The sequence below is a fragment of the Phenylobacterium sp. GW821-FHT12F10 genome (genome assembly GCF_058806695.1).
On the sequence record NZ_JBXAPY010000005.1, the window covers coordinates 57,079 to 169,002 of the forward strand.

Annotated in this window: 106 protein-coding genes and 3 pseudogenes (2 of these 109 cut by a window edge); 57 read left to right on the plus strand and 52 right to left on the minus strand. The window is 67.8% G+C overall.

Going from position 1 to position 111,924, the window contains the following annotated elements; translation table 11 throughout:
* Positions 1-428: the final stretch of a tyrosine-type recombinase/integrase gene (locus AC1RN5_RS21340; protein WP_493044092.1), read on the plus strand. 538 nt of this gene lie to the left of the window's left edge; 428 of the gene's 966 nt are visible here — the last part of the coding sequence; its start codon lies beyond the left edge, outside the window; the stop codon is at positions 426-428.
* A 100-nt stretch (positions 429-528) separates the two neighbouring features.
* Positions 529-1,554, plus strand: coding sequence for an IS110 family RNA-guided transposase (locus tag AC1RN5_RS21345; protein ID WP_493043745.1), 1,026 nt, complete (start codon positions 529-531; stop codon positions 1,552-1,554).
* A gap of 275 nt (positions 1,555-1,829) precedes the next feature.
* Here AC1RN5_RS21345 and AC1RN5_RS21350 read toward each other — a convergent pair whose 3' ends face one another.
* Positions 1,830-2,750, minus strand: a complete 921-nt coding sequence (locus AC1RN5_RS21350; protein WP_493043747.1) for a HEPN domain-containing protein — start codon at positions 2,748-2,750, stop codon at positions 1,830-1,832.
* A 69-nt stretch (positions 2,751-2,819) separates the two neighbouring features.
* Positions 2,820-3,308, minus strand: a complete 489-nt coding sequence (locus AC1RN5_RS21355; RefSeq protein ID WP_493043749.1) for a helix-turn-helix domain-containing protein — start codon at positions 3,306-3,308, stop codon at positions 2,820-2,822.
* Positions 3,309-3,646: 338 nt separating this feature from the next.
* Here AC1RN5_RS21355 and AC1RN5_RS21360 point away from each other — a divergent pair, with 338 nt between their 5' ends.
* The 5 genes from AC1RN5_RS21360 to AC1RN5_RS21380 all read left to right on the plus strand — a co-directional run bounded on the left by AC1RN5_RS21360 (position 3,647) and on the right by AC1RN5_RS21380 (position 7,814).
* Entirely contained in the window at positions 3,647-4,297 is a 651-nt protein-coding gene (locus AC1RN5_RS21360; protein WP_493043751.1) for a GntR family transcriptional regulator, read from the plus strand.
* 340 nt (positions 4,298-4,637) lie between these two features.
* The gene (locus AC1RN5_RS21365) at positions 4,638-5,306 is read left to right on the plus strand and encodes a lasso peptide biosynthesis B2 protein (protein WP_493043753.1); all 669 of its coding nucleotides are present in this window, start codon (positions 4,638-4,640) and stop codon (positions 5,304-5,306) included.
* A 118-nt stretch (positions 5,307-5,424) separates the two neighbouring features.
* Positions 5,425-7,032 (plus strand): asparagine synthase-related protein, encoded by a 1,608-nt coding sequence (locus tag AC1RN5_RS21370; RefSeq protein ID WP_493043754.1) that lies wholly within the window; start codon positions 5,425-5,427, stop codon positions 7,030-7,032.
* Positions 7,033-7,191: 159 nt separating this feature from the next.
* A complete protein-coding gene (locus tag AC1RN5_RS21375) occupies positions 7,192-7,398 on the plus strand; it encodes a hypothetical protein (protein ID WP_421931835.1) in 207 nt (68 codons plus the stop codon).
* Positions 7,395-7,814, plus strand: a complete 420-nt coding sequence (locus AC1RN5_RS21380) for a Fic/DOC family protein (protein WP_493043756.1) — start codon at positions 7,395-7,397, stop codon at positions 7,812-7,814. Before AC1RN5_RS21375 ends, AC1RN5_RS21380 begins: the two co-directional genes overlap by 4 nt.
* 245 nt (positions 7,815-8,059) lie before the next feature.
* On the opposite strand, the gene AC1RN5_RS21385 is transcribed toward AC1RN5_RS21380, so the two are convergent.
* The 8 genes from AC1RN5_RS21385 to AC1RN5_RS21420 form a co-directional block, all read right to left on the minus strand.
* Complete coding sequence (locus AC1RN5_RS21385) at positions 8,060-8,485, minus strand: response regulator transcription factor (RefSeq protein ID WP_493043758.1); 426 nt, start codon at positions 8,483-8,485, stop codon at positions 8,060-8,062.
* Positions 8,479-11,205, minus strand: coding sequence for a PAS domain-containing hybrid sensor histidine kinase/response regulator (locus tag AC1RN5_RS21390; RefSeq protein ID WP_493043761.1), 2,727 nt, complete (start codon positions 11,203-11,205; stop codon positions 8,479-8,481). The genes AC1RN5_RS21385 and AC1RN5_RS21390 overlap by 7 nt, the downstream gene beginning before the upstream one ends.
* 212 nt (positions 11,206-11,417) lie before the next feature.
* Positions 11,418-12,434 carry a hypothetical protein gene (locus AC1RN5_RS21395; RefSeq protein WP_493043763.1) on the minus strand — a complete coding sequence of 339 codons (1,017 nt, stop codon included), beginning with the start codon at positions 12,432-12,434 and terminating at the stop codon, positions 11,418-11,420.
* A gap of 516 nt (positions 12,435-12,950) precedes the next feature.
* The gene (locus AC1RN5_RS21400; RefSeq protein WP_493043764.1) at positions 12,951-13,157 is read right to left on the minus strand and encodes a hypothetical protein; all 207 of its coding nucleotides are present in this window, start codon (positions 13,155-13,157) and stop codon (positions 12,951-12,953) included.
* A gap of 131 nt (positions 13,158-13,288) precedes the next feature.
* Positions 13,289-13,969, minus strand: coding sequence for a spermidine synthase (locus tag AC1RN5_RS21405; protein ID WP_493043766.1), 681 nt, complete (start codon positions 13,967-13,969; stop codon positions 13,289-13,291).
* A 70-nt stretch (positions 13,970-14,039) separates the two neighbouring features.
* Positions 14,040-15,248 (minus strand): hypothetical protein, encoded by a 1,209-nt coding sequence (locus tag AC1RN5_RS21410; protein ID WP_493043768.1) that lies wholly within the window; start codon positions 15,246-15,248, stop codon positions 14,040-14,042.
* 105 nt (positions 15,249-15,353) lie between these two features.
* A complete protein-coding gene (locus AC1RN5_RS21415; RefSeq protein ID WP_493043770.1) occupies positions 15,354-17,459 on the minus strand; it encodes a protoglobin domain-containing protein in 2,106 nt (701 codons plus the stop codon).
* Positions 17,460-17,904: 445 nt separating this feature from the next.
* Positions 17,905-18,285: a helix-turn-helix domain-containing protein gene (locus AC1RN5_RS21420; protein WP_493043772.1), complete on the minus strand. Its 381-nt coding sequence runs from the start codon at positions 18,283-18,285 to the stop codon at positions 17,905-17,907.
* 395 nt (positions 18,286-18,680) lie between these two features.
* On the opposite strand from AC1RN5_RS21420, the gene AC1RN5_RS21425 reads away from it, so the two are divergent.
* On the plus strand, positions 18,681-20,039 hold the full coding sequence (locus AC1RN5_RS21425; RefSeq protein ID WP_493043774.1) for a hypothetical protein: 1,359 nt from the start codon (positions 18,681-18,683) through the stop codon (positions 20,037-20,039).
* A gap of 3 nt (positions 20,040-20,042) precedes the next feature.
* Here the strand turns inward: AC1RN5_RS21425 and istA are convergent.
* The 5 genes and pseudogenes from istA to AC1RN5_RS21450 all read right to left on the minus strand — a co-directional run.
* Positions 20,043-20,615 (minus strand): annotated as a pseudogene (gene istA / locus AC1RN5_RS21430) (IS21 family transposase); the annotation flags it as partial.
* Positions 20,616-21,008: 393 nt separating this feature from the next.
* Positions 21,009-23,126, minus strand: a complete 2,118-nt coding sequence (locus AC1RN5_RS21435; protein ID WP_493043776.1) for a phosphocholine-specific phospholipase C — start codon at positions 23,124-23,126, stop codon at positions 21,009-21,011.
* A 32-nt stretch (positions 23,127-23,158) separates the two neighbouring features.
* The gene (phnE, locus tag AC1RN5_RS21440; RefSeq protein ID WP_493043778.1) at positions 23,159-24,175 is read right to left on the minus strand and encodes a phosphonate ABC transporter, permease protein PhnE; all 1,017 of its coding nucleotides are present in this window, start codon (positions 24,173-24,175) and stop codon (positions 23,159-23,161) included.
* The gene (locus AC1RN5_RS21445; RefSeq protein ID WP_493043780.1) at positions 24,172-24,966 is read right to left on the minus strand and encodes a phosphonate ABC transporter ATP-binding protein; all 795 of its coding nucleotides are present in this window, start codon (positions 24,964-24,966) and stop codon (positions 24,172-24,174) included. The genes phnE and AC1RN5_RS21445 overlap by 4 nt, the downstream gene beginning before the upstream one ends.
* Complete coding sequence (locus AC1RN5_RS21450) at positions 24,966-25,874, minus strand: phosphate/phosphite/phosphonate ABC transporter substrate-binding protein (RefSeq protein WP_493043782.1); 909 nt, start codon at positions 25,872-25,874, stop codon at positions 24,966-24,968. The genes AC1RN5_RS21445 and AC1RN5_RS21450 overlap by 1 nt, the downstream gene beginning before the upstream one ends.
* A gap of 471 nt (positions 25,875-26,345) precedes the next feature.
* Here AC1RN5_RS21450 and AC1RN5_RS21455 point away from each other — a divergent pair, with 471 nt between their 5' ends.
* Both AC1RN5_RS21455 and AC1RN5_RS21460 read left to right on the plus strand, forming a co-directional pair.
* Complete coding sequence (locus AC1RN5_RS21455) at positions 26,346-28,595, plus strand: TonB-dependent receptor plug domain-containing protein (RefSeq protein WP_493043784.1); 2,250 nt, start codon at positions 26,346-26,348, stop codon at positions 28,593-28,595.
* Between the two features lie 313 nt (positions 28,596-28,908).
* Positions 28,909-29,694 (plus strand): HAD-IIA family hydrolase, encoded by a 786-nt coding sequence (locus AC1RN5_RS21460; RefSeq protein ID WP_493043786.1) that lies wholly within the window; start codon positions 28,909-28,911, stop codon positions 29,692-29,694.
* A gap of 13 nt (positions 29,695-29,707) precedes the next feature.
* On the opposite strand, the gene AC1RN5_RS21465 is transcribed toward AC1RN5_RS21460, so the two are convergent.
* Entirely contained in the window at positions 29,708-30,613 is a 906-nt protein-coding gene (locus AC1RN5_RS21465; RefSeq protein WP_493043788.1) for a MurR/RpiR family transcriptional regulator, read from the minus strand.
* 185 nt (positions 30,614-30,798) lie between these two features.
* Entirely contained in the window at positions 30,799-31,053 is a 255-nt protein-coding gene (locus AC1RN5_RS21470; protein WP_493043790.1) for a hypothetical protein, read from the minus strand.
* Between the two features lie 135 nt (positions 31,054-31,188).
* On the opposite strand from AC1RN5_RS21470, the gene AC1RN5_RS21475 reads away from it, so the two are divergent.
* Positions 31,189-31,500: a low molecular weight phosphatase family protein gene (locus AC1RN5_RS21475; RefSeq protein ID WP_493043792.1), complete on the plus strand. Its 312-nt coding sequence runs from the start codon at positions 31,189-31,191 to the stop codon at positions 31,498-31,500.
* A 396-nt stretch (positions 31,501-31,896) separates the two neighbouring features.
* The gene (locus tag AC1RN5_RS21480) at positions 31,897-32,061 is read left to right on the plus strand and encodes a DUF1993 family protein (protein WP_493043793.1); all 165 of its coding nucleotides are present in this window, start codon (positions 31,897-31,899) and stop codon (positions 32,059-32,061) included.
* On the opposite strand, the pseudogene AC1RN5_RS21485 reads toward AC1RN5_RS21480, so the two are convergent.
* From AC1RN5_RS21485 to AC1RN5_RS21510, 6 genes and pseudogenes are all read right to left on the minus strand, one after another.
* Positions 32,061-32,288: pseudogene (locus AC1RN5_RS21485) on the minus strand (chemotaxis protein CheW); the annotation flags it as partial. The gene AC1RN5_RS21480 and the pseudogene AC1RN5_RS21485 overlap by 1 nt on opposite strands.
* 2 nt (positions 32,289-32,290) lie before the next feature.
* On the minus strand, positions 32,291-32,686 hold the full coding sequence (locus AC1RN5_RS21490) for a methyl-accepting chemotaxis protein (protein ID WP_493043795.1): 396 nt from the start codon (positions 32,684-32,686) through the stop codon (positions 32,291-32,293).
* 82 nt (positions 32,687-32,768) lie between these two features.
* Positions 32,769-32,873 (minus strand): annotated as a pseudogene (locus AC1RN5_RS21495) (IS110 family transposase); the annotation flags it as partial.
* A gap of 384 nt (positions 32,874-33,257) precedes the next feature.
* The gene (hemA, locus tag AC1RN5_RS21500) at positions 33,258-34,487 is read right to left on the minus strand and encodes a 5-aminolevulinate synthase (protein ID WP_493043797.1); all 1,230 of its coding nucleotides are present in this window, start codon (positions 34,485-34,487) and stop codon (positions 33,258-33,260) included.
* 76 nt (positions 34,488-34,563) lie between these two features.
* Positions 34,564-35,493, minus strand: a complete 930-nt coding sequence (locus tag AC1RN5_RS21505) for a chemotaxis protein CheW (RefSeq protein ID WP_493043799.1) — start codon at positions 35,491-35,493, stop codon at positions 34,564-34,566.
* A gap of 2 nt (positions 35,494-35,495) precedes the next feature.
* The gene (locus AC1RN5_RS21510) at positions 35,496-37,088 is read right to left on the minus strand and encodes a globin-coupled sensor protein (protein WP_493044094.1); all 1,593 of its coding nucleotides are present in this window, start codon (positions 37,086-37,088) and stop codon (positions 35,496-35,498) included.
* A gap of 577 nt (positions 37,089-37,665) precedes the next feature.
* Here AC1RN5_RS21510 and AC1RN5_RS21515 point away from each other — a divergent pair.
* Positions 37,666-37,980: a protoglobin domain-containing protein gene (locus tag AC1RN5_RS21515; protein ID WP_493043801.1), complete on the plus strand. Its 315-nt coding sequence runs from the start codon at positions 37,666-37,668 to the stop codon at positions 37,978-37,980.
* On the opposite strand, the gene AC1RN5_RS21520 is transcribed toward AC1RN5_RS21515, so the two are convergent.
* Genes AC1RN5_RS21520 through AC1RN5_RS21535 form a run of 4 tightly spaced genes read right to left on the minus strand, consistent with a single transcriptional unit; the run spans position 37,933 to position 40,500 of the window.
* Complete coding sequence (locus AC1RN5_RS21520) at positions 37,933-38,487, minus strand: hypothetical protein (protein ID WP_493043803.1); 555 nt, start codon at positions 38,485-38,487, stop codon at positions 37,933-37,935. The genes AC1RN5_RS21515 and AC1RN5_RS21520 overlap by 48 nt on opposite strands.
* A gap of 18 nt (positions 38,488-38,505) precedes the next feature.
* Positions 38,506-39,141: a hypothetical protein gene (locus AC1RN5_RS21525; RefSeq protein WP_493043805.1), complete on the minus strand. Its 636-nt coding sequence runs from the start codon at positions 39,139-39,141 to the stop codon at positions 38,506-38,508.
* A gap of 3 nt (positions 39,142-39,144) precedes the next feature.
* A complete protein-coding gene (locus AC1RN5_RS21530) occupies positions 39,145-40,035 on the minus strand; it encodes a DNA-processing protein DprA (RefSeq protein ID WP_493043807.1) in 891 nt (296 codons plus the stop codon).
* Complete coding sequence (locus tag AC1RN5_RS21535) at positions 40,036-40,500, minus strand: hypothetical protein (protein ID WP_493043808.1); 465 nt, start codon at positions 40,498-40,500, stop codon at positions 40,036-40,038.
* Between the two features lie 195 nt (positions 40,501-40,695).
* Between AC1RN5_RS21535 and AC1RN5_RS21540 the strand changes: the two genes are divergently transcribed.
* Positions 40,696-41,721 carry an IS110 family RNA-guided transposase gene (locus AC1RN5_RS21540; protein WP_493043745.1) on the plus strand — a complete coding sequence of 342 codons (1,026 nt, stop codon included), beginning with the start codon at positions 40,696-40,698 and terminating at the stop codon, positions 41,719-41,721.
* 286 nt (positions 41,722-42,007) lie between these two features.
* On the opposite strand, the gene AC1RN5_RS21545 is transcribed toward AC1RN5_RS21540, so the two are convergent.
* The 6 genes from AC1RN5_RS21545 to AC1RN5_RS21570 form a co-directional block, all read right to left on the minus strand.
* On the minus strand, positions 42,008-44,371 hold the full coding sequence (locus AC1RN5_RS21545; protein ID WP_493043810.1) for an alpha/beta hydrolase family protein: 2,364 nt from the start codon (positions 44,369-44,371) through the stop codon (positions 42,008-42,010).
* Between the two features lie 82 nt (positions 44,372-44,453).
* Positions 44,454-47,438, minus strand: a complete 2,985-nt coding sequence (locus tag AC1RN5_RS21550) for a TonB-dependent receptor (RefSeq protein WP_493043812.1) — start codon at positions 47,436-47,438, stop codon at positions 44,454-44,456.
* A 158-nt stretch (positions 47,439-47,596) separates the two neighbouring features.
* Positions 47,597-48,577 (minus strand): FecR family protein, encoded by a 981-nt coding sequence (locus AC1RN5_RS21555; RefSeq protein WP_493043814.1) that lies wholly within the window; start codon positions 48,575-48,577, stop codon positions 47,597-47,599.
* Positions 48,578-48,584: 7 nt separating this feature from the next.
* Positions 48,585-49,103: an RNA polymerase sigma factor gene (locus tag AC1RN5_RS21560; protein ID WP_493043816.1), complete on the minus strand. Its 519-nt coding sequence runs from the start codon at positions 49,101-49,103 to the stop codon at positions 48,585-48,587.
* An 824-nt stretch (positions 49,104-49,927) separates the two neighbouring features.
* Positions 49,928-50,260, minus strand: coding sequence for a YnfA family protein (locus tag AC1RN5_RS21565; RefSeq protein WP_493043818.1), 333 nt, complete (start codon positions 50,258-50,260; stop codon positions 49,928-49,930).
* A complete protein-coding gene (locus AC1RN5_RS21570) occupies positions 50,257-50,706 on the minus strand; it encodes a MerR family transcriptional regulator (protein ID WP_493043820.1) in 450 nt (149 codons plus the stop codon). The genes AC1RN5_RS21565 and AC1RN5_RS21570 overlap by 4 nt, the downstream gene beginning before the upstream one ends.
* Before the next feature lie 217 nt (positions 50,707-50,923).
* Between AC1RN5_RS21570 and AC1RN5_RS21575 the strand changes: the two genes are divergently transcribed.
* The 3 genes from AC1RN5_RS21575 to AC1RN5_RS21585 are packed head-to-tail and all read left to right on the plus strand — an operon-like array spanning position 50,924 to position 52,253.
* A complete protein-coding gene (locus tag AC1RN5_RS21575; protein ID WP_493043822.1) occupies positions 50,924-51,472 on the plus strand; it encodes a redoxin domain-containing protein in 549 nt (182 codons plus the stop codon).
* A gap of 44 nt (positions 51,473-51,516) precedes the next feature.
* Positions 51,517-51,882, plus strand: coding sequence for a hypothetical protein (locus AC1RN5_RS21580; RefSeq protein ID WP_493043824.1), 366 nt, complete (start codon positions 51,517-51,519; stop codon positions 51,880-51,882).
* Complete coding sequence (locus AC1RN5_RS21585; RefSeq protein ID WP_493043825.1) at positions 51,879-52,253, plus strand: hypothetical protein; 375 nt, start codon at positions 51,879-51,881, stop codon at positions 52,251-52,253. The genes AC1RN5_RS21580 and AC1RN5_RS21585 overlap by 4 nt, the downstream gene beginning before the upstream one ends.
* 270 nt (positions 52,254-52,523) lie before the next feature.
* On the opposite strand, the gene AC1RN5_RS21590 is transcribed toward AC1RN5_RS21585, so the two are convergent.
* Entirely contained in the window at positions 52,524-53,684 is a 1,161-nt protein-coding gene (locus tag AC1RN5_RS21590) for an IS110 family RNA-guided transposase (RefSeq protein ID WP_493043827.1), read from the minus strand.
* 162 nt (positions 53,685-53,846) lie between these two features.
* Positions 53,847-54,212, minus strand: a complete 366-nt coding sequence (locus AC1RN5_RS21595; protein ID WP_493043829.1) for a helix-turn-helix domain-containing protein — start codon at positions 54,210-54,212, stop codon at positions 53,847-53,849.
* 332 nt (positions 54,213-54,544) lie between these two features.
* On the opposite strand from AC1RN5_RS21595, the gene AC1RN5_RS21600 reads away from it, so the two are divergent.
* A complete protein-coding gene (locus AC1RN5_RS21600) occupies positions 54,545-56,503 on the plus strand; it encodes a ParB/RepB/Spo0J family partition protein (protein WP_493043831.1) in 1,959 nt (652 codons plus the stop codon).
* A gap of 65 nt (positions 56,504-56,568) precedes the next feature.
* On the opposite strand, the gene AC1RN5_RS21605 is transcribed toward AC1RN5_RS21600, so the two are convergent.
* Both AC1RN5_RS21605 and AC1RN5_RS21610 read right to left on the minus strand, forming a co-directional pair.
* On the minus strand, positions 56,569-56,904 hold the full coding sequence (locus tag AC1RN5_RS21605) for an MmcQ/YjbR family DNA-binding protein (RefSeq protein WP_493043833.1): 336 nt from the start codon (positions 56,902-56,904) through the stop codon (positions 56,569-56,571).
* A gap of 15 nt (positions 56,905-56,919) precedes the next feature.
* Complete coding sequence (locus AC1RN5_RS21610) at positions 56,920-57,252, minus strand: hypothetical protein (RefSeq protein ID WP_493043835.1); 333 nt, start codon at positions 57,250-57,252, stop codon at positions 56,920-56,922.
* Between the two features lie 511 nt (positions 57,253-57,763).
* Here AC1RN5_RS21610 and AC1RN5_RS21615 point away from each other — a divergent pair.
* The 12 genes from AC1RN5_RS21615 (at position 57,764) to AC1RN5_RS21670 (ending at position 70,750) form a co-directional block, all read left to right on the plus strand.
* Positions 57,764-58,075: a DUF736 domain-containing protein gene (locus AC1RN5_RS21615; RefSeq protein ID WP_493043837.1), complete on the plus strand. Its 312-nt coding sequence runs from the start codon at positions 57,764-57,766 to the stop codon at positions 58,073-58,075.
* A gap of 71 nt (positions 58,076-58,146) precedes the next feature.
* The gene (locus tag AC1RN5_RS21620; protein WP_493043838.1) at positions 58,147-59,061 is read left to right on the plus strand and encodes an ArdC family protein; all 915 of its coding nucleotides are present in this window, start codon (positions 58,147-58,149) and stop codon (positions 59,059-59,061) included.
* A gap of 126 nt (positions 59,062-59,187) precedes the next feature.
* Complete coding sequence (locus tag AC1RN5_RS21625; RefSeq protein ID WP_421931795.1) at positions 59,188-59,460, plus strand: helix-turn-helix transcriptional regulator; 273 nt, start codon at positions 59,188-59,190, stop codon at positions 59,458-59,460.
* 5 nt (positions 59,461-59,465) lie between these two features.
* Positions 59,466-59,954: a DUF2840 domain-containing protein gene (locus AC1RN5_RS21630; protein ID WP_493043840.1), complete on the plus strand. Its 489-nt coding sequence runs from the start codon at positions 59,466-59,468 to the stop codon at positions 59,952-59,954.
* A complete protein-coding gene (locus AC1RN5_RS21635; protein ID WP_493043842.1) occupies positions 59,951-60,466 on the plus strand; it encodes a S26 family signal peptidase in 516 nt (171 codons plus the stop codon). The genes AC1RN5_RS21630 and AC1RN5_RS21635 overlap by 4 nt, the downstream gene beginning before the upstream one ends.
* Before the next feature lie 187 nt (positions 60,467-60,653).
* Positions 60,654-61,244, plus strand: coding sequence for a lytic transglycosylase domain-containing protein (locus AC1RN5_RS21640; RefSeq protein ID WP_493043844.1), 591 nt, complete (start codon positions 60,654-60,656; stop codon positions 61,242-61,244).
* A 247-nt stretch (positions 61,245-61,491) separates the two neighbouring features.
* A complete protein-coding gene (locus AC1RN5_RS21645) occupies positions 61,492-63,198 on the plus strand; it encodes a relaxase/mobilization nuclease domain-containing protein (RefSeq protein ID WP_493043846.1) in 1,707 nt (568 codons plus the stop codon).
* A 10-nt stretch (positions 63,199-63,208) separates the two neighbouring features.
* The gene (locus AC1RN5_RS21650) at positions 63,209-65,173 is read left to right on the plus strand and encodes a conjugal transfer protein TraG (protein ID WP_493043848.1); all 1,965 of its coding nucleotides are present in this window, start codon (positions 63,209-63,211) and stop codon (positions 65,171-65,173) included.
* Positions 65,170-65,649 carry a CopG family transcriptional regulator gene (locus tag AC1RN5_RS21655; protein WP_493043850.1) on the plus strand — a complete coding sequence of 160 codons (480 nt, stop codon included), beginning with the start codon at positions 65,170-65,172 and terminating at the stop codon, positions 65,647-65,649. The genes AC1RN5_RS21650 and AC1RN5_RS21655 overlap by 4 nt, the downstream gene beginning before the upstream one ends.
* An 870-nt stretch (positions 65,650-66,519) precedes the next feature.
* The gene (locus tag AC1RN5_RS21660) at positions 66,520-69,210 is read left to right on the plus strand and encodes a TonB-dependent receptor (RefSeq protein WP_493043852.1); all 2,691 of its coding nucleotides are present in this window, start codon (positions 66,520-66,522) and stop codon (positions 69,208-69,210) included.
* Between the two features lie 82 nt (positions 69,211-69,292).
* Positions 69,293-70,000: a hypothetical protein gene (locus tag AC1RN5_RS21665; RefSeq protein WP_493043854.1), complete on the plus strand. Its 708-nt coding sequence runs from the start codon at positions 69,293-69,295 to the stop codon at positions 69,998-70,000.
* Positions 70,001-70,009: 9 nt separating this feature from the next.
* Positions 70,010-70,750: a PepSY domain-containing protein gene (locus tag AC1RN5_RS21670; RefSeq protein ID WP_493043856.1), complete on the plus strand. Its 741-nt coding sequence runs from the start codon at positions 70,010-70,012 to the stop codon at positions 70,748-70,750.
* Here the strand turns inward: AC1RN5_RS21670 and AC1RN5_RS21675 are convergent.
* Genes AC1RN5_RS21675 through hutI form a run of 5 tightly spaced genes read right to left on the minus strand, consistent with a single transcriptional unit; the run spans position 70,747 to position 76,591 of the window.
* A complete protein-coding gene (locus AC1RN5_RS21675; protein ID WP_493043858.1) occupies positions 70,747-71,367 on the minus strand; it encodes a HutD/Ves family protein in 621 nt (206 codons plus the stop codon). The genes AC1RN5_RS21670 and AC1RN5_RS21675 overlap by 4 nt on opposite strands.
* Entirely contained in the window at positions 71,364-73,031 is a 1,668-nt protein-coding gene (gene hutU / locus AC1RN5_RS21680) for a urocanate hydratase (protein ID WP_493043860.1), read from the minus strand. Before hutU ends, AC1RN5_RS21675 begins: the two co-directional genes overlap by 4 nt.
* Before the next feature lie 7 nt (positions 73,032-73,038).
* Positions 73,039-73,857 (minus strand): N-formylglutamate deformylase, encoded by an 819-nt coding sequence (gene hutG / locus AC1RN5_RS21685; protein ID WP_493043862.1) that lies wholly within the window; start codon positions 73,855-73,857, stop codon positions 73,039-73,041.
* Positions 73,854-75,386, minus strand: coding sequence for a histidine ammonia-lyase (gene hutH, locus AC1RN5_RS21690; protein ID WP_493043864.1), 1,533 nt, complete (start codon positions 75,384-75,386; stop codon positions 73,854-73,856). The genes hutG and hutH overlap by 4 nt, the downstream gene beginning before the upstream one ends.
* Entirely contained in the window at positions 75,383-76,591 is a 1,209-nt protein-coding gene (gene hutI / locus AC1RN5_RS21695) for an imidazolonepropionase (protein WP_493043866.1), read from the minus strand. The genes hutH and hutI overlap by 4 nt, the downstream gene beginning before the upstream one ends.
* A 102-nt stretch (positions 76,592-76,693) precedes the next feature.
* Here hutI and AC1RN5_RS21700 point away from each other — a divergent pair, with 102 nt between their 5' ends.
* The 14 genes from AC1RN5_RS21700 to AC1RN5_RS21765 all read left to right on the plus strand — a co-directional run bounded on the left by AC1RN5_RS21700 (position 76,694) and on the right by AC1RN5_RS21765 (position 88,691).
* Positions 76,694-78,058, plus strand: coding sequence for a formimidoylglutamate deiminase (locus AC1RN5_RS21700; RefSeq protein WP_493043868.1), 1,365 nt, complete (start codon positions 76,694-76,696; stop codon positions 78,056-78,058).
* Positions 78,059-78,064: 6 nt separating this feature from the next.
* A complete protein-coding gene (hutC, locus tag AC1RN5_RS21705; protein ID WP_493043870.1) occupies positions 78,065-78,817 on the plus strand; it encodes a histidine utilization transcriptional repressor HutC in 753 nt (250 codons plus the stop codon).
* A 392-nt stretch (positions 78,818-79,209) separates the two neighbouring features.
* The gene (gene trbB / locus AC1RN5_RS21710) at positions 79,210-80,142 is read left to right on the plus strand and encodes a P-type conjugative transfer ATPase TrbB (protein ID WP_493044096.1); all 933 of its coding nucleotides are present in this window, start codon (positions 79,210-79,212) and stop codon (positions 80,140-80,142) included.
* Positions 80,139-80,459 carry a TrbC/VirB2 family type IV secretion system protein gene (locus tag AC1RN5_RS21715; protein ID WP_421931787.1) on the plus strand — a complete coding sequence of 107 codons (321 nt, stop codon included), beginning with the start codon at positions 80,139-80,141 and terminating at the stop codon, positions 80,457-80,459. The genes trbB and AC1RN5_RS21715 overlap by 4 nt, the downstream gene beginning before the upstream one ends.
* Positions 80,459-80,728, plus strand: coding sequence for a VirB3 family type IV secretion system protein (locus AC1RN5_RS21720; protein ID WP_493043872.1), 270 nt, complete (start codon positions 80,459-80,461; stop codon positions 80,726-80,728). The genes AC1RN5_RS21715 and AC1RN5_RS21720 overlap by 1 nt, the downstream gene beginning before the upstream one ends.
* Before the next feature lie 4 nt (positions 80,729-80,732).
* A complete protein-coding gene (trbE, locus tag AC1RN5_RS21725; RefSeq protein WP_493043874.1) occupies positions 80,733-83,180 on the plus strand; it encodes a conjugal transfer protein TrbE in 2,448 nt (815 codons plus the stop codon).
* The gene (gene trbJ / locus AC1RN5_RS21730) at positions 83,177-83,908 is read left to right on the plus strand and encodes a P-type conjugative transfer protein TrbJ (RefSeq protein ID WP_493043876.1); all 732 of its coding nucleotides are present in this window, start codon (positions 83,177-83,179) and stop codon (positions 83,906-83,908) included. Before trbE ends, trbJ begins: the two co-directional genes overlap by 4 nt.
* Before the next feature lie 38 nt (positions 83,909-83,946).
* On the plus strand, positions 83,947-84,144 hold the full coding sequence (trbK-alt, locus tag AC1RN5_RS21735; protein ID WP_493043878.1) for a putative entry exclusion protein TrbK-alt: 198 nt from the start codon (positions 83,947-83,949) through the stop codon (positions 84,142-84,144).
* The gene (gene trbL, locus AC1RN5_RS21740; protein WP_493043880.1) at positions 84,141-85,307 is read left to right on the plus strand and encodes a P-type conjugative transfer protein TrbL; all 1,167 of its coding nucleotides are present in this window, start codon (positions 84,141-84,143) and stop codon (positions 85,305-85,307) included. Before trbK-alt ends, trbL begins: the two co-directional genes overlap by 4 nt.
* Positions 85,304-85,990, plus strand: a complete 687-nt coding sequence (gene trbF, locus AC1RN5_RS21745; RefSeq protein WP_493043882.1) for a conjugal transfer protein TrbF — start codon at positions 85,304-85,306, stop codon at positions 85,988-85,990. Before trbL ends, trbF begins: the two co-directional genes overlap by 4 nt.
* 224 nt (positions 85,991-86,214) lie before the next feature.
* On the plus strand, positions 86,215-86,964 hold the full coding sequence (gene trbG, locus AC1RN5_RS21750) for a P-type conjugative transfer protein TrbG (protein ID WP_493043884.1): 750 nt from the start codon (positions 86,215-86,217) through the stop codon (positions 86,962-86,964).
* Complete coding sequence (locus AC1RN5_RS21755) at positions 86,961-88,118, plus strand: TraB/TrbI/VirB10 family type IV secretion system protein (protein ID WP_493043886.1); 1,158 nt, start codon at positions 86,961-86,963, stop codon at positions 88,116-88,118. The genes trbG and AC1RN5_RS21755 overlap by 4 nt, the downstream gene beginning before the upstream one ends.
* Positions 88,119-88,124: 6 nt before the next feature.
* Complete coding sequence (locus tag AC1RN5_RS21760; protein WP_493043888.1) at positions 88,125-88,346, plus strand: DUF2274 domain-containing protein; 222 nt, start codon at positions 88,125-88,127, stop codon at positions 88,344-88,346.
* A 135-nt stretch (positions 88,347-88,481) separates the two neighbouring features.
* Positions 88,482-88,691: a hypothetical protein gene (locus AC1RN5_RS21765; RefSeq protein ID WP_493043889.1), complete on the plus strand. Its 210-nt coding sequence runs from the start codon at positions 88,482-88,484 to the stop codon at positions 88,689-88,691.
* 144 nt (positions 88,692-88,835) lie between these two features.
* Here the strand turns inward: AC1RN5_RS21765 and AC1RN5_RS21770 are convergent, their stop codons facing one another.
* Complete coding sequence (locus AC1RN5_RS21770; RefSeq protein ID WP_493043891.1) at positions 88,836-89,273, minus strand: energy transducer TonB; 438 nt, start codon at positions 89,271-89,273, stop codon at positions 88,836-88,838.
* 46 nt (positions 89,274-89,319) lie between these two features.
* The gene (locus tag AC1RN5_RS21775) at positions 89,320-90,255 is read right to left on the minus strand and encodes a TonB-dependent receptor domain-containing protein (RefSeq protein ID WP_493044098.1); all 936 of its coding nucleotides are present in this window, start codon (positions 90,253-90,255) and stop codon (positions 89,320-89,322) included.
* Between the two features lie 314 nt (positions 90,256-90,569).
* Between AC1RN5_RS21775 and AC1RN5_RS21780 the strand changes: the two genes are divergently transcribed.
* Both AC1RN5_RS21780 and AC1RN5_RS21785 read left to right on the plus strand, forming a co-directional pair.
* Positions 90,570-91,742: a nickel/cobalt efflux transporter gene (locus AC1RN5_RS21780; protein WP_493043893.1), complete on the plus strand. Its 1,173-nt coding sequence runs from the start codon at positions 90,570-90,572 to the stop codon at positions 91,740-91,742.
* Positions 91,743-91,774: 32 nt separating this feature from the next.
* A complete protein-coding gene (locus tag AC1RN5_RS21785) occupies positions 91,775-92,041 on the plus strand; it encodes a metal-sensing transcriptional repressor (RefSeq protein WP_493043895.1) in 267 nt (88 codons plus the stop codon).
* A gap of 242 nt (positions 92,042-92,283) precedes the next feature.
* Here the strand turns inward: AC1RN5_RS21785 and AC1RN5_RS21790 are convergent, their stop codons facing one another.
* The 6 genes from AC1RN5_RS21790 to AC1RN5_RS21815 form a co-directional block, all read right to left on the minus strand.
* Complete coding sequence (locus AC1RN5_RS21790; RefSeq protein ID WP_493043897.1) at positions 92,284-95,508, minus strand: efflux RND transporter permease subunit; 3,225 nt, start codon at positions 95,506-95,508, stop codon at positions 92,284-92,286.
* Positions 95,509-95,510: 2 nt separating this feature from the next.
* Positions 95,511-96,665, minus strand: coding sequence for an efflux RND transporter periplasmic adaptor subunit (locus AC1RN5_RS21795; protein WP_493043899.1), 1,155 nt, complete (start codon positions 96,663-96,665; stop codon positions 95,511-95,513).
* A complete protein-coding gene (locus AC1RN5_RS21800) occupies positions 96,662-97,936 on the minus strand; it encodes a TolC family protein (protein WP_493043901.1) in 1,275 nt (424 codons plus the stop codon). The genes AC1RN5_RS21795 and AC1RN5_RS21800 overlap by 4 nt, the downstream gene beginning before the upstream one ends.
* 70 nt (positions 97,937-98,006) lie before the next feature.
* A complete protein-coding gene (locus AC1RN5_RS21805) occupies positions 98,007-98,321 on the minus strand; it encodes a hypothetical protein (RefSeq protein ID WP_493043903.1) in 315 nt (104 codons plus the stop codon).
* 347 nt (positions 98,322-98,668) lie between these two features.
* Positions 98,669-99,115: a Fur family transcriptional regulator gene (locus AC1RN5_RS21810; RefSeq protein WP_493043905.1), complete on the minus strand. Its 447-nt coding sequence runs from the start codon at positions 99,113-99,115 to the stop codon at positions 98,669-98,671.
* A 29-nt stretch (positions 99,116-99,144) separates the two neighbouring features.
* Positions 99,145-99,588 carry a MerR family transcriptional regulator gene (locus tag AC1RN5_RS21815; RefSeq protein ID WP_493043907.1) on the minus strand — a complete coding sequence of 148 codons (444 nt, stop codon included), beginning with the start codon at positions 99,586-99,588 and terminating at the stop codon, positions 99,145-99,147.
* Between the two features lie 215 nt (positions 99,589-99,803).
* Between AC1RN5_RS21815 and AC1RN5_RS21820 the strand changes: the two genes are divergently transcribed.
* From AC1RN5_RS21820 to AC1RN5_RS21870, 11 genes are all read left to right on the plus strand, one after another.
* Positions 99,804-100,214: a hypothetical protein gene (locus tag AC1RN5_RS21820; RefSeq protein WP_493043909.1), complete on the plus strand. Its 411-nt coding sequence runs from the start codon at positions 99,804-99,806 to the stop codon at positions 100,212-100,214.
* A gap of 55 nt (positions 100,215-100,269) precedes the next feature.
* Entirely contained in the window at positions 100,270-101,529 is a 1,260-nt protein-coding gene (locus tag AC1RN5_RS21825) for a TolC family protein (protein ID WP_493043911.1), read from the plus strand.
* Positions 101,529-102,701, plus strand: a complete 1,173-nt coding sequence (locus AC1RN5_RS21830; RefSeq protein WP_493043912.1) for an efflux RND transporter periplasmic adaptor subunit — start codon at positions 101,529-101,531, stop codon at positions 102,699-102,701. Before AC1RN5_RS21825 ends, AC1RN5_RS21830 begins: the two co-directional genes overlap by 1 nt.
* Positions 102,702-102,732: 31 nt before the next feature.
* Entirely contained in the window at positions 102,733-105,975 is a 3,243-nt protein-coding gene (locus AC1RN5_RS21835; RefSeq protein WP_493043915.1) for an efflux RND transporter permease subunit, read from the plus strand.
* A 255-nt stretch (positions 105,976-106,230) separates the two neighbouring features.
* Positions 106,231-106,506 carry a DUF190 domain-containing protein gene (locus AC1RN5_RS21840; protein ID WP_493043917.1) on the plus strand — a complete coding sequence of 92 codons (276 nt, stop codon included), beginning with the start codon at positions 106,231-106,233 and terminating at the stop codon, positions 106,504-106,506.
* A 152-nt stretch (positions 106,507-106,658) separates the two neighbouring features.
* Positions 106,659-107,258: a peptidoglycan DD-metalloendopeptidase family protein gene (locus tag AC1RN5_RS21845; RefSeq protein WP_493043919.1), complete on the plus strand. Its 600-nt coding sequence runs from the start codon at positions 106,659-106,661 to the stop codon at positions 107,256-107,258.
* 250 nt (positions 107,259-107,508) lie between these two features.
* Positions 107,509-108,003, plus strand: coding sequence for a copper-binding protein (locus tag AC1RN5_RS21850; RefSeq protein WP_493043921.1), 495 nt, complete (start codon positions 107,509-107,511; stop codon positions 108,001-108,003).
* A 237-nt stretch (positions 108,004-108,240) separates the two neighbouring features.
* Positions 108,241-108,597, plus strand: coding sequence for a DUF190 domain-containing protein (locus AC1RN5_RS21855; protein WP_493043923.1), 357 nt, complete (start codon positions 108,241-108,243; stop codon positions 108,595-108,597).
* A 122-nt stretch (positions 108,598-108,719) separates the two neighbouring features.
* A complete protein-coding gene (locus AC1RN5_RS21860) occupies positions 108,720-109,073 on the plus strand; it encodes a hypothetical protein (RefSeq protein WP_493043925.1) in 354 nt (117 codons plus the stop codon).
* 77 nt (positions 109,074-109,150) lie between these two features.
* The gene (locus AC1RN5_RS21865) at positions 109,151-109,978 is read left to right on the plus strand and encodes a ZIP family metal transporter (RefSeq protein ID WP_493043927.1); all 828 of its coding nucleotides are present in this window, start codon (positions 109,151-109,153) and stop codon (positions 109,976-109,978) included.
* Positions 109,953-110,930: a cation diffusion facilitator family transporter gene (locus AC1RN5_RS21870; protein ID WP_493044100.1), complete on the plus strand. Its 978-nt coding sequence runs from the start codon at positions 109,953-109,955 to the stop codon at positions 110,928-110,930. Before AC1RN5_RS21865 ends, AC1RN5_RS21870 begins: the two co-directional genes overlap by 26 nt.
* On the opposite strand, the gene AC1RN5_RS21875 is transcribed toward AC1RN5_RS21870, so the two are convergent.
* Both AC1RN5_RS21875 and AC1RN5_RS21880 read right to left on the minus strand, forming a co-directional pair.
* Positions 110,927-111,430 carry a signal peptidase II gene (locus tag AC1RN5_RS21875; RefSeq protein ID WP_493043929.1) on the minus strand — a complete coding sequence of 168 codons (504 nt, stop codon included), beginning with the start codon at positions 111,428-111,430 and terminating at the stop codon, positions 110,927-110,929. The two genes, AC1RN5_RS21870 and AC1RN5_RS21875, sit on opposite strands and share 4 nt — an antisense overlap.
* A gap of 18 nt (positions 111,431-111,448) precedes the next feature.
* Positions 111,449-111,924: the 3' end of a heavy metal translocating P-type ATPase gene (locus AC1RN5_RS21880; RefSeq protein ID WP_493043931.1), read on the minus strand. The gene runs 1,714 nt beyond the window's last position; 476 of the gene's 2,190 nt are visible here — the last part of the coding sequence; the start codon falls outside the window, past its right edge — the gene reads right to left on this strand; it ends in the stop codon at positions 111,449-111,451.

Below are 111,924 nucleotides of genomic sequence, written 5' to 3' on the forward strand. Positions count from 1 at the left end.
TGGCTCGCCTCGAAGCCTATGATGGCGACCGCCTCACCAAGCTTGCCTTGAAGCTCATCCTCTACACTTTCGTCCGCACCGCCGAACTCCGCTTCGCTGAGTGGAAGGAATTCGAGAACCTGGACGGCGACGATCCGCTATGGCGGATCCCCGCCGGGCGCATGAAGATGCGGCGCATGCACCTGGTGCCGCTGGCGCCCGAGGTCGTCGAGGTCCTGCACCAGCTCCGCGCCATCAGCGGCAAGAGCGGATGGCTCTTCCCCGCGCCCACCCGCAGCAAGATGATCTCTGAGAACACGATGCTCTACGCCCTCTACCGCATGGGCTACCACGGCCGCGCCACGGTCCACGGCTTCCGCTCGACAGCGTCGACTATCCTCAACGAGAACCACTTCAACCGCGACTGGATCGAGGCCCGGCAGGTTTGAACGGCGAGTTTCCAGAGGCGTCCTAACTTCCGCTCCTGATGCTGTGGACGGCTCCCGGCCCGCGGGAGCGTAGGCTCTTGCGCAGCAGGAGGAGAGAGCCATGGCTCAAGTCGTTACGATAGGTCTGGATATCGCCAAGTCGGTCTTCCAGGTGCACGGGGTCGCCGCCGATGGCGAGGTGTTGATCCGCCGGCAGCTGCGTCGAGCGCAGGTGATCGCGTTCTTCGCGAAGCTGCCGCCTTGTCTGATTGGCCTCGAGGCGTGCGCCAGCGCCCACTTCTGGGGCCGGGAGCTTCGGAGGCTGGGTCACGAAGTGCGGCTGATGCCGCCGAGCTATGTGAAGCCCTATGTCAAACGCCAGAAGAACGACGCGGCCGACGCCGAGGCGATCTGCGAGGCGGTGACCCGGCCGACGATGCGGTTTGTCGAGGTGAAGAGCCCCGAGCAGCAGAGCGTGATGGTGCTGCACAAGGTCCGGATGATGCTGATACGGCAGCGGACCCAGCTCTCCAACGCGGTCCGCGGCCACATGGCCGAGTTTGGGCTGGTCGGCCCGATCGGCCGCGAAGGCCTGGCGGGCTTGCTGAAGATTGTTGAAGCCGCCGACGAGCGGCTGCCAGAAGAAGCGAGGGTGTGCCTGGAGCTGCTTGGCGGGCAGCTGCGGCTGGTGAACCAGCAGATCCTCGAGACCGACCGGCGGATCCGCACCAGCGCCCGAGCGACCGAGGCCGGTCGGCGGCTGATGACCATCCCCGGCGTGGGGCCTCTGCTGGCCAGCGCCCTGGTGGCGACGATCGCCGACCCGAAGGCCTTCAAGACCGGCCGCAACCTGGCGGCCTGGATCGGACTCGTCCCGAAGCAGAACTCCAGCGGCGGCAAGGAGCGGCTCGGCGGGATCACCAAGCAAGGCGACCGATACCTACGCCAGCTGATGGTCGTCGGCGCCCTGGCCGTCGTGCGCTACGCCCAGCAGTACGGGACCCGCAGGCCATGGCTCGTGCAGCTCCTGGCCCGCCGGCCGACCAAGGTCGCCACCGTGGCGCTCGCCAACAAGATCGCCCGGATGGCCTGGGCGGTCATGACCACAGGGGAGACCTATCGCGAGCCCGAGCTTCGGGCCGCCTGATCATCGGCGCCTCGGCGCCCACAAGCTTGGGAAGGGCAGATCTGAACTAATGCATCCAGCCGGTCGATACCGGAAGATGGGAAAACCCAATTGCGCCAGAGCGCTTCGAGCGCGTGCTCTTGGTCGGGACCCATCTTCGCGGAAGGCATTATGGCCAGCGGCCCATGCGCCGCACCAACAGGTCGAACACATGGCCGCACCGACCAGCTCAGCGAGAGTCCAGAAAACACCTTGCCAAGGGGGAGCCGTCCACACATGGCGCATAGCGGTAGTTGCTAGGGGAAGGAGGCTTCCACAGCGAGCGCCGCCAGTCGCTCCTCGCAGATGGCGCGGACCTCGATCTGCAACGCGCCGATGCGCTCCGTCAGCCAGCCCAGTTCCTCGGGCGTGATCTTGTAGTGCCGCGAGTATCGCGCCTTGATGTAGGCGGCGCGGAGGAGTTCAAAGCAGCGCTTCTCGAACTTGGTTTCGGTCGGCCAGATGGCCGCAAGCCTGGGATCGAGGGGCTCGGCGAGGTTTCGCAGCCGGACCAAATTGTGGGATTTCGGCGTGTACAGGGTCATCACAAGCAATAGACAATTGTACAGGTGCTCGGTCCCCTGATGGAGATTGAACGCCGCCAATTTCGGCGATCCGTCTCCAATGAAAAATTGGGCCCCACGCAAGAAGCCCGATGCGCTCTCCATCCAGTCTTCAAAGTACGTGCGCGCTTCTTCCAAGGCGGTCGCGGGGGAAAGCTCGCACGGGGCGGCGAGGGCGTGGCCGGGGGTGTTGTGGAGCAGGATGCCGTCGCGCACGATGTCGATGAAGAAGTAGCGGCCGCGTTCGAGCTGGTGGTTCACGTCCTGCAGGCTGTGGACGATGAAATTGACCGGGGTGCGCAGGTGCTGGCCGGCGGAGAGCTCCTTGAGGATCCGGGCCTCTGCGGTTTCCCAGAACTCCACAGTGTCGGCCAAGTCTTCATGGTCGACGATGATCAAGAGGTCGTAGTCCGAGAAATAGCGGCCGATCGGATCCTCGACCCAATCGCCGCGCGCATACGATCCGAACAGGATGATCTTCAGCACCTGGCCGTGCTTCAGCCGCGGCGCCATGCGCTTGGCGGTGAGCTTGCCGAACTCCTCCAGCAGGATCTCGACCAGATAGGCCAGCTCGCGCTGCTTGCCGCCGGGCAGGTGTTTGAGGTCGGTTCTCATGCGGGGCCATGATCGGTGATTGGCGGGCCGTTGCAAAGGCTCGGTCGCGCAAGCTCAGGTCGAGGGGCGTCAGGTTTCATCGTCGTCCCCGTCTGGCGTGGAATTGGGCGGTGGGTTGGGGTTGAGCCAGCTGTCGGCCAGGGCGTCGCGGGCGGCGAGGTCGGCCTCGAGATCGCTGAAGGTGCGGCGGAAGGCGGCGATCAGCCGTCCGACCTCGATGCGCGCGATGTCGTCGGCCACCCGGTCGTCGAACCGGCGCAACGCCGTCATCAGGGCGCTGGTCAGCTTGTTATCGATGCTGCGCAAGGCGAAGGCGGGAGACCCGATCATCACCGCCACCATGATCGCATGCGGGTCGGCGTTGGTGGCGGCGGCGAAGGCCTTGATCTTCTCGAAGTCGAGATGGGTTCGGCCGGCCTCGAAGTGCTGGTAGGTCCGCGGCGCCAGGCCCATGGCCTTGGCCACGTCGATCTGCCTCAGGCCGCGGCGGCGGCGGATCAGCCGCAGCGCTTGCGACAGGATCGCGCCTTCAGCGGAGACTGCGTGCAACGCCGACATGGAACGCGGACTCATTTGGACAACTTGGGGGGCGTGACAGTTTCATCCGCGCGCGGCCTTCAATCAATGGTGGCGCCTAAGTGTCAAAGCGAAAATCCACCGGAGCTCAATAATTGCATGAGAGTCCAAAGGACTGGTGAAACTGGCAGCGGATCGGATGCGCAACGAAGTTGCGTCTACGACGCAATGAACCGGCGTATGACTTCGCATGTAGTCGTGTATTTGTGCTGGAAGTTGATGTGGTCCGTTCTATCGAGAGAAAACGGCCTGATCCAACTGGACAGTCGGAACGGGGAGGAGCCAGATACTGCATCGCCTGGGTGTGGAGTGTTGAGGCCTTGCGAAGCCGGGACCCCTTCGGCGCCGCCGTCGAAAAACTGCGCGGCCAGATCCGGCGGGGCGAGATCGCGCCGGGCGAACCGCTCATCGTTCTCGACCTGGCCCGCGCGCTGACGTTCAGCGCCACGCCGGTGCGCGAGGCCCTGGCCTACTTGGCGGGTGAAGGCCTGATCGACGGCCGCCGCGAGAAGCTTCGCGGCTATGCGACCTGGACCCTGACCGCTGTGGACCTGGCCGATCTCTACCGACTCCACGCGACCCTGGTGCTTCTCGCGCTCGGCGAGGCCGCGAGGCGAGGCGCGCGGCTCGAGCTTGGGCGGGCCCTGGCAGGCGCCGACGATCTCGCCACGGCGGCTGGATATGCCCGGGCCACCGAACTGGTCTTCGATCGGATCGTGAGGGGCGCCGGGTCTGTGGTCATTCGGCGGGCGCATCGTGTTGTCGCCGATCGCCTGCATCTGGTCCGATTGCTGGAACCCAGCGTTCTCACCGAGGCCGCGCAGGAGCTTCGGAACCTTGCGGCGTTCAACGACGCGGGCGCCCTGCTGGCCCAGGCTATTCGCACCTATCACCGGCGCCGCGCGGCAGACGGTGAACGGTTGCTGGCCGCGGCCCAACGGCGCGCCAGCGCCGGGCCCTCAGCCCCATAGCTTGGGACCAATGCGGAGCGCTCACGCCGGTGGGCGTGGGCGCCAGAGATGGTTGCGGAATGGCTCGCAAAATACTGAAATTATATGAGGAATATAGATTGAATACACCGCTCCGCAGCCGCCCCCTGATGATGCCGCGATGTTGCGGCGAGACCATCAGAAGGAGGCTACCATGCTGAAGTTTTCTCGCCTGATCTCCCTGGGCCAAGCCAAGCGCCTGACCCTCGGCGGGATCATCGGCCTCGTGCCGGAAGAGTTCGACGGCGTCTACGAGGCCTAGGCCGGCGACCGGTGGCGGGCCGAGCTCGCCACCGGGCTTTCCGCAGGAGAGACTTCCGCCGTGACCGACTCCAACTGGCGTTTTCCGAGCCATGTTCACGCCACGACCAGTGGCGGGGACCTTGTGCTGCTCGATGTCCGAAGCGACGCCTACTTCTGTCTGCCCGATGTCGGGCAGGACTTTCAGGTGAGCGCGACGGACCGCGCCGTTGGAACCTTGCCGCTGGAGGTCCGTACCGAATTGCAGGCCGCCGGGCTGCTGGTCCGAAGCGATGGCGCGCCAAGCGGCGAGCGGCCCGCCTTGGCCCCCCGGGACGATCTCTTTGATCAGCCATTTCCGGCGCCGACCCGGCGCGAGCGTCTGGATTTCGCAAGGGCGCTCGTCGGGATGGCCTGGACCTACCGCGGTCGGCCGTTCGAACACATACTTGCCGACGCCTCTGCGCGGAGCCTGGCCTTGGGAAGAGGCGAAGGCATGGTGGGCGAGGCGCTCGTCCGGCGAAGTCAGGTGTTTCGTCGCCTGCTGCCCTGGTCCCCGGTGCAAGGCGCCTGCCTGTTCCAGGCCGCGCTGCTGCTGGAATTTCTCGGCCAGGCCGGCCTGACCGCCGACTGGGTGTTCGGCGTCCGCACCTGGCCGTTCGGGGCCCACTGTTGGCTGCAGGCCGGTTCGACCGTGCTCAACGACACTGTCGATCGTGTGGCGGCCTTCGATCCGATCCTGGTCGCCTAGGGTGGCGGCCTATCTGGCCCTGATGTGGAGCGACGAGGCGCCGGCGATCGCGTCCGCGGTCCTTCAGAGTCTTCCCGCCGACAGTATCTGGGCGGCATCCGACATTGGGTCCCGCCACATGATCTTCACGCGCGGGCCGGTCTGGCCGCGGATCCGGCGACTGCCTGGCGAGCGCGGCCATGTCATCGGCGATTTTTTCCGGCGCTGCTTTGGAGGTCCGCCGGGCGACGAGGTGGAGAGCCTGACCATCTCGCGCCGCGCCAGCGCCCTGACCATCGCCCGCGACCTGAGCGAGACCTACTGGGGCCGCTACGTCGCCTTGATCGGCGGCGGGCCGGACGCGGGCCCGAGTGTGTTCCGGGATCCCAGCGGCACCTTGGACGCCATGGCCTGGCGCCAGGACGGGGTCGCGTTCGTCGCGACGCACCTGCCGGACTGGCTGCCGCGTGAGGCCCGGCCGGAGCTTTCCATCGACTGGGGCCAGGTGGCGGCCTGTCTGTCTTCCACCGCGGCCATGGCCGGCGCCTGCGCCCTGAAGGGCCTGACGGCGATCACGCCGGGCGCCTTGTTCACCTTCGGCGCCGGCGAGCAGCAGGTCTGGCGGCCTGCGGAGATCGCGCGGCGGACCCCGCCCAAGGACGCCGCGCGGCTCTTGCCCACCGTGCTCGACGCCTGCGTCGCAGCCCTCGCCGGTGAGGGGCGGGTCTCCGTCGAGATCTCCGGCGGCCTCGACTCCGCGATCGTCGCCAGCAGCGTGGCGACCGCAGCCCCCGACAGGGTGGCCGAGTGGATCAACTACCATGCCGCCGACCAAGCCGGGGATGAGCGGGTCTATGCGCGAGATGTGGCCGCGCAGTGGAGCGTCCCGCTGACCGAGGCCTTCAAGCCGGACTTCGCCGTCACCGGCGAGGCCCTGGCCTTGGTCTCCGATGGACTGCGGCCAGGCCTCACTGGCAAGGACATCGAGCGGGATCGGCATGCCGCGGCGCGGATTGTGGAGACCGGTGTCGAGCGGGTGATGACCGGGCAGGGCGGCGACATGGTCTTCTTCCAGACCCCGACACCCCTGGTCGCCGTCGACCATCTGCGGCGCGTGGGACTGCGAGGCCTGTTCGATCCCGAGGTGGCCGCGGTGGCGCGATGGACCCGGACGTCGCTGTGGGCCATCGCGGGCCTGGCGCTTCGCAGGTCCTCCCGCTGGCATGGGGTGCGCAGTGTGGCGAACCACCCCTGGCTGGCCGATACCGACGACCTGCCGCCTGCCAAGCAGGTTCAGATCGCGACCCTGGCCCAGGCCTTGTTCGTCCATATCGAAGGGCTTCGGGGCCGGGCCGGCGAGATCGTCCATCCCCTGCTGGCCCAGCCTGTCGTCGAACTCTGCCTGTCCATTCCGGTGCCGGACCTGACCGTGGGCGGACGGGACCGCGGGCTGGCCCGTCTGGCCTTCGCCGAGCGATTGCCGCCGTCCATCCGGACCCGGCGCTCCAAGGGCGAGTTCGGCGCCTATTACGGACGCGTGGTGGGCGCGAGCCTCGAAGTCCTGCGGCCGCTGTTGATCGAGGGGCGGCTGGCGGCAGAAGGCCTGCTCGATCGCGCCCGGCTGGAGACCATGCTCACTCGCGAACACCTGGTCTGGCGCGGCGACTATTCGGGTCTGATGACCGCGGCGGTGCTGGAATCCTGGGTGCGGCATTGGGAGGCGCGGGGCCAGGGCGCCTGGCCATAGTCGCACCGAGGCCCGCACGAGGCGGCGTTCGAGGATCCAAATCCAGGCGAAATCCTCCGCCGAAACCGTTCGTTTACCCGGGGGGCTGGAGGCTCGCCGGGCGCTTGTCGAATCCAAGAGGCGCGTGCCAACTCCTGGTCATTCCTGTAAGGTGTTTCCATGACCCAAGCCGTAGCAAAGTCGCGCAAGCCGAAGGCTCGCGTTCTGGGGACGAAGGCGTTCGCCGCCATCAGCGCCGTCGAAGGTTTGCGACTGAGCGCCTCAAGTCGCAAGCGCCTCGACCTGCTCAAGGCTTCCGGCCTGACGACGGAGGAGCGTCGGGCTGAGGTCCTTCGCACCTATGCGAGTCTCGGCAAGAAGAGATGAGCGGCGAGGGCTACGACGCCTTCGACGATCCGTACGCCTATAGGGGCTCCAGCGTCCTGAGGAACAAGGCGGGGCTGCGCGACGCGGCGCTGCTCGAGGCTTTCGAGCTCGAACTAACGACCCTGCGGTCGGAAGAGCCGCTGCCTCAAGGCCGCTTTGGCCCGGCGCACTATCGCGTGGTGCACAAGCACCTGTTCCAGGATGTCTACGTTTGGGCGGGGCGCTATCGCACCGTCAGGACGTCCAAGCAGGGCAACGCCTTCTGCTATCCCGAACACATTGCGCGAAGCATGGACAAGGTCTTCGAGCGGCTTCAGGCGGCGCCTTTCACAGGCGGCGCACCCATGGAAAACATGCGGGCGCGGCGGCGGGCGCGGGCCGCCTGGAGGCGCTCCCGCGAGACAAGTACCGCCTGAACCCGCAGAAGCCCGCCCCCGGGTCGACGCATCGGCTGTCGTGGTCCGCTTGCGCCACTTGCGCACAGTCTTGGGGTTTAGCCCGTAGCAGCGGCAAGGGCCCTGCTGCTCCCTTGCGGCGCTTGGAGCTCGGCTCGAAGACGCGGCGTCGAGCGGGCGTTGCCGTGAAGAACGCTTCCCATGACGCATCCTCCTCCTGACGACTCAGGACTGTTTGTGCACCATCAGAATTCGGGACTGAACACCTAGATGACCACTGACGGGATCGCCCTTGGGGGCTTGGGCCGGGCGACCGGCTTGCGGAGCAGACGGCCCACACGCATCAGCAGCTGTTGGTCCTGGAAGGGCTTCGAGAGGAAGTCCAAGGCGCCGAGCTTCAGGGCTTCCTGCACGTCAGAGCTTTGGTTGCGCGCCGTCAGCACCAGGGTCGGGACCGCGATCCCTAGAGCCTTCATCCCCCTCAGGACTCCAAAGCCGTCCAGCTTCGGCATGTTGATGTCGAGCACCATCGCGGCGGGCGCGACCTCCTTGAGCCGGGCTAGGCCCTCATAGCCGTCGCGGGCGCTGAAGGTGTGGAAGCCGGCTAGGTCCAGTCTCGTCGTGATCAACTCCAAGACCAAGGGGTCGTCCTCGACCACCAGGATGCGGGGCTGTTTGATCTCGTTCAGCATCGGCGTTGGTCGCCCTCTTCGGAGATCGGCTCCCACTGTGTCCAGTGCGAGATGGCCTGGATGAGGCCAGCGGCGTTCACCGGCTTACGGACGACGTCGTCAAAGCCATCCTCATCGGCATACCTCTGAAGGTCCGTATCCGCTGAGAAGGCCAGAACGGGGATCGAGACGTTTGGTCCAGGCTCGCCGCGCAGACGCCTAAGGGTTTGCGGTCCGTCCATGCCGGGCATCCGGATGTCGAGGAGAATGACGTCGTAGGGCAGGGCTGTGGCGAGCTCCAAGGCCTGGGCTCCATCCACCGCCTCGGTGACCTGCGCCCCCACCGCCTCCAGAAACGCCCGGGCGAGCGTCCGGTTCATCGGGTTGTCGTCGACCACCAGCACCCGCACGCCATCCAGGGTCAGAGGGGGCCCCGCAGCCGGGGCCGCAGCCACCTCGGCGTCGGTCTGCGGCGCGTCAATGAAGAAGTGGAAGGTCGATCCCTGACCGGGCGCACCCCGGACGCCGATCTCACCCCCCATGGCCTCGACCAGGCCCTTGCAGATCGCCAGGCCTAGGCCCGTTCCACCGTGACGGCGGGTGGAAGAGGCGTCCACCTGCGAGAACCGTTGGAAGAGGCTGGCATGCTGCTCCGGCGTCAGGCCGCCGCCGCTGTCCTCCACCGCCACGTGCAGGCGCTGGAGGGGGGCGTCGTACCGCAGGTGAAGCTGGACGAGGCCTTGTTCCGTGAACTTGATGGCGTTGCCCACGAGGTTGAACAGGATCTGGCGAAGCCGATCGGTATCCAGCTCAAGGGTATCAGGGATCTCACCGTCCGAGCGGAACTCCAGGGACAAGCCCTTGGCCTCGGCCTGAGGTGAGAACATCAGCAGCGCATCGTGGGCGACATCCACCGGCGAGGCCGGGCGAGGCTTGATCTCATACTGGCCGGCTTCGAGCTTTGAGAAGTCCAGGACGTCGTTGACGATGGAAAGCAGGGCTTGGCCCGCGCTAGCGACCCGGCCGACGTGACCCCGCGCGATCTCGTCCAGCCCTTCCCGGGCCGATAGCAGGCCGGAGAAGCCCAGTATGGCGGTCAGCGGCGTGCGGATCTCATGGCTCATATTGGCGAGGAACTCGCCTTTCGCGGCGGCGGCGGCTTGGGCGGCCATCGTGGCTTCGGCCAGGGCGGTTTCCTGGGCGACCTGGACCGTGACGTCTCGGATAACGTCGAGGAAGAGCTTGGCTTCGTCGGGCGCCTCTTCGTGTAGCAGGGAGGGGTTGGATTCCAGCCACACCCAGCGGGCGTCATGTTTGTGCCAGACGCGCCAGCGGACGGGCTCGCCGGGGCGACCCATGGCGACATTGGAGAACACCCGCCGGACCGCAGCGACATCTTCGGGGTGGGTGAGGTCCATCGGGCGCATGCCGACGAGTTCCCGGCTGTCGTAGCCGGTGATCGCGCGGGAGGACGGCGCGGCGAAGGTGATGCAGCCATCAAGACCGGTGGTGACGATCATGTCGGTGGCGTTCTCGGCCATCAGGCGGAATCGCGCCTCGGCCTCGGCCAAGGCGGCGTATGCCGCGCGCCGCTCGGTGATGTCGCGCATCTGGGAGACCAGGGCCACGGGTTGGCCGTCCTCGTCGCGGATCAGCGTGGAGCTGCCCTCCATCCAGACATATCCGTCCCGCGTGCGCATGCGCAGGCTGCGGTCGCGGGTCGCCTCCACGTCGCAGCCCGCCGCCAACTCGCCGACCGTGGCCAGAACCCGCTTCAGGTCCTCGGGGTGGATGAACTCCCTGCCACGGCGCCCCACCATCGCCTCGGGGTCATGACCATAGCGCCGGACGGAGGGGGAGATGTATTGGATCACATCGTCCATACCAATCTTGAGGACGATGTCGCTCGAGGCCTCCGCGAGCAGACGATAGCGCTCCTCGACTTCGCGACGGGGCGTGAGGTCCTCGATCTGGGAGACGAAGTGCTTCGGCTGGCCGGAGACGTCAAGGACGAGGGACACGGAGAGCCGTACCCACACGGTGACGCCGTCGGCGCGGAGGTAGCGCTTGTCCATCTGATAGCTTGGAATCTCGCCGGCGACCAGGCGAGCGACATGGCCGAGGTCGATGTCGAGATCATCCGGATGGGTGATGGCCTGGAAGTCGAGGCGCAGCAGCTCGGCCTCCGGATAGCCGACGGTCTCGCAGAAGGCCGGGTTGAGCTTCAGGAAGGCGCCCTTGAGGCTGACCAGGGCCGTGCCGATGGGGGCGTGGTGGAAGGCGTTCTCGAAGAGGTCGTGCTGCACCTGTTCCCGCGCACGGACGCCGGCCAAGGCGGTCTCCGCATGCTTCCGGGCGCTGACGTCACGGAAGGCGTTGAGGATTTCGATGGGCCGACCGGTGGCGTCGCGCAGCAACTGGGGATTGCCCTCCAGCCAGACCCATTCTCCGCTCTTGGTGCGGTAACGGTGGGCGCGGTCGGCCGAGGGATCGACCTCGCCACGGCCCAGCACCTTCAAGGTGGCGACGAAGCGCGCGAGATCCTCAGGATGAACCAGGTCCGCAGCCGATTGGCCGATCAGCTCCTCGGGTTCGTAGCCGAGAGCCCGGCACGCCGGGGAGAGATAGAGCAGGCGGCCGTCCAGACCGGCGCGAACCAGAATGTCGGTGCTCGCTTCAACCAGGCGACGGTAGACGTCCGCATGTTCCGACGCCCGATGGTCCTCATCGCTGATGCTCATCTCGGTGCCCCCAGCGCGCGAAGAAACCATCCTTGCGCGAACCGACCGTCATTCAACGACCTTCGCAAATGGTGAACGCGTAGAGCGTGGACAGCCGATCTGGTGCGACAGAACGACCAGATGCAGCCTGGAGGCGTGCGGCGCGGCCGATAAGGCCACCTGCGATTGTTGACGGAGCCGCGGAGCAAGCCGGTTCGCGCATTTCGCCCCCGTCAGTTCAAGCAGCCTTGATAGCCCCGACGGGTAGGACCCGGTCGGTGGGCGCCTTCGGATTCCACGGCCACCCCGTCGCGGCGCGTCACGCCGATCTTCGCCAGACGCACCAAGAAGCCTTCCGTAAGGGTGGCGAACGCCTCGAGTCCGGCCTCCATGTTCGGCCTTGCGACAACGGAGGATGGAACAACAACCCCCTCTCCGGCCCGGCGCTCGATGAGGCCCAGGCGCAGCAAATTGCTGGTGCGGCGACGGGCTGTTTCATATGGCAGGAGCAGAGACGCCGCGACGGCGTTGACCCTTACGGGTCGCCTGCAGTGACCATGTACGAACGCCGCCAGCCCTTCTGATGTCGCGCCGAGCGTCAGGTCCTGGGCCATGTGTTCGACGTTCGAGACCGACACGGCGCAGAGTAAGAGGACGTCCACGAGATCGACCCCCGCCGTGCGGGAAAGCAGGCAGAGACCGTCGATGAAGTAGTCGACGGAGATGCGGACGGTCTGACGGCGAATATCGACCTGGGGAGTGTCCGCCTGCCGTGTCGCGGTGACGCCAAAGCGGCCCAACTCGTCCACGAAGTCCGTGGTGAGAGACCAGTTCTGATCGATGGCCAACAGGTGCCGTGGGTTCGCCAGGGCCAAGCCGGGTACAATCAGACCGCCGGCGACGCCGACACATAGGCCAACCTTCTTCAAAGCGCCGACGTGACGCCGGACGGTCTCATAGGGAAGCCGCATATCCCTCGCCAGGGCATAGGCGCTGATCGGCAGACGCATGGTGTCGGGCGGGATCGAGGTAAGGCCGGCATACCGCGTGCGGGCCCCTGGGCTCTCGGTGATGGCGCTAACGTTGGCGCGCGAGATCGCCAGGATGAGGAGGGCCCTGATCAGATCACGGTCGATGGCCTCAGCCACCAGACGCGCGGCCTGAAGAAGGTAGTTGGCGCCGAGTCTGAAGGTCTGCCGCTTCAGATCGGCCTTGGGCGCGCCTGACGCCATGTTGCTAACGAAGGTCAAGCCGCCCACTCCGCCGAGGCCCAGGTAACGCTTCTCTGGGCTTCCTGCGCTCCGGTCGGAAGGTGACGGATGCGCCTAGCTCGTGTCGCGCTTCGAAAACTTTCCCTGCGGTGTTTCGACCTCATCGCCAAGCAATTTGATAACGTCGTTATCTGAGGTTGTGGGATTACAACTTTGCATCGGCGGGACGCCTGGTGCGTTGACCTGGCGCCCCATCCGGCGCCGGTTCAACGGCCATCGGCTCACACGTCCGCTCCTGACGTGCATCCGTCAAGCTGGCCCGCTATCGCGATGCGGATCGCCGCGCCATGGTGACGACGAGGGTTGGTTCGGCCATGGCCAGCCTCTTTTCTGAGGAACATCTCAGCCCCAACCTACAAGGTTGATGGCGCAACGCGCAGGTCGTGATCGGATTCGGAGGGCCGTCCGTGAACCAAGTCACGGCGCGCGCGCGGGTCGACCTGCATGGCAGCTAGCCCTGACGGGCGACCGCCAACGATGGACCTCAAAGCCGTCTCACATTGTCGGCGAAGGCTTCGCTTCACGTCCGACCTGGAACAGGCAGGTCTCGCCAAAAAACACGTCGACCGCCTCGCACTCGGTGTGACGGGCCAGCAATTCGCGAGCGCGCGTCAAAGCGTCCAAGTCGTTCTCGCAGAGAGCCGGCTCGAAGCGCGTCCCCTCGCCGCCGTCGCGGAGATAGATGGTGTAGGTCTTGAGCATAGCGTCCCCCGACACGCATTGCGGGGTGTGGTCCTGCGCACACCTTGATCGAGATCAAGTTTCCCGCCGTAGGCGAGGGGGTTCGTCAGAGGCGTCGTCAGCGCCTTGGCGCCGGCCCAGAATCGTCCGCCCTAGCCGACAGTTGCGCGCCCATCCGCCGGGTCGTCCTCGTGAGCGGAGGCGGCCAGCCTGCGGGTGTCTCGGCATACGATCAGCGTGTTGCCGACGTCGCCCTCCATCACCGGGATCATCGACGGTGAGAACCCCGAAAGTCTCAGCGCCTTGGCGATCCACTGCGCCGGCCAGGACGCCGGTGTGTCGGCCACATTCCAGACGATGACGCCGCCAGGTCTCATCGCCTTGGCGAGCAGGGCTCCGATGTCGCTGGTGAGCATCGCGTCGGGAATCTTCACGCCTCGGAAGACGTCGACGGCGATGGCGTCCCACTGTCCTGACGTCGACCGAAGGAACGCCATGGCGTCGGCCTTGACGCACTCGACGGTCGGGGGGAGGTGGAACCACCGGCGAGCGATATCGAAGGCGGTCTGCCAGTTGTCGACGGCCGTGACCTTCGCGCCGCGGCGGCTGAGCAGGGTCGCCAGCGCGCCACCCGCCGTCCCGAGCAGGAGGACACTGGCTGGGCCGGCCAGGGCGTCGTCCATCGCGGCCACATAGTCGAGCAGGTTGTCGCCGGCGACATTCACGTGCGTATAGAGGGCGCCATCTTCGTAGTAGAGTCTGGCGCCGGTGTCCTTCAGCTCGACGACCCGAACGCGTCGGTCGCCCTCGTCATGCTCGACCAGCACCTTCATCTTGAACCTGGTCCCCGCCGATAGCGTGAGTGATGTATGGCTCCGCGACAGTCGAGCGCTGATACCCTTTTCAGGCCGCAAGGATCGGAAGGTCGTCCAGCGGGAGCGCCCGCCCGCCCATGGGAAGGGTCTGCAATCGACAAACGCCGGCCCCGGTGACGAACGGCGCCTTGGCGGCGACGCAGGCGAGCAGCTCAGCGTGACTTCGCACATTGGTCACACCAGGCCAGATCTGTTTGCGCTTGTAGAGGTCAAATCGATCGGCGAACCGGCGCAGGGCGGCCAGGCGAACCCTGGGCTCCGCCTCCGGCAGGACCAAGGTCACGCTGGAGACGGCATGCAGCGGCAACTTCTCGATCTCGAATCCGGGATCGTTTGTCTGGAGGTCGATGTTGGCGACGTACTTCGACAACATCGACCGAATGCTGGAAAGCGCCGCGAAGCCTGGGTCACGCGGCGTGTCATAGACGGTGGCCGTGAACTGCTTTTGGTGTGCGGCGGGCAGCATCGACAAGGCGCTTTCGTAGGCTTGGCGTTGAGCCGGTCGGATGATGTTGGAGTAGCAGACCGGTAGAAAGAGCATGTTCTTGGCACCCTCAATCAAGTAACGCAGCGCCACGATCACGCAGTCGGCGTCAAAGGTCGCTGTGTCCGTCGGCATATGCACAGCGCCCTCCACCAGACTGAGATGGGTCAGGGCTCGGCCGGGCGTGGAACTCACCACGTCGCCGGTGAAGACCTGCCGCGGGACGAAATAGACGCCCTGAAGGCCCTCCAGCGCCGGCATCGGCCGTTCGATGATCGCGGCGGTCTCCGACCCGGTTAGCGGCGGCCGCGGTGAGTCTGTGAGGATTGCCTCGGGTTCCATGGCCGCTGCGTCGGGCGTGGAGATCCGGGTCAAGCGCCCTCCCGTCGGCAGAAGGGCGGGGGTCTTGAGGGCTTGGACCAGAGCCTCAGTGTCGAGGGCCGCGAACGCCGTGGCGGCCTCGACCGGCCCCTCAAACAACAGAAGCGCAACGTCGCCTCCCAGGCCCGTCCCGAACAGCTTGGTTTGCAGATCGTCGGCCAGCTGCGCCAATTCCCGCAGATCCATCACCTCGGCGCGCGGATCGGTCAGGAGAAAAGAATAGTGGGTGAGCGGCTGGAACAGCCTCGGCCAGAGCCACCGCGATTCCAGATAGGACCCTGAGAATCGCGAGACAAGCGGGCCAAGCGCAGCTGGCGATAGTTTGACGCGGGTCGCATCCACCGCCACCCGCAAGCAAGCCACCGCGGTCATGTGCGAAATCCTCCAGGCGAACGTGGCCCCACACTACCGTTGAGGTTGTCAGATCGCCAAGAACCCCGTCCACGGTGGAGGTGATATTGCATGGTCGAACTTGCCTCAGTTTACGGGCTGCATCGCCAGCGCCGCCTCATCCAGGGCGGCCTCCATGGCGAGCAGCAGCTTGGCGGCGTCGATCGGCTTGGCGACCAGGCCATCCATGCCAGCCTGCCGGTAGGCCAACAGATGGTGGGCCATCACGTTGGCGGTCAGGGCGAGGATGGGCGTTCGCGGGCCGCCTTGCCCGGCCTCCTCCTGGCGAATTGTCCGGGTCGCGGTCAGCCCATCCATCACCGGCATCTGGGCGTCCATGAGGATCAGGTCCCAATTGGCCGTCCGCCAGGCGCTCACGGCTTCCTCACCGTCATTGACGACCACGGGGTTCAGGCCCGCCTGCTGGAGGATCGTTTGGATGACGATCTGGTTCACGGGATTGTCTTCGGCGACGAGGATGCGGAGAGCCCCAGGGTCGGCAAAGTCGGCTTCGTCGGTCCTAGCCTCCTGAGCGGCGCTCTGCGGGCCTTCCAGCCGAGCCAATGGGAGCCTGGCCGTGAAGGTCGAGCCCACACCCTCTTCGCTCTCCACGCTCACATCGCCGCCCATCAGACGGGCGAGCTCGCGGGAAATCGCCAAACCCAGGCCCGTGCCGCCAAACCTCCGGGTGATCGAGGCGTCGGCCTGGGTGAACTTCTGAAACAGCTCGCCGATCTGGGTCTCAGAAATCCCGATCCCCGTGTCGCGGACCGCGATCCGCAGCTGGCCGTCGGGGTTGGACACGGTCAACGCGACCTGACCCTCCGACGTGAACTTCAGGGCGTTGGAGGTGAGGTTGTTGACGATCTGCCGGACACGCGTTGGGTCGCCCTGGAAGATTCCCTCGGCCTCCGGCGCGACCTCCAGGGAGATCGCGACCTCCTTCTCGGCGGCCATGGCCGAGAGGGTGGCGAGGGACGAACGCGAGATCGCGGCGAGGTCGACCTCTCCCTCCTCGATGGTCAGCTTCCCAGCCTCGATCTTGGAGATGTCGAGGAGGTCATTGAGCAGGCTGAGCAGCATCTCGCCAGACTGCAGGATGACCTTCACCTGCCCATGCTGTCGCTCGGTCAAGTCCTCCTTGGCGAGCACCTGGCCCATACCCAGGATGCCGTTGAGGGGCGTGCGGATCTCGTGGCTCATGGTGGCCAGGAAGGTCGACTTGGCCAGGTTGGCGGTCTCGGCGTCGTCCTTGGCCTGTAGCAGGGCCGCCTCGGAGGCCTTGCGATCGGTGATGTTCTGCAGGGCGCCGATCAGACGCAGCGGACGACCATCCGGGTCGGAGACAAGCAGGTTGGCCCCGGAGGTCCAGACTTCCTTGTCGTCGGCGCGGATGACCCGAAACTCCGGGTGATAGGGCGCCCCATCGTCAATGTGACGGCGCCAAGCCTCCTCGACACCGGGTCGATCACGCGGGTCGATGGTGGCATAGATGTCCCGGAAGAGGTCCTCGTAGGTCTTGGACTCGGTGAAGAAGGTGTCCTCGGCCCCGGCCTTGATCAGCTCGCGGCGGACATAGTCCATCTCGTAGACATGGACATCGGCGATCTCCAGGGCGAGCTCCAGCCGCAGCTCTGAGCGTTTGGTGCGTTCGAGCGCCGCCTGCACCTCGACGAAGGCCGCCGCCTCAGCCTGCGCCCGCGCCCGTTCGCTGGCCTCAAGATACGCGGCCACGGAGAGGTCGATGTCGAGCAGGACCGACTTGACCAGGGCCCCGATGGCCGTCCCGGTTGATCCCGTGTCGCCAGGGCGCAGCACGCCGTCATGGGCGATGGCCTTGATCAGGTGCTGGAGCACCGTTGCGTATCCGCCAATGTACCAACTCGGGTTCAAACCGATCCGGGCATGGGCCTCGCCAACCCGTCGCGCGCCGTCCGCATAGGCCTCGTCGAACTGGGCCTCGAAGATGCGCTCCCAGTGCGATCTCTGGCGCGTCTTGACGCTCGAGAGCGCGGCGTCATCCGGAAAGAACTCGGCGGTCTCCGGAAAGGCGAAGATTCGCTCATAGAGCGCGTCCAGAGCGACCGGAATGGCCCCCTGCATCAGGGGGCGAAGCCCCCGAAGCGCCGCGACGTCGTCGGCGTCGAGCCGCATGAAGTCGAGGCGTTGGCTGATACTGAATTGCGAGGCCATGCGCCTTCGTCTCCGACCACCTGGTGTTCATCCCTGGGGCCCGACGAAGCTCGCGCGTGGTTAAGCAGTCATTAGCCGATCCGGTGAGCCGCCCCGCCTATGTGGCCTTTGCGACATATGGCCGCGACGGTTGGCGATTGCGGCCCATCACATGACTGCCTCAGGTTGTTGTTGGGCCTGAAGCAGTCATGAGCGGACACTTCCGTCGTGAGGAAACGCGGCGCGGAAACTACATGAGAGTGAAGACACGACAAGAGTGTGCCGCCGATTGATTGCGATCTAGCCTAGATTTCGCCTTCGAAGGGAAGATGCCGCGACAACTGGTCGAAGGCGCTCGCAGGGGCGATTCAAGGCTTCGGAATAGTTGAGGCCTTCCGATGAGATCGGCCGCCAACGGCCCGCGGCGGCTGGTTCCGTGGTTCAAGCTGGGAGGTCGACCCGCCCTTCAATCGGTGTCCGAGATCGCCCGCACCAGGTCCAGGATCGCGCGCCGGCGGTCTCCCGGCGGAATGTCCGTGAAGGCCCGAACCAGGTCCAGTGTGCCGGGCTCGCCCATGAGCTGGAGGAGAGCGTCGAAGGGCCGCTGGTCGTCGGCGCTCTCGCCCACCAACTCGGGTATCGTCGTGTCGAGCGCTCGGGCCATCCTGGCCAACATTGAGATGCTGATGCGATTGGTGGCGCGTTCGTACTTCTGCACCTGTTGGAACGTCACGCCGATCGCGTCTGCGAGCGCGCCCTGTGAGAGCTTCCGCGCCTGTCGGAGCAATCGCACTCGCGCGCCGACGACAATATCGACGGGGTCCGGACCGACCTTGATCTCGTCCATGTGTCGCTCCACCCATCCGGACCCGCCGGTCCAAGGGCGAACTGGGCGCCTATTACGGGCGGGTGTCCACCGGATGGGGTGATTTCTGTTCCTGATCGGCGTCGGGCGTGGATCTCGCCAGGACGAGGGATTCTCTGCGGGCCGTTTCGTGAAAGGGCCGCCCGGCGGGCTGAGCCGGTCGCGAAACGGCGAGGGATAGCGGTGCGACGTCAAGCCGCAGGTCGCCGACCGGGCGCCTTTCCACATTATTTCAGGGGCGCGGGTCATCTGTGGCGACCATCCGGCATCGGACGAGACGGGGGTATGGGCGCGTGAGGAAGAGGTTGGCCGCATTGATGGGACAGGTCCGACCGACCGCGGAAGCGGCTCGGCCAGCGCCCGTCGTGGAAGAGCGCATGCTGCTATGCGCCGAGCCGGCCGAACTCTATCGCGTGCCGGCGCGTGCGCTGATCGGAACCGTGCTTGAGTCTTGGCTGACCCTCCAACTGGCCACGCCTTTCGAGCTGCTCCATCGACCGGAACTGGCCGACAAGCTTGAGAGCTCCGGGACGGAACTGCAGCACGCGATCCAGAAGATCGCTGTGCCGGCGGCGCTCGCCCGGGGGGTGAAGGTCCACGAGGTCGTCCGGCAGCTCCAACGGCTCACGGACCGCGTGATCGCCCGCCTTCAGATCGACCAGAAGAGCGGCGCCCTGCCGACCTTCGGTGCGGAGACCTTCGCCTCAGTCTGCGCCGATCTCGCGGGCGATGACGAGGCTGGCTACCGGCTTGGCGCTGGCGTCGCTGGCCTGATCGGACAAGCCGGAACCTGGAGCGCCAAGGTCGAGCTCTTGCTCGACCTTGCGGACGCCGCGCCCACCGACGATCGATCGCGGGCGCTGGCTTTCGGAGTCCTGGAACAGCCGCTTAGGGAAATCCTCAAGTCGCGCGCCGCTCAGGTGGACCTATTGGGCGCGGGCCTCGACCTCGGCGCCACATTGCTTGGCCTGACCGCCTTGGCGCATGGGCCGATGATCGAGATCGTGATCCAGATCCAACCGAGCCTTGCCGGGCTCCGCCCGGCTCTGCCGCAAGCCGCCGCACGCCTCGCCCAATGCCTGGCCGATGGGGGGTTCGCACCTGCGCGCCAGGACATTAGTCTCCAGGTCCTCAAGGATTTCGGGAGCCGCCGCAGGCTGCGGGCCGAAGACGGGGTTGGTGAGATCGAGTGCTTCCGGATGCTGGCTGTGTGCCTCACCGCGGCAAGCGGGGGCTTGATGCCGGCCGACGGCGTCCGCGCCGCCGTGGTGGAGCGTTCGCGTCTGATGGTCGAGCAACACCTACTCGACGTGCTGCTTGTCGGGGCAGCCTCCCCCGCCGCCGAACTCGCGACGCTCGTCACCGTGCTGGAGAATGTCGCGGGCGCCGCCAACCGTCGCCGGGCGTTGCAGATTCTGGAGGGAGCTCTAGCCACGCGCAAGCTGGAGGAGTCGGCCGCGGCCGCCCCCGAAGCCGCCCTCGCGGACCTGGCCCAGCTCTACCGAAGAACCTTGCGCGCCGGCGCAGGGGTCGCCGGGATCGACGAGTTCCTAAACGCCATCGGCCAGGTCGGTGGCCGCATCGAAGTCGCGCATCGCATTGTCAGAAGCATCGCCGATGGCCTGGGAGGGCGGGATCGCAAGATCGCCACGCTCGAACGCATGGCCTGCGCGGAAACCGCCCCGCCGGGACCCGCCGTCGAACACGCCGCCGCCGCGCTCAAGCGGTTCGCGTGAGGGAAGTTCGGCGCGACTGGCGCCGTAGGCGCGCATGATCCGGGCGTTGAGCTCGGCCACCAGCTCTGCGATCGCCAGATTGAGTTCCGCCTGACTGAAGAAGCGTTGGTTGCGCAGCTTGGCCAGCACCCAGCGCTCCACCAGCAGCACCGATTGCTCGACCTTGGCCTTGTCTCGCGGTTTGTACGGCCGCGCCGGGATCACGCTCGTCCCGTAGTGCCGGGCCATATCCTGGTAGGTGCGATTGATCCCCGGCTCATAGCGGTCGGGCTTGGTCACCCCGGCCTTGAGGTTGTCGCAGACGATGATCGCCGGGACCCCGCCCAGGAAGGCGAAGAGCCCCACGTGGCAGCCGATTCAGTCCGCCAAGCCTTCGCTCGGCCGGGCCTCGGCATAGACGTAGCTGGAAGCGCCCATGGCCGCGACGAAGAGCTTCATCGCCCGGCCCGCGCCGGTCGCTGGATCGATCAGATCGATGGTGTCGCCGGCGTAGTCGACAAACACCTTCTCTCCGGCCGCATGGCTCTGACGCATGGTGGGCGACAGACGGCCCTTCCAGATCTCATAGCGCTCGCAGACTGCCGCCCTTGCGACCAGCCCATGCCGCGCGAGCGACTTAGTCCACTGGGGCCAACGCGACGTTGGGAGAGTCCGTGTTCAGGCGCGGAGCGGTTTGCAGATCTCGAACCACCTTCGGCCCGGCTTGGTCTGCCGTGACATTGCCGAAAAGCGGATTGTCGCAAGCCAGTCCGCGTTGTCGGAAGAGAAGAGCGCGTGTCCGGACGTTTCCCCTGCAGGGAAAGGGGTGCGCTGTTCCGCAGAGGCCGCCCCGCGCAGGTGTTCTGCCTCCCGGCGAGACAGCCGTTTCAGGACCATCGGCGACAGTAGCCGATCTTTCGCGGGCATTCGAAATATCCGCTTCCCAAGCTGGTTGCCGGGGGGTTCGATTCCCCCCGGCTGCCCCAGCGTTCAGCTCCCCATCGCCGGGTCGCTGATGCTGTGGGCGCCGGTTTCAAGGCGCCCGGCGGCGCGGCGTTCGAAGCCCGGCCCCGAGACCGTGACGTCATACCAGCCGCCCTTGTCGGACACCGTCCACTCGCGTTGCGCGTGGCCGCCCGCGGCCAGGTCGATGACGCCGCCGGTCTCGCCATAGGCGTTGTACTCGACCTTGAGCGCGCAGGAGCTGCGGCCGAGGTTTCGGAGGACCAGCTGGACCCTCTGCCGGGCGGTCAGGTAGCGCAGCTCGACCTCGGCGGCCGTCGCGCCGGCGTCGCCCTTTACGTCGCGGCGGAAGCCGTTGGGCGCATGGACAGTCAGGTCGTAGCGGCCGGCGTCGGCCGCAATGTCCCACACGTCGTCCAGGCTCTTGCCGGCCTCGACCGTGTAGCGGCGCGGGATGCGGTCCAAGTGCAGGCGGTCGTAGACATGGAACACCGCCCCGGCCTTGCCGGTGTTGCGGAACTCCAGCCTCACGCGGCCGGCCGCGGCGTCCAGGGCCGAGACGACGTTCAGCTCGTAGGGCAGGGCGCGCGAGGGGCGCAGTCCCGGCTCCTGGGTCACCGGCTGGGGCTGGGTCGGCGGGGTGATGTGCGGGCGCTGGATGTGCTCCAGCACCACGGCCGAGGCGCCGCTCACGTCGGGCAAGTCGGGGAAGGCCGGGTCGTTGGGACGGGCGAAGTCGAAGGCCGAGGTCATGTCGCCGCACACCGCCCGGTGCCAGGAACTGATGCCCGGGATGAGGACGCCGAAACGCTTCTCCAGGAACTGGCCCACCGAGGTGTGGTCGAACACCTGCGAGCTCACCCAGCCGCCCTTGCTCCACGGCGAGACCACGTACATCGGTACCCGCGGGCCCAGGCCGAACGGCCGGATAAGGCCGCTTTCCTGGTCGGCCGCGTCGACGTGCTTGCGCTCGGGGTCGGAGAAGTAGTGGCCCGTGAGGTCCAGCGTCGACTTGCCCGCGAGCTTGCCGGCGGCGTCGAAGGACGGTGGGGCGGACGGCGGCAGGTGGTCGAACTGGCCGTCGTTCTCATCGAAGGTCAGGAAGAAGACGGTTTTGGCCCACACCTCCGGATTGGCGGTCAGCGCCTCGAGCACCTTGGCGGTGAACTCCGCGCCCTGGATCGGCGAGGAGGGGCCGGGGTGCTCCGAATAGGTCGGGGAGGGCAGCACCCAGGACACTGACGGCAGGGTGTCGTCCAGCACGTGCTGCTTGAGCTGGTCCAGCGACCAGTCGCTCATACCCTTCTCGTAGAGCCCCGACCCAGGCTTGCAGGTGCGGAAGCTCTCGAAGGCCAGACCGCCGTGCATGGCGCCGGTCCAGTTGTTGTTGGGGTTCTGGTAGATCCGCCAGCTGACGCCGGCCTTCTCCAGCACGTCGGGAATGGTCGGCCAGCGCAGCGAATTGCCGGCGTATGTGTAGCCGGGCTGGGGCAGGGCGCCCTTGACCCAGCAGCGCCAGTTGTCCGGTTCGGAATGCTCGTCGGTGCAGTTGACCCCCTTGTCGCGCAACGCCGGGTCGGCGCTGGAGCCGGACCAGAAGACGATGCGGTTGGGGTCGGTGCCCGCCGTCACCGAGCAGTGATAGGCGTCGCAGATGGTGAAGGCCTCGGCCAGCGCGAACTGGAAGGGGATGTCCTCGCGCTTGAAGTAGCCCATCGAATAGGGGGTCTTGTACTTGGGCCACAGCTCGATCTTGCCCTGTCCCCAGGCGCCCTGGGCGTCCTTGTAGGAGTGCGGGGTGCCGGGCACGCGCATGGCGTCGGTGGTCCTGGTGTCCAGGTGGAAGGGTGGGATTTCCTTGGTCCCGTCCGACTGGCGCCAGACGTCGCGGCCGCCGGCCAGCGGGATGGGATGACGGTCGCCGAAGCCGCGCACGCCGCGCATCGTGCCGAAATAGTGGTCGAAGGAGCGGTTCTCCTGCATCAGGATCACCACGTGCTTCACGTCGGCGATGGTGCCTGTGACCTGGCTGGCGGGGATCGCAAGCGCGTTGCGGATCGCCACCGGCATGGCGGCCATGGCCGCGCCAGCGGCCGTGGCGCCTCCGGCCAGTCTCAGGAACGAACGACGGTCATGGGAAGCCATGATCTGGGATCCTTCGATTTAGGGATGTGGGGTCAAAGCAGCCGGCGCCGCAGGCGGGTCGACATCTGGTCCAGCGCGAAGACCAGCAGGAAAATGGCCACCAGGATCGTGCCCACGTGGCCGTAGTTATACATGTCGTAGCGGCCCTTCAGCTCCTGGCCGATGCCGCCCGCGCCCACGAGGCCGATGACCATGGCCATGCGTACGTTCCGGTCGAGGATGTAGAGCGTGTAGGCCACATACTGCGGCATGACCTGCGGCAGGATCGCATAGCCCAGGACCTTCAGGCGGTTGGCGCCGATGGCCTGCAAGGCCTCCTGCGGCTTGGTGTCGGCGTTCTCGATGTCCTCGGCGTAGAACTTGCCCAGGAAGCCCGCCGCGTGGACGGCCAACGCCAGGACCCCGGCGATGGGGCCGAAACCGTAGGCGAGCACGAGGAAGAGCGCGCTGATCAGCTCCGGCACGGCGCGGCACAGGCTGACTACGGCGCGCGAGGCCATGTGCACCAGCGGGTGCGGGGTCAGGTTTCGCGCGCCGAGGATCGCCAGCGGCAGGCCCAGCAGCACAGCCAGGACCGTGCCCCACAGGGCGATCTCGATGGTCTCCAGCATCTTCAGCGCGACATGCTGCAGGTAGCCGAAGGGCTCGATCATGAACTCCTTCTCCTCCCACGCCGGCTCCATCTGGAGGGTCTCGGGGTTGAGCGTGGAGGTCTCGGTGCGGACCACCTCGATGCGCGAGAAGGCGGGCAGGCGGTCGCGGTCGAAGTTCTCGATCCGGCTGGTCTCGGTGCGCTCGGCGATCGCCAGCGGGACGAGCTGGCCGCCGACGGAGGCGAAGCCCTTGGCCACCTGGGAATCGTCGTCGAGGCCGACGGCCGCCATCACCCCTTCGGCCGACAGCGCGACCATCTTGTCGATCTCGACGCGCTGGCCACTCTGCCACAGCACCAGGGCCGCGACGATCAGGACAGCGAGCGTCTTCAGGCCATAAGGCTTGGGAAACCGCCAATCGGCGGCCGTGGTCGTGGGAGCTGGCGCGGGTTTCATGCGACCGCCTCGATCAGGTGGGCCGCGGTCGCGGCGGGACGCGGCGCCTCCGAGGTCGCCACGGGGCGGTCGTAGATCTCGGCGATCTTCGCCGGCGTCAGGTCGGCGGGCTCGCCGTCGAACACCAGGCGGCCGGCGCGCAGGGCGACGATCCGGTCGGCGAAGGTCAGCGCAAGGTCGATCTGGTGCAGGCTGCACAGCACCGTAGCGTCGCGCGCCATCGCCTGGTCCTTGAGCAGCTGGAGCACGTCGCGGCTGGTCGAGGGGTCGAGGCTGGCCACGGGTTCGTCGGCCAGCACCAGGGCCGGGTCGAGCATGAATGCGCGCGCGATCCCGATCCGCTGCTGCTGGCCGCCGGAGAGCTCGTCGACCCGCCGTGTCAGATGCTCCGGGCCGAGGCCGACCGCGGCCATCAGGTCGCAAGCCTTGCGCCGATGCCGCGCGGGAAACAGGCCGAAGACGGCGGCCAGGGTCGAAACCGCCGGAAGGGCGCCTGAGATCACATTGACGGCGGCCGAGGCTCTGGGCGTCAGGTTGAATTGCTGGTGGATCATGCCGATCGCCGGCCGCAGGGTGGGCAGGGTCTTGGGCTCGACGCGGACGCCCCCGATCCGAACCTCGCCCGCTGTGGGCGGGGTCAGGCCGTTGAGTGTCCGCAGGAGGGTGGATTTGCCCGCACCGGAGGGCCCCAGGAGCACACAGAACTGACCCCTGGGGATCTCGAAGCTGACGCCGGCCAGGGCGAGCGCCCCGTCGGCGTAGCGCTTTTCGACGCGGTCGAAGGCGATCATCACCGTTCGGCCGCCTTCTTGAGGATCTCGCCCTTCAGGTCGTCGTCCAGCCGCGCCATCATGCCGGCGGCGATGTTGAACTTCGCAGCCGGGAAGGCGGAGTCGTACCCGTCCACCTTGGCGCCGCCGTAGCCGCGGATCATGTCGGGCGTGACGCCCGGGGCCTTGGCCACGTCGGCGAAGGCGCGCTTCAGTCGGGCCTTCAGGGGCGCCGGCAGCTTGGAGTTCATGACCAGCGGCGGGTAGGGGATGGCGATGCTGCGGGCCACGACCTTGACGGTCTTGGGATCGACGGCGCCCTGGCGCACGGCCTTGTCGAAGGAGTCGAAGGAGAGCGCGGCGACATCCACCTGACCCTGGGTCAGGGCCCCCAGGCTGTTGGCGTGGCTGCCGGTGAGCCGGATGGCGGCCAGGTCCTTCACCGGGTCGAGCCCGGCGTCGAGGATCATGGCCATCGGGAAGACGAAGGAGGAGGTCGAGTTGACGTCGCCAAAGGCCACCCGGCGGCCCTTCAGGTCGCGGACGGTCTTGATCGGTGCATCGGCCTTGGCGAACAGGCCAGCGTAGTAGATCGACTGCCCCTTCTCGACGGCCACGGCCAGGAGGTCGGCGCACCCGCGCTTGTGAGCCTGGACGTAGACGACGGGGCCGACGAAGGCGATGTCGGCCGTGCCGTTGCACATGGCCTCCACCACGGCGCTATAGGATTGGGCGACCCGGATGTCGAACTTCAGGCCGGTCATTTTCGAGACCGCGTTGAACACCGGCTGGTAGTCGGCCTTGGTGCCGGTCTCGGTGCCGCCATCGGCGGGGATCAGCACCACTCGCAGGGGCGCCTGCGGCGCAGCGGCGAAGGCCGCGGAGCCCGCGAATAGGGCGAAGAAGATCGCCAGAAGCCAACGACGCATACCTTGTCCTCCAATTGGGCCGGCTTTCGCCGCGAACATGGAGGGCTCCTAGCCTGCGGATGTGACGCTCTCGTGAAGCTAGCTCAATCTAAATGCGTCAGTGGAGTGTGCAAAATTCACTCACTTCGGTGCGCGTCGGGCGCGGGAGGTCGCCTGAGATTCAGTTGGCATGGTACCCGCTTCAGGTGCGGGGCCGCCTTTTCGGCCCCGAATTCCGACCTCTGATCGTCGGAAGGCAATCGGGAAATTCCAAAGAAACCTGAGTCTGCGCGGACTTAGCTGGGCGAGAGCCGGTGCGCAGCCGGTCTGGGGATCCGACTATGTCTCGCCCGAGGAGTGTGGTGATCTCAATTATTATCACACCAAAAATGAACTACATTCACTCCTCCGTCACATGGCGTCGCTAATCGGTCTGCCGCTGAGCGGAGGAGGGCCGACGCGCTCGTAGGAGCGGGGCCCGCACGCAGAGGCTTGAACCAGGTTCAGTTTCACAGGGGTGGGTCCATGACCGCGAAATCAATTCCTTTGCTCGCCGGCTACGTCAGCCTTCTGATGGCGTCGTGTGCTTTGCCGAGCCTGGCCACGGCCGCCGAGAAGCCGGCGGCGCGGTCGTCGGAGACGGAGGTCGATTCCGTCGAAGTCCTCGGCCGTCGCGAACATGTTAGCGTCGTGGCCGTCGAAGCCGTCGAATATGGCAACGCTGTGCAGGTCGTGACGGCCGAGGACGTGCGGGTGAGCGGCGCCACTAACTTTGCCGAACTCGCTCAGTTCCTGGTTAAGGGCGTGAACATCGGCTACTCGCCTGACGAAGGCGAGTTCACCATCCGCCTGGACGGCGGCGGCGACCGCGACACCCTGGTCGTGCGCGATGGCGTGCCGCTCTACGACCGAGGCCCCGCGCTGGAGGATATCTGGGGCTCGACCACCATCGATCCGCACATGATCGAGACGATGGAGGTCTTTCGCGGCGGCAACAGCCTGTTCTTCGGCTCCAACGGCGGCATCGGGGTCGTCAGCCTGGTCTCCAAGCGTCCAGACGGCTCCCGCAAGGGGGAGTTTGGCGTGAGCTACGGCTCCTATGAGACCCGCGAGATCTGGGGCAACTACAGCTTCCCGATCGACGAGGACGGCCGCCACAGCGTGATGGTCTACGGCTCGATGCTGGCGACCGACAGCCCGCGAATCTACAATCCCGATGACATCGTCGACAACGTCCGGCTGGCCGGCGCCAAGCAGGACTATCCGCTGAACCGCAACGAGCTCGGCGTGAAGTATCTCTGGAAGATCGACGATGACACGACGTTCCGCCTGAACGGGGAATACACCGAATCCTGGTTCCAGGACGCCTTCCCCAACAGTGAGATCTACTCGCCCAACACGGTGCGCTATCCGATCATCGACGCGTCGCTGGAGCGGCGATGGTCGGAGAACCTGCTCACCGAGGTCACCGGCTACTACTCCAACCCCAAGCTCTGGAACGCCGAACTCTACCCCGACATCTGTCTGGTGAAGACGGGCTGCAAGGACCCCGCGACCAGCGTCATCCATCCGTTCGGCGAATGGTCGGGTCTGGTCTTCGCTGCGAAAAACCACGGCTTCGGCTCCACCAACCAGCGCCGGGCGGGCTTCAAGGAAATGGGCCTGACCGTCCGCAACACCCTGGAACTGGGCGACCTCGGCCAGGCGGTCGGCGGCGTTCAGGTTGTCAGCTACCACGACGATTCCGCGATTGAGTTCCCGGTGCCGGACGACAAGGCGACCACCACCGGCGTCTTTGTCGACGTTCGGCCGCGGCTGCCCTTCAGCCCCGACACCAAGATATCGCTGGCGGTGCGCACCGACATCCTGCCCAGCAAGGACACCGAGACGATCTGGAAGTTCGGCCTTCGCCAGCCGTTGCCTTGGGGCCTCTACGCTCGAGCCAACGGCGGCACCTCCTACAGCCTGCCGCGTGGCACCGAACTATTCAACGAGACCCTGACGGTCGTTGGCAACCCGGACCTTCAGGCCGAGCACACCGAGACCTACAACGCCGGGGTCGGCTTCGAGGGCGCCTTCGGAGACATGCGCGTCGGCTTCGAGGTCTCGGGCTTCCAGACCGAAATCACCAACCGCATTCGCACGACCACCGGCTTCCCGATCCCCGCCGGCGGCGGCTTCGACGCGCGCAATACCTATTACAATGACGCGGCTCTGACCAAGATCCTAGGGGCGACAGCGGACCTGAACGTCACCATCGGCGACGCCTGGAAAGTCAACCTGGGCTACACTTCGCAGGACGCCTCGGCCCAGAGCGGCGCCCAGAAGGGCGATCAGATCGGCGAAACGCCGGCCTGGTTCATGTCCGGCACGGTGTCGTGGACCTCGCCGGACAAGCGTTGGAACGTCGCGATCATGCCGCGGGTTCAGGGCTCCGAGTGGGCCACCGGTGGTCTCACCGTGAACGGCCGGCCGTCCATCCGAACGAACTTCGGCAACTACACGGTCGTCAATGCGACGATCAACTATTTCCTGGGCAAGGAGATGCAGCACCAGTTGCAGCTGCGCGTCGCCAACCTGCTCGACGAAGACTACGCCGAACGCTACGGCATCGCCAACATGCGCTACAGCAAGGCCTACGCCTTGGGCCAGGTGAAGACCACCGACGCCGCCTACTACTATGGCTATCCTTTCGAAGGTAAGCCGCGGTCGTTCTACGTGTCCTTCTCGACGCGATTCTAGACACGAGGCGTTCCGGCCCTTGCTCTCGTCGGGGGCGGGCAAGCTAGGTGTGGCGGGGCCTCGAGCCCCGCCGCATCCTTCGGTTCATCCTGGGTATCGAATCTATGCCCCTGCGCCTGTGGCCCATCGCCTGAGGTGGCCAGGCGCACGCCAGCCCCCAGGGGCGGGAGCCCCCAGGTGCTTCCTGCCCCGCCGCGAGGCGGGAGGCGTCGTCGGACGTCTCGCCCGCCCGATTGACTGAAATAATCTCATTAATGCTAGATGGAAAAATGAGCATCTTGAATGCGCGCCGACTCGACGCCGGAGCGGACCATTGAGGCACGACTTCACGCCTTCATCTTCCCCTGCGGTGAGACCTCCGGGGCTGGACGCCGCCCGCGAGGCCCTCGCGTCGTCTCAGGGGATCCTGCTGGACTGGGACGGCTGCGTGGCCCTGGGCAACCGTCCCCTGGATGCCGCCGTGCAGCTGATCGCCGCCAATCTGTCGCGCGTGGTTATCGTCTCAAACAACTCCACCCACCTGCCTGCCGATTTCGAGCAGACCCTGGCTGCGGCCGGTGTGACCTTGCCGCCGGGGCGGGTGCTGCTGGCCGGGGACGAAGCGCTCAGGCGGGCCCTGGCCCAGGGCGCCGAGCGTGTCCTGGTTCTGGGGGAGGGGCGCATGAAGGCCCATGGCCGAAATCTCGGGTTGAACCTGGTGCAGGACGAGGCCGACCTGGTGGTGCTGCTGCGCGACACCCGCTTCAGCTACGCCAAGCTGGATCGGGCGGTGAACTGCCTGGCCAGGGGCGCGCGGCTGATCGTGGCCAACCCCGACGACACCCATCCCGGGCCGATGGGACGCATTGTCCCGGAAACCGGCGCCCTGCTCGCGGCGATCCTGGCTTGCCTGGGGTCCGGCGAGATTGATTTCGAGGTCGTCGGGAAGCCCGCCGCCCACCTGTTCGAGGCGGCCTGCCGCGGGCTGGACGCCGCCCCCGGGCAGGCCGTCATGATCGGCGACAATGCTGCCACCGACATCGCCGGGGCCAGCGCGCTGGGGATGAAGAGCATTCTGGTGGGCGCCCGCTCGGACTTTTCGATCGCCGACCTGCTCTAGGCGGCTGTCGGGCTCAGAAGCGTTTGATCGACAGGATGTCGAACGTCCGCTGCAGGGTCCCGGTGGCGCGGTCGTAGTCCGCCAGGGCCAGGGCCGCGATCAGGGCGTCGAGCACGCACAGCTGGGCGATGCGGCTGGTCATGGCCTCAGTGCGGAATCGCGTCTCGCGGGCCATGGTGAACAGCACGACGTCGGCATGGGCCTGGATGGGCGAGCGGGCGTAGTTGGTGATCACCACCGTCTTGGCGCCGGCGGCCTTGGCCAGCTTGGTCGAGGTCACCGTCTCGTGGGTCGAGCCGGAGTGCGACACGGTCAGCACCGCCACGTCCGGGTCGGTCTGGGAGGCGCTGATCGCCTGGACGTGGCTGTCGATCACCACCTTGGCCTCCAGGCCGATGCGCAGCATGCGGTAGTGCGCGTCCTCAGCGATGGGGGCCGACGAGCCGATGCCGTAGATCTCGATCCGCTTGGCGCCGCGCAGGACCTCCACCGCCTTGGCCAGCGACTTGGGGTCCAGGACCGTCAGAGTGTCGCGCAGGGCCTGGATGCCGGAGTGGAAGATCTTGCGGCAGACTGTGTCGGCGTCGTCGCTGGGTTCCAGGTCCTCGTGGATGAAATGGACCGGCTGGACGATCTCCTGAGCTAGGCTCAGTTTGAGCTGCTGGAATCCGGACAGGCCGAGCTTCTGACAGAAGTTGATCACGCTGCCTTCGCTGGCCTCGGTGGCCTCGGACAGTTCCGTTACCGACATCCGCACGATTTGCTCAGGCTGTTCGAGCACATAGTCGGCTATGCGCCGCGCGCCGGGGGGCAGGCTGGCGTGGGCGGCCCGGATGCGAGCCAGCGCGTTCTCCACCGGAGCGTGGTCGGCGGACCGTCCGCGAGACTTGAGTTTTGGAGCCTCCGGCTCGGTCGGCATCGCTCGTCGCGCCAAGGCCTGAGTCCTTTTCAATCCGCTGCCCGCCCAGGTCATGCCATTCTGTTTCGGATAGGTCCAGAAGGCCCCGCGTGGCGGATCCCGCCGGCGCGTCGGCGCATCGCCAGTTGGCCTTCGGACGGGCGGCGAATGGAGGCTGCGGTCGCCCCTCGGCGACCGGGCGGCGATCAGTCACCGCCGGCGGACTGCGCAAGTGCCTGCTCAGCGGATCGCCAAAGCCGACCGCTCGCCGCTCGCGCTTTTCCAAGGTCAAACAGGGCCTGCATCCGTGCTGGATCGAAGTCCAACCAACTCTGATCCAGGTATTCGGGCGGGATCGCCGCCGAGTGAAAATTCATATCTTGGCGGGCGGCGAAAGCCGATGTTCGCGTGATCGCCGCGCGCGTCATGTGCATCATGAGGGTAGAGAAGCTGCGCTCCACTATCGGGATCGTCGCCTGCGGCGTTGTGCGGGGGACTTCGCGAAGCAGGGCGTTGATCAGGACGTATACGTTGGCCTCACGTAAGTCGGTGAGTTGTCCAGGCGAGAGAAGGGCACCCGTCCCGACGCTCCGCAGATGGATTTCACCTTCTCGGTCTACGACAGCGTCGAAGGCGAACGGTGTCCGGGACTTCCCGGCCGTCCGATCACCGCCCATTGGGGCGTCCCCGATCCGGTCGCGGTCGAGGGCCCGGTTGCGGCCCGAGGCCTCGCCTTCGCCGAGATCTATCGCCTGCTGAACAACTGCATCAATCTCTTGCTCAACCTGCCGATGGCGACCCTCGATCGAGTGTCCCTCCGGCGGGCGGTGCGCGGCCTCTCCTACCAGGCCGCACGCGGGGAGGGGGATGGCGAGGCTGGCGCGGAGACGGGCTTCGGGGAGGCCTGAGGCGATGCGCCGGACGCGGCAGAACACCCTGGTGCTCGTCGGCTTCGTTCTCCTCTACGCCTGCGGCATGGGGCTGCTGATTCTCCTCGGGGCCGCCGCCGCAGCCGGCCGCCGAGGCGCGATCGGTTGGCTCCTGCTCGACGCGGGTGCGCTCACCGGCCTGGTGCTCTGCTGTCTCGGCCGGCTCACCCGCACGACGGACGCGGAACTCGGCAATCCACCGTCGGCGTCCCGTCTGGCGGGAACGCGCCGCCTCAGGGGCCGACAAGCAGCGGTCGCGAACACCCCGGGAGGCCGACCCGGCATTGATGCGCTGGCGGTCTTGCGACTGTCGCGCCACCGTAACCGGACCGAGCTATGGGCTTGGCCCTGTCCTCCATCGGCGACAGGCGCTCAATGTCTCTGACGATTTACGACATCTCGGTTCCGGTGTTCCGCCAGACCTTGACCGCGCTCGGCGGCGTGCTGGATCGAGCCGTGGCCCATTGCGGCGCCACGCGGCTCGATCCGCGGACCCTCGTCGAGGCCCGCCTGATCCACGATATGGCGCCGTTCGCCTAGGTTGAAGCCAGGCCAAGTCGCGCGCCGAGATCCACGACCGGGAGGATGAGGCCTCGCAGGTTGATCATTCCGCGGACGTAGGGGGGCGCATGCGGCAGCGGGGTGGCGGGCGCCCATCCGCGAACCTCACGGACCAACATGATGTCGATGGCGAACTGCTGGTCACCGATCTGGACCATGATCAGTTCTGCGCCGACAGGTGGGAAATTGCTCTGAGACCCGGGCATCCTCAGAACTCTTCCCAGCCTTCGCCGGTGCGTGTTCGGCCGCCCAGGCTGGCGGCGACCTTACGCTGCATGGCCCGGGCGGGCGAAGGCCTGGCTGCGGACCCGGCGGACGCCGGTCGCGGAGCGGTTCGGCTGGCGGCGCGGGAGCCTTCCACCTGGAACCTGGAGACCAGTTGCACCAGGTCGCCGATCTCCGCCTTCATCGAGTGGGCGGCTGCGGTGGACTCCTCCACCATGGCGGCGTTCTGCTGGACCACCTGGTCCATCTGGTTGACCGCGATATTGACCTGAGCAAGCCCCGTGGATTGCTCCTGGGCCGAGGCTGAGATTTCGGAGATGACAGCGTCGATTTCGGCCACCTTGGTCACGATGGACTGCAAAGCCTTGCCCGCTTCCACCGTTGGGACTCGTGGCCGGTCAATTCGCGGCCGATCTGGCGGGGCTTAGCCGTCGGCGCGACCATCTTCGCCCGTAAGCGAAGGCGGCGAACTCCGGGCCGGAGCGGAACAGGCCAGGGTCGGTCACGGCGGCGGAAAGCGCGGTGGCGGTGATGACGCCGATGCCGGGTCTGGCCGCCAGCCGCGGGCGGGCGGTCGATGACGAGGGCGAGGTGTTGCACATGCTGGCCCAGGAGCTCGCAACAAGGCGGCAGCGTTGAGGCTATTGAGGACACTGCTCAAGGATACTACCCACCGTACAATGTGGCGATCGATGGCCATATGGGACCTTGAGATCACAGGTCCGGCAGGAGCACGCAGGTTAAGATCCGCCGCGACCTCGTTTTCGAACTCACCGGTCGAAACACCGCGGCGCCCTCCTGAAATGATTGTCCACTGAGATGACACCGCCCAGGTCGACGTGCCGCCACTTGGATCCACAGTGATCCATCCAGATGGAACGCATCGTCCCCAACCCATCGGAAATCAGCCATACTAATTACGCTATCCGGCGGCTTCATTGGACACCGCCTCAGGCGGCGTAGCCGCCCACGCGCTTGATGTTGCAGTGGGCCCACAGCATTTCCAGCGTGGCGGCCAGGTCGTCCATCATGGCGTCGGTGTGGGCGGGGCTGGGGGTGAAGCGCAGGCGCTCGGCGCCGCGTGGGACGGTGGGGTAGTTGATGGGCTGGACATAGACCCCGTGCTCTTCGAGCAGGATGTCGCTGATCATCTTGCAGTGGTGGGGGTCGCCGACCAGGACCGGGACGATGTGGCTCTCCGAGGGCATGACCGGCAGGCCGGCCTTGGCCAGCTTGGCCTTCAGGGCCGCGGCCCGCTCCTGGTGGGCGACGCGGACCTCGTTGTGCTCCTTCAGATAGCGGATCGAGGCCACGGCCCCGGCGGCCAGCGCCGGCGGCAGGGAGGTGGTGAAGATGAAGCCGTCGGCATAGGAGCGGATGGCGTCGACGATCATGGCGTCGGCGGCGATATAGCCCCCCATCACCCCGAAGGCCTTGGCCAGCGTCCCCTCGATGATGTCGATCTGGTCCATCACCCCGTCCCGCTCGGCCACCCCGGCGCCGCGGGGACCGTACATGCCCACCGCGTGGACCTCGTCCAGATAGGTCATGGCGTGGTATTTCTTGGCCAGGGCCACCATGCCCCTCATGTCGGCGATGTCGCCGTCCATGGAATAGACGCTCTCGAAGGCGATCAGCTTGGGCGCCTCCAGGGGCTCGCGGGCCAGCAGCTCCTCCAGGTGGGCCAGGTCGTTGTGGCGGAACACCCGGCGCTGCTCGCGCCTGCCGGCCCGGATGCCGGAGATCATCGAATTGTGGTTCAGCTCGTCGGAGAAGACGATCAGGCCCGGCAGGATCTTGTACAGCGTCGAGAGCGAGGCCTCGTTGGAGACATAGCCCGAGGTGAACAGCAGGGCCGCTTCCTTGCCGTGCAGGTCAGCCAGCTCGGCCTCCAGCTCGACATGGTAGTGGGTGGTGCCGGAGATGTTGCGGGTGCCGCCAGAGCCTGCGCCGGCCTCGTCGATGGCCCGGTGCATGGCGTCCAGCACCAGCGGGTTCTGGCCCTGGCCCAGATAGTCGTTGGAGCACCAGACCACCACCTCCGAGGAGGTCCCGTCCTCACGGGTCCAGGTCGCCTTCGGGAACTGACCCCGATGACGCTTCAGGTCGGCGAAGACCCGATAACGTCCCTCGGCATGAACCTGCTCAAGAGCGGTGCGAAACGCGGCCTTGTAATCCATCGACTTGAATTCCCCGCGAGAACGGTCGCTGGCACGGATGAAGAACTCTCCGGGCGCCCCCAAACTGGACGACTGGCTATGCGGCCTTGGCCCGCGTCGCGCCGATCATTACGTCGGCGATCAATGCGTAGGTCTTCGTCCAGGCGGCCTCGACCTCGGGCGTATAGGCGTCCCCCAAGCCCTGCTGGAGGGTCCAGAGTAGGGCCGAACCCACGGCGTCGTAGTGTTCGGTCTTCACGCCATAGCCCTGGTGACGAACCGCCATGGCCTCCAGGGCGGGCATGAGAGCCTGCGCCTTGTCCAGGGAGTTCACGGCTGTCGCGAGCATCTGCATCAGCAACCGGCCCTGCCTGGACATATCGCCGGTGAACATGGAGCGCACGTCGGGATTCTGTTCGAAGAGACGGTCATAAAACAGGCTGGCCGCGGCATCGGCGATCGGAACAACCTTCCCGAAGGACGACCTAACCAGGTCGATCTCGGCGGCCGTCAAACCATAGCTCGCTGGCGCTGCCTTCAGGTTTGCGCTCGCCGTCGGTTGGAGAGACGCGCTCACTGCGCTTGGAAGCACTTCGTCAAGGCTGAGAAGGGTCACAATGCCGCTGTCGGTGGTCATGACGCCCTGCACGAAGTCCCGGATGACGGACACCCCGACATCGGGGGTGTCCTGCAGCATGTTCTCGGTGAGCAGCAGGATGTCGCATACGGCGTCCACCAGAAGGCCGACCTGACGACCGTGGATTTGCGCCACGACGACCACCGAGGAGCTGTCGGGCTGGCTGTCCCCCAGCCCCAGGCGCGAGCCAAGATCCACCACTGGCAGAATGACGCCGCGCAGGTTGACCATGCCGCGGACATAAGACGGAGCGTGGGGCAGCGGGGTGGCGGGGGCCCAGCCGCGGATCTCGCGAACCGACATGATGTCGATGGCGAACTGCTGTTCGCCGATCTGCACCATGATCAGCTCCGCGCCGACAGGCGGCAGTCTGGCCTGGGAGAGCGGCATTCTCAGAATTCCTCCCAGCCTTCGCTGGCCCGCCCGCCCATGCTGGCGACGACCTTGCGCTGGATGTCTCGGGCGGGCGACGGCCTGGCCACGGCGCCGGCGGACACAGCCCGCGGCGCGGTCCGACCGATGGCGCCGGAGGCCCCCGTCCGGAACCCGGCCATCAGTTGCGCGAGCTCTCCGGTCTCGGCCTTCATCGAGTGCGCGGCGGCGGTCGATTCCTCCACCATGGCGGCGTTCTGCTGGACCACCTGGTCCATCTGGTTGACCGCGGAGTTGACCTCGGCCAGCCCGGTCGCCTGTTCCTGGGCCGAGGCCGAGATCGCCGAGATCACGGTGTCGATCTCGGCGACCTTGGTGACGATGGACTGCAGGGCCTTGCCGGTCTCCCCCACCAGGCTCACGCCCTGTCCCACCTGCTGGGTCGAGGCCGAGATCAGGGTCTTGATTTCCTTGGCGGCCTCCGCCGAGCGTTGGGCCAAGGCTCGGACCTCGGAAGCCACCACGGCGAAGCCGCGACCGGCGTCGCCGGCCCGGGCCGCTTCGACCCCGGCATTGAGGGCCAGCAGGTTGGTCTGGAAGGCGATCTCGTCGATAACCCCGATGATCTGGCTGATCTGGCGCGAGGAATCCTCGATCTGGCCCATGGCCTCGACAGCCTGGCCGACCACGTCGCCAGAGCGCTCCGCCTCGCTCTTGGCCTCCGCCACCGCCGTGCCCGCCTGGCGCGCGCCCTCGGCGGTCGTCTTCACCGTGGCGGTGATCTCGTCCAGGGCCGCGGCGGTCTGCTCCAGACCCGCCGCCTGCTGTTCGGTCCGCCGCGACAGGTCGTCGGAGGCCTGCGCCATCTCGTCGGAACTGGCGCCGATGCTGGCGGTGGAGGCGGCCACCGTGGTCATGGTCTCCTCCAACTGCGCGATGGCGGCGTTGAAGTCCTCGCGCAGCTTTCGGTACTCCTCCGGAAGATCGTCGGGCATGCGGTAGGTCAGGTCGCCGGCCGCCAGGGCCGCCATGCCCGCGCCCACAGAGTGGACGACGGTAGCGCGTTCGCTTGCGAGGACCTCGGCCTCGGCCTTCTTGCGCGCTTCTTCAGCGGCTTCGAGATAGACCGAGATCGCATAGTCCATGTCGAGCAGGGTGGCCTTGGCCAGAGCCCCCACTTCCGCCGACACCTTGTTGACGTCCGGGCCCTTCTTGGCTCCAAAACCAGTCTTGGGCCAGCGCGCCTTCAGCACGCCACCGATCAGCGCCTCCAGCAACAGGGCATAGCCGCCAATATACCAGCGCGGCTCCAGGCCGATGCGGGCATGGATTTCACCAACCTTGGTGACGGCGCGCACATAGTTCTGATCGAATTGACCGCTGGAGATCGCTTCCCAGTGGTTGAGCTGCCGGTCCTTGGCGCTGTTTACGTGGCTCTGGCTTGAGAAGAATTTCCGGGTCTCGGGATAGGCCTGAATCTGCGCGTAGAACCCATCAAGTGCTCCCGGCAAGTCCCGCATGATGACGGATTTTACATCACGGATGCTTTGCTGCGCGACGGCGTCGAGCTTCATGAAGCTCAAACGATCACTCAAAGACTGTTCCTGGGTCATTTCGTGTTCCTCATTATTTTTTGAAACTGTTGATTCTGCAGAGAACTCGATCAAAGGAACAATTGACTTGAGGTAGCCCAAGGCGTTCAGGCGCTCAATCGGCCGTTATGTCGGTCCGGTAACCACAAGAATTGGTTAACGCGGCTCGGTCACTGATAACCAAAATGGGTATTCGAGGTGGAGCGAGCTGGTAATTGCAGGTATTTGCATGCGCGCAAGGCGCGACTGCGAAGGTTATTTCCCGGGTAGGCCGCATTTTGCCGCCAAATTTCCCCATATTGCTTGATGAATACTATATCCATTGGCATGAGACGAATTGTCGCAAAGCGAAAGCTTCGCGACAATCAATCCCACCAAAGCATATTGATCCTCATCGCCGCCCGGCTTAGGGCGCCAACTCAAGACGAAGCAACATCGGCCGAGAGGATCGGGGAGTGCAGACCGTCAGAAGTCTGACGGGGATGTGTCTCCACGCTGACACAGGCGCCCGATCCGTCGGCGCAGCGAAGAGCCGAGTTGCTTTGCGCGCGCTTAGTCGCGCGAAAATATGGACCGGGGGAGGTCTAGACGAGCAGGCATGCCATCACACTTCAACATCGCTCAGCGTGTGGACTTCATGGGGCTTGGGCCCAACGAGGTAACGGCGCTGCAAAGGCTCCGCCCCCTGATGCAAGGGGTCATTCCGACCGCCCTGGACGCCCTCTATGAGCGCATCCTCGCGTTCCCGGAGGTGGCGAGATTCTTTCCGAACGAAGCTGCGGTCTCGAGCGTCAAGAATCGCCAGCGGGCTCACTGGGAGCGCATCTTCGACGCCCAGTTTGACGTCGGTTTTGCGGCCGACGCCCTACGGGTCGGCGAGGCCCATGCCCGGATCGGTCTGAACCCCAGTTGATACATTGGCGGATACACCACGGTGCTCCAGCATCTCGTCAAGGCGATCGCCCGCGAGGGCGCGACGGGGCCGGCCGCTGAGACGCAAGCTGAAGTGTCCATTGGAGCCCTGATCAAGGCTGTTCTGCTCGACATCGACCTCTCCGTGGCCGCGTATCTGGAGGCCAGCGAACAGGCTCGGGCGCAGGTCGAGGCGGCGGCGTTGGTCGAGGTGCAAGCCGCGCTCGAACGAACCCGACGCTCGGAGCAGCGGCTGGAGCTCGCCCTGGAGAGCGCCGATGTCCATGTCTACGAGATGGACTACGTCCGGCGTGAACTGATCAAGGCCGGGGCCGAGGACACCTTCTTCACCGAGCCAAAGACCTACGAGGAGCTCTACCGGGACATCTATCAGGTCATCGATCCGCGCGATCGTCCCGACGTCGAGGAGGGGCGGCGGCGCCACATCGAGGAAGGCGCGCCCAGCCGGTCCCTGCGGAGTCGGGGCGTGGATGTCGTAGACCTTCATGGCGGTGGTCGATGCGCGTCAGAGGATGTTGAAATCGTCGGCGGCCGGCGGGAAGACCCGGCGGGCGATGAACAGGCCGGTGATCGGCAGGCCCGGGAAGCGCTCGGCGAGTTTGATCTTCATGGCCCGGAAGTGGGTGCCGGCGGTCAGGACGTCGTCGAGGATGCCGATCGCGCGCGGCGCGGGCGCGGCGATGGTCTCGTCGATGGAATAGAGGTTCAGCAACTCCTCGACCGTCACCCGGTCGCCGACGCCGACTTCATGCACAGCGTTGGTCGATTGCGCCTGGATGACGAGGTTGCGCACGTCGAGGCCTGGCCTGATCTGGCGAGCGACCTGTTCCATCCGGGTGTCAAAATCAGGATGGTCGGCGGCTTTCGATCCGGGGATCGGCACGACCGTCGCGATGTCCAGCCACTTGGGGTTCAGGGCGGCGCCGAGGGTCCTGGCGCATTCGGTGATGGCGCCGGCTTTGTAGCCAAGCTGGGCGCGGCTGGCGGTCGGCTTTTTCTTGAGATTGTTGATGAGGTTGTTCGTGGCGCTGAACGTGTAGTCGCGCCCGCTGGTGTACTCATAGAGGTAGAGGCAGGTGTCCTCGGCGAGCAGGCGCGTATGGTCGGCGCGGTTGCTGTCGTCGATCTCGGACAGCCGCATCGGTCAGCCCAGCGCCGCCCAGATGTCCTCGGCGGTGCGCACGCGGATCGCGCCTTCAGCCTCGAAGCGAGCCGGCCAGGTCAGGCCTTTCTGGAAGCAGGAATCGAGGATGAACAGCTTGCGACCCTGGTGAAGGGCGGCGCGAGCTTGGGTCAGGCTGCCGGAGGTTTCGCCGGCCTCGACGATCACCGTGGCCTCCGTAAGCGCGCTCATGGTGACGTTGCGCTCAGGGAAGAACAGGCGGTTCTGCGGCGGGGCCTGGCGGTCGTAGCGCAGGACCGGAACCTGAGAGATCACGAGCTGTTCGTTGGCGATCCGCTCTTGCAGCGCCCGGTTAGTGGCCGGGTAGACCGAACTGAGCGGCGTGCCGAGCACGGCGATGGTCCGGCCGTTCTCCGCCAAGGCCGCCGTATGCGCGGCGGTGTCGATCCCTTCGGCGAGTCCCGAGACCACCGTGAAGTCCCGCTGCACCAGGGCGCGGGCGATCTGTTGGGCGCGCTTTACGCCTTCCGGCGAGGCCTTGCGGCTGCCGACGACGGCGACAGCGCGGGCCTCGATCAGCTCCCAGGCGCCTTGGTAGTACAGCAGCTCGACGGGATAACGGGCGTCGCGCAGCTTCTTCGGATAGTCGCCCGCGTGGTTGATCCGCACGCCGAAGCGGCTGACGCCGGCCTTGGCGAAGATTGAAAAGACTTCATTGGCGCAGGCGTCCGCAGCGGACCGCGAGACCATGTCGGACGGCAGGGCCGTGGGGTCTTTGGCGAAACGGTCGGCGAGCGTTTTGAACGTCGCGCCTTGTTCGAGCCAGAGCGCTTCGTAGGCGCCGATCTCGCGACGCGGCGAGATGGTGGCCGCTAGAGCGGGTCCGTCCGAGCTGTAAGCAAGCAGCGCCATTTAATCTCCTCGCCTAAGCGTAACACCAACACGATTCCAGCCCACGCCCAAAAAGGGGCGTGCGAAAGGCAAGCGGGGTGAAAGGCGCACTGTTCCGAAGTTCCTATTTTGTTCTTTATCGTCGAGTCGGTCAATGCTCGGGCCTTTTGCGGACTTAGGTCGTGCGCGCGAGCCACGTCTGGCGCATGTGCGCCAGGATCGTCGTAAGGAGGTCGGTTGCCTCGGCTTCTCCAGGGTGAGGTTGGACGCGTAATTCTTGCACTCGATAAGCACCCGGTGGGTGACGCCCGCTTGCTTGAACTCCCAGAACACGTCGATCTGGTGCTCGACACCAGATCGGCCTTTGACCTTGACGTTGTGTTCGACCTTGACGGTCTGGACGCCTTCCTTGGCGAGGATGGCCTCGTAGGTCGCTTTGGTCAGCTGTTCGTAGTCAATCGCCTCCGACAAGATCGCAGCGTCCAACGGGGCTCCCTCCTATTGTCTATTGCGGCACCCCGCTGTTGCGCGGATCGTGGGCGGCGGCCACCTTTCCGTCATTCCGCGGGTATTTCCACCCTAAGGTCCTCGTCCGACAGTGCGTGAATGTCCGCTCCTGATGCTGTGGACGGCTCCCGGCCCGCGGGAGCGTAGGCTCTTGCGCAGCAGGAGGAGAGAGCCATGGCTCAAGTCGTTACGATAGGTCTGGATATCGCCAAGTCGGTCTTCCAGGTGCACGGGGTCGCCGCCGATGGCGAGGTGTTGATCCGCCGGCAGCTGCGTCGAGCGCAGGTGATCGCGTTCTTCGCGAAGCTGCCGCCTTGTCTGATTGGCCTCGAGGCGTGCGCCAGCGCCCACTTCTGGGGCCGGGAGCTTCGGAGGCTGGGTCACGAAGTGCGGCTGATGCCGCCGAGCTATGTGAAGCCCTATGTCAAACGCCAGAAGAACGACGCGGCCGACGCCGAGGCGATCTGCGAGGCGGTGACCCGGCCGACGATGCGGTTTGTCGAGGTGAAGAGCCCCGAGCAGCAGAGCGTGATGGTGCTGCACAAGGTCCGGATGATGCTGATACGGCAGCGGACCCAGCTCTCCAACGCGGTCCGCGGCCACATGGCCGAGTTTGGGCTGGTCGGCCCGATCGGCCGCGAAGGCCTGGCGGGCTTGCTGAAGATTGTTGAAGCCGCCGACGAGCGGCTGCCAGAAGAAGCGAGGGTGTGCCTGGAGCTGCTTGGCGGGCAGCTGCGGCTGGTGAACCAGCAGATCCTCGAGACCGACCGGCGGATCCGCACCAGCGCCCGAGCGACCGAGGCCGGTCGGCGGCTGATGACCATCCCCGGCGTGGGGCCTCTGCTGGCCAGCGCCCTGGTGGCGACGATCGCCGACCCGAAGGCCTTCAAGACCGGCCGCAACCTGGCGGCCTGGATCGGACTCGTCCCGAAGCAGAACTCCAGCGGCGGCAAGGAGCGGCTCGGCGGGATCACCAAGCAAGGCGACCGATACCTACGCCAGCTGATGGTCGTCGGCGCCCTGGCCGTCGTGCGCTACGCCCAGCAGTACGGGACCCGCAGGCCATGGCTCGTGCAGCTCCTGGCCCGCCGGCCGACCAAGGTCGCCACCGTGGCGCTCGCCAACAAGATCGCCCGGATGGCCTGGGCGGTCATGACCACAGGGGAGACCTATCGCGAGCCCGAGCTTCGGGCCGCCTGATCATCGGCGCCTCGGCGCCCACAAGCTTGGGAAGGGCAGATCTGAACTAATGCATCCAGCCGGTCGATACCGGAAGATGGGAAAACCCAATTGCGCCAGAGCGCTTCGAGCGCGTGCTCTTGGTCGGGACCCATCTTCGCGGAAGGCATTATGGCCAGCGGCCCATGCGCCGCACCAACAGGTCGAACACATGGCCGCACCGACCAGCTCAGCGAGAGTCCAGAAAACACCTTGCCAAGGGGGAGCCGTCCACACATGGCGCCATGCCGCCATCCGGGTGGACGTTCTACATTGGGCTTTCGGAGATAGGCATCGTCCGTGACAGCCAGTCGAGAATCCGACTGTAGAAGTCTCGGATGTTGGCGGGGCTGGCCAGCACATGGCCCTCGCCCCAATAGGTGACCATCTGAGCGTCCTTGCCTTGCCGGTAGAGGGCCGAGAACAGCTCCTGGCTCTGGGCGATGTTCTCCTCGTCGGTCTCGCCGTGGATCAGCAGCACCGGGGCGGTGATCCTGTCGGCGGCGAAGATGTTGCTGTTGCGCAGGTAGCGCTGTGGATCGGCCCAGGGCGGGGCGTGCATGGAAAACTGGCCCTGTTCCACCATGCCGGCCGTGGTCGCCGAGCCGTAGCCGTCTTGCGCGACCACCCACCGGTGCAGGCTGAAGGCGCCCCAGCGCGAGACCAGGTCGTGGGACCCGGCCACGGCGATCACCGACTTTAACCTGGGGCTCTGTTCGGCCGCGGCGATGGCGATCATGCCGCCGAAACTGTGGCCCCAGAGGCCGATACGGTCGGGATCGACCGCGCCGGTGGCGATCGCCGCATCGACCACCGACAGGATCTGATCGGCCACCCCAGCCGTGGGTTCGAGGACCGAGGCGTCATAGGGCAGGCTCGGCGTGAGCACGGCATAGCCCTGGGCCGCCAGCAGTTGCGGGTTCATATGCGGGCTGAGCCCGCCCACCTCGTACTGGGCCAGCGGGCTTGGGAACACCCGGCCGCGATAGGGGATCACCACCAGCGGCGGCCGTGTCGGGCCAGGCTTTGGCGGCAGATAGAGCCAGCTGGTCAGCGGCTCGCCCTTGAGGCCGCGATGATGGATCCCCACGACCCGAGCGGGGGTGACGTCGGCCATCCCCCGGTTGATCTCCAGGACGGTGGTCGCGGCGCCGGTTGCGGAGACCAGCACCAGGCGCCGCACGCCGCCCTCGCCGCGAACCAGCAGCGCCAGGTGGCGGCGGCTGACGGCGAGGGGCTGGGCGCCGGGCGGGATCGCGACCGGGAGCGTCGGGATCGGGCCGTTCCACCAGGTCAGACCTGTCTGACTGATGGTGGCGATCCAGTCCCGTGGGAGCTGCGGATTGCTCGCCAGACGGCTCCCTGGCTCCGGCTCGGGCGGGACCAGAACGATGTGGTCGGTGTCGTGGGTCAGGCGTTGGTGTTGGCCCTCGCGATCGATACGCCAGATCCCGCCATCGGCTGGGGCCAGCAGGTGGTCCGGGCCGACGGCGCCGAGATTTCGGGTGGGCGCGGCGAGACCGGCCGTCAGGTTGATGGGTCCGGTTGAGTTGAGGCGATACCAGTCCGTCCGGCCGCCGGCGGGACGGGCCCAGACGATTGGGTCTTCGCCCATCCAGTCGACCCGAGGGCGCGGGGTCCGCTCCCAGGCGGTCTCGTCGACCTGCAGGGCCAGGCCGACGGGCAGGAGAGGGCGGTTTGTGCCCGTTGTGGCGCCGACCCGCATCAAAGCCCGGCCGTCGCCGTCAGGTCCCGGCGTCGCCACCAGCAGCTCATCTTCGGTTGGCGACCAGCTCAGCACGCCCAGGGATATGGCGCAGCCGGGACAGGGCGAGGTGACCTGTCCATCGCGGAGATCGAGAAGGGTCAGGCTGCGGTGGCGCGTGGGGAAGGCGGTGTAGAGGTGGTCCGTGGCCCTAGGCTGCAGGTCCGCGCCCTCGGCGATCAAGGCGGCGTATCGCCCACTTGCGGATATGGCGAGGTCGACGAACTCTCCCGTGGCCAAGGTCGAGATGCGGGTGTTTTGGGCGTCGATCCGTAGGAGTCGGCCGGGTTTGTCGCGTGGCCGCACCCCGAGGAACCGGCCGCTGCCGATCGTGGTCACCGCTGCGGTCTTTCCCGAGGCGGTGGCGGCGTCGAGGGCGGCGCGCCGGCCATTGGCCTCCCAACCGATCGCCAGCTGGCGGGGGAGGTCGCCGGTCGGCCGGGCGATCAGCAGCAACTCGGTCGTCGAGCGCCAGGCCGCGACCGGGCCATGGTTGGCGAGCTCGGGGGTGACCCCGAGCCAGCGGACGCTGCGGATGGCGAGCGTCGCCAGGCCGGCCTCGAAGCTGTGGCCGCGCAGGCGGTAGACGAGCATTCTCTGGCCGTCCGGCGCGATGGGCCCCGCCAGAAAGCCAGCGTCGGCCTGTTGCGGGAACAGGCTGACGGCCGGTCCGGGCGCCTTGAGATCGACCCGCAGCAGCTCGGTCAGCAGCAGCGGGGTCTGCTGATTGTAATCGAACCGCGCCGCCGTGCGCCAAGGCCGCCGGTGCTCGATGATCGCCCACCGCTCGGTGGGATCGAAGATCACGCGCCCGAAGGCCTCGGTGCTCAGCAAGTCCTCGACGGTGTAGGATCTCGCGTTCGCCATCGATCCGCAGAACGCGAGCAGCAGGGCGCACAGCCCCGAGAGACGTCGCATTGAAGTTCCGATCCGAGGAGAGGTTAGGTCGCTACCAGCGCTTGGTGAGCTGGAGGGACGCGACGCGGCCCAGGGGATCAGCGTTGGTCGGATCGAAGCCGATATAGTTCGGGGAATCGTAGAACGGCGGATCGGTGTCGAAGAGGTTCTGCACCGACGCCGCCAGGGTCAGGCCCTCAAAGCGCTTGCCCGTCGGTGTCCAGCGGACCTGGAGGTCGGCGGTGGTCCAACTGTCGATCTTGCGACCGGTTTCGGCGCGATAGTCGTCCACATAGTTGAGGGTGAAGGTCGCGCCGAGGGTGTCGCGGGTCCAGTTGAGCGCCGCCCGGGCCCGCAGATCAACGGGATAGCTGGCGATGCCGACCCGCTGCAGGGTCGACGAGGTCGGGGTCAGCTGCTGCTGATAGTCGAACAGGTAGGAGCCGCTGATGCCCAAGTCGAAGCGGTTGTCGCCGGGGTCGAACCTGTAGGCCGCCGAAAGGTCCAGGCCCCTGACGTGCAGGGTGCTGGTATTGACATAGCGGGTGTCGACCACCGCGCCGAAGGCGTTGGCGGGATAGAGCCCCGGGGTCGTATAGGCCGGATCGTTCAATAGGCTCTGGACATAGGCCAGGTCGGCCGGATTGGCTGGATTGAGCAGGCGCACGAACGGCGCGAAGGCCGGCTCCGTCAGGGCGGCGTTGGCGTTCTGGCTGACCGGCCGGTCGATCTGGTTGGTGAAATTGGTGTCGAAGACCGTCGCGCTCAGCTTGAGGCCCGGCACGGCCTGCGGCTCATAGTCAAAGCCCGCCGTCCAGGACTTGGCCGTCTCGGGCTTCAGGTCGAGATTGCCGCCGGTCAGGGTCAGGGACAGCACCCGGGCCGCCCCCTTCAGATACTGAACATTGCTGATGGCCGGCGCGGCATAGACCTCCGTCAAGGTCGGCGCCCGGAAGGACGTGCCATAGGTCGCCCGAAGCCGAAGGCCGGTGGCTGGCGACCACATGACCCCGACCTTGGGATTGGTGGTGGTTCCCGCGTCGTCATAGTGTTCGACACGGGCCGCCAGCGAGACCTCCAGGGCCTGGATGCCTGGTCGGGCGTTGTTCGGGCCCACCAGCGGGATCCGGGCCTCGGCGAAGCCCGCGACGATGTTGCGCTCGGAGGTGGGGCGGGTGGTCAGGGTCGGGGCCACCGACGCCTGGAAGTTGGAGGTGACCTGATCGAAGGTCTCCCGCCTGCCGTGGACACCCACAGCCAGGCGAAGGTCGCCGCCCGGCAGGGTCACGACCTTGCCATCGGCCTGGGCGTTGAAGGAGGCGACCTGGCTTTCATAGCGCTGGCGGCTGTAGCCGCTGCCGATGAAGTCCAGCACCGCGCGGCTGTTGGCTTGACCCGAACCGTAGGGATTGAAGAAGCCGTCCACCGAGGTCTTGAAGGGGGTGGCGGGGTTGTCGGCCGTGGCGCCCACCGCTTCGCGCAGGAACAGGCTGTTGAGGTTGTGGTCGGTGGCCGAGCGCACCAGCTCCCGGGCATAGGCGAGATAGGCCTCGCCCTTCCAGTCGCCCCAGAGCTTGGCGTCCAGGCCGGCCGAGACCCCCAGGCTCTCGCTGCTCCCCGAGGCGATGCTGGGGCCGAGATCGCCGTTGAACGAATAGTAGATCTGGTTGCTGCGCGCGCCGTTGGGCGACACGAAATAGGGGTTGTTGTCGGCCACCGTGATTGAGGCGCTGGGCGACAGCGAGGCGTAGCTGAAGGTGCGGCGGCTGTAGCGCACATCGCCGCTGGCCTCGATCCGGTCGCCCAGCTCCTGGCCGAAACTGGCATAGAGGCTGTGGCGGTCCTGATCGGGCAGCAGGTCCTGGCCCGCCCGGGGCTCCTGCAGGTTGACCACGCCGCGGATGAAGCTGCTCGGGAGCAGGGGACTCACGCCCGCCGGAATGCCCCAGGTCGGGGTCGCGGCGTTGGTCACCGGGTCAACAAGGACGATGTTGCCAGGGCTGGAGATGTTGGTGCGGCGGTCCGTACCGCCCAGGGACCGAAGATCGGCCGATTGCGTATAGGATCGGTCGGCGAAGGCCAGCGCGTTGCGCTGGTAGTACTCATAGGAGATCAGCGCCCGACCCGTGCTCCAGGCCTTGCCGAAGGTCTGGGCGAACTGGGTTTCCGCCGCCCCGCCCTGGGCCGCGCCAAATCGCGCCCGGGTCTCGGCGCCGTCGAAGTCGCGTCGTAGGATGATGTTCACCACCCCGCCCACGGCGTCTGAGCCATAGAGGGCCGAGGCGCCGTCCAGCAGGACGTCGACCCGCTGCACCGCCGCGGTGGGGATCGCCGAGACGTCGGCGAAGTCGCCCTTGCCGCCGGTGCCGGCCATCCGGCGGCCGTTGACCAGGACCAGGGTGGCGTCGGCCCCCAGGCCCCGAAGATTGACAGCCGTGGCGCGGCCGGCGTTCTGCGAGGTGACGTCGACCCCCGTGGTCAGCACCGCCGGGTTCGCCGACCCGGAAAAGTTCTGCGGCAGGTTGGAGAGCGTGTCGGCCACCGTCGCGCGGCCCTGGCGATCGATCTCGTCGCGGTCCAGGCTGACCACCGGGGCCGGCCCCGGGCCGACCCCCCGGATGTGGGAGCCGGTGACGACCACCTCGTCGAGCATGGTGGGCGCGGCCTGGGCGACCTCGGCCTGGAGGGTCTGTTCGCTGTTGGCGATCAGGCCAATGCGCAGGACGATGACGCCAGGCCGGCTTTGCTGGGCGGTGATGCCGGCGCCGTCCAGGAGACGCGCCAGGGCGGCCTTGGCCGTGAAGGCGCCGGAGAGACCCTCGCTGCGCCGTCCCCTGACGACGTCGGGGGTGTAGAGGAGCTGGACATGGGCCTGGGCGGCATAGGCCGTCAGCACGCCCTCTAACGTGCCGCCGGCGATGGCGAAGGTCAGCACCGGTTCGGCGGGCGCTGAGATCGCAGCGGGCGCCGCCGCCAGAAGGGCCACCAGGCTGGCCGAGGCCCAGGCCCATCGCCGGTGTGCGGATTTTGACTTCATACTGAACGCTCCCCAATTCGCGCGGCCGTCGGCGCTTGGCGCTCAAGACGGTCGCTATTGGGTAAGGAGCACCGCAGGGGAGGGGTCACCCTGACGAGGCTAGCAAAAACAGTCTTGAATTGTCTTTGAGAAATCTCACACCCAAGAGTTGGGTGAACCTAGCCTTTCGGCGTCAGCCGGATCTCGCCGTCCTGGGGTTTGGGGGTCAGCTCGAACAGATCGCTGACCGCGGCCACGAAGGCCTCGGTGTCGCCGACATCGAACACCCCGTTCACCGGCACCTGCTGCAGGCGCGCGACATCGATCACCACCTTGCGGCGGCTGTAGCGGTTCACCTCGGCCACCGCCTGGGCCAGCGGGGTCTCCCGGAACGTCAGGCGCCCCGAGGTCCAGCTGGTCGTGGCCGCCACATCCACCCGCTTGGGCTGGGCCGCAGTCTCCCCCGGGGACAGGGTTTCTCCAGGCGCGAGGCGCCAAGCCTTCGGCCTATCGGCCTGGGTGACTTCGACAGAGCCTTCGACCAGGGTCACCTTCACCGCGTTTCCGGTCAGCCGGACGTCGAACCGCGTGCCGAGCGCGCGAACCGCCGTCCCGTCGGCGTGAACGATGAAGGGGCGGCTCGTGTCATGGGCGACATCGAAGAAGGCCCGGCCCCGGAGAAGTTCAACATCGCGCTCGTGATCGCCTAACCGGACCTTCACGCGGGAATCGGTGTCCAGCCGCAGGCGCGTGCCGTCCTCCAGGGTGACTAGGCGCTGCTCGCCGACCCCGGTGCGATATTGCCCAGACTGAACGGTGATGATCGAGATGCCGATCGCCAGGATCAGGCCGGCGGCCAGGGCGATGGCGCCGATCCGGCGCGGGATTGGCCGTCGCCATAGTCCGAGAATCTGCTGGATCGGGGCGCGGCGGCTGAGCGCCCGGGCGACGCCGCGCTGGATGTCGGGGTGGCCTTGCAGTCGCCCGCCGACTTCCCAGAGCGCTTCCATCCGCTCATAGGCCGCGTCATTGGCGGGCACGCGCCGCCAGTCCTGAAAGCGCTCCAGGGCGTTCGTGGTGATCGACAGGGTGTTGAGCTTGGCGAACCAGTCGGCTGCCTCCCGCTCGGCCTGTTCGTCCTCTGGTCGCAAGGTCGCCATGGCGCCTTCAGTCCCGCATCCGCGCGGCGATCAAGGCCAGCGCTTTCGACATCCGGGATTCGACCGCCTTTTCGGACAATCCGCAATGCCTGGCGATCTCGCCATAGGTCATGCCGGCGTAGCGGCTCATCATGAAGGTGTCCCGCAAGGGCTGCGGCAAGGCCTCGACCACCTGCTTGAACAACAGGGCCTGAAGCTGTTCGGCGTCGGTGTAGGGCTCATGACAGCGGCTCACCTCGGCGAGGAGGTCCACCCGGCGACGGTCCCGTCGGGCGCCTCGCGCCTGATTGTAAGCTAGGTTCTCGGCGATCCGAAGCAAGAGGCCTTTCGGATGCCGGATCTCGCCACGAGCCTGGTAGGGGCCGAGCCGGACATAGGTCTCCTGCATCAGGTCCTCGGCCTGTTGCGGATCGAACCGCCGGCGCAGGATCGCCGTCAGCCATCCGGAGTGCCGACGATAGAGCTCTTCGAGCGTCAAGCGCTCTTCGGCGGTCGGCTCCGCGCCTGGTCCGTCCGCAGGTGTCATGGCCCGCTCCCTGGTCACCCTGGAGGGGCTGCGGCGTGCCGCGACTGGAACATCCTGCGGTGATCAGGCGAATCCACACGCAAGCTCGCGCCGCCGTCGAAACGGTTGCGAGCCTGGCGCCAGCCGATAAGGCGGGGCGATGACGTGAACGCTGCACAGGGGATTCCAAGCCCCTACCGAAGCTCTCGCCGCGGCGGGTGAAGTCTGAATCAATTGGAATGGCCGCGCAAGCCGCCGCGGAAAATGGGGTCGGGCGTTGGAATCCTCAGCAGGTGAGGCCCGTGATTTCGGAGGTCCGATCGCTGCCGCGCAATGGCGAACCATCGCCCCCCGGCTCCAGATCGGCTCCTATGGTCGGCGCCCGAGCGCCCAGGTCTAAGGGCCGCGCGCCTCCGCATCAAGCCGTGGGGTCGCCCTTCTCGCCGACCTACGGCCAATCCAAATCCGCCTCGGACCACTCCGCCGCCTTCATCGCGGCATCGAAGTCCGCAAGATCGCTCGCGGGCGCTTCGAGGGACGCGGACGCGGCGGCGGGGGGACCACGGTCTCGCTGTCGAGGATTAGATTGGGAGCCAAGCTGGACTTCGCAACGGCCTGATCAAGGCCATTTCGCGTTCCGTGCCTATGGCGGACGAGGGGGGCGGAGAGCGTCCGGCGGTCGGGCTCGGTCCCGCCGCTGGCGCGGCTCCTACGGGACCGCCCCTGTGGGCGGCCTTGGGCCGCCGCCGGCCGCTCGACGGCGCGTCCCGCCGCACGGATCGCGCGGCTCCTTGCAGCCTCACATGGGGATTTTAGAGTCAAGCGGGCCGACGGCCCGAACGGCCCTACGCCGCCGCCCGCGGCCCGAAGAGGATCACCGCCCCGCCTACCAGACAGATCGCGGCGCCCAGTGCGTCCCAGCGATCGGGCCGGACACCTTCAACGCTCCAAAGCCAAGCCAGGGACGCAACAATGTAGACGCCGCCATAGGCCGCATAGGCGCGCCCTGCAGCCGGCGTCTCAACCAATGTGAGCAGCCAGGCGAAGGCGACGAGCGAGACCAGACCCGGCGCCAACCACCAGATCGGCTTTCCCTCCCGCGCCCACATCCAGAAACTGTAGCAGCCGGCGATCTCCGCGACGGCCGCTCCTACATAGACCAAGGCTGTCTTCGTCATGCGCGGGCGTGCTGCCGGCGAGGCGACACCGCGTAAGTCATAGGCTCCGACAGGTCCTCCAGGATCACGCAGTCCGGACCCGGCCCGCCTGCGCACGAGGCGTCGCAGCTCTCCACGAAGCCGGCGATGCTCCGCTCAAGAGCTTTCAACTCGACAAGCTTTGCCCGCACAGTCTCAAGGTGCCCCTGCGCCAGGTCGCGCGCTTCGTTGCACGACCGTGACCGGTCGTGCATCAGCGAGACGAGGGTGCGGACCTGCTCGATCGGAAATCCGAAGTCCCGGCATCGACGGATGAAGGTGAGGCGTTTGACATCCTCGTCGTCAAAGCAGCGCTGACCGCCGTCGCGACGATCCGCCGGTGGCAGCAGGCCGATCTCCTCGTAGTAGCGGATCGTCGGCGCATTCGTGCCGGTCCGCTTCGCCAATCCGCCGATCCTCAGTGACATCGAAATCTCCGTCGCAGAACGAACCTCAAGTTACTTGATGGCCCATTGCGAGGCCATAAGCGCGCTGAAAAGAGAGTTCTTGAAGCTCAAGTGGCTTGAGGTCTTAGCGTGCAATTCCATCAAGCCGGAAAGGCACCGAATGTCGCGTCGAGCTCGCCGAAACTCTCTCCGCTCAGCCCTGGTTGCGGGCCTTCTCCTAGCCAGCGCCGGAGGCGTGATGACCGCAGCGCACGCCCAGCCGCTGTCGGGCGTCGCGTCGGGGTCGATGGCTCCTGACTTCACCGTTCAGGGAAGCGACGGCAAGCCGCACCGGCTCAGCGATTACCGCGGCTCAACCGTGGTCCTGGAATGGACGAGCCCGATCTGCGAGGTCACCGCGCAATACTACGACAGCGGCAAGATCCAGGCGCTTCAGAAGGCAGCGGCCCGCCGCAAGGTTGTCTGGCTGTCCATCAACACTGCGGCGTCTACGCGGAAGGGCTATCTGACAGCCGCGGCTGCCGACCAGCTCACCCGCAAACGCGGCGCCACGGTCACCGCCTTCCTGTTCGATCCGAGCGGCGCGGTCGGCCGGCAGTACGGCGCCAAGGCGACGCCGTCGGCTTACGTCATCAACGCCAAAGGCGTGCTGGTCTACCAAGGCGCGGTCGCCGCGGACCCGGGCAAAGGCGCCGACTATGTGCTGGTGGCGCTCAATGAAGTCGGGGCGGGCAAGCCGGTCTCGACGCCCGTCACACCGCAGCGCGGCTGTCCGGTCGAATACTGATGACGAACGAAATCGCCATCCCCCTGCAAACTCCAGGAGCTGTCATGACGCCTGAAATCTCCGACCCGGTCATTGCCTGCACGCTTGGCGCGGGCGACTTCAAGGCGCGCGTCGCCTGGATCGCCGATCTCAACGCCACGTCTCTGCGCCAGCATCAGCGCGATGACCTCGTCCTTAGTCTGGTCTACGCGCCGGAGGCGCGCGACCAGGTCCGCCAGCTGGTCGCCCAGGAACAGGCCTGCTGCGCCTTCCTCGCGTTCGACCTACGCGAAGATGCAGATGCGAGCCGTCTCATCATCACCGCACCTGAGGCGGCCCGCGAGGCGGCTGAAACGGTCTTCGAGCCCTTCATCTCTGGCAAGCCAGTCGCATCGGCAGGGTGCGGATGCTGCGCCGGAGCTGCGGCATGAGCGAGGCCAAGGTCGGCGCCACGCCCTCCAAAGGGGCCCGCGCCGCGAGCGCTGCGGCCGCGGTCGTGGCGACCGGGGCGTTGGCCTGCGGGGTCTGCTGCGTCCTGCCGTTCGCGCTGCCGGCAGCCGTGCTGGCGGTTTCGGGTGGCGCGCTGGCATGGCTTGGCCGCGCCTACAGCGTCGCGACCCTGGCCGCAGCGTTGGCCGTCGTGGCCGCCTGGGCATGGGTTGCGCTGCAAAGCCTGAGGACAAGAAAGGCGCCGGCGCGCGCAACAGTTTGGAGCCTCACCCTGGCGACCATCGTCTTGATGGCCGCGTTGGCTTGGCCCTTTCTGGAGAGCGTGATCCTTCGACAACTTCGGGCCAACTGACCCCGGTTGGCATGCCACAAACGCCAGATCATCGTTTCGGTATCCAAGGATGAGCCCGTTTCGCAACCTGGTCGTCTCCGCACCAGATCAACCTCACATACGGTCGCCACGTTGACGCGGCTGCACCAATTTCCCGCGTTCGAACGGGGGCTGGGCTCAGGTGGACGAGACCATTCTTCATCTACGGCTGTTTAGGGCCATGGCTGCAATCGGTTCGTCCGCCTGGATCCGTCAGGACTGATCAGGCCCTGGGGATGGGGTCGGCCGCGTTCACGTGGCCTGCATGACGGCGCCTTCGATGACGACGCCGCTGGTCACGTATTTCCAGAAGGCGACGAGCAGCTTGCGGGCCAGCGCCACAATGGTGGTCTTGCGCATCCTGCCGCCATTGCGCTGGACGCGTTCCTCGAACCAGCGGCTTAGCGCCGAAGCTGGCTGGTGGCGCGTCCAGAGCCAGGCGACCTGGATCATGGTCGTCCGCAGTCGCGGGTTGCCCGACTTCGAGACACCCTGCTCGTGGTCGATCGATCCGCTCTTCCACGGCGTTGGGGCCAAGCCTGCGTAGGCCGCCACCTGCCTTCGGTTGTCGAAGTGTCGGTACAGCGCTTCGGACCAGAGGAGACTGGCGATCTGTGGTCCAATCCCTCTCAACTGCCCCAGCATCACGGCCGGCGTGGGCGCCACTTCGCTCGCCGGATCGATGAGCGCGTCACGCTCGGCCTCGACGGCCTTCAGCTGGGTCAACAATATCTCGATCCGGTCGAGCTCCCGACCGATCTGAGCCTTCAACTGCGCCGGCAGCGGCCGCCCGTCGCCCGTCTGCAACCCGTCCAATCGCGCGCGGCGGTTGCGGAGTATGGGGTCGTAGTCGAAGACGCCCTGAGCGCAGAGCAGACCCTTGATCCTGTTGGTGTGCTCGATGCGCTCGCCGAGCAGGGTCTTACGCTCACGGCAGATGCGCCGGCGATCTTCCTGCTCGCGTGTCGGCGGCCTGACCATCGAACAGACCCGCGGCTCCCCGCGCTTGAAGGCGAGCAGCGTGCGAACCAGCGTCTCGCCGTCGATCCGATCGGTCTTGGCCTGGCGGCGGCGGCGAGAGGTCAGGATCGAGGCTGCGTCGACCACGTGGCTCTCCGTGCCTTCGCTTTCCAGGACGCGGTGAATCCAGAACCCATCCAAGCCGGCCTCCTGAATCGTGATGATCGGAAAGTTGCGCCCGAGCCGCCCGGCCGCTTTCTCCTTTAGCTGAGCGAACCGCCCCAGCAGGCCCGCCACGTCGCCAGCCGTCACCGAATGCTTCGACAGCTTCTCACCAGCGCCGGGCGACAAGGACGTGATCAGCCACGTCGATCGGCTGAGCTCCAGGGAAACAAAGATGGCGCCAAGATCCGTGCGGATCGCGCTCTGCTCTTGCAGTTGATGGTCGGGCATCCGTCGGCTCCAGAGGTGGGTGGGTTCAAGGACCTCACTCTGCTGGAAGCTGAGCGGAGCGCTATCCCGCCCCATGGGATCTTCATCTTGGCTTGGAGCGGCCGTCCGGTCCCGTCCGCGCGGAAGATACTTTGCTCCCAGTGGACGGCCGCTGAGTGAAGCCTAGGACTGCTCGCTGGTCGAGCGGACCAGCGCGAGGATCGAAGCTCGCACGCCCGGGTTGGTCACGGTCGAAAAGGCCTGGAGCAGCTCCAGGGCCCCGGGCGAGGCCAGGAGCTGCAGCGTGTCGTCGCCGGTGACCGAGCCCGGCGCTTCGCCGACCAGATCGGCGACGGTCATACCCAGGCGATCAGCGGCTCGGACCAGCATCGAGGCGGAGATGCGGTTGGCCCCGCGCTCATACTTCTGAACCTGCTGGAAGCTGACCCCAAGATGTTCGGCCAGGTCGGACTGACTGACCCGTATGGTCTTGCGTCGAATTCGGATGCGGGCGCCGACGGCGAGGTCGATCGGATCAGGGCTGTCCATGAGATCGTCTCATAGGGCGCCTGGGGCGTTGGCCGCAAGGGTATCGGCGGCGTTGCTCCAGTGGTTTCCCGTGTCCCGACGCTTACCCATGGGCCTGGAAGGGGCTCCGCCCCTCGCGGCGGCCAGGGTGAAGCGCCGCGGCGCCGCGCGGGCGGTCTCCCCAACCTTCCGCGCCTCCGAGGGTTGGCGCGGAGGCAGGTCCTTCAGGCTTGTGCAGGCCGGGCGATCCCCCTCCGCCCGCGCGCCCTGGCCTCTGCTACCCCCGGTCTCGCCGACCGGCAGGGCCGCATGCGCGATTTGCGCATGCAACCCTGACCCCAAAGGAGGTCGTCATGACCGTCGCAACCGACATCGAAATCGTCTCGGGAACCGAAATCGAAATCCCCCTCAACAGGCTCAAGACGTCGCCGCACAACGCGCGCAAGGTCCCGCACACCGAGGCCGCCATCGAGGCGTTGGCTGCCAGCATCGCCGCCAAGAAGATGCTGCAGAAGCCGGTGGTGGAGCCGGAGCGCGACGAGGCCGGGGGCCTCACCGGCTTCTGGCTGGTGACCATCGGGGAGGGGCGCAGGCTGGCGCTCTGCCTGCTCGCCCGCCGCAAGCAGATCAGGAAGACCCACCCCGTGGCCTGCGTCATCGACACCGAGTTCGATCCTGGCGAGATCAGCCTGGACGAAAATGTCACCCGCTCGACCATGCACCCCGCCGACCAGTTCGAGGCCTTCCGCGATTTGGGTGAGCGCAGGGGCTGGGGCGCCGAGGAGATCGGCGCGCGGTTCGGGGTGTCCGCCCACGTGGTGCGCCAGCGCCTGCGGCTGGGCGCGGTCAGTCCCAGGCTGATGGCGGTCTATCGCGACGACGGTCTGACCCTGGACCAGCTGATGGCCTTCGCGGTGACCGAGGACCATGCGCGCCAGGAGCAGGTCTATGACGGCCTCTCCTACAACCGCTCGGCGGGGTTCATCCGTCACGCCATGACCGAGGCCAAGATCGCCGCCGACGACCGCCGGGCGATCTTCGTCGGCGTCGAGGCCTATGCGGTGGCGGGCGGCGAGGTGGTCCGCGACCTCTTCACCGAGGATGGTGGCGGCTGGTGGGAGGACGTGGCCCTGGCCGACCGGCTGGCGGCGGAAAAGCTGACCGCCCTGGCGCAGGCGGTCCGCGAGGCCGAAGGCTGGAAATGGGCCGAGGCCCACCTGGACTATCCCTCCGCCCACGGCCTCGCCCGGGTCTATCCCCATCGGGTGGAGCGCACCCCGCAGGAGGTCGTCGACGCCGAGGCGATGTCGGCGGAGTATGACGCGCAGATCGAAAAGTTCGCCGACGTGGACGAACTGCCGCCCGAGGTGGAGGCCCGGCTCAAGGAGATCGAGGCGGCCCTGGAAGCCTTCGGCGACGCCTATGCCTATGCGCCGGACGAGCTGGCGCGCGGCGGGGTGTTCGTCACCCTGGGCCATGATGGCGCGGCGCGGATCGAGCGCGGCTTCATTCGGTCCGAGGATGTGGCGCCCGACCCGGAACCGGAGGCCGAGGCCGACGATGGCGCGGGCGGCGGCGCGGGGCCCGAGCCCGAGGCTGAGGCTGAGCCGCAGGAGGCCGAAGAACCTGACGGCCTGACGCCGCTCTCCGACCGGCTGGTGGCCGACCTCACGGCCTATCGCACCGCGTCCCTGCGCGACGCCCTGGCCGACCGACCGGACGTGGCCTTCCTGGCGGTGGTCCATGCCCTGGTGCTGCGGGTCTTCTACCCCGGCGCCAACGCCACCTGCCTGGATATCCGGATGGCGTCGCGCAGCCTGGGCGGCGACGCGCCGGGCGTCGAGGACGGCCCGGCCTGCCGCCGGATCGACGCGCGGCACGCGGCCTGGGCGCGTCAGCTCCCGCAAGCTCCGGACGCGCTCTGGGGCTTTGTCGCGGGGCTCGACACCGACAGCCGCTTGGCGATCTTCGCCCACTGCGTCGGACTTTCGACGGACGCGGTGCAGGGCTGGCAGCGCAGGCCGATGGCGCTCGTCCAGGCCGACGCGCTGGCGACGGAGGTCGGTCTCGACATGACGGCGGACTGGTCGGCGACCGGCGCGAGCTACCTGTCGCGCGTCACCAAGGCCCGCGTCCTCGAAGCGGTCGGGGAGGCGGCGGGTGCCGAGGAAGCTGGGCGCCTCGTCGGCTTGAAGAAGCCGGACTTGGTGGCCGCCGCCGAGCCGCTGATGGCGGGCTGGTTGCCGCCGCTGCTGCGCACGGCGCCGCAAACCGAGCCGCAAGCGGAGGAACCGGAGCAGGTCGCGGCCTGACCGGACCACCCCGGCGCGCGCCAACGGGCCGCCGCGCGTTTCGACGCGCGGCGGCTTCGTCGCGCCTAGGGCTTTGAGGCGGCGATGACCGCATCGTTCGCCACCCGCCAGGCCGCCGTCACCAGGGGCTCCAGCAGAGCCTCGTCGAGTCCCGCCAGCCGCACGCGGGTCACGCCCCGTCGACCGCGCCCGCCAGGCTCGGGGCTCAAGGCCTGCGACTTCGCCAGGAAGTGCGCCTGGTCGTCAGGCGTCAGCCGCACCACCGCCCAACCGGCCTGCGGCCAGCCCAGGGTCGCGAAGGCCTTGTCCCGAACCCGGAACTCCTGCGATCCCAGGATCAGCTTTTCGAGTGCGCGCGGCAGGCTGAGCGCCTGCTGGCGAAATCCCTCCGTGGTGACCATGGGGCCGCGATCCGCCTAGGCCGCCGTGGCCAAGGCGCGGTCCTGGAACACGGCGTCGGCATGCCATAGGATCGGCGGCGGGACCGCGCCGGGGTCGCGTGACAGGTAGCGATCTGTCGGTTGCGCCAACAGGGTGTTCAGGCCCAGGGCGAGCGCCCAGCCCCAGCGGGCGTGACCCGGCCCCATCTCCCGATTGATCGCCTCGCAATGTTGCAGATGCAGCACCGTGTAACCGCCATCGGCGTCACGGCGGGCCAGGGCGGCGAGGCCGGGCGCGCGGATGAAGCGGCCATCGTGGTGCGACACGGCGCAGAACGGCGCGCCGTCGATGAGGATGGGGTCAGCCATGAGAATCGTCTCCATCGCGGCAGCATGACCGAGGTCTCGTGCGGCGGCGAGGGTCGCTCCTGCGACCAAGCGACCAGCTGGCCACGTCGGCGTCACGTTGCGAGACCGGGACCTGGCAGCGCCTTGGCGGGGCTCGTCCAGGCGCGGCGACAATCCGTCCACGTCGCGGACAAGGCGATGGCGGGGCAGGGGACCTGGCCGTCGTCGTGGCAAAACCGGCCCATGCCGCCTCTCTGGGCGTGATCGGTCCGGAGGGTGCGGGCTTCGCCCCGATCGCCCCCGCAACGCCGCCGGTTGGCTTCTTTCCCCTGACGCGGGCAGGCCGCGCGTCATTCCTCGCGAGGCAAAGAAGCCGTCCCGCGACGTCCTCCGCTGCGCTGCGGGCCTGGACCCACCCCACGCGCGTGGCGCGCGGGGACCCCGGGGGCTGCGGGCGCGCTCGCCCCCCGGCCTGGGGATCGCCATCGAGGCCGCGATAGGCGCGGTCCGAGCGACAACAGGAGATACCCCCATGGCCACCATCGGCACCTTCGCCAAGCACGAAGACGGCTCCATCTCGGGCGCCATCAAGACCCTCACCCTCAACGTCAAGACCGCCCAGTTCCGGCCCAGCGAAAGCGACAACGACAAGGCGCCCGACTACCGCATCTTCGCCGGCGCCACCGAGTTCGGCGCCGCCTGGAAGAAGACCTCCCGCGAGAACCGCGACTACCTCGCCGTCAAGCTGGATGATCCCAGCTTCCCCGCGCCGATCTACGCCTCCCTGGTCGACGCCGACGAAGGCTACGCCCTGATCTGGTCGCGCAGCCGCGCCGCCGACTGAAGCCCCGCCGCCGCCCCGCTGTCGGCGGGGCGGCGCTCTTCCCCCAAAACACGAACCTTAGGGAGGCCGCCATGTCGCGCCCCAACCCCTCAGCACGCCCCGACGCCAGGCCCGATCTCTATGCCCGCGTCACCAACAAGATCATCGCCGATCTCGAACGCGGCGTTCGACCCTGGACCAAACCCTGGTCCGCCGAGCACCTCGCCGGCCGCATCAGCCGGCCCCTGCGCCACAACGGCCAGCCCTATTCCGGGATCAACGTCATCCTGCTCTGGTCGGAGGCCACGCTCCGCGGCTACGCCGCCCCGATCTGGATGACCTTCCGCCAGGCGCTTGAACTCGGCGCCCATGTCCGCAAGGGCGAGACCGGGTCGACCGTGGTCTACGCCAACCGTCTGAAGCGCACCGAGACGGGCGATGACGGACAGGATGTCGAGCGCGAGATCCCGTTCTTGAAGGCCTATACGGTGTTCAATGTCGAGCAGATCGAGGGTCTGCCCGGAGCCTATCAGGCGCTCGCCGAACCCCAGCTCGACGCCGCCCAAAGGATCGCTCGGGCGGAGGCCTTCTTCGCCGCCACCGGCGCCGATATCCGCCATGGCGGGAACAGCGCCTACTACGCGATCCATGCCGACTGCGTGAAGTCGCCGCCTTTCGAGAGCTTCGTGGACCCGGAAAGCTACTATGCGACCCTGGCCCACGAATGCACCCACTGGACCCGGCATCCGACCCGGCTCGACCGCGACTTCGGCCGCACCCGCTTCGGCGATGAAGGCTATGCCCGCGAGGAGCTGGTGGCGGAGCTTGGCGCGGCCTTCCTTTGCGCCGATCTTGGTCTGGAGCTGACGCCGCGCGAGGACCACGCCGCCTATCTCGACCATTGGCTTGGCGTCCTGAAGGGCGACAAGCGGTTCATCTTCACGGCGGCGGCCCACGCCCAGCGGGCCTGCGACCACCTGCATGGGCTGCAGGCTTCGGGGGGCTGAACGCATGGATGGCGGAATCGCCACAGCGCGATTTCGCCATCCACCCCCCGATTCGTCCCGCGCCAGGCTGTCCAGGTCGCCGCCGCAGAACGCTGCGGCGGCCTGGAGAAACCTAGGAGCCCCCAGATGACCGACACCCCCGCCGCCATGCCGCCGCGCATGCTTCGCACGCCTGAGGCCGCCCGCTTCCTCGGGCTCTCGGGACGCACCCTGGAGAAGCACCGGACCTACGGCACCGGCCCCAGCTACAGGAAGATCGGCGGTCGGGTGATCTACGCCGTGGGCGACCTGCAGGCCTGGGCCGATCGCGGCGCGCGGACCTCCACCACCGAAGCGACCGCCGGCGTCGTCCATCCCGCGCGCCGGCCGCGGCCGCCGGCGATCTGGGGCCGGGGCTGAGGCCCATGCCCGGGGACGAAGCGGCGTCCGACCCGAGCCTGACCTGGGTCGAGCTCGTGTGGATCGAGAAACAGACCGAACACTGGATCCGCTTCGGCCAGGTTGCCGCCGAGCAGATCCTCGACCGCCGCCGCCGGCGCGTCGCCTTCCGGCCGGGCGCCGTCTTCGCCCTTGTCCGGTGGAGCGCCAATGACGCCGGAACCGTGGCCTCGCGGTTCGACATCCTGCGCTCAGTGCCGCCCGGGAGCCCTTGTTCGACCATCCCTGGGGTCACGCCGGGCGGAGAGTCCCTATTGCGCCTTTCCGGCTGGCCAAGGGTGCGACTGGCCCTGGCCGCCGTCGATGCGGTGGAGGCTCTGGCCCTCGATCCGGTCGACGCCGCGCCGGACCACTGGCGACACGTCCAGAACCGCTTGATGGGGCGCACGAGGGCCAGGCCCTACACCTTGCCTCGACATCGCGCCTGGCGGTTGCGGCAGAGGCTCGACGCATGACCGGGCGTCGGGTCATCCTGATCGTGGTGGCCGGCGGTCTGGTTCTTGGACTCGTGCCGGCGGTGTTTCGGCCGTCGCCGATGGTGATCTGGAACGCCACGGCGAGCGCGCCCGAAGGGCTCTATCGGCTGCGGCCTTCCGACCCATTGCACGTCGGCCAATGGGTCGCCGTGGCGCCGCCACCGGCGCTTTCGGACTGGCTGGCCCGACGCGATGCGGCGCCCAAGGGCGTGTTGCTGATCAAGCGTGTGGCGGCGCTCAGCCCCAGCCTGATCTGCTGGTCGGGCGGTGAGATCCGCGTCGATGGCCGGCCGGTGGGGATCGCGCAGACCCGTGATCGGAACGGACGCCCACTGCCCGTCCTGGTCGGCTGCCGACGCGTGGCGGCCGATCAGGTCTTCCTGCTCAACGCCGCGCCGGGATCGCTGGATGGACGCTATTTCGGGCCGCTGCCACGCAGCGCCGTCATCGGCCAGGTGACGCCGATCTGGGTCGCCGATCATGAGGGCTGACCCTCATCTCGTCCCCGCGCCTTTGTTCGACCAGAACCCTGTCGGCCGCGCCTTCGTCCCGACCATGTCCCGCAATGCCCGTAAGCGGCGTCGCGGTCCAGGGTGGCCGTCAGGCCGGCGCGTCAGCGCCTTGCCCTGGACGGCGACGGCGCCGCGGGCACGCTGGATTGCTCTTGGAGCCCTGGCTTTGATCCTCGCGGGCGCGCTGATTTCGATCGAAGCCCGAGCGCAGGATTTGGCGCGCCCGTCGCGCCTGGAGCGCGAGGGCCTGATCTCAGAAGCCGCGACACGCTTCGCGATCCCGGCGTCCTGGGTCGCCGCGGTAATGGGTGTCGAAAGCGCCAACGATCCGCGCGCGGTCTCCAAGGCTGGCGCGCTCGGCCTCATGCAGGTCATGCCTAGGACCTATGCCGATCTGCGGGCGCGGTATGGGCTGGGGGCCGATCCCTTCCATCCCCGCGACAACGTGATGGCGGGGGCGGCCTATCTGCGGGAACTCTACGACCGGTTCGGCGCCCCGGGGTTTCTCGCCGCCTACAATGCCGGTCCGGACCGCTACGCTCAATACCTCCTGCAGGGCCGGCCCTTGCCGCTCGAGACCCGCCGATATCTGGCGATCCTGGCGCCGAGCGTGATGATCCCTGGCGCGGCGACCTCAACGGGGGAGCCTGTCGCGCCGCCGTCGATCTTTGTCCGTCTGCAGGCCGACCCCGCCGACGTCATGCATCCATCTCCCACCCTGTTCGTCATCCTCACGTCCCGGGGCGATGCGCCGTGACCCGCTTCGAGGTCGCCTGCGGGTTTTCGCACGGTGTCGCGGGATCGGCGGCGGAAGGTCGGTCTTGGTTCAAAAAGATGGAGCGATGGCAAGATAAAAGCCGCGAGGTTCGGCCATGGTTGGGGGGTGAAATACACTACAAAAACAATCCTCTCTCGCGAGGTGTGAAAGCACTGCTCAGCCTGCCAAACCGCTGGAATCCTTATCTCGTAACCGGTTGGCGCACCTCCCGGTGGACGCGCGGCTGATGGTCCAGGACGAGTTCGAGCTCCGGCCAGGTCGGATCCGCAGCCGCGGCGCGGGCGGGGCCAAGACCTTCGTCGGCGAGGCCCTGGCCGCGGCCCAGCGGGCTGGCGGCCTGCATCATCGGGTCCCGAGCCGCGGCAGCGTGTTCGGTCGGGGCCGGGCGTCGAGCCTGTCGGCCAGCCGGGGTCTCGGCCCCCGCGCCCGCCGGGTGATCGTCAAGGCCCGGGTCGTGCGCCAGGCGCCCGGCCGCGCGCCGCTGTCGCTGCACCTGAAATATCTACAGCGGGAGGGCGTCACCCAGGACGGGGAGAAGGGCGCCCTGTTCGACGCTGGCCGCGAACTCGCCGACGGTGCGGCCTTCGCCGAACGGGGCGAGGGCGACCGGCACCATTTCCGGTTCATCGTCTCGCCGGAAGACGCCGCCCAACTGACCGATCTCAAGGCCTTCACCCGCGACCTGATGGGCCAGGCGGAACGCGACCTGGGAACCCGGCTCGACTGGGTGGCGGTGGACCATTGGAACACCGGCCAGCCGCACCTCCACATCATCGTCCGCGGCAGGGATGAGGCGGGCGATGACCTGGTGATCTCCCGCGACTACATCGCCGATGGGTTGCGGTCGCGGGCCGCAGAGCTGGTGACCCTGGAGCTTGGGCCCCGAAGCGGTCTCGAGATCCGTCACGGGTTCGAACAGCAGGTCGGCGCCGACCGCTGGACGGACCTGGATCGCCGGTTGGCTCGGGATGCGGGCCGCGACGGCCTGATCGACGTGCGCCCGCCCGCGGGCGGCGCGGCCGATGAGCTCCACGCGCCAAAGGTAGCGCGCCTGCGCCGACTGCAAGCCATGGGTCTGGCCGAGGAGGTTGGCTCCAGCCGCTGGCGGTTGGCTTCGGACGCCGAGCCCGTCTTGCGGGAGCTCGGCCAGCGCGGGGACATCATCGCGCGCATGCATCGCGCCCTGAGCGGCCAGGGGATCGAACCCGATCCGGCCCGCTTCGTGGTCGAGGGCGGTGGGCCCGTCATGGGCCGCCTGGTCGGGCGGGGTCTCGATGATGAACTGAAGGCCAGCGCCTATGCGGTGATCGATGGGATCGACGGGCGTACCCATCACGTCGCCCTGCAGGACCTGGCCGACGCCTCGGACGCTGCGCCCGGCGCCATCGTCGAGGTCCGGGCGGTGGGGGAGCGCGGCCGGCGAATCCTGGCCGTGCGCTCTGATCTGGACGTCGCGGCCCAGGTGACGGCCCAGGGCGCGACCTGGCTCGATCGGCAGTTGGTGAGCCACGCGGCCGCCGGGATGGGGCAGGGCGGGTTCGCCGCGGAGGTCGAGACGGCCTTGGTCGATCGGACCAAACACCTGATCGGCGAAGGGTTGGCGCGGCGGGCGGGGGGCCGTGTGATCTTCATCCGCGATCTGCTGGAAACCCTTCGTGTCCGGGAACTGGCCGCCGCGGCGGCAGGGGTCGCCGCCGAGACCGGCCTAGAACACCTGCGGCCCGGGGAGGGCGACGCAGTCTCGGGCCTCTATCGGCGCAGGCTGAACCTGGCCTCTGGCCGGTTCGCGGTGATCGAGGGCGGGCTGGGTTTCACCCTGGTCCCCTGGCGCGCCGACCTGGAACGCCAACGCGGCCGGGAGGTCTCGGGCGTCATGGCCGCTGGTGGGGCCGTGGATTGGGCCCTTGGGCGCCAGCGTGGCCCGGAGCGGTGAGGAGATCGACGTGTCGGGAACCAAGGTGATGTGGGGCCAGCTGGCGATCGTCTTCGCCATCGTCCTGGCGGCGATCTGGGCGGCCACCGAGTGGACGGCCCTGCGCCTGGGATTTCAGCCGCAGCTTGGAGCGCCGTGGCTGGTGGTCCAGGGCTGGCCGATCTACCCGCCGCCGGCCTTCTTCTGGTGGTGGTTCGCCTTCGACGCCTATGCGCCCAGGGTCTTCCTCGAAGGCGCGGCGATCGCCGTCTCCGGGGGGATGGCCGCCATCGTCGCGGCGCTTGGTCTGTCGATCTGGCGGGCCCGGGAAGCGCACAACGTGACCACCTATGGCTCAGCGCGTTGGGCCCGGCGCTCGGAGGTGCGGCGATCTGGCCTGTTGAATGAGGCCGGGGTGATGCTGGGCGAACTCGACGGTCGCTATCTGCGCCACGACGGACCCGAGCATGTGCTGTGCTTCGCGCCGACCCGCAGTGGCAAGGGCGTCGGCCTGGTGGTGCCGAGCCTGCTGACCTGGCCGGGCTCGGTGATCGTCCACGACATCAAGGGCGAGAACTGGACCCTGACCTCGGCCTGCCGGGCCCGCGTGGGGCGAGTGTTGCTGTTCGACCCCACCAACCGCGACAGCGCCGCCTACAATCCGCTGCTGGAGGTGCGTCGCGGCGACAGCGAGGTCCGCGATGTCCAGAACGTCGCCGATATCCTGGTGGACCCGGAAGGCGCCCTGGAACGTCGATCCCATTGGGAGAAGACCAGCCATAGCCTGTTGGTCGGCGCGATCCTCCACGTGCTCTATGCCGGCAAGGACAAGACCCTGGCCGGGGTCGCGGGCTTCCTCTCCGATCCTGCGCGGCCGATCGAGGCGACCCTGCGGGCCATGCTGAAGACCCCGCACCTGGGCGACCGGCCACATCCTGTGGTGGCCCAGGCCGCCCGGGAGCTGCTGAACAAGAGCGAGAACGAACGCTCCGGCGTGCTCTCCACCGCCATGTCGTTCCTGGGGCTCTATCGCGACCCGGTGGTCGCCCATGTCACCCGCCGGTGCGACTGGCGGATCGCCGACCTGGTGGAGGGGCCCCGGCCGGCCAGCCTCTATCTGGTGGTGCCGCCGTCCGACATCAGCCGCACCAAGCCGCTGATGCGCCTGCTGCTCAACCAGATCGGCCGGCGGCTGACGGAGGACCTTGGGCGGCGCGACCAGCGCCATAGGCTGCTCCTGATGCTGGACGAGTTTCCGGCCCTGGGACGCCTCGACTTCTTCGAGAGCGCGCTGGCCTTCATGGCGGGCTATGGCCTCAAGGCTGTGCTGATCGCCCAGTCGCTCAACCAGATCGAGAAGGCCTACGGCGCCAACAACGCCATCCTCGACAACTGCCATGTCCGGGTCTGTTTCGCGACCAATGACGAGCGTACCGCCAAGCGGGTGTCGGACGCGCTGGGGACCGCGACCGAGCTTCGAGCCATGAAGAACTATGCCGGTCACAGGCTCTCACCCTGGCTCGGCCACCTGATGGTCTCGCGTCAGGAGACCGCCCGGCCTCTGCTGACCCCCGGCGAGATCATGCAGCTTCCGGCGATGGAAGAACTGGTGCTGGTCTCGGGCGCGCCGCCGATCCGGGCGCGCAAGATTCGCTATTACGAGGATCCTCGCCTGCAGTCCCGGGTCGGCGCCGCGACGGGGTCCACCCCAGGCCAGGCGCCCAGCGACGACTGGTCCGGTCTTGCGCCCTTGGTCCAGCCCGCGGAACCGGCGCCTCGGGTCTCGGCGCTTGACGGGGAGGGCGGGTTGCGGCGCGAGCCTGAACCGCTGTTCGAGGACGGCGTCGAGCCGGTCCCCGTCGCCGACCGTGAGTTCGAGTTCCCGGACGGCCTTGAGGAGAGCGATGACGACCAACAGGCTGGCGAGCTGCAGCGGCGGTTTCGGCGGGTGGCGCGCCAGGCCGCCCTCGATCCCGACGACGGAGTCGAGCTGTGAGCGCCAAGTCGCGCCTGTCGGTCTATCTGGAGCCTGCGCTGCTGCGGGAGCTCGAAATCTTCGCCGCCCAGCGGGCGAAGTCCAAATCCCTGGTCGCCGAGGCCGCCATCGCCTCCTTCCTGTCGCCAGACGCCGCCGAGCGGCAGGAGGCGGCGATCACCCGGCGGCTCGACCAGCATAACCGGGCGGTGGAACGCCTGGAGCGCAACCTCGGCATCGCCATTGAGATGCTGGCCCTGTTCGTCCGGTTCTGGCTGACCACGACGCCGGCGGTCCCGGATGCCGCGCAAAGCGCCGCGCGGGCCAAGGGCCAGGAACGTTATGCGGGGTTTGTCGCTGCGCTCGGGCGGCGGCTGGCGAAGGGGGTGAGCTTCAGCCGCGAGGTGTCGCTGGAGCTGCCGCCGGTTGTCACTATTCGCGACCCTGACCCTGATCCTGGGCTTGAGGAATCCGAGGTTGATCGAGTCCGACCCTAGACGCGCGACGGCTTGTTGGCCATCGCTTGGCGCGCGACAGCATGGGGCCGAACGCCGCTGGGGCCTGGCGATCCGACCCCTGGATAGTGCACCGCAGCCCTCGCCGTAACGCGTGGTCTCCCAACTGTCTGGTCTTCAGCCGCCGCTGGGAGCAGGTGTCTCGTCCATCGCAGGGCATTCGGCCGAGAGGCTGAAGGCCAAGCTGGTTTGAGGGCATGCTGTCGACCTCTTGCCTGGCATCCACATTGTCGCCGGGAAGGTCCGCCGCGCCGCCAAGCGTGACAGCTAGCGACCTCAAGGGGCGAGCGCCGCAGCCCTGGGTCAGAAACTGCCATCAGCCAGACAAACCCTCCTTGTGCTTCGCTGCTGCGGGCTCACGTCAAATCGAAAGCCCGAAAGCAAACTATACTATGATTGGAAGGTTAGGTTTGGCAGATCGAAGGTGTGTGGCTGGCTTGGGAGATTGAGGTCCCGTGTCGCGCCGACTCGGACTAGGTCTCCTTGCGAGCAAAGCTGCGACGAACGTCGAAACGAGGCATTCAAATTAGACGGTTCTTGCACCGACGGTTGCATAATTTGGACGCAGGTCTGTCTAACGCAGTATAAGTGCGGCGAACTTGTGAAGTTCGGGAAATAGCGAAGCGCATTCGCGAAATCGGGTCGCGTGAGGCGTCTTCACCCGATCCCGTAGAGTTTTTCGCAAGCTTATCACAGATCGACGGCATCCACGGCAAGAACATGCCCGAACCTGGGGGTAAAATATGTATATACATAGCTTGACAGGGAGCGCGCGTGCCCCGGAGATTGATCCGTGAGCGGCGGGATCGGTGAGCACCGGTCCGCGCCACACGCAATCAGGGGGATTGGGGCATGACCCGGACATCGACACGACTGCTGCTGGCCAGCGCGCTGACCACGACGATGGCCTTGGTGGCGGGGCAAGCCTCGGCCGAGGCCTCGCCGACCAGCGTTGACGAACTGATCGTCACCGGCAGCCGTATCAAGCGCACCGATATCAGCGGAGTCGGCCCGGCGACGGTGGTCAGTCAGGAGCAGATTGCCAACACCGGCCTCAGCAACGTGGAGACCCTACTGCAGCGGCTCCCCGCCTCGGCGGGCAACGCGGGCGGCCAGACCAACGCCTACTGGACCAGCAATGGCTACGGGACCGCGCAGGTCAATCTGCGCGGCCTGGGCATCAACCGCACCCTGACCCTGATCAATGGCCGCCGAGTCGTGAATGGCGGCACCGGCGCCAATAGCGCCCCGGACTTGAACATGATCCCGACCGCGATCATCGGCCGGATCGATGTCCTGAAGGATGGAGCCTCGGCGATCTATGGCGCCGACGCCGTCGCCGGCGTGGTCAACATCATCACCCTCGACAAGTTCGAGGGCCTGAAGATCTCCGGCAAATACGGGGTCACCGACAAGGGAGACGGACAGGAGTACACGATCGATGGCGTCTGGGGGCTGCGCAACGAGCGCGGCGGCGTCACCGCCGCCTTGACCTACCAGAAGACCGAGTCCGTCAACCTGGCTAACCGGGCGCCTTGCGGCTTGGGGGAGTCGGGGGGCGCGCTGGTGTGCGTCGGCAGCGCGTCCACGATCGGCGGCCGCGCCGTCCTGCCGAACGGCCAACAGATCAACTTCAACCAGGTGCTGGGCGGGAACGGCAATTTCTACGAGCCCTACAGCGCCGCCAAGCACAACTTCAACTCGAACCCGTTCCTGAACGCGGTCAGCCCGATCGAGCGCTTTAGCACCGCCTTCCTGGCCGACTATGCTCTTACCGAGAAGACCACGCTGTTCGGGGAGGTGTTCTTCACGCACCGCGAAAGCCACCAGATCGCCACGCCCGGCACACTGCGCAATCTGGCGATTTCGGCCAGCAACCCGACCAATCCCACCGGCCAAAACATCACCTTGATCCAGCGCAGGCTGGCGGAGCCCGGGCCTCGAATCTTTTCGCAGGAAACCGACACTTACCGTTTCGTGGGCGGCGCGCGAGGCGCGCTCGCCGGCGACTGGACCTGGGAGGCGGCAGTCAACTGGGGCCGCAACACCGGCACCGACGGCATGAGCAACATCGCCAACCTTGATCGGGTGCGGAACTCGGTCAATACTGCGGTGTGCAGTCCCGGCGCCGGCGCGGCGATCCCGTGCGCTGACTATCTCGGCTATGGGGACCTGACGCCTGCGGTCCTGAAATACATCCTGTTCAATTCGCGCGACACCGGGGGCAACGAGCAGCGTAGCGCCACGGCCGACATCACTGGGACCCTCTTTCAGTTGCCCGCCGGGCCGCTGGCCGCCGCCGCCGGCGTGCTCTATCGCGAGGAGAAGGGCTGGCGCAATCCGGACGCCCTGACGGTGCTGGGCGTCGCCAACACCAACCAGCAAGATCCGATCGCTGGCGAAGTGAAGACCAAGGAAGCTTACCTGGAGCTGTCGGCGCCGCTCCTGGCCAACTTCCCCTTGGTCGAGCGCCTGGAGATGGACGCGGCCATCCGTTACTCTGACTATGATCTGTTCGGCAGCAATCAGACCTACAAGGTCGGGCTGAACTGGACCATCGTCCCGAGCCTGCGGCTGCGCGCCACCTATGGCACCGGCTTCCGCATTCCCAGCGTTCCGGAACTGTTCGGGGGGGTAGCCGAAGGCAACCTGACCACCACCGACCCGTGCAGCCGCTACAGCACCAGCGGCAACGCCGTGCTAATCGCCAACTGCAGAGCGTCGGGCGTGCCGGCCGGCTATGTCCAGCTCGGCAACACGGTCCTGACCACGGTGGGCGGCAACAAGAATCTCAGCCCGGAGAGCGCCGAGACCCTCACCCTGGGCGCTGTGTGGCAACCGTCCCAGGTCCATGGCCTGTCGGTGACCCTCGACTATTTCGACATCAAAATCACCGATGCGATCCGATCAATCCCGGGCTCAACCAAGCTTTCGGTCTGCTACGCCTCGCCCGGCCTGACCCACCCGTTCTGTGGTCCGGCCAATTTCACCCGCAGCGCTTTGACCGGCGAGGTGAACTATCTGTCCGCACAGCCTTCGAACGCGGGCGAAGAGCGGATGAAGGGCGTCGATCTGGGCGTGCGCTACGACCTCGACATCGGCGACAAGCGCGCCAGCCTCGACTGGAACACCACCTATCTCGACCAGTATGTGATCACGCCGTTCCAGGGCGCGGCGCCGATCGAATTCGACGGCCATATTGGCGGGGGCAACGGCGGCTACCCGCACTGGCGGTCCAATGCGAGCTTCTCCCTGCAGGCCGAGCGCTGGACCGGAACCTACTCCGTGCAATGGATCGGTAAGGCGACCGACTTCAACGCCGCGCCGACCGCCATCGGCTACCGCTCGCCTAGTGTGTTCTATCACAACGCCCAGTTCGGCTATCGGCTTGGGGAGAGCGCAGACATCGCGGTCGGCGTGGACAACATCTTCGATCGCAAGGCGCCGTTCATCCAGAGCTGGACGGACGGGAACACCGACACCATGACCTACGATCTGCTGGGACGTCGGGGCTATGTGCGGCTGACCTACAAGTTCAGCTAGGAGAGGCCACCCGGCGCCGGAGACGAGACCCACACCCGTCTCCGGCGCTGCACTTCAAACTTTCGACCTGCAAGGAATACCGATGCGCTGGCCCGCCTTGGCGCGAACCACCCACAAATGGCTTGCGCTGATCGTCGGCGTGCAGGCGGTGTTCTGGACCTTCAGCGGCCTCTATATGACCGCGGTCCACCTCGACATCATTCACGGGGATCACCTGGTCCGAAGGATCGCCTCGCCTCCTCTGGCCCTGGCGGGCCTGGCCGAGCCGGGTCCGATCCTGGCGACCGGAGGGGCGGACGCCGCGCTGCGGCTGGAAACACAGCTGGGGCGGCCGGTCTACGTCCTGGAGGGCGCGGCAGGTAAGGCGCTCTTCGACGCCAAAACCGGGGCCCGCCTCTCGCCGCTCGCGAGCGCCGACATCCGGAGCCGTGCGCTGGCCCACTACGCCGGTCCCGGACCGATCAAGGACATGAAGCTGCTCAATGTGGTCCCCAGCGAAATCCGGGGCCGACCCGCGCCGATCTGGCGTGTCGAGTTCGAGGGTCTCTGGCGACCGACCCTCTATCTGTCGCCGCAGACAGGCGAACTGATCGCCAAGCGTCACGACCTGTGGCGGATTTTCGACTTCGTCTGGATGTTCCACATCATGGACTATCAGGAGCGGGAAGACGTCAACAACCTGCTCCTGCGGGTCGTCACCTGGATGGCCGCGATCACCTCGCTCACCGGCGCCTGGCTCTTGTTCTACAGCTTCCGTCGCCGGCGTCGTCCGCGCGGCGCAACCGCCTGAGGCGCCCCCATGTTACTCGTTCGAACCCTGCACAAATGGGTCGGCCTGATCCTCGGCCTCCAATTCGTCCTCTGGACCATCAGCGGTGCGATGATGGCTCTGCTGGACCACCACAAGGTCGCGGCGGACGCGACGCTCCAGCGACCTGCGGCGGTGGCCTTGCCCGCTGGGCTGCTGCCGCTCAGCGCGGTCGGCCAGGATATCGAGGCCCCGATCACCAAACTACGCTTGCGTCCACTGCAGGGGCGATATGTCTATGAAGTGACGACGTCGGCCGGTGTGCGGATCATCGACGCCGTGACGGGAAAGCCTGCGGTTGTCGCCGAGGCCGACGCGGCTTCGATCGCGCGGGCGAACTTCAAAGGCGCACCGCCCATCGCCTCGGTCAGCCTGGTCGAGATCGCAACGGTGGAAACCCGCGCTCTGCCGCTACCGGTATGGCGGGTCGCGTTCGCCGACGGCGACCACACCACCCTCCTGGTGTCGCGCGCCACCGGCGAGGTCCTTGAGCGCCGCAACGACACCTGGCGGCTGTGGGATATCTTCTGGATGATCCACATCATGGATTACTCGAAGCGGGAAAGCTTCAATCATCCCCTGATCATCACGGTGGCGACCGGCGTGGCCTGGCTGGCGCTCAGCGGGGTCATCCTGCTGTTCCGAAGTTTCCGACGGCGCGACTTTGCGTGGGTGCTCGACGGCGCAGCTCACTTGGCCTCGACCCTTCGGTCGGTGCGGGGGCCGTCCTAGGGGACGGGAGGTGTGACGGCGGGGTCACTTGGGGCGCCGACCGCAAGGCTGATGAGCAGGATGGCCGATCCCAGGCTCCCGGTGAGTTCGAGCCGTTCGGCCATCATGTCCCGCACGAGAACCGCGTCCCGGTCGGCGAGCGTGATCCGCTCCTCCCGAGCCTCAAGGGTGAGGGAGCCCTGTGTCACCACCAGGACCACCAGGTCCGAGGACAAGGCGATCGAGGCCCGCGACTCGATCGTCAGCGGGGCGGCATGGGCTTGGGCGCGGCCCCGGCGGGTCATGATGTTGAGGTCGTGGGTGGGGCCGTCGAGCGGGGTGGCGAAGCAACTGGCCTCACCGGGGAAGGCATGGACGGGATCCCCCACGCTCAGCGTCACGGGGGGCCGTCCGCCTACGGCTAGGCGGATACGTCCGTCGAGAACCACGAACCGCCGATCGACCCCGTCGAACCGTGAGAAGGGGCCAGGCTCGCAGACCTCGGCCAAGCTGATGCGCCAGTCGAAGTCCTCAAGGCCGGATTCGGTCGGACCGGCGGCCACTTCCCGGGTCACCCCGCCGCCATTCTTCCAGGGCGCGGCGGCCCGGTCGGCGGCGCGCAGCACGCGCAGGCTCATCCCAATATGCCCGGCAGGTCGAGCTGCTTCTCACGGGCCACCTGCAGGGCGATGCCGTAGCCGGCGTCGGCGTGGCGCATGACCCCCGTGGCGGGATCGTTCCACAGCACCCGAGCGATGCGGCGGCCGGCCGCCTCGGTGCCGTCGCAGACGATCACCATGCCGGCGTGCTGTGAAAACCCCATGCCGACCCCGCCGCCGTGATGCAGCGAAACCCAGGTCGCGCCGGACGCGGTGTTCAGCAGCGCATTGAGCAGGGGCCAGTCGGATACTGCGTCGGAGCCGTCGCGCATGGCCTCGGTCTCGCGGTTGGGGGAGGCCACCGAGCCCGAGTCCAGATGGTCGCGACCGATGACGATCGGCGCCTTGAGCTCGCCGGAGGCGACCATCTCGTTGAAGGCCAGGCCCAGCCGGTGCCGATCGCCCAGACCCACCCAGCAGATGCGGGCGGGCAGGCCCTGGAACTTGATCTTGCGGGCGGCCATGTCGAGCCAGGTGTGCAGGTGCGGGTTGTCGGGGATCAGTTCCTTCACCTTGGCGTCGGTGCGGGCGATGTCTTCCGGGTCGCCGGAGAGCGCCACCCAGCGGAACGGCCCGATCCCGCGGCAGAACAGCGGGCGGATATAGGCCGGCACGAAGCCGGGGAAATCGAAGGCGTTGGCGACCCCGGCCTCCTTGGCCATCTGGCGGATGTTGTTGCCGTAGTCGACGGTGGGCACGCCGGCGGCCTGGAAGTCCAGCATGGCCTGGACGTGTTCGGCCATCGAGGCTCGGGCGGCCTCCTCCACCTGGCTCGGATCCTGCTCGCGCATGGCCGCCCAGCGTTCCAGGCTCCAGCCCTTGGGCAGGTAGCCGTTGATCGGGTCGTGGGCCGAGGTCTGGTCGGTGAGCAGGTCGGGCCTTACGCCGCGCTTGAAAAGCTCGGGCAACAGCTCCGCGGCGTTGCCCAGCAGGCCGACGGAGATCGGGGTCTTGTCGCGGCAGGACTGCTCGATCCAGCCCAGGGCCTCGTGGAGGTCCTCGGTCGATCGGTCGAGGTAGCCGGTGCGCAGGCGCATGGCGATGGAAGCGGGGTTGCATTCGATGGCCAGGCAGGAAGCTCCGGCCATCACCGCCGCCAGGGGCTGGGCGCCGCCCATGCCGCCCAGGCCCGCGGTCAGCAGCCAGCGGCCGGAGAGGTCACCAGCATAATGCTGGCGGCCCATCTCCACGAAGGTCTCGTAGGTGCCCTGAACGATCCCCTGGGCGCCGATATAGATCCAGGAGCCGGCGGTCATCTGGCCGTACATGGCCAGGCCCTTGCGATCGAGCTCGTTGAAGTGCTCCCAGGTGGCCCAGCGCGGCACCAGGTTGGAATTCGCGATCAGCACCCGCGGCGCGTCAGCGTGGGTCTTGAAAACCCCCACGGGCTTGCCGGACTGGACCAGCAGGGTCTCGTCGTCCTCCAGGCGGCGCAGGGTCTCGACGATCTTGTCGTAGCTCTCCCAGTCGCGGGCGGCGCGGCCGATGCCGCCATAGACCACCAGCTCCTCCGGGCGCTCGGCCACGTCGGGGTGCAGATTGTTCATCAGCATGCGCAGCGGCGCTTCGGTGAGCCAGCTCTTGGCGGTGCGCTGCGTTCCGGTGGCGGCGCGGATGACGCGGGTGGTGTCGAGGCGGGTCATGAGGGTCTCAGGCTTTGGCGAAGGCCAGGCAGGCCTTCAGGACGTCGGCGAGGGTGGCGCGCAGGGGCGTGGCCTGGTTTTCGGAATAGGGCGCGGGCCAGGTCTGCGGCGTGGGCGGTTCGGCCGGGTCGTCCATGTAGCCACGGCAGGCGAGCTCCATCTGGATCGCGTGCACGTTCGCGTCCGGCCGACCATAACGGCGCGTGGTCCAGCCGCCCTTGAAGCGGCCGTTGGTGACCTGGCTCAGGTTCGCGGCGGCGCAGGCTGCCTCCACCGCGCCGGTCAGGGCCGGATCGCAGGCCGCGCCGCTGTGGGTCCCGATGTTGAACTGCGACAGCTCGCCATCGAACAGGCGCGGGATACGCGAGCGGATTGAATGGGCGTCATAGAGCACGACGCGGCCATGCCGGGTGGCGAGGCGTGTCAGCTCGGCCTCAAGGGTGTCGTGATACGGCTGGAACCAGGCGGCTCGCCGACGGTCGATCTCGGCCGTGTCGGGCGCTTGGCCGTCGCGATAGAGCGGCTCACCGTCGAAGCTGGTGGTCGGGCAGAGCTCGGTGGTGGCCTGGCCCGGATAGAGCGAGGCGCCCGACGGGTCGCGGTTCACGTCGATCACCGCGCGCGAGATGCGGGTGCGGACGGTGGTGGCGCCCAGGCCGGCGGCGAAATCGTACAGCCGGTCGATCCACCAGTCGGCATCCTTGCGGGCCAGCCAGGCCGAGGCCATGCGGCCCTCGATCTCGGGTGGGATCTCCGTGCCGGTGTGGGGGAAGCTGACCACCAGCGGTGCGTCGCCGCGATGGACATCGAGCCAGTCGGTGGTCATTGGGCGACTTCCGGGAGGGCCACGGCCGCCGCCTGGACCACGGCGCCGGAGCGCACCAGGTCGATGGCCTTGGCGATGTCGGGGTGGAAGTGGCGGTCGTCGGATAGGTGGGGGACCTGGGCGCGGAGCAGGGTGCGGGCGGCCTCAAGCGGCGCGCTGGAGGTCTGGGGTGCATGGAAATCGCAGCCCTGGGCGGCGGCCAGCAGCTCGATGGCGATCACCGCGCTGGCGTTCTCTGCCATGCCCAACAGGCGTCGCGCGCCGTGGGCGGCCATCGAGACATGGTCCTCCTGGTTGGCCGAGGTGGGGATGGAATCGACGCTGGCCGGATAGGCCTTCTGCTTGTTCTCCGAGACCAGGGCCGCGGCGGTGACCTGGGGGATCATGAAGCCGGAATTGAGCCCCGGCTTCGGGGTCAGGAAGGCCGGCAGACCCGACAGCGCCGGGTCGACCAGCATGGCGATGCGGCGTTCGGCGAGGGAGCCGATCTCGCAGATGGCCAGCGCGATCATGTCGGCCGCGAAGGCCACGGGCTCGGCGTGGAAGTTGCCGCCGGAAAGCGCCTCGTCGGTGTCCGGAAAGATCAACGGATTGTCGGAAACGCCATTGGCCTCGAAGGTCAGAGTCGTCGCGGCTTGGCGCAGCACGTCGAGGGCGGCGCCCATCACCTGGGGCTGGCAGCGCAGGCAATAGGGATCCTGCACCCGCTCGTCGCCGCTCAGATGGGACGCGCGGATCGCCGAGCCGGCCATCAGGGCGCGGAGAGCGTCGGCGGCCTCGATCTGGCCCGGCTGGCGGCGCAGGATGTGGATGCGGTGGTCGAACGGGGTGTCCGAACCCTTGGCGGCTTCGGTCGACAGAGCGCCGGTGACCAGGGCGCTTTGGAACAGCACCTCGGTCTCGAACAGGGCCGCCAGGGCGTTGGCGGTGGAGAACTGGGTGCCGTTGAGCAGGGCCAGGCCTTCCTTGGGGCCTAGCGTGACCGGCGCCAGGCCCGCCTGGGCCAGGGCCTCGGCGGCCGGGCGGCGGGCCTCGCCCACGAAGATCTCGCCGACCCCGATCATGGCGGCGGCCATGTGCGCCAGGGGGGCGAGGTCGCCGGAGGCGCCGACCGAGCCCTGGCCGGGGATCACCGGGATCAGTCCCTCGGCCAGCATGGCCTGCAGCACCTTCAGGGTTTCCGGCTGTACGCCCGACGCGCCCTGGGCGAGGCTGGCCAGCTTCAGCGCCAGCATCAGCCGGGCGATCGGGACGGGCGTCGCCTCGCCGACACCGGCGGCGTGGGACAGCACGATGTTCCGCTGCAGCGTGGCCAGGTCGCAGGCCTCGATCCGGACGGTGGCCAGTTTCCCGAACCCGGTGTTGATCCCGTAGACCGGTTCGCCGTGAGCCAGGATGCGGGTCACCGCCGCCGCGCTCTCGGCGACGATGGGCCAGGCCGCAGGCGCCAGGCTTGCCGGGGCGCCCCGATAGATGTCGCGCCATTCCGCCAGCGAAACCGCGCCGGGGTTCAAGATCACCGGGTTCATCCCCGACCTCCAAATACGCGGGCATGGAGCGGGTTGAAGCCCATGCGATAGACCAGCTCCGCTGGCCGCTCGATGTCCCAGATCGCCAGATCGCAACGCTTGCCGGCCTCCAAGGTCCCGATCTTGCCCGGCAGGCCCAGGGCGCGGGCTGCCTCGCGGGTGACCCCCGCCAGGCACTCCTCGACCGTCATGCGGAACAGGGTGGCGGCCATGTTCATCACCAGCAGCGGCGAGGTCAGGGGCGAGGTGCCGGGGTTACAGTCGGTGGCGAGCGCCATGGGCACGCCGGCGGCGCGCAGCGCGGCGATCGGCGGCGGCCGGGTCTCGCGAACGAAGTAGTACGCGCCAGGCAGCAAGGTGGCGACGGTCCCGGCCGCAGCCATGGCGGCGACGCCGCCTTCGTCCAGATGCTCCAGGTGGTCGGCGGACAGGGCGCCGATTTCGGCGGCGAGAGCCGCGCCGTGGAGGTTGGAGAGCTGTTCGGCGTGCAGCTTGACCGGCAGGCCGTGGCGCCGGGCCGCCTCGAACACCCGGCGGACCTGGGCCGGGGTGAAGCCGATCCCCTCGCAGAAGGCGTCGACCGCGTCGGCGAGGCCCGCTGCCGCGACCGCGGGGATCATCTCGTGGCAGACTAGGTCGATATAGCCGTCCGGATCGTCGGCGAATTCCGGCGGCAGGGCGTGGGCGCCGAGGAAGGTGGTGCGGATGCGGACGGCGCGGCGATCGGCCAGGGCGCGGGCGGCGCGCAGGGATTTCAGCTCATCGGCCAGGGACAGGCCGTAGCCGGACTTCACCTCCACCGTGGTGGCGCCCTCGGCGAGCAGGGCGTCGAGACGGGGGAGGGCAGCCTCGACCAGTTCGGCTTCCGAAGCCGCCCGGGTGGCGGTCATGGTGGAGACGATGCCGCCGCCGTCGCGCGCGATCTCCTCGTAGGAAGCGCCGGCCAGCCGCCGCTCGAACTCGTGGGCGCGGTCGCCGCCGAACACCAGATGGGTATGCGGGTCGATCAGGCCCGGGGTGACCCAGCGGCCTTCGCAGTCGACGACCTCGTCAGGATGAAGGGCCGGCGCGTCGGCGCGGCGTCCCGCATAGAGGATGACGCCGTCCCGGACGGCGACCACGCCGTCCTCGATCTCGCCCAGGCCGGACAAGGCTTTTGCAAACGTCGCCAGTCGAGCGTTGGTCCAAACCCGGTCGCAACGCAAATCGCCCTCCCGCTCCAATAGGTCTATACTTAGCGGCGGTTCATTTTTTTGTATAGACATAACGGAGCGCCTAGCTGGAGTGGCGCGAAATGGGGGCCAAGCATGACCGAGACGAGCTTGTGGTTCGCAGATGCGCTGCTATCAGAGGGCTGGTCGCGGGGCGTTCGCCTACGCTTGGTGGGCGGTCAAATCGTCGATATGGAGACTGCCGTCACCGCCGAATCCGGCGAGCCGCGCCATGATATTGGTCTGCCTGGCCTCGCGAACCTGCACAGCCATGCCTTTCAGCGGGCCATGGCGGGTCTGACCGAGACGAGAGGGTCCGACAGCGACAGTTTCTGGAGCTGGCGCGAGCTCATGTACCGCTTCGTGGAGCGGCTCGGCCCAGATGACCTTGAGGCCGTGGCGGCCCTGGCGTTCATGGAAATGCTGGAGTGCGGGTTCACCCGCGTCGGCGAGTTCCACTATCTACACCATGCCCCGGACGGTCGGCCTTTCGCCAATATCGGCGAGATGGCCGAGCGACTGGCCGCTGCGGCGGGTGAGACCGGGATCGGCCTCACCCTGCTTCCGGTTTTCTACGCCCAGTCCGGGTTCGGCGGAGCGCCGCCAAAGGCAGGACAGCGGCGGTTCATCAACTCGACGGAGAGCTACGCCCGGCTTCTGGAAGCGTCGCGGGCCGCCGTTCGGGCCTTGCCCGACGGACGGGTCGGGGTGGCGCCTCATAGCCTGCGGGCGGTGACGGAGGCGCAACTCCAGACGATCACCGACCAGGCGTTGGGACCGATCCACATCCATATCGCGGAACAGATGCAGGAGGTGTCCGACTGCCTGGCTTGGTCGGGTTCGCGTCCGGTGGACTGGCTGATGGACCGCTTTCCGATCGATGCGCGCTGGTGCCTGGTTCACGCGACGCACCTCTCGCCGCAGGAAGTCCTCCGGCTCGCCCGTAGCGCGGCGGTCGCCGGCCTCTGCCCGATCACTGAAGCCAATCTCGGCGATGGCGTCTTCCCGGCCCCGGCCTTCCTGCAGGCAGGCGGGCTATTCGGGATCGGCAGCGATTCCAATGTCCGCCTCGACGCGGCGGAGGAGCTCCGCATCCTGGAATACGGCCAGCGCCTGACCGGGTTTGGCCGCAATATGTTGGCGTCGGGGGCCGGCGCCTCGACCGGCGCCGACCTGTTCCGCAGCGCGGTTGCGGGCGGAGCGCGGGCGCTAGGCGAGCCCTCGCCCGTCGGCTTGGCGCGCGGCTCCCCGGCCGATATCGTCAGCCTCGCGGGCGATCATCCGGACCTTGTCGGCCGTACCGGAGACCGCTGGATCGACAGTTGGGTCTTCGCCGGCGGCGCGCGCGCCGTGGACTGTGTCTGGCGCCTCGGCCAGAAGGTGGTCGAGCATGGACAACACCATGCCCGATCGCGGATCGTCGCCCGCTACCGCGGCGTGCTTGAAGGACTTGTCCAGTGATCGCTCATGGCTGACGCCTCGGACCCGAGCCTCCACAAACGCATCCGCAGCGATATCTCCGAGCGTATCCTTTCGGGCGCTTGGCCGCCGGGTTTTCGAATTCCGTTCGAGCGTGACCTGATGATCCAGTACGGCTGCTCACGGATGACCGTAAACAAGGCGCTGGCGCCCCTGGCCGAGACGGGGCTGATTGTGCGTCGGCGACGGGCTGGCTCCTTCGTGTCGCGACCGCGCATCCACTCGGTGGTGCTGGACATTCCCGACATCCAGTCTGAGGTGACGGCGCGAGGCGAGCCCTATGCCTACGAACTGCTGTCCCGCAAGGTGCGCGTGGCCACCCGGCGCGAGTGCGAGGAGTTGGCCCTCGACACCCCGGTTCCGGTCGTGGCGCTACGCTGCCTGCATAGGGCCAGCGGCCGGCCCTTCGCCCTGGAGGAGCGGCTGATCAATCTGGACGCGGTGCCGCAGGCCGAAGCGGTCGACTTCTCCCTCACTGCACCAGGCGCTTGGCTCTTGGGTCACGTGCCCTGGACGGAGGCCGAACACCGGATCAGCGCGGCCAATGTGCAGCGGAGCACGGCCAATATCTTGGGCATCGAGCCGATGGCGGCTTGTCTCGTCCTCAAGCGACGAACCTGGCGCGGGGACGACAAGATCACATATGTCCGTCTGGTTTTCCCGGGCGAAGCCTACGATCTGGTGGCCCGCTTCGCACCGTCCAATGGCCAAGGCCAGCCGGCGGACGACGACCGGGACTAAGGGTCCGTGGACAATTAAGTGCGCCATCAATCCGGTCAGAAACGGGAAATTGCCTCGCATCAACGGAAGCGAGCGATTCACTTATTTGTCCGCGAGCCCTAAGCCAAGCCGCGCGTCGATATCCGGTCTGAGCTCTCAAACTCACGGATCACGCTGAGGGCTCGGGTCCGCGATAGGACCTCTGGAGCTCATTGTCTTGCCCGGCGGGTCACGGGTCTTAGCCCTTGCGCCAGTCTTCGTGCGCCATGGCCCTACTACGACCCTGTGGGTGTTGATCGGTCCGGTTTCCGTCGCTCATGAGTCCCCCCGTTCCGTCGCCGCATGGGCGACCACGGGAGGTTCACTTGGGCGTCACCCCGATCCGCAGCGAGGTCCTGGTCCGCAGCGTGCGGATGCTGCGCACGGCTATGGGCCCGCAGATCGCGGTCTGGCTGGACGATCCGACGATCGTCGAGATCATGCTCAATCCCGACGGGCGCCTTTGGCTCGATCGGCTCGGGGTCGGACTGTGCGCCTCGGCTCATGACCTGTCGGCCGCAGACGGCGAGCGGATCGTGCGCCTGGTCGCCCACCACGTGGGCGTCGAGGTTCATGCGGGCGCGCCGCGTATTTCGGCCGAATTGCCGGAGACCGGCGAGCGGTTCGAAGGTCTCCTGCCGCCAGTGGTCGCGGCGCCGGCCTTCTCGATCCGAAAGCCCGCCATCTCGATCTTCAGCCTGGAGGCCTACGCGGCGGCCGGAGTGATGTCCCAGGCCCAGGCCCTGACCCTGGGCGCGGCGGTCGCTGGGCGGCGCAACATCCTGATCGCCGGCGGCACCTCCACCGGCAAGACCACGCTCGCCAATGCCTTACTGGCCGAAGTGGCCAAGACTGGGGACCGCGTGGTCCTGATCGAGGACACGCGCGAGCTTCAATGCTCGGCCCCCAACCTGGTGTCGCTGCGGACCAAGGATGGCGTCGCCTCCCTGACCGATCTGGTGAGGTCGGCCCTGCGCCTTCGGCCCGACCGGATCCCGATCGGGGAGGTGCGTGGCGGAGAGGCGCTCGACCTGCTGAAGGCCTGGGGCACCGGACATCCCGGCGGGATCGGGACGATCCATGCCGGCTCAGCCATGGGGGCGCTGCGGCGCCTCGAACAACTGGTCCTTGAGGCCGTCGCCGTGGTTCCCCGCGCGCTCATCGCCGAGACCATCGATGTGATCGCCGTGTTGTCCGGCCGCGGCGAGTGCCGGCGGCTGAGTGAATTGGCGCAGGTCGCCGGCCTGACCCTGGCAGGCGACTACGCCCTGACCCGCATCCCAGACCCCGAAGGAGACCAACCATGATCCCGCGCCTTTCGCGATGGAGGGCCACGGCTGTTGTCGCCCTGACCACAGTCCTGGCGACCGGCCCAGCCTATGCCGCGGGCTCGTCGATGCCGTGGGAAGCCCCGCTGCAGAAGATCCTGGAGTCCATCGAGGGCCCGGTGGCCAAGATTATCGCGGTGATCATCATCGTGGTCACCGGCCTGACCCTGGCCTTCGGCGACACCTCCGGTGGCTTTCGCCGGCTGATCCAGATCGTCTTCGGCCTGTCGATCGCCTTCGCCGCCTCGAGCTTCTTCCTGTCGTTCTTCTCCTTCGGCGGCGGGGCGCTGATCTGATGGCCCAGGCCGATCCCATCGCCGGGTTCGAGGCTCCGGTTCACCGGGCCCTGACCGAGCCCATGCTGCTGGCCGGCGCGCCCCGCGCCCTGGCGATCGTCAATGGCACCTTGGCCGGCGCCCTGGGTCTGGGTCTTCGGCTCTGGCTGCTTGGCCTGGTGGTATGGGCCGTGGGCCATGGCCTGGCGGCCTGGGCGGCCAGGCGCGATCCGCTGTTCGTCGAGGTGGTGCGCCGGCACCTCCGCACCCCTTCGCACCTGGGGGTCTGACGCCATGTTCGACCTTCGGGAATATCGCAAGCGGGGCGCTCAACTCCCCGATTTCCTGCCCTGGGCCGCCCTGGTCGGCCCCGGCCTGGTGTTGAACAAGGACGGCTCGTTCCAGCGCACGGCGCGGTTCCGGGGGCCGGATCTCGATTCCGCGACAGATGCCGAACTGGTGTCGGTGGCCGGCCGGCTCAACAACGCCCTGCGCCGGCTGGGTTCCGGGTGGGCGATCTTCGTCGAGGCCCAGCGCGACGCCGCGGAGACCTACCCATCGAGCACCTTTCCCGATGCAGCTTCGGAGCTGGTTGAGGAAGAGCGGCGGGCCCAGTTCGAGGCGCATGGCGCGCATTTTGAGAGCCGCTACTTCCTGACCTTCGTCTTCCTGCCGCCGGCGGAACAGGCCGCGCGCGTGGAGGGCTGGCTCTATGAGGGCCGGCAGGCCGGTGGCGTCGATTGGCGCGAGAGCCTTCGCGGCTTCCAGGATCGCACCGATCGGATCCTCGCCCTGTTCGAAGGCGTGCTGCCCCAGGCCGCCTGGCTCTCGGACGTCGAGACCTTGTCATTCCTGCATTCGACGATTTCGACGTCGCGTCATCGGGTCGCCGTGCCGCAGACGCCGATGCATCTCGACGTCCTCTTGGCCGACCAGCCGCTGGTCGGCGGCCTGGAGCCCAGGTTGGGCGGGAGCCATCTGCGGGTCCTGACGATCAGCGGCTTCCCGACCTCCACCTGGCCGGGCCTGCTCGACGATCTGAACCGGCTGGCCTTTCCCTATCGATGGTCCACCCGCGCCATCTGCCTCGACAAGGTCGACGCCGCCAAGGTGCTGGCGCGGATCCGCCGGCAATGGTTCGCCAAGCGCAAGTCGATCATGGCGATCCTCAAGGAGGTGCTGACCAACGAGGCCTCAAGCCTCGTCGACACCGACGCTGAGAACAAGGCGCTCGACGCAGACGAGGCGCTGCAGGACCTGGGCGCCGACTTTGTCGGCCATGCCTATGTCACCGCCACGGTGTGCGTCTGGGACACCAGCCCTGCGACGGCGGCCGCCAAGCTGCGCCAGGTGGAGAAGGTCATCCAGGGGCGGGACTTCGCCTGCACGATCGAGACCGTCAACGCGGTCGAGGCCTGGCTGGGCGGATTGCCGGGCCATGCCTACGCCAATGTCCGGCAGCCCCCGATCTCGACGCTCAATCTCGCCCATATGATCCCGCTCTCGGCGGTGTGGGCGGGTCCGCCGCGCAACGATCATCTCGATGGGCCGCCGCTGTTCTTCGCCAAGACCGAGGGCGCGACGCCCTTCCGCTTCTCGCCGCATGTCGGAGATGTCGGCCACACAATGGTGGTCGGGCCGACCGGCGCGGGCAAAAGCGTGCTGCTGGCGCTCATGGCCCTACAGTTCCGGCGGTATCGGAACGCGCAGGTCTTCGCCTTCGACTTCGGCGGCTCGATCCGCGCAGCCGCCCTGGCCATGGGAGGCGACTTCCACGACCTCGGCGCATCACTGGGCGACCTACCGGCCGAGGCGGTTTGCCTGCAGCCTCTGGAGCGTGTGGACGATCACGCCGAGCGGGCCTGGGCGGCCGAATGGGTCGCGGGGCTCCTCAGTCGCGAGGGCGTTCAGCTGTCGCCTGAGGCCAAGGAACATGTCTGGTCGGCTCTGAACAATCTGGCCACGGCGCCGGCCGCCGAGCGGACCCTGACCGGCCTGGCCGCCTTGCTCCAATCCCAATCCCTGAAACAGGCCATCGCGCCCTTCACCCTGGCGGGACCATGGGGCGGCCTGCTCGATGGCGACCACGAGCATCTTGGCGCCGCGTCCGTCACCGTGTTCGAGACCGAAGGCCTGGTGGGAACCACAGCCGCGCCCGCGGTCCTGGCCTACCTCTTCCACCGCATCGCCTCACGGCTCGACGGTCGCCCCACCCTGGTCATCGTCGACGAAGGTTGGCTGGCGTTGGACGACCCCACCTTCGGCGCGCAGCTGCGCGAGTGGCTGAAGACCCTGCGCAAGAAGAACGCCTGCGTGGTCTTCGCCACCCAGTCCCTGGCCGACATCGAGGCCAGCGCCATAGCCGCCTCGATCATCGAGAGCTGCCCGACCCGGATCTTCCTGCCCAACGACCGAGCCCAGGAACCGCAGCTTGCCGCCAGCTATGGCCGGTTTGGTCTCAACCAACGTCAGATCGAAATCCTCAGCCAGGCGATCCCCAAGCGCGACTACTACTGCCAGTCCCGGCGGGGAAACCGGCTCTTCGAGCTCGGCCTGGGGGAGGTGGCGCTGGCCTTATGCGCCGCCTCGGCCAAGGCCGACCAATTGGCCATCGCCGACCTGCTCGCCCGCTTCGGTGCGGCGAAGTTCGCCGCGGCCTGGCTCAACCATCGCGGATTGCCGTGGGCCGCCGAACTCCTCGGCCAGCCCCAACCTCAGACTCGAATGGAGAGCGTAGGATGACCACGCCGAGATTCCCTCGCCGCGCCCTGTTTGGCGCCGCCCTGGCGCTAGTGCTCGCGAGTCCGGCCGCCGCCCAGCTCGCCGTGTTCGATCCGACCAACTACGCGTCCAATGTGCTCCAGGCGGCCCGCGCGCTGGAGCAGATCAACAACCAGATCCGCGCGCTGCAGAACCAGGCGCTGAGCCTCGTCAACCAGGCGCGCAACCTGGCGCAGCTGCCCTATTCGTCACTTCAAGCTATCGAGACAAACCTTAACCGGATCGAGGACTTGATGGGCCAAGCTCAGCGGGTCGCCTACGACGTCAAGGCCATCGAGCAGGAGTTCGGACGCAACTACACCGTCGACGCCAGCGCCTCGGATCTCGCCCTGTTGTCGTCGGCCCAGAAGCGTTGGGCCAATTCCGCCGCGGCCTTCCGCGATGCGCTCAATGTCCAGGCCGGCGTCGTCACCGGCATGCCGGCGGCCCAGGCCGAGACCCGCGCGCTGGTGACCGCCAGCCAGGGGGCCACCGGCGTCGTGCAGGCCACCCAGGCCGGAAACCAGCTTCTGGCGCTGCAGTCCCAGCAACTGGCGGACCTGGCGGCGATGATGGCGGCCCAGGGGAGGGCGACCGCCTTGGAGCAGGCCGAGCGCGCCGCCAGCCATGACCAGGCCCAGGAACAGTTCCGGCGGTTCATGGATCGCAAGCAGGGCTATCAGGCCCAGCCCGTGGAGATGTTCCATTGACCCGGTCCCTAACGCGGCTTCTGTCGCCCCTGACGATCATGCTCCTCATCAGCGCCTGCCAGCGGGGGCCCATGGATCCGCCAAGGCAGGCGGTCCTCAAAGGCAAGGCTCTGGCGCGAGAACTGGATCGCTGCCGCCACCTGGGGCTGGAGGTCTACAGAGACCGGGCCTGCATCGCCGCTTGGCGGGCCAACGACGATCACTTCATGGGCCGTGACAAGGATCTGCGGCGATGAACACCGGCGTCGTCGATCGTTTCCTGGAGATATTCACCCGCTATATCGACGGGGGCTTCGGCCTGCTGGGCGGTGAGGTCGGCTTCCTGGCGAGCACGCTGGTCGCCATCGATGTCACCTTGGCGGCGCTGTTCTGGTCCTGGTCGTCGGGCGACGACATCATCGCGCGGCTGATCAAGAAGACGCTCTATGTGGGCTTCTTCGCGTTCCTGCTGTCGAACTTCAACGGTCTGGCTCGGGTGGTCTTCGAGTCCTTTTCCGGTCTCGGCCTGAAGGCTACCGGTGGCGCCATGTCGGCGTCCGACTTCCTGCATCCTGGCAAGCTCGGCCAGGCCGGCATCGATGCCGGGGCGCCGATCCTGGAGGCCGCCATGCAGATGTCGGGCTTTCCGGGCGTCTTCGAGCGCTTTCCTCAAATCATCGTCCTGATGATCGCCTGGCTGGTGGTGTTGGTGGCCTTCTTTGTCCTGGCTGTGCAGCTCTTCGTGACCCTGATCGAGTTCAAGCTCACCACCCTGGCCGGCTTCGTCCTCGTCCCCTTCGGTCTGTTCGGCCGCACGGCCTTCCTCGCCGAGCGCGTGCTGGGCAATGTCGTGGCCTCCGGCGTGAAGGTCCTGGTCCTGGCGGTGATCGTCGGCATCGGCTCGACCCTGTTCAGCGAGTTCGTGCAGGATTTCGGCGGGCGATCGCCGTCCATCGAGGAGGTGCTGGCCCTGGCCTTGGCGGCCCTGTGTCTCCTGGGCCTGGGCATCTTCGGGCCCTCCATCGCCAGCGGCCTGGTCTCCGGGGCGCCACAGCTCGGCGCTGGCGCGGCCGTCAGCACCGGTCTGGCGGCAGGTGGGCTAGGTGTCGCCGCCGCCATGGGCGCCCGGGGCATGATGGGCGCGGCGGTCGGTGGGGTTCGACAAGCCATCTCCGCGGCCGGGGGCGGTCGTTCCGGGCCGAGCGGCTCCGGCGACGGCGGTCAGGGCCCGAAACCAGCGGGTCCGGGCGGCGGCGGGTCATCGCCTCCGGGCGGCGGATCTGGCGCCCCGGCCTGGGCCAAGCGCCTGCAACACCGCCAGGCCGCCGTCCACGGTGCGACCGCCGCCGCCCACGCCGTGCGGTCCGGCGACCATGGCGGCGGCGGTGCATCTGTCTCTCTTGCGGAGGATCGCTCATGAACGCCTTCCGTCGCCCCGGCGTCCGCTATGGTGAGACCCCGGAACTGGAAACCCCCTACCAGAGGGCCGCCCATGCCTGGGACGACCGGATCGGGTCGGCCCGGATCCAGGCGCGCAACTGGCGGCTCATGGCCTTTGCCAGCATCCTCCTCTCAGGTGGGCTTGCCGCCGCACTGGTCTGGCAGGGTGCGCACGGCAGCGTGACGCCGTGGGTGGTTGAGGTAGACCGTCTCGGCGAACCCCAGGTCGTCGCACCGGCGGTGGCGGGCTACAAGCCGACCGACCCGCAGATCGCCTGGCATCTCGCCCGGTTCATCGAGGAGGTCCGGTCGATCTCGGCCGATCCCGTGGTGGTGCGGCAGAACTGGCTGCGCGCCTACGACTACACCACTGACCAGGGGGCCCTAGCGCTCAGCGCCTATGCCCGGTCCGACGATCCCTTCGCCAAGGTCGGCGCGACCCAGGTCGCCGTGGACGTGTCCAGCGTGATCCGCGCCTCGCCGTCGAGTTTCCGGGTGGCTTGGGTCGAGCGCCGCTATGTCGACGGGGCCCTTGCGGCCACCGAGCGTTGGACGGCGATCATCGGCGTCGTGATCCAGCCGCCGCGAACCGCCGAGCAGCTTCGGAAGAACCCGCTGGGCGTCTTCGTCCACGCGCTGAACTGGTCGAAGGAACTCGGCTGATGCGCAGCTTGATCCTCACGCGCACGGCCTGGCTCGCCCTGGCGGGTTGCGCGTCCCAGCCCGCACCCATTTTGGCCATCGCGCCGCCTGAGCCTGTCGCCGTGGTTGAACCCCGGCCTGCCGTCGTCGCGCCACGGATCCTAGCCTCGACGCCGGCGCCAAATCCTCCTGAACCTCGCCACAGCGTTCGGGGGTCGTCGTCGGTCACGCCTGCCGAGGATCTCTTGACCCTGGTCGCCAGGGCCAACGCCGCGGCGCGGGTGCAGCCCGGCCCCGGGGCCTATTCGAACGCCGCGCAAATCTATGTGTTCGCCGAAGGCGCGCTCTATCAGGTCTATGCCGCGCCCGGCCGGGTGACCGACATCGTCCTGCAGCCGGAAGAGAGGCTCGCCGGCGTCGGGCCGGTCGCCGCGGGAGACACCACCCGTTGGGTCATCGGCGACACCGAGAGCGGCGCCGGCGCCGAGCGGCGGACCCATATCCTCGTGAAGCCCACCCGGTCGGACCTGCGGACCAACCTGGTGATCAACACCGATCGGCGAACCTATCATTTGGAGCTTCGCGCCAACGCGAGCACCTATATGGCGGCGGTCTCTTGGCGCTATCCTGCGGACGAGGCGCGGGCCGCGGAGGCCAAGCGACTGGCCCAGGCCGAAGCCGAGGCCACTCAGGCTCCAGCCTCCGGCGCCCTGTACTTCGGCTACCAGATTGTGGGCCACGCGAGCTGGCGGCCGGTCCGGGTCTATGACGACGGCCGGCAGACCTTCATCGAGTTTCCGGCCTCGGTCGCCCAAGGGGACATGCCGCCGCTGCTGGTGGGGTCCTCCGGCCACGCCCTGGAGATCGTGAACTATCGCGTCCACGGCCAGCGCATGATCGTGGATCGCCTCTTCGAGAGGGCCGAGCTCCGCCTTGGAGATCGCCGGGGCCAGCAGCGCGTCCGCATCATTCGACGGTCGGAGGGCCCGCGATGAGTGAGCCGATGGCGGAACGGGAAATCCCCGCGGATCTACGGCTGCGCTCAAGGCGGCCGCCCGTCGTGCGCCTTTCGCGAAAGGTGCTGGTCGGCCTGGGATCGGTAGCGGCTATCGCAATCGGTGGGGCCGTGGCCTACGCCATGACCTCGCACAGGGCCACGAAGCCGCAAGCCGAACTCTACAATGTCGGGGGCGGGCCGCCCGAACAGGTGCGGACCCTGCCCAAGGACTATGGAGCGCCGCCCCGCCTGGGTCCGCCGCTTCCCGGCGACCTCGGCGGCCCGATCCAGGCTTCGGGCGTCCCGGCGCCCACCATTGGCTCCACCCATCCTGCGCCGGCCACGCCTGCAACGCCGGCCGATGCGGCGGCTCAACGGGGCCGCGAGCGGTTGACGCAGGAACGGGACGCCGCGCGCACCAGTCGGCTGTTTGCAAGCGATGCCAGACCGAGTGTCGTTGACCAGCCCCTCGCACTTGGCGCGGGCGGCCCGGCAAGTCTCGTTCCGGGCCCCGCGGCCGCGACGGGCGTTCTCGATGGTCCCGTCGATCAGCGCACCACCAGCCCCGACCGGCTGACGCCGCCCGCTTCGCCCTATGTGGTCCAGGCGGGCGCGGTGATCCCCGCGGCGCTGATCACGGGAATCCGGTCGGATCTTCCAGGGCAGATCATCGGGCAGGTGACCCAGAACGTGTACGACAGTCCCACCGGACGATTCCTGCTGATCCCCCAGGGCGCCCGCCTGATCGGGCTCTGCGAAAACCGGATCGCCTTTGGTCAGAGCCGCGTTCTCGTGGCGTGGACACGGCTCATCCTTCCGGACGGTCGGTCGCTGGTGCTGGAGAAACTGCCGGCGGGCGACATCGAGGGCTATGCCGGGCTGCAGGATCGGGTGGATCGCCACTGGTCTGGCCTCTTCGGCATGGCGGCGCTCTCGACCTTGCTCGGCGTCGGGGCCGAGCTGGGGGGGGGCGACGACGAGAGTAAGATCGTCCAGGCCTTGCGGATGGGCGCGGCCGGAACCCTGAACCAGGTCGGCCAGCAGGCCGTAGGCCGGGGACTCGGTGTGGCGCCGACACTTTCGATCCGGCCCGGGGCGCCGGCCCGCGTGATGGTGACCCGCGACCTCGTCCTACAACCCTATCACCCCTGAGGCCCCATGACCGAAAAGCTCAAACTCGCCAGCATCCTCGATGACACGCCGGTCAAGCTGACCGTGGAACTTCCCGCCGCCGTCCATCGCGATCTTGTCGCCTATGGCGAGGCGTTGGGGCAGGGCGGGGGACGCGTCGTGGAACCCGCGAAGTTGATCCCGCCCATGCTTTCGCGGTTCATGGGGGCGGACCGCGCCTTCGCAAAACTGAGGCGCGCGGGCAGTTGATCGCTCGCACGGTTGAGGTCAGACGATCGCCCGGGGCCTCAAGGTCCTGGGTCGGCGTTGTGGCGGCCTTGGCGAACGCCTCGCGTGAGGTGATTGTGCACCATATTCCGGGCGACAAGCGAGATGGGGAGCCGCATGAGCACATTGAGGGTTTTCGACTTCGATCTCGACATCAGCGGGATCCGTGTCGTCGTGCGCGGTGAGCCGATCTCTAGCGCCTGCCTCTCCGATGAGGAGATCGACGCGCAAATCAGGTTGTTAAAAGAGGACTTGGACGCCGTGGCGGCGCGGATGAAGGCCGCGGTTCACGAGCAGGTCGAGTTGCCGCGGTTCACTGAAGGCTAAGTCGATAGGGCCACTGGACCCGACAGCCAAGGGCGCCTCGCAAGCGCTATGTCCACGCCGTCCCGTCATGAGGGTGCTGACCGGGGAAGCCTGAGGACACAACTCCGACCGACGACCTCATGGCCGGCCGTACCGACTAGTCTGTCAGGGTGAGAACGAATCCGCGGCCTTGATCGGGATCGTGAACACCAGATCGGCGCCCGCGGTTCCGGTGGGCGGCGGCGGCAGGGCGGCGGCGGCGCGAACCGCGGCTAGACAAGCACGGTCGAACGCCGGACGACCGCTGGATCGCACCAGCCGGACGAAGAGGATCGCTCCGCTTTCGTCGAGCCCGAACATGACTGTCGTCGTGCCGGACTCGGCGCGCGCGGATGGCGCACGCGCCGCCAAATGCGCCCACACGCGCTGCCGATAGTCGGCGAGCTCCGCCTCCGCCGTCCTGACGACGGCCTCGGGAGCCGAAGCGCTTGCGGGCGATCGGCGGGACGGACTCTGGGCTGGCGGCGCCGTGGCCGGTACTGCCTCAAGCGCCGGCGTTTCCGCCGGCGCGGGCGGGGAGGGCTCAGCCGCCGACTCGGTCATAGCGCGTGGCTCCAATAGGGCGGGCGCCCGTAAGACCGGAGCCGGTTCAAATCGCGGCGGCGTCGCCACGAGTTGAACGCTCATGGCCTGTTGCGGCGCAAGCTCCACCGCCGGCCTGAGGGAGATCAGCCCCCAGGCTGCCACGGCGTGGATGGCGATCGAAACGCCGATCGCCATCGCCGACCCTAGATCGATGGGCTGTCGCCCCATGCTCAGAATGCGTAGGGAGGCTGAGGTTGATCGACCGCCCGGGACCTCGCAGCGGCCGGATCGGCGGAACGCTCCCGCCGGCCTTGGAGGCGCCGAACGACACCCCGCCCAGAGGCAGGTCGTGGGCGGTGTCGAACAGGTTCACCGCGGCCAGGTTCACCCGCACCCGCTCGCCCTTCCAGCCGGAACGGAGGTTGAGCAGGGCGTTGACCGCGTCCTTCTCGCCCACCAGTTCCACCTCGGCGTGGTGGGTCCAGCGGCCCTTGGCCTGTTCCAGGCCCAGACGCAGGGTCAGGGGGGTCATGTGGTAGAGGGTGTCGCCGCTATCGCGGTTCTCGCCCTCGACCCAAGACAGAGTCCCGGTCAGGGAGCCTCGGCCAAAGGTTGGGCTCTCCCAGACCTGGGCGTGGCCGCTGGCGTCGAAGCCGTGCAGGCGGGCGTCCACATTGGCGAACCTCAGGCGCACGAAGCCGTTGGCCAGATCGGCCAATTTCACCGCGTCGATGAACTCCCCGACCTGGGAGCGATAGGCGCTGACGGTCAGGCCGCGCCGTCCATCCGCGCTGGCGAACTTCAACGTGGCGGCCAGGTTGTGGGCCACCTCGGGCTTCAGGTCGGGATCTCCCACATAGGAGTTTGCGTCGCCGGCGAAGGAGGTCATGGCGCTCGACATCGCTCCCAGCCCCCAGGCGTAGCGCTCGTAGAGCGTCGGGCTGCGGGTCTTGCGGGCATAGCCGACCTCGATGCTCGTGGCGTCGCTCAGCCGCCAGATGGCCTTGGCGGTGAGATCGAGGTTGTCGTCGGCGGTCTATGGGCTGTTCATTCGCGGGCTGCGGCGGCCTCTACCGTTCCCGGGGCGCCGTGGGATTGGCGGCGGAACCGGTCTCATCGCCGGGTCGGCCATCCGCTGAGGGTCGCGGCGGGGAGCGAGCGTGCGTTTAACCGCGCCGGGTTCCTGCTGCGCGAGAAGGCTGGCGAGGCGTACCCCACGCTGGGGGGAGGAGTCACGGTCCGGAGGTTCTTGCCAGCAACCTATCCAGGAGGATAGGTAAGGTCTCGCCACCACCGCAAGTCTGAGTCCGCCCGATGACCTCCTTCACCGACCTTCTCGCCCAGGGAACCGCCCACGCGTGGCTGTTCATCCCCAGCGCCATCGTGCTGGGCGCCCTTCACGGGCTGGAGCCGGGTCATTCCAAGACCATGATGGCCGCCTTCATCATCGCAGTGCGCGGCACGGTCCGCCAGGCGGTGCTGCTGGGGCTCTGCGCGACGCTGTCCCATACGCTGATCGTCTGGGTGATCGCGCTGGGCGGGATGTACCTTTGGCGCGGCGTCGACAGCGCGACCCTGGAACCCTACTTCCAGCTCGCCTCCGGGGTGGTCATTGTGGGCATGGCGCTTTGGATGCTTTGGCGGACACGGCGCGAACAGGGCCTGGCTGCGGTCGCCGAGCATGATCACGGCCACGATCATGGCCATGACCACGGACCCGGCCACGATCACGGGCAGGGTGGCCACGCGCCAGGCGGCGCGCCGAGGATCGACACCGGCCACGGGGTTCTGCGCCTGGAGGTGTTCGAGGACGGGGTTCCGCCCCGCTTCCGCCTGCGGGCCGAGAGCGGCCACGGCTGGCGCGCGTCCCAGGTCCGGCTTGAGACCGAGCGACCGGACGGGACCCGGCAGGCGTTCGCCTTCGTGGATCGGGACGGCTATCTGGAGTCGGTCGAGGAAATCCCCGAGCCGCATGAATTCGCCGCGCGGCTGACCCTGTCGCATGGCGATCACGGCCATCACTACGACGTCGCCTTCGTCGAGTACGCCCATGGGGCGCACGATCACCTGCACGAGGAACTGCGTGGGTTGGAGGTGGCGGCCGGCTACCAGGACGCCCACGAACTGGCCCACGCCAACGACATCCGCCGGCGGTTTTCCGACCGCAAGGTCACAACGGGGCAGATCGTCATCTTCGGCCTGACCGGCGGGCTGATCCCCTGTCCCGGCGCGATCACCGTGCTGTTGCTCTGCCTGCAGCTCAAGCAGATCACGCTGGGGGCGGTGCTGGTATTGTGCTTCAGCATCGGTCTGGCCCTGACCATGGTGGCGTCCGGCGTGATCGCCGCCCTCAGCGTCAAACACGTCTCCAAGCGCTGGACCGGATTCGGCGAGATCGTCCGCAAGGCGCCGTTCGTCTCCGGGGCGGTGATCCTGCTGATTGGACTCTATATCGGGGTGAACGGCTGGCTGGCGCTGCCGCGGTGACCTAGTTTGCGCGGGGTTGAAGGAGTTTCCAGGTGAGCCACGTCACGGACAAGCAGCTGCTGAATCGGCTACGCCGCGCCCATGGGCACCTGGGCACCATCGTCGGCATGATCGAGGCCAATCGCGACGGCATGGAGATCGCCCAGCAGATGCAGGCGGTGATCGGCGCCCTGGAGAACGCCAAGGGGGTGCTGATCCGCGATCATATCGAGCACCACCTGGAAGAAATCGTCGGCCCTCTGCCCGCCGAGACGCGGGCGAAGCTCGCCAAGCTCAGCGACCTCGCCAAGTTTCTCTAGAAGGGTTTGGTCGGCGCCCGGAATCGGGGCGCCCACAGGAACGCAAGGTCGCGGCCAAACCAATCCCACGCCAATGGGCATCATCCACATCATGATGGGTGGAGGTCTTTCTGGTCCCTCACGGGGAGTTCTCCGGGCTTGGCCAGGACCTCCATCGCGCCATGGCCGATAGGCCGAACCGGATCGTTGGAGCCTCGCACGTCACCGCCGACGCCCTGGGGCGCCGACGGTGACTCTGAGTGTCAGTCCGCGGGCGTCGGACTGAGTTCGGCGTCTGGCGTGAAGCGTTCGGATCGCGTCCGGAAAACCAGGCGACAGAGCGCCGGCAGCACCAGCAGGGTCAGCGCGGTGGAGGTGATCAGGCCCCCGATGACCACCGTGGCCAGAGGCCGCTGAACCTCCGCGCCCGTGCCGGTCGCCAGGGCCATGGGGACGAAGCCCAACGACGCCACCAGCGCCGTCATCAGGACCGGCCGCAGCCGCTCCATCGCCCCATCGACGATGGCGTCGTCGACGGACAAACCGTCGTCGATCCGCCGGCGGATGGCGCTCATCATCACCAGGCCGTTCAGCACCGCCACGCCGGAGAGCGCGATGAAGCCGACCGCGGCGGTGATCGAGAACGGGATCTGCCGCAGGAACAGGGCGAAGACGCCCCCAGCCAGGGCCAACGGCACCGCCGAGAACACCACGACCGCGGGCCCCACACCGCCGAGGGCCATGTAGAGCAGGGCGAAGATCAGCACGAAGCAGATCGGGACCACCAGGCCCAGGCGGGCCTTGGCCGACTGGAGGTTCTCGAACTGACCGCCCCAGTCGATGAAGGAACCCGCCGGCAGCTTCACCTCGTCGATCTTGCCTCTGGCCTCATCGATGAAGCCGCCCAGATCCCGACCGCGGACATTGGCCTGGACGATGACCATCCGCTTGCCGTTCTCCCGACTGATCTGGTTGAGGCCGTCGGTGTAGCTGAAGCGCACCACCTCCTTGAGCGGGATGGAGCCGGCGCCCCCTGGCAGCATGACGGGAATGGCGCCCAGCATCTCGACATCGTCGCGCTGGGCGTCGGGCAGGCGCACGACGACCGCGAAGCGCCGGTCTCCCTCGAACAGCATGCCGGCCTGACGGCCGCCCAGGGCCGCCGAGACGATGTCGGCCACCTCCTGCACCGTCAGGCCGTAGCGGCCCACGGCTTCGCGGTCGATCTGGACATCGAAGGTGGGCGCGCCCGAAGTCTGTTCGGCCGTGACGTCGGCTGCGCCCGGTATGGCGCGCAAGGTGGCGGCCAGCTTCTGGGCCGTGGCGCTCATCACCTCCAGGTCGTCGCCGTAGAGCTTGACGGCGACATCGCTGCGCACGCCGGCGATCAGTTCGTTGAACCGCATCTGGATCGGCATCTGGATTTCGTAGCGATTGCCCACCAGCCCCTTGGTCCTGGCCTCAATGCGGGCCAGGAGATCGGCCTTGGTCTTCACGTCCTTCGGCCAGTCCTTCTGGGGTTTGGGGATGACGTAGGTGTCCGAGGCGTTGGGGGGCATGGGGTCGGTGCCCAGGTCGGCGTTTCCGGTCTTAGAGAACACCAAGGCCACCTCGGGCAATTTGGAGAGTTCACGTTCGATCTGCAGCTGCATGTCCTTGGAGGTCTCCACCGAGGTCGAAGGAATGCGGAAGGCCGTGACGGTGATGTCTTTCTCGTCGAGCTGCGGCATGAACTCCGAGCCCAGGGTGGTGAACAGGACGCCCGCCAGGGCGAAGACCCCGACGCCGACCGCCACCACAGGGACGGGCTTGGCCACCACCTTGCGCAGGGCCGGCTGATAGCGGGCCTTGAACCAGCGGATGGGCTTGACCTCGGTCTCGCTCACCTTGCCGCGCATCAGCAGGGCGATCATGGCCGGGACGAAGGTCAGCGACAGCACGAAGGCGAAGGCCAGGGCGAGCATCAGGGTGATGGCCATCGGCGCGAAGGTCTTACCCTCGACCCCCTGAAAGGTCAGCAGCGGCGCGAACACCAGGAAGATGATCGCCTGGCCGTAGACTGTGGGCTTGATCATCTCGCGGGCCGCCTCGGTGGTCTCGCCGAGCCGTTCGGTGAGGGTCAGTAGCCGGCCTTCGCGATGCTGGCGTTCGGCCAGGCGTCGCAGGGCGTTCTCGACGATGATCACCGCCCCGTCGACGATCAGGCCGAAGTCCAGCGCGCCCAGGCTCATCAGGTTGCCCGAGACGTGCAGGGCGTTCATGCCGGTGGCGGTCATCAGCATGGTCAGGGGAATGACCGCCGCCGTGATCAGGGCCGCGCGGATGTTGCCGAGCAGCAGGAAGAGCACGACGATGACCAGCAACGCGCCTTCGGTCAGGTTCTTGGCGACGGTCTCGATGGTCGCCATCACCAGCTTGGAGCGGTCATAGGCCGGCTGGGCGGTGATGTCGGGGGGCAGGGACCTGTTGATGGCCTTGAGCTTGTCGCCGACCTCGGTGGCGACGATACGGCTGTTGGCGCCCGTCAGCATCAGGACGGTGGAGATCACCGCCTCGGACCCGGACTTGCTGCCCGCGCCGGTGCGCACCGCGCCGCCGATCACGACTTCGGCCACATCGCGAACCCGAACCGCGACCCCGCCCCGGGTGGCGATCACCGCCTGGGTGATGTCGTCCATCGATTTCAGGCGCGCATCAGCTCGCACCAGGAAACTCTCGCCGGCCCGTTGCACATAGTTGGACCCGGCCGAGAGATTTGCCGCCTCCAGAGCTTCGGAGAGTTCGGTGAAGGACACGCCATAGGCGGCCATCCGGGTCAGGTCGGGCTCGACCACGTACTGTTTGACGTAGCCGCCGTTGCTGTCCACGCCGGCGACGCCCTGGACGTTGCGCAGTTGGGGTCGGATGACCCAGTCCTGGATCGTGCGCAGGTAGGCGGCCTTGGCCAGGGGGGTGGTCAGTCGCTCGCCCTCCGGGGTGAGGTAGGACCCGTCGGACTGCCAGCCCGGCTGGCCATCCGCGCGCTTGGCGCCGCGGCCATCGGGGTGGGCGTATTCGACGCTGAACATGAAGATCTCGCCGAGACCGGTGGTCAGCGGCGCAAGCTGCGGCTGCACGCCGGGCGGCAGGCTATCCTTGCCCTGGGCCAGGCGCTCGGTGACCTGCTGGCGGGCGAAATAGATGTCGGTGGAATCCTTGAAGACCGCCGTCACTTGGGAAAAGCCGTTGCGGGTCAGGGAGCGGGTCAGTTCAAGGCCTGGGATGCCGGCCAGGGCGGTCTCCACCGGGAAGGTGACCTGGCGCTCGAGATCCACCGGCCCGAGGGTGGGGACGAAGGTGTTGATCTGCACCTGGCGGTTGGTGACGTCCGGGACCGCGTCGATGGGCAGCTTGGTGATCTGCCAGCCGCCGATCACGACAATAATCAGCGCCAGGAAGGCCACGACCCATCGGCCGCGGACGGAGAGCTGGAGAATGCGCGAAATCATGCTCAGTCCTCCGTCTCGTTCTTGCCGAGCTCGGCCTTGAGCAGGAACGCGTTGTCGGTGGCGATCGATACGCCTGCGGCGACGCCGGACGACAGTTGGACCCTGCCGCCGCTGCGCCGGACGATGGTCACCGGCTGGACGCGGAAGCCCTTGTCGGTGCGCACGAACACCACGTCGCGGCCGCCCACGGTCTGCACCGCGTTCTGAGGCACGGTGACACCGCTGGCCTCGTCGGCAGATACGGTGAAGATCTCCGCGCGCACCATCTGGCCTGGCGCCAGGGCTTCGCCCCCCAAGACAGCCAGGACCGCCGTGGCTTGGCGGGTCTGGGCGTTGACCCCTGGAGTGACGGACAGCACCCGGGCGCCCAGGGTGCGACCGTCGGCGGTGGAGACCTCGGCGCGGCCGCCCGCGCGGCCGCCCGCGCGGATGCGCGCGATGTCAGCCGCGGCGACCGAGGCCTCGACCTGGATCCGCGCCGGATCGGTGACCCGGAACAGCTCGGTTTCCGGTTGCACGAAGGCGCCCAGCGTGGCGGGCGCGGCGGTCAGCCGGCCGGAGACGGCGCTGACCACGGCGATCGAGCGACCGTCCGCCGACACTCGCGCCGCGCCTGCGGCGAGGGTCGCGGCGCGGACCTGGGCCTCGGCGCTCAGGCGGTTGGACTCGGCGATTTCAAAGTCCTGGCGGGGCGAGACTCCCTGCTCGAACAGCCGCCGTTCGCGCTCAGCCTGCTGGCGGGCCAGTTGGGCGCGGGCCTGGGCCATGCCGCGCTCGCCGACGATCGTCGCGGCGTCGCGGCTGACCAAGGTGGCGACGGTCTCGCCGGCCCGGACGCTTTCTCCCAGGCGCTTGAAGATCCGGGTCACCGTGCCTGCGGCGCCGGCGGTCAGGACCGCCTGGCCGTCCGGCGCTGCGGTGACCGTCCCCGGCGCGAGAATTCGGGCGTCCACACCGCCGGCCCCGACGGCCTCGACCTTGATCTGGGATGTGACGATCTCGGGGCCGGTTATCGTCACGCCCGCGGGGATGGGAGCCTCAGCGGCCGCGGCTGTCGCGTCGGTGGGGGGGTGCGGGGTCGGACGGGTGGTCATGAACACCACGCCGGCGACGGCGGCTGCGGCGCCGGCGTAGAGCATGATCTTGCGACTTGTCATTGGGCGTCTCCAAACGGAATGCGGCCTTGAAGCCGCGCCAGGCCGGCTTCAGCGCCCGTCCGGGCCACACGGGCTTCGACGATGGCGCTGCGGGCCGCGCCGAGGGCGCGCCTAGCGTTGATGAGTTCGAGTAGGGAGGTCTTCCCGCTTTCGTATCCGAGGCGAGACAGCCGATAGGCCTCCGCGGCGGTCCGTTCCGACGCCACGGTCGCGTCGAGCCGCGCTTGGCTCGCGGCGATCTGGCTCAGCGCGGCGCGCCCTTCCGCCTCGGCGTCGAGCCGGGCGGCTTCCAGCCGGGCGTCCGCGGCTTGAAGGGCGGCTCTCGCCGCGTCGATATTGCCCCTGTTGCGATCGAACAGCGGGAAGGGAACCGACAGGCCGGCCACCGTCGCGGTCGAGTTGTCGGCGGCGAACCGACGCGCGCCCACCGAGGCGGTCAGGTCCGGGATCGCCCGGGTCTGCTCCACCCGCACCAGGCGCGCGGCGGCCTCCCGTTCCGCCGAGGCCGCGATGTAGAGCGGGCTCCCGAGCGGATCGAACACCCTCGCGGCGGCCGCCGGCGTCGACGCGAGGTTCAGAAGGCTGTGACCGATGGAGGTTATCGGCCGGGGGGACCCCGCAAGCGCGCCCAACCGCGCGAACGCCGCCTCTCGTGCGGCCCTGGCGACATCGAGTTCGGCTTGGGCGGCGCCGAGGGCGGCTTCCGATTGAAGGGCGCGCAGGTTGGCCTCCCGGCCTGCGTCCACGAGCGCCCGCGCCGCTCGGGCGTCCTCGCGGCCGGCGGCGACGTCGTCTTCGGCCCGCGCCCCGCGAAGGTCCGCCGCCTCGGCCGCGGCATAGGCCATGGCCAAGTCGAAGGCGAAATCCGCCTGAGCTTGCTTAGCCCGTGCCCGGGTGGCTTCGATCTCGGCCCGGCCGGCGGCGATCCTGGCCGCGCGCTGGCCGCCCAGTTCGAGGGGGAGGCTGGCCTGGAGCGTCGTCTCGGCGCCGTCGAAGGCCCGATACGGGCCGGAACCCGAGAAGTTCTCCGAAACGATGCTCAGGGTCGGATTGGGCCTAGCGCCGGCCTGGCGCGCCAGGCCTTCCGCGCGCCGCGTTTCCGCCGCCGCCGCGCTAAGGCGAGGCGCGGACGCGGCGCTTCGGAGCAGGTCGAGATAGGGGGGAGCGGATTCGGCGCGCGCCGAACCCGTAAGGCCCATCGCGACGCTTGCCGCGAGAGCAACGCTGGTCGAGGCCGCAAGACGCGGCCGCCAGCGTAAGACGATAGGCATGATTATCCTCGTTGAGACCTAGGAACTCGATGACGCGCACGCGGCCTGGCCGCGTGGGGGTTTTGAGAACTCAGGCTCTGGGAGGGCGTAGCGGGGTCGTAGCGTCCTGCGAGGTCAGGCGTTGGCCTTGGGCGAACGGCCATTTCTGTCGCGACGCATCGGTGGCGATCGTGAAGTCTGCGAGCTCGGGCAAGGCTTCGCCGTGGGCGCCGCCGTGGCCGGCGCCGTTGTGGCCGAACAGGGCATGCAGCATCGTGCCCTCACGCTCCAGATCCTGCGGCGCGGTCTCCAGCATCACCGCCGGCGACGTCTGCGATGGCATATCGTGATGGTGAAACTGCGGGGTGGCGGACAGGGTCAGGCTGAGCGCGACCAGAAGCGTCATGAGCCAACGGCCCAGGGCCATGGGCGGCGTGACCGCACATCCCGCGGCGAGCGAGTCAGCTCTGGCCCCTCTGATCATGGCCCCTCTTACGAGATGATCGTCAGGGCCGCAAGATTTGGCGGTGAGCGCAGCTGGGCCGCGGGGCCGATGCCTCGGAATTCGCCATCCCAAACCAGCGGCGGCCCTGTGGGCCGGCTGGGCCGTGGTCTTCGCGGTATGCCTGGCAGCCTCCATCGCGGCCTATCATCTGGTCGAGCGCCCCGCGCGCAACGGGATGCGTGGGCGTGACCCCGTCGCGCCCGGGAAGACTTGGGCGTCGCGTCAACCGGCCGGCTAGCCGACCGAGCCTAGTGGCAGGCGGGGCACAGGCCGCTGGCTTCCGCCAGCCATCCGGTGAGCGCGTAGCCGTGCTCGTCGGCGGCGCGTTCGATCATCTCGCCGGCGCCGAGCTCAAGTTCGAAAGCACGCGCGCAGCAGTCGCAGATCAGGATCTGGGCGTTATGCGGCGCACCGGGGCTGGTACAGGCCACGAACAGGTTGCGGCTCTCCAGCCGGTGGGCCAGGCCCAGGGCGAGCAGGAAATCCAGGGCCCGATAGACAGTCGCCGGCTTCGCCGCGCCGCGCGGGGGATCAAAGACGGCGAGGAGATCGTAGGCCCTGACCGGCCTCCCGGCGCCAATCAGGAGTTCGTAGGTTCGCGCCCGGTGCGGAGTCCAACGCTCGTCGGCCGCCTCGCACCGCGCTCGCGCCGAGGCCAGGCGTTCGGCGAGCGAGCGGGCGTCGGGCGGCGCCATTGGGGGGTGCGGGCAATCGAGGCGCATGGTCAAGCCGGCAAGGCGTACTCGGGGGCGACGTGGTCATGGGCGCAAAGCGTATGGTCGGCCAGGGTCTCGATCACCCGGCATTGGGCCGCCGGGCCCTGGCAGCCCGCTGAGACCATGCGCCTGAGTTCGGTGCGCAGGGCCTCCAGCTGGGCGATCTTCGACTCCACCGCCGCCAGGTGCTCTTCCGCCAGGGCGTCGGCGTCGTCGCAGGCACGGTCGGGATGGTCGGCCAAGTCCAGTAACGTCCGGATCGCCTCCACCGCGAAGCCGAGCTGGCGGGCGTGCTTGATGAACGCGAGGCGCTTGGCGGTCTGCGGGCCATAGATGCGCCGGTTGTTGCCCGCCCGGTGCGGCTCCGGCAGCAGGCCGATCTGCTCGTAGAAGCGGATGGTGGGGATCTTCATCCCGCTCGCCTTCGCCAGGGCGCCGATGGGGAGGTCCATGACTTTTCTCATCCGATCGATTTGAGGCTTGCTCCTCTAGTAACTAGAGGATCCATTCAGGGTCAATGACCGAATGGTGGCCAACGATTCTGCAGCGAGGTCCCGCACGTGGCGCGCCCGGTCGGCCGGCGCACGCGGCGTGGCGAACTGGTTTTCCCGACGGGGTCCAGAAAGGGTTTGCTCATTGGCGATTGAAAGGTAGTAAGGCCGCCGCGATGAGAGCTTCCCGCATCAAGGCTGCGATTCCCGCGCTGATGTTCGGCGCGCTGAGCCAACGTCTGGCCATGACCTGCCTCATGGTGCTTTCGATCCTGGTCGCAGGCTTCGTCAACAACTCCACCGCCCACGCCGCCTTCGACGGCGACAAGGCCGTCGCCGAGCAAACCCTTGACGGCAAGGCCCCGGGCTCGGGCCTTGGGGGGGCGGATGCCAAGGCGCCGTACGGTAAGAGCTTCGGCGGCGCCGCGGACTGCACCGGACACTGCGCCTCCCACGCGCTCAGCCTGGCCGCTCCTGACGGCCTGCTGCTGGCCTTTGTCGAACCCGCGGCCGCCTGGCCCGCCCGGACCGCCACCGTCGTCTTGATGGCGGCCGCCTCCCGCTTGGATCGTCCCCCCAGGACCTGACCTCGTCGCGCGTGAGCGCCGTCGTCGTCTTAGGTCCAAGGGAACATCCAGAACCATGTCACTCATCCTGCGTCGCGGGCCGCTTTGCGGCTTCGTGAGCGCGATCGCCCTGGTCAGCGCACTTGCGCCCGCCGGCCGGTCATTCGCCGAGCCCGCCCCGGCTTTCGCGGAGCTGCTTCGCCAATCCCAGGCGTCGGCCCCCCAACTCGCCGAGGCCGTCGCCGGAGTGCGTCAGGCCGAGGGCGTCTCACGCCAATCGGCGGCGCGGCCGAACCCCACCGCCACGGTCGGGGTCGAGAATTTCAACGGGTCGGGCCCGTATCGCGGGAACGACCTGGCTGAGACAACCGTCTCGATTGGCCAGCCGCTGGAACTCGGCGGCAAACGGAGCGCCCGGATCGCGGCGGGCCGCGCTGGCCTCGACGCGGCGCGGGCCCGGCTGACCCAATCGCGGGCCGACTTCGCCTTCACCCTGGCGGCGACCTACGCCCAGGCCGAGGCGGCCGAACGGCAGGTCGCCCTGGCGCAGGAGTCCCTGACCCTGGCGCAGGACGTGCTGCGGGTCGCCCGCGCCCTGGTGGAGGCCGGTAAGGAGGCGGAACTGCGCAGCCTGCAGGCCCAGGCGGCGGTCACCGCCGCCCGCGCCGACCTGGACGCCGCCCGGGCCGAGCAGGTTGGCGCCTTCGCCCGCCTGACCGCCCTGGTGGGATCGCCGACGCCCTTCACTTCGCTTGGTGAAAGCCTGCTGACGCGGCCCGGCGGCGCAACGCGTCGTCCGGTGGATCTGTCGACCACGCCCGCGGTCCTGGCGGCTGAGGCCGAACGGGAGGCCGCCGCCCGTCGGGTGCGGGTCGAGCGCACCCGCGCCGTGCCGGACCTGACGGTGTCGGCCGGCATGCGCCGGTTCAGCGGCGACGGTTCCACCGCCGTGGTGGCGGGCTTCTCCCTGCCGATCCCGGTGTTCGACCAGAACCGCGGCAACATCACCGCCGCCCAGGGCGAGCTACAGGCGGCCGAGGCGCGCCTCAACGCCGCGCGGCTCGACGCCCAGGCGGAGCTGAGCACGGCCCTGTTCCAGGTCGACGCCGCCCAGACCCGCGTCGCCGCCGCCATGGACGGGGAGGGGACGGCCGCCGAGGCCTTCCGCCTGACCCGGATCGCCTACGAGGCGGGCAAGGCGCCGCTTGTCGAATTGATCGCCGCGCGCCGGTCCCTGGCCGATGCGCGCGCCCAGACCCTCGAAGCCCAATTGGCGCGTCTGCGCGCCGAGGCCGGCCTGGCGCGCCTGGAAGGCCGCCCCATTGGAGACCGTTGATGCCTCGTAAATCCCCCACCCTCAGCCGTCAGTGGCTCCTGGCGGGCGTCGCGCTCGTCGCCGCCACCAGCGCCGGCTTCACCGCTGCCAAGCTGACCACACCCAAGGCCGCGTCAGTCGTAGAAGCTTCCGCGGACGGGGAAGCGGAAGTTGCGACGGCAAGCGCCCTGGACATGGACCTGGCCCGCTTGGTCGCCTCCGGTGTCCAGGTCCAGGCGGTCGCCGTCGGCGGCCTGGCCGCCGAGATCGTCGCCCAGGGCACGGTCGAGGCCGAGCCCACCGGAATGGCGGTGCTCACCGCGCGGGCGTCAGGCTCGGTGGCCCGGGTCACCAAGCGCCTGGGCGACCCCGTGCGCGCCGGCGAAACCCTGGCCCTGGTCGAGAGCCGCGAGGCCGCGCAGATCTCCGCCGACCGCAGCGTGGCCTCCACCAAGGCCGACCTGGCCCGCAAGGTCCTGGCTCGCGAGCGCCGGCTCTACGAGCAGAAGGTCAGCCCCCGTCAGGACTATGAGGCCGCCCAGGCCGAGCTGGCGGCGGCCGAGGCTGAGGCGCGGCGCGCCGCCACGGCGGCGGGGGCCGCATCCGTCTCCCGCGACGGCCGCTATCTGGCGGTGACCAGCCCGATCTCCGGGCGCATCACCGCCATGGGGGCCAGCCTGGGGGCTTTCGTACAGCCGGAGACCGAGCTGTTCCGGATCTCCGACCCCGCCAAGATCCAGATCGAGGCGGCGGTCACCGCCACCGACGCCCAGCTGATCCAGCCGGGCGACACCGCCGTGGTGGAGGTCAACTCCGGGGCCGTGGTCAATGCGGTCGTCCGGTCCGTCACCCCCGGGGTCAGCGAGGAAACTCGCTCGGCCACCGTGGTCCTGACGCTCACCGGGGACGCCAGTGTCCTGCAGCCGGGCCAGCTGGTGCGGACCCGGATCACGTCTCGCCGGTCGGCGACCAGCGGGATCGTGGTCGCGGAGGAGGCCGTGCAGACGATCGATGGCCATGACGTGGTGTTCGTGCGCACGCCCAAGGGCTTCCGGGTGCAGCGCGTCGCGCTCGGCCAACGTTCCGGCGGCCGCGTGGCGATCACCGAGGGCCTCGCCGGCGGCCAGCAGATCGCGGTGAAGAACGCCTTCCTCTTGAAGGCCGAGCTCGGGAAGGGCGCGGAAGAAGAATGACCCATTCCCTCGAGCGCGGAGACTTGGCGCAATGATCGGCCGCATCCTTTCTCTCGCGGTGCAGGGACGCTGGTATGTCGTCATCCTGACCCTGATGATCGCCATATACGGCGGCTGGCAGTTGACCAAATTGCCGATCGACGCCGTCCCCGACATCACCAACAACCAAGTCCAGATCAACACCGTCTCCCCGGCGCTGTCGCCGATCGAGATCGAGAAGCGCGTCACCTTCCCGGTGGAAACCGCGCTCGCCGGAATCCCCGGCCTGGAGACCACCCGCTCAATCTCCCGCAACGGGTTCAGCCAGGTCTCGGCGATCTTCACGGAGAAGACCGACCTCTACTTCGCGCGGCAACAGGTGGCCGAGCGACTGACCCAAGCCCGCGACAGCCTGCCGGCCGGCGTGCAGCCGCAGATCGGGCCGGTGACCACCGGGCTTGGCGAGGTCTTCATGTACTCGGTCGAGTTCGCCAACCCCGGGGGCCGCGGCGCGGCGCGCCGGGATGGCGTCCCGGGCTGGCAGGCCGACGGCGCCTACCTCACTCCGGAAGGCGAGCGCCTGGGCGACCCTGTCGCCCAGGCCGGCTACCTGCGCACCGTGCAGGACTGGATCATCCGGCCGCAGCTGCGGACCGTGAACGGGGTGGCCGGCATCGACTCCATCGGCGGCTACGCCAAGCAGTACGTGGTCGAGCCCGACCCCTCCAAGCTCGCGGCCTATGGGGTGTCCTACACCGACCTCGCCAAGGCCCTGGAGGCCGCCAACCTGTCGGTGGGCGCCAACTTCCTGGAGCGCTCCGGCGAAGCCTATCTGGTGCGCGCCGACGCCCGGGTGCGCGACCTGGACGAGATCGAGAACGCCGTGATCGCCACCCGGGGCACAGTCCCGGTCGCGGTGCGCGATGTCGCCACGGTCCGGGTCGGGGGTGATCTTCGCACCGGCGCGGCCAGCAAGAACGGTGATGAGGTCGTCATCGGCACCGCCCTGATGCTCATCGGCGAGAACAGCCGCACCGTCGCCAAGGCGGTGGGCGACAAGCTGGCGAAGGTCAAGACGTCCCTGCCGCCAGGCGTCGTGGTCCAAACCACCCTCGACCGATCGGTGCTGGTCAACGCCACGGTGGCCACCGTCCAGCGCAACCTCACCGAAGGCGCCATCCTGGTGGCCGCCACCCTGTTCCTGCTGCTGGGCAACGTCCGCGCCGCCCTGATCGCGGTGCTGATTATCCCGTTCTCGTTCCTGATGATGGCCATCGGCATGAACAGCCTGAAGGTGCCCGGCAATCTGATGAGCCTGGGCGCCCTGGATTTCGGTCTGATCGTCGACGGCACGGTGATCATCATCGAGAACTGCCTGCTACGGCTGGCGGAAAGACAACACCATGAAGGCCGGCTCCTGGCGCTGCGCGAACGCCTGGAAACCGTCCTGCGCGCCGCCCAGGAGATGATCCGGCCGACGGTCTATGGCCAGGCGATCATCTTCCTGGTGTTCGCGCCGCTGCTCACCTTCACCGGCGTGGAGGGCAAGACCTTCTCGCCCATGGCCATCACCATCATGCTGGCCCTGGGCGCGGCCTTCATCCTGTCGCTCACCTTCGTCCCGGCCATGGTGGCGATCCTCATGCGGGGCAAGGTGGCCGAGAAGGAGGTCCGGATCATCCAGTGGTCCAAGCGCTGGTATGAGCCCGTCCTGCAGCGTTCGATCGACCGGCCGTGGCCGTTCATCGGCGGCGCCATTGGGGTCTTCGCCCTGGCCGGGGTGGTGTTCACCACCCTGGGGCAGGAATTCATCCCCCAGCTCGACGAGAAGAACGTCGCCATGGGGGCGCTGAAGATCCCGTCCACGGCCCTGGAGCAATCCAAGGCCATGCAGCAGCAGGTGGAGAAGGCGGTCAGTTCGCTGCCGGAAGTGGAGATGATGTTCTCCAAGACCGGCACCGCCGAGGTGGCCACCGACCCCATGCCCGTGAACCAGTCGGACGGCTTCATCATCCTCAAGCCGCAGAAGGACTGGCCAAAGGGGGTCGAGTCCAAGGCCGACGTGATCGCCCGGATCGAGGCCAAGGCGGCGCCCTTGCTGGGCAACGCCTACGAGGTCACCCAGCCGATCCAGATGCGGTTCAACGAACTGATCGCCGGGGTGCGGGGCGACGTGGCCATCAAGCTCTATGGCGACGACCTGGAGAAGATGAGCGCCGCGGCCGCCAAGATCGGCGCGGCCTTGCAGTCGATCCCGGGCGCCGAAGGGGTCCGCGTCGAACAGACCGCCGGCGCGCCGACCCTCGAGGTCCGGTTCGACCGGGCGGCCATCGCCCGGTTCGGCCTGACCGTGGAGGAGGTCGCCGACACAGTCTCCGCCGCGCTCGGCGGCCGTGAAGCCGGCGAGGTCTTCGAGGGAGACCGGCGCTTCGACATCGTCGTGCGGGTGCCGGCCGGTCAACGCAACGACCTGAATATCCTGGGAGCCTTGCCGGTGATGCTTCCGGCGGCCGATGGGCAGGTCAAGCGCTCGGTGCCCCTGCGCGAAGTGGTGCAGTTCCGGTTCTCCGACGGCCTCAACCAGGTCAGCCGCGAGGACGGAAAGCGCCGGGTGGTCATCCAGGTCAATGTCCGCAACCGCGACATCGGCTCCTTCGTGACCGAGGCCCAGGCCAAGGTCTCGCAGGTGGCCCTGCCCACCGGATCGTGGATCACCTGGGGCGGCCAATACGAGAACCTGAAGGCGGCCACCGCGCGGCTCAGCCTGGTCGTGCCGATCTGCTTCATCGCCATCTTCGCCTTGCTCTACATGGCGCTGGGCGGATTGGCGCGGGCGGGGGCGGTGTTCGCCGCCATCCCCCTTGGCCTGGCGGGCGGGGTCTTCGCCCTGGCGGTAACCGGCATCACCTTCTCCATCTCCGCGGCGGTGGGCTTCATCGTGCTGGCCGGGGTGGCGGTTCTGAACGGCCTGGTGGTCATGACCAGCATTGGCCAGCGGATCGACGACGGCGCGCCCTTGGCGCAGGCCATCTACCAGGGCGCAGTGGAGCGGTTCCGGCCGGTGTTGATGACCGGATTGGTTCCGGCCATCGGCTTCATCCCCATGGCCCTGGCCCACGGCACCGGCGCCGAGGTGCAGAAGCCCCTGGCCATGGTGGTGATCGGCGGGTTGATCACCGCGACGGCGGTCACCCTGGTGGTGCTGCCGGCCATATCGCTCCTCATCCTCCGCCTGGGCCGCGATCGAAATGTCCCAGATGACAGCCCGGCGGCGCTGTCCCCCACCACGCCGTGACCGGGGCGCTGGCGTGGACCCCCATCCACGCCGGCGGATCCCCTTGAGTGAAGGAACGCCTATGACGCGACTACGGAACCGCAAAGCGGCCAACGTGACCGCTCTCCCGTCTCGGGCGGATCGACCCTGGACGAAGACCTCTCCATCCCATTCGCCAACATAATCGGAAGGCAGATCTCAATGCAGAGCCCTGGCCAAGCTGTCCTACTTCGCATCTACACCGATGAACGCGCTCTGGTCGGCGATCGCGCCCTGGTGGACGTGATCGTCAGGCGCGCGGCCGACGCCCACCTCGCCGGGGCCACGGTCCTGCGCGGGCGCAAGGGGTTTGGCGAGTCGGCCCGGATCCACGAGGCACGGGCCTTCGACCTCAGCGACAACCTGCCGGTGGTCATCGAGATCGTGGATGAGGAAGATCGCCTGCGCGGATTCATCGCCACGCTGCAGGACCTCAAGGACATCGGTCTGGTGACTTTCGAGAAGGTCGAGGTGCTGCGCTACGGCGGCCATCACGCCGAGTCGCATCCATGACGGCCAGACCAGTTCCGCCTCGCGGTGGGGACGACGCTCGCCGTTCGGCCCGATGCGCTGTGCAGCGGCTGGCGGGCAGGGCCTGGGAGCGTGTATCCTGCGGGTTTGCGGCCCCGTCGCGCCACGCCGGCCGGGTGGGGTTGGTCGCGACCGTGCTCGTCGGACTGGGCGCCGGCTTCCTTCTGGGCGGCCAGGCCGCTGCGGTGGTGACCCGGGACTCGACGGCCTCGACCGACGTGCGGACGCAGCCGAGTGCGGCGGTCTCGAGGATCGGCGTGGACCTGGATGGCGACGGCCGCCTCGATCTGGCCAGACCCGTCGACCATGCCGTCCGGGGTGTCGACGCCTACGGGTCGGGCGCTTTCGGCGCACCTCGGGACGGCGGACGTCGCGCCCATCAGGGAGTCGATCTTGTCGCGGCGCCGGGTGAGCCGATCCGCGCGCCGATTTCGGGGATCGTGACCCGGCTCGGCGAAGCCTATGGCGGGCGAGACGGGCTGACCTACGTGGAGATCGCCAACCCAGCGACCCGCTACATCGCCCGCGTCCTCTATGTCGGGCCGGCAGTGCCCTTGGGCCGGAGGGTCGCCGCCGGCGACTTCATTGGACAGGCGCAGGACCTGGCCGGGCGGTATCCGGCCGGCATGACCAACCACGTCCACGTCGAGCTGACCGGCAGGCGGGGAGGCCGCCTCGATCCGCTCGTGGTGCTGCCGACCGCGTCCGGCCCAGACCGCGGACCGACGGCGTGACAAGCCGCCCCCGACATCCCAGGACCGGCGGGTCCCCAAGGCCCGTGCTCTGGGCGGTGGCCCTGTTGGTGGCCTCGGCGGCGTTCCTGGCCGTGGCGCTGGCCCTGCTGTTGTCGCTGCCCGTTCACCCCCGGCTGGGTGCGGCGGCGGTTCTCCCGGAGGGACGCCAAACCGGACTTCCGCCGGCCCACGCCGCTGCTGTGCGCGGCGCCTTGGCCCCCTACCCCAAGGGCGTTGCGTGACGCGCGCCATGACCCTGACCCGCAAGACCCGAACCGGCCTGGAGGCCCCCATGAAACAAGCTTTGCCGCTGCTGATGATCGGCCTCGCCCTGGCGGGCCCGGCGGACGCCCAGACCGGGCGGACCAGCCGAACGGGCCTTCCGCCGGCCTCCCGCGCCTCCCGGCCCGCGCCGCGGGGCCGAGTCGCCCCGCCGCCGCCGCCCCTGGTCAGCCTGAGCGAAATCGTCGGCGTCGGTGTCGTCGAAGGGATTGATCGCGGGGCAGGACGGGTGAGCCTAGCCTATGACGCGATCGAGGGACTGAACTGGCCAGCCGGGCGAATGCCGTTCGTCCTGAGCAAGACCGCCCTGCTCGACGGGGTGGCGGTGGGCGACAAAGTGTGGTTCCGGCTGGACAGCCAGCAGATCGTCGACCTGCGCCCCTTCGGGCCCGCCAAGTCCCAAGCCACCGCCGCGCCGCCGCCCGACCCGGCCTGGGCCGTGCGGCCGGACGCGCCGCGATGAGTGCGGTGGCTACGGATCGGTCGGCTGCGAGGTTTGGTCCCCTCCGGAGCAGTTTAGCCTTCGCCCCGACGGCGAGGGCGGCGGGCGGGTGTTCCGGCGCGGCGGCGCCGCATGCCTTGATCTTAGCCCTCGTGAGTCCCGTCAAAACCATGCTTATCTGGCTCGTCGCGCAGGCGGCCCTATGGACCTCTGCGGACACCGAAACGCGACGAAGATCGCGCCATATGGGGGAGAAGCATGGAAGCCTCAGGTTCAGCTGTCCTGCTGCGGATCTACACCGACGAGCACGCCCTGCACGGAGACCACTCCCTGGTGGAGGACATCGTCCGCCGGGCCCGGAGCGCCCGTCTCGCCGGGGCGACCGTCCTGCGCGCCATCCAGGGGTTTGGGCAGTCGGCCCATGTGCATCAGCACCGCCCCTTCGACCTCAACGACAACCTTCCGGTGGTGATCGAATTGATCGACGAGGAGCAGCGCCTACGGGATTTTGTCTCGCAACTGGGCGATCTGCGCGAGATCGGCCTGATGACCATGGAGAAGGTCGAGGTCCTTCGCTACGGCGGACGAGCGGCCAGACCTGCGACGACGATCTAGCGACCCTGAGCGTGACGTCTCGCGGTGGCCGACGGACCGATGGCAGGCCCGCGATCTCGGTCGCCGTCGATGCAAGGTCCGGAACGCAGAGGGGGCGCGTCACAATGAGAACGATGTTTGTCTTGGCCTTCGCCGCGAGCCTGATGGGGTGCGCGACAGGTCCTTACGGCGGCGCCAAGCTTGTGGAGGCGCCGGTCTCGGTCCAGGCCCCACGCGGCTTCGAATTGGGCAAGCCGGATCTGCTCGCGGGCCCGGACGGCGTGCGCGTCCATGGCGCGCTCTGCCGAAAGATCGCCTGGGGACTCGCGCCGACCCGTCTGCGCCTGGAGTTGCTGACCTCAGCCGGGGATCCGGTGGCGGAAGTCTCCAAATCGATCTGGGGTCTGACGCCGCACCGGCGAGGCTGCGGCTTCTACAATCTGCCCACCAACTGGCGGATTGAACCCGGCCAGACCCTTCGCCTAACCGCCGAGTGAAGGGGCCGCGGCGGATGAGCGGGGTCCACGGGGGCCGCCGCCGGCGCGGAACGGGCGCCCGTTCGCGGTGTCGCCGCATGATGCAGGTCCTCCTCTTCACCTTGGCGCCGATTGGGGCGGCGATCCTCGGGGCCGGGCTGACGGCCTGGCGGCGTCCCGGGCCCCAGCTAGTGAGCGCCATCCAGCATTTCGCGGCCGGGGTGGTCTTCGCCGCGGCGGCGGGCGAGATTCTCCCGGACCTGAAGCACGCCGGTGCGGTCTGGCCGGTGATGATCGGCGGTGGGGCGGGCATCGCCGTCATGCTGTTGATCCAGACCCTGGAGGCGCGGGCCTCCGGTCGGGTGGCGATGCTGACGACGATCGGCGTCGATATCTTCATCGACGGCTTGGTGCTGGGACTGGCCTTCCTGGCAGGCCAGACCCAGGGACTATTGCTGACCATCGCCCTGACGATTGAGATCCTCTTCTTGGGTTTGACCATCGCCGTTGGCCTGGAGACGCGAAGTCGGTTCCGGTCGGTCGCGGTGACCGCGCTCCTGGTGCTGCTCCTGCCGCTGGGGGCGCTGCTGAGCGCGCCGATCAGCCTGCTCCCGGGGCCTGTCGTGACCGGATTCCTCGCCTTTGGCCTGGTGGCGCTGCTCTACCTGGTCACCGAGGAACTGCTGGTCGAGGCCCATGAGACTCCGGATCGGCCCTGGATCGCGGCGATGTTCTTCGTCGGCTTCCTGCTGCTTTTGCTGCTGGCCGACCTGATGGAAACCACGCCAGAGTCGCAGGGTCTTCCGGCCGCCGCGTCGTCCGCTCCGACGAGCCTCGGATTAAGTTCTTGCTCCTCTAGCGACTGGAGATGTGACCCTGCCCGCGCAATCGGAGCTCGACATGGCTGGACATCACGACACGCATGATCACGACGTCAGCCACGACCACGGCTCTGGAGGGCACGATCATGGCCACGGCGGACACGGTGGCCATGGCCATGCCCCGGCCAATTTCGACCGCGCCTTCGCCATCGGGGTGGGCCTGAATGTCGCCTTCGTCGCCATCGAGGCGACCTATGGGATCATCGCCAATTCCCTAGCCCTGCTGGCCGACGCCGGCCACAATCTCAGCGATGTCGCCGGGCTGCTCCTGGCCTGGGGCGCGACCTGGCTGAGCCGGAAGAAGCCGACGTCCAAGCGCACCTATGGCTATGGCCGGGCCTCGATCCTCGCCGCCCTGGGCAACGCCGTCCTGCTGCTGATCGCTGTGGGCGCCATCGCCTGGGAGGCGATCCGCCGCTTCGATACGCCGAGCCCTGTGCAGGGTGAGACGGTGATGATCGTCGCGGGTATCGGCATCGTCATCAACACAGCCACGGCGCTGCTGTTCATGCGCGGTCGGAAATCCGACATCAACATCCGCGGCGCCTTCCTGCACATGGCGGCGGACGCCGGAGTTTCGGCGGGCGTGGTCCTGGCGGGGCTCGCCATCCTCTATACAGGCTGGTTGTGGCTCGATCCCGTCGTCAGCCTGGGCATCGTCGTGGTGATCGCCCTCGGAACCTGGGGCCTGATGAGGGACTCCCTGGCGATGGCCATAGACGCCGTTCCAGAAAGCGTTGACCGCGACAAAGTGCATGCGCACCTCGCCAGCCTGCACAGCGTGGAGTCCGTCCACGACCTGCACATCTGGCCGCTGAGCACCACCCAGATTGCGCTGACCGCTCACCTGGTTCGGGCGGACGGCAAGGTGGACGACGCCTTTACGGCGCAGATCGCCGATCAGCTCAAGACAAAGTTCGGCATCAATCATGTCACCCTGCAGTTCGAGACCGGCGACGGTCCGCCCTGCGCTTTGGTTTCGGACGACCTGGTCTAGGGTTTGGAGGCCCGATCGGCTGGGCTTCGAGCCAGCCGACGAAGCATCTCCACCGTGGCGAAGACGGCGAAGGCCCCGATGCCGACTTCGGAGAAGTTGAAGGGGGGAATCGCGAACCCGAACGGGTGAAGCGCAATGAAATGGGTCAGCGTCCGGTCTGGCAGTTGATCGAGCAGATCACCCAGGAAGCCGCCGAGCCCGAGGCTGATAGCGACCGCTGACGAGGCCCGCCGAATCCTGACCAGCAGCAACAGCAAGGCCACGGCGGCCGCCGCAGAACCCAGTAGCGAGGCGGCGGGCCACACCGCCGCATCGTAAGACAGTCGAAGGTCCAGCCACGGCGTCAGCACCTGTCGATGGTCGGACCCATACATGAGGCGGTCTTCGAGCAGGGCCTTGGCCGTCAGGTCCCAGCACGCCCAGACGATGGCGATGAAGACGCCGAGCGGCCATTGGGTTCGCGCCCTTGGTTGGACATCTGTCTCTGCTGGGGGAGCCATCGCCTCGCCTGTGCCGGATCAGGCTGACTGGGTGCGACTGAGAACCTGCGGCCGGAGCAGTCGCATTGCGTTCAGGGTGACCAGCACCGTGGCGCCGGTGTCGGCCAGGATGGCGGGCCAGAGCCCCGTGACGCCCAGGATGGTCGTAACCAGGAACACAGCCTTCAGGCCGAGCGCGATGGTGATGTTCTGACCGATATTGCCCATGGTCCGCTTGGAGAGCGCGATCATGGCCGCCACATCGACCATGCGCCCGTGAAGCACGGCCGCGTCGGCGGTCTCCAGGGCGACATCGGTCCCGCCGCCCATGGCGATCCCCACGTCGGCGGCGGCCAGGGCCGGTGCGTCGTTGATCCCGTCGCCGATCTTGGCGACCTTGAAGCCCTCGGCCTGGAAGCCCTGGATGATCCGCTGCTTGTCCTGCGGCATCAGACCCGCGCGCACCTCGATCCCGAGCTGCTCGCCGATGGCGCGGGCGGTGCGTTCATTGTCGC

Bases quoted from the DNA above. Each gene is read 5' to 3' on its own strand.
- hutU (WP_493043860.1), bottom strand. From the start codon at position 73,031: ATGACCCGCCTCGACACCACCCGCGTCATCCGCGCCGCCACCGGAACG.
- AC1RN5_RS21400 (WP_493043764.1), bottom strand. From the start codon at position 13,157: ATGCTCAAGACCTACACCATCTATCTCCGCGACGGCGGCGAGGGGACG.
- AC1RN5_RS21520 (WP_493043803.1), bottom strand. From the start codon at position 38,487: ATGAAGGTCTACGACATCCACGCCCCGACTCCGCAGGGACCGGCTGGG.
- AC1RN5_RS21475 (WP_493043792.1), top strand. From the start codon at position 31,189: ATGGATTTCACCTTCTCGGTCTACGACAGCGTCGAAGGCGAACGGTGT.
- AC1RN5_RS21585 (WP_493043825.1), top strand. From the start codon at position 51,879: ATGAGCGAGGCCAAGGTCGGCGCCACGCCCTCCAAAGGGGCCCGCGCC.
- AC1RN5_RS21370 (WP_493043754.1), top strand. From the start codon at position 5,425: ATGATCTTCACGCGCGGGCCGGTCTGGCCGCGGATCCGGCGACTGCCT.
- AC1RN5_RS21610 (WP_493043835.1), bottom strand. From the start codon at position 57,252: ATGGCTGACCCCATCCTCATCGACGGCGCGCCGTTCTGCGCCGTGTCG.
- trbF (WP_493043882.1), top strand. From the start codon at position 85,304: ATGAACGCCTTCCGTCGCCCCGGCGTCCGCTATGGTGAGACCCCGGAA.
- AC1RN5_RS21435 (WP_493043776.1), bottom strand. From the start codon at position 23,126: ATGGCTTCCCATGACCGTCGTTCGTTCCTGAGACTGGCCGGAGGCGCC.
- AC1RN5_RS21595 (WP_493043829.1), bottom strand. From the start codon at position 54,212: ATGGACAGCCCTGATCCGATCGACCTCGCCGTCGGCGCCCGCATCCGA.
- AC1RN5_RS21390 (WP_493043761.1), bottom strand. From the start codon at position 11,205: ATGAGCATCAGCGATGAGGACCATCGGGCGTCGGAACATGCGGACGTC.
- AC1RN5_RS21760 (WP_493043888.1), top strand. From the start codon at position 88,125: ATGACCGAAAAGCTCAAACTCGCCAGCATCCTCGATGACACGCCGGTC.
- AC1RN5_RS21350 (WP_493043747.1), bottom strand. From the start codon at position 2,750: ATGAGAACCGACCTCAAACACCTGCCCGGCGGCAAGCAGCGCGAGCTG.
- AC1RN5_RS21865 (WP_493043927.1), top strand. From the start codon at position 109,151: ATGATGCAGGTCCTCCTCTTCACCTTGGCGCCGATTGGGGCGGCGATC.
- hemA (WP_493043797.1), bottom strand. From the start codon at position 34,487: ATGGATTACAAGGCCGCGTTTCGCACCGCTCTTGAGCAGGTTCATGCC.
- AC1RN5_RS21570 (WP_493043820.1), bottom strand. From the start codon at position 50,706: ATGTCACTGAGGATCGGCGGATTGGCGAAGCGGACCGGCACGAATGCG.
- AC1RN5_RS21465 (WP_493043788.1), bottom strand. From the start codon at position 30,613: ATGCCGACCGAGCCGGAGGCTCCAAAACTCAAGTCTCGCGGACGGTCC.
- AC1RN5_RS21830 (WP_493043912.1), top strand. From the start codon at position 101,529: ATGCCTCGTAAATCCCCCACCCTCAGCCGTCAGTGGCTCCTGGCGGGC.
- AC1RN5_RS21825 (WP_493043911.1), top strand. From the start codon at position 100,270: ATGTCACTCATCCTGCGTCGCGGGCCGCTTTGCGGCTTCGTGAGCGCG.
- trbJ (WP_493043876.1), top strand. From the start codon at position 83,177: ATGACCACGCCGAGATTCCCTCGCCGCGCCCTGTTTGGCGCCGCCCTG.
- AC1RN5_RS21420 (WP_493043772.1), bottom strand. From the start codon at position 18,285: ATGGACGAGATCAAGGTCGGTCCGGACCCCGTCGATATTGTCGTCGGC.
- AC1RN5_RS21765 (WP_493043889.1), top strand. From the start codon at position 88,482: ATGAGCACATTGAGGGTTTTCGACTTCGATCTCGACATCAGCGGGATC.
- AC1RN5_RS21580 (WP_493043824.1), top strand. From the start codon at position 51,517: ATGACGCCTGAAATCTCCGACCCGGTCATTGCCTGCACGCTTGGCGCG.
- AC1RN5_RS21670 (WP_493043856.1), top strand. From the start codon at position 70,010: ATGTTACTCGTTCGAACCCTGCACAAATGGGTCGGCCTGATCCTCGGC.
- phnE (WP_493043778.1), bottom strand. From the start codon at position 24,175: ATGAAACCCGCGCCAGCTCCCACGACCACGGCCGCCGATTGGCGGTTT.
- AC1RN5_RS21700 (WP_493043868.1), top strand. From the start codon at position 76,694: ATGACCGAGACGAGCTTGTGGTTCGCAGATGCGCTGCTATCAGAGGGC.
- AC1RN5_RS21425 (WP_493043774.1), top strand. From the start codon at position 18,681: ATGCTGCTATGCGCCGAGCCGGCCGAACTCTATCGCGTGCCGGCGCGT.
- AC1RN5_RS21795 (WP_493043899.1), bottom strand. From the start codon at position 96,665: ATGACAAGTCGCAAGATCATGCTCTACGCCGGCGCCGCAGCCGCCGTC.
- AC1RN5_RS21405 (WP_493043766.1), bottom strand. From the start codon at position 13,969: ATGAAGGTGCTGGTCGAGCATGACGAGGGCGACCGACGCGTTCGGGTC.
- AC1RN5_RS21810 (WP_493043905.1), bottom strand. From the start codon at position 99,115: ATGGCGCCGCCCGACGCCCGCTCGCTCGCCGAACGCCTGGCCTCGGCG.
- AC1RN5_RS21555 (WP_493043814.1), bottom strand. From the start codon at position 48,577: ATGGCGACCTTGCGACCAGAGGACGAACAGGCCGAGCGGGAGGCAGCC.
- AC1RN5_RS21870 (WP_493044100.1), top strand. From the start codon at position 109,953: ATGGCTGGACATCACGACACGCATGATCACGACGTCAGCCACGACCAC.
- AC1RN5_RS21615 (WP_493043837.1), top strand. From the start codon at position 57,764: ATGGCCACCATCGGCACCTTCGCCAAGCACGAAGACGGCTCCATCTCG.
- trbL (WP_493043880.1), top strand. From the start codon at position 84,141: ATGAACACCGGCGTCGTCGATCGTTTCCTGGAGATATTCACCCGCTAT.
- AC1RN5_RS21850 (WP_493043921.1), top strand. From the start codon at position 107,509: ATGACCCTGACCCGCAAGACCCGAACCGGCCTGGAGGCCCCCATGAAA.
- AC1RN5_RS21355 (WP_493043749.1), bottom strand. From the start codon at position 3,308: ATGTCGGCGTTGCACGCAGTCTCCGCTGAAGGCGCGATCCTGTCGCAA.
- AC1RN5_RS21380 (WP_493043756.1), top strand. From the start codon at position 7,395: ATGAGCGGCGAGGGCTACGACGCCTTCGACGATCCGTACGCCTATAGG.
- AC1RN5_RS21645 (WP_493043846.1), top strand. From the start codon at position 61,492: ATGGTCCAGGACGAGTTCGAGCTCCGGCCAGGTCGGATCCGCAGCCGC.
- AC1RN5_RS21625 (WP_421931795.1), top strand. From the start codon at position 59,188: ATGACCGACACCCCCGCCGCCATGCCGCCGCGCATGCTTCGCACGCCT.
- hutH (WP_493043864.1), bottom strand. From the start codon at position 75,386: ATGAACCCGGTGATCTTGAACCCCGGCGCGGTTTCGCTGGCGGAATGG.
- hutC (WP_493043870.1), top strand. From the start codon at position 78,065: ATGGCTGACGCCTCGGACCCGAGCCTCCACAAACGCATCCGCAGCGAT.
- AC1RN5_RS21540 (WP_493043745.1), top strand. From the start codon at position 40,696: ATGGCTCAAGTCGTTACGATAGGTCTGGATATCGCCAAGTCGGTCTTC.
- AC1RN5_RS21605 (WP_493043833.1), bottom strand. From the start codon at position 56,904: ATGGTCACCACGGAGGGATTTCGCCAGCAGGCGCTCAGCCTGCCGCGC.
- AC1RN5_RS21510 (WP_493044094.1), bottom strand. From the start codon at position 37,088: ATGACCCAGGAACAGTCTTTGAGTGATCGTTTGAGCTTCATGAAGCTC.
- AC1RN5_RS21515 (WP_493043801.1), top strand. From the start codon at position 37,666: ATGCCATCACACTTCAACATCGCTCAGCGTGTGGACTTCATGGGGCTT.
- AC1RN5_RS21715 (WP_421931787.1), top strand. From the start codon at position 80,139: ATGATCCCGCGCCTTTCGCGATGGAGGGCCACGGCTGTTGTCGCCCTG.
- AC1RN5_RS21445 (WP_493043780.1), bottom strand. From the start codon at position 24,966: ATGATCGCCTTCGACCGCGTCGAAAAGCGCTACGCCGACGGGGCGCTC.
- AC1RN5_RS21600 (WP_493043831.1), top strand. From the start codon at position 54,545: ATGACCGTCGCAACCGACATCGAAATCGTCTCGGGAACCGAAATCGAA.
- AC1RN5_RS21550 (WP_493043812.1), bottom strand. From the start codon at position 47,438: ATGAAGTCAAAATCCGCACACCGGCGATGGGCCTGGGCCTCGGCCAGC.
- AC1RN5_RS21790 (WP_493043897.1), bottom strand. From the start codon at position 95,508: ATGATTTCGCGCATTCTCCAGCTCTCCGTCCGCGGCCGATGGGTCGTG.
- AC1RN5_RS21780 (WP_493043893.1), top strand. From the start codon at position 90,570: ATGACCTCCTTCACCGACCTTCTCGCCCAGGGAACCGCCCACGCGTGG.
- AC1RN5_RS21410 (WP_493043768.1), bottom strand. From the start codon at position 15,248: ATGACCGCGGTGGCTTGCTTGCGGGTGGCGGTGGATGCGACCCGCGTC.
- AC1RN5_RS21480 (WP_493043793.1), top strand. From the start codon at position 31,897: ATGTCTCTGACGATTTACGACATCTCGGTTCCGGTGTTCCGCCAGACC.
- AC1RN5_RS21385 (WP_493043758.1), bottom strand. From the start codon at position 8,485: ATGCTGAACGAGATCAAACAGCCCCGCATCCTGGTGGTCGAGGACGAC.
- AC1RN5_RS21815 (WP_493043907.1), bottom strand. From the start codon at position 99,588: ATGGACCTCCCCATCGGCGCCCTGGCGAAGGCGAGCGGGATGAAGATC.
- AC1RN5_RS21375 (WP_421931835.1), top strand. From the start codon at position 7,192: ATGACCCAAGCCGTAGCAAAGTCGCGCAAGCCGAAGGCTCGCGTTCTG.
- AC1RN5_RS21770 (WP_493043891.1), bottom strand. From the start codon at position 89,273: ATGACCGAGTCGGCGGCTGAGCCCTCCCCGCCCGCGCCGGCGGAAACG.
- AC1RN5_RS21545 (WP_493043810.1), bottom strand. From the start codon at position 44,371: ATGGCGAACGCGAGATCCTACACCGTCGAGGACTTGCTGAGCACCGAG.
- AC1RN5_RS21820 (WP_493043909.1), top strand. From the start codon at position 99,804: ATGAGAGCTTCCCGCATCAAGGCTGCGATTCCCGCGCTGATGTTCGGC.
- AC1RN5_RS21450 (WP_493043782.1), bottom strand. From the start codon at position 25,874: ATGCGTCGTTGGCTTCTGGCGATCTTCTTCGCCCTATTCGCGGGCTCC.
- AC1RN5_RS21635 (WP_493043842.1), top strand. From the start codon at position 59,951: ATGACCGGGCGTCGGGTCATCCTGATCGTGGTGGCCGGCGGTCTGGTT.
- AC1RN5_RS21805 (WP_493043903.1), bottom strand. From the start codon at position 98,321: ATGACGCTTCTGGTCGCGCTCAGCCTGACCCTGTCCGCCACCCCGCAG.
- AC1RN5_RS21660 (WP_493043852.1), top strand. From the start codon at position 66,520: ATGACCCGGACATCGACACGACTGCTGCTGGCCAGCGCGCTGACCACG.
- AC1RN5_RS21345 (WP_493043745.1), top strand. From the start codon at position 529: ATGGCTCAAGTCGTTACGATAGGTCTGGATATCGCCAAGTCGGTCTTC.
- AC1RN5_RS21665 (WP_493043854.1), top strand. From the start codon at position 69,293: ATGCGCTGGCCCGCCTTGGCGCGAACCACCCACAAATGGCTTGCGCTG.
- AC1RN5_RS21560 (WP_493043816.1), bottom strand. From the start codon at position 49,103: ATGACACCTGCGGACGGACCAGGCGCGGAGCCGACCGCCGAAGAGCGC.
- AC1RN5_RS21505 (WP_493043799.1), bottom strand. From the start codon at position 35,493: ATGCCGCTCTCCCAGGCCAGACTGCCGCCTGTCGGCGCGGAGCTGATC.
- AC1RN5_RS21835 (WP_493043915.1), top strand. From the start codon at position 102,733: ATGATCGGCCGCATCCTTTCTCTCGCGGTGCAGGGACGCTGGTATGTC.
- AC1RN5_RS21530 (WP_493043807.1), bottom strand. From the start codon at position 40,035: ATGGCGCTGCTTGCTTACAGCTCGGACGGACCCGCTCTAGCGGCCACC.
- trbK-alt (WP_493043878.1), top strand. From the start codon at position 83,947: ATGCTCCTCATCAGCGCCTGCCAGCGGGGGCCCATGGATCCGCCAAGG.
- trbB (WP_493044096.1), top strand. From the start codon at position 79,210: ATGCTGCGCACGGCTATGGGCCCGCAGATCGCGGTCTGGCTGGACGAT.
- AC1RN5_RS21590 (WP_493043827.1), bottom strand. From the start codon at position 53,684: ATGCCCGACCATCAACTGCAAGAGCAGAGCGCGATCCGCACGGATCTT.
- AC1RN5_RS21575 (WP_493043822.1), top strand. From the start codon at position 50,924: ATGACCGCAGCGCACGCCCAGCCGCTGTCGGGCGTCGCGTCGGGGTCG.
- AC1RN5_RS21525 (WP_493043805.1), bottom strand. From the start codon at position 39,141: ATGCGGCTGTCCGAGATCGACGACAGCAACCGCGCCGACCATACGCGC.
- AC1RN5_RS21875 (WP_493043929.1), bottom strand. From the start codon at position 111,430: ATGGCTCCCCCAGCAGAGACAGATGTCCAACCAAGGGCGCGAACCCAA.
- AC1RN5_RS21630 (WP_493043840.1), top strand. From the start codon at position 59,466: ATGCCCGGGGACGAAGCGGCGTCCGACCCGAGCCTGACCTGGGTCGAG.
- AC1RN5_RS21415 (WP_493043770.1), bottom strand. From the start codon at position 17,459: ATGGCCTCGCAATTCAGTATCAGCCAACGCCTCGACTTCATGCGGCTC.
- AC1RN5_RS21675 (WP_493043858.1), bottom strand. From the start codon at position 71,367: ATGAGCCTGCGCGTGCTGCGCGCCGCCGACCGGGCCGCCGCGCCCTGG.
- AC1RN5_RS21755 (WP_493043886.1), top strand. From the start codon at position 86,961: ATGAGTGAGCCGATGGCGGAACGGGAAATCCCCGCGGATCTACGGCTG.
- AC1RN5_RS21620 (WP_493043838.1), top strand. From the start codon at position 58,147: ATGTCGCGCCCCAACCCCTCAGCACGCCCCGACGCCAGGCCCGATCTC.
- AC1RN5_RS21855 (WP_493043923.1), top strand. From the start codon at position 108,241: ATGGAAGCCTCAGGTTCAGCTGTCCTGCTGCGGATCTACACCGACGAG.
- trbE (WP_493043874.1), top strand. From the start codon at position 80,733: ATGTTCGACCTTCGGGAATATCGCAAGCGGGGCGCTCAACTCCCCGAT.
- AC1RN5_RS21720 (WP_493043872.1), top strand. From the start codon at position 80,459: ATGGCCCAGGCCGATCCCATCGCCGGGTTCGAGGCTCCGGTTCACCGG.
- AC1RN5_RS21800 (WP_493043901.1), bottom strand. From the start codon at position 97,936: ATGCCTATCGTCTTACGCTGGCGGCCGCGTCTTGCGGCCTCGACCAGC.
- AC1RN5_RS21565 (WP_493043818.1), bottom strand. From the start codon at position 50,260: ATGACGAAGACAGCCTTGGTCTATGTAGGAGCGGCCGTCGCGGAGATC.
- hutG (WP_493043862.1), bottom strand. From the start codon at position 73,857: ATGACCACCGACTGGCTCGATGTCCATCGCGGCGACGCACCGCTGGTG.